At 68.5% G+C, this 115,343-nt stretch carries 102 protein-coding genes (2 of these 102 cut by a window edge); 59 read left to right on the top strand and 43 right to left on the bottom strand.

Annotation, left to right across the window (positions count from 1 at the left end):
• Together H7K45_RS03080 and H7K45_RS03085 are read left to right on the top strand one after the other, a co-directional pair.
• A protein-coding gene (locus tag H7K45_RS03080) for an aminotransferase class I/II-fold pyridoxal phosphate-dependent enzyme (RefSeq protein ID WP_263994301.1) crosses the window boundary here: on the top strand, positions 1–129 show its final stretch. The gene continues 1,329 nt to the left of window position 1, outside the view; only the last 129 of its 1,458 coding nucleotides appear in the window; its start codon lies off the left edge, out of view; it ends in the stop codon at positions 127–129.
• A gap of 118 nt (positions 130–247) precedes the next feature.
• The gene (locus H7K45_RS03085; protein ID WP_263994302.1) at positions 248–712 is read left to right on the top strand and encodes a YybH family protein; all 465 of its coding nucleotides are present in this window, start codon (positions 248–250) and stop codon (positions 710–712) included.
• On the opposite strand, the gene H7K45_RS03090 is transcribed toward H7K45_RS03085, so the two are convergent.
• The 3 genes from H7K45_RS03090 to H7K45_RS03100 all read right to left on the bottom strand — a co-directional run bounded on the left by H7K45_RS03090 (position 638) and on the right by H7K45_RS03100 (position 3,750).
• Complete coding sequence (locus tag H7K45_RS03090) at positions 638–1,564, bottom strand: dihydrodipicolinate synthase family protein (protein WP_263994303.1); 927 nt, start codon at positions 1,562–1,564, stop codon at positions 638–640. The two genes, H7K45_RS03085 and H7K45_RS03090, sit on opposite strands and share 75 nt — an antisense overlap.
• Entirely contained in the window at positions 1,561–2,982 is a 1,422-nt protein-coding gene (locus H7K45_RS03095) for a sialate:H+ symport family MFS transporter (protein ID WP_263994304.1), read from the bottom strand. The genes H7K45_RS03090 and H7K45_RS03095 overlap by 4 nt, the downstream gene beginning before the upstream one ends.
• A 96-nt stretch (positions 2,983–3,078) precedes the next feature.
• On the bottom strand, positions 3,079–3,750 hold the full coding sequence (locus H7K45_RS03100) for a FadR/GntR family transcriptional regulator (RefSeq protein ID WP_263994305.1): 672 nt from the start codon (positions 3,748–3,750) through the stop codon (positions 3,079–3,081).
• Between the two features lie 231 nt (positions 3,751–3,981).
• Between H7K45_RS03100 and H7K45_RS03105 the strand changes: the two genes are divergently transcribed.
• The 3 genes from H7K45_RS03105 (at position 3,982) to H7K45_RS03115 (ending at position 7,824) form a co-directional block, all read left to right on the top strand.
• Positions 3,982–5,688 carry a BCCT family transporter gene (locus H7K45_RS03105; protein ID WP_263994418.1) on the top strand — a complete coding sequence of 569 codons (1,707 nt, stop codon included), beginning with the start codon at positions 3,982–3,984 and terminating at the stop codon, positions 5,686–5,688.
• Between the two features lie 67 nt (positions 5,689–5,755).
• Positions 5,756–6,943, top strand: a complete 1,188-nt coding sequence (locus H7K45_RS03110) for a metallophosphoesterase (RefSeq protein WP_263994306.1) — start codon at positions 5,756–5,758, stop codon at positions 6,941–6,943.
• Positions 6,940–7,824, top strand: a complete 885-nt coding sequence (locus H7K45_RS03115) for an endonuclease/exonuclease/phosphatase family protein (RefSeq protein ID WP_263994307.1) — start codon at positions 6,940–6,942, stop codon at positions 7,822–7,824. Before H7K45_RS03110 ends, H7K45_RS03115 begins: the two co-directional genes overlap by 4 nt.
• A gap of 4 nt (positions 7,825–7,828) precedes the next feature.
• Here H7K45_RS03115 and H7K45_RS03120 read toward each other — a convergent pair whose 3' ends face one another.
• Positions 7,829–8,860 (bottom strand): CobW family GTP-binding protein, encoded by a 1,032-nt coding sequence (locus H7K45_RS03120; protein ID WP_263994308.1) that lies wholly within the window; start codon positions 8,858–8,860, stop codon positions 7,829–7,831.
• 35 nt (positions 8,861–8,895) lie between these two features.
• On the opposite strand from H7K45_RS03120, the gene H7K45_RS03125 reads away from it, so the two are divergent.
• Both H7K45_RS03125 and H7K45_RS03130 read left to right on the top strand, forming a co-directional pair.
• Complete coding sequence (locus tag H7K45_RS03125; protein WP_263994309.1) at positions 8,896–9,528, top strand: DUF3159 domain-containing protein; 633 nt, start codon at positions 8,896–8,898, stop codon at positions 9,526–9,528.
• A gap of 29 nt (positions 9,529–9,557) precedes the next feature.
• Positions 9,558–10,007, top strand: coding sequence for a nitroreductase/quinone reductase family protein (locus H7K45_RS03130; RefSeq protein ID WP_263994310.1), 450 nt, complete (start codon positions 9,558–9,560; stop codon positions 10,005–10,007).
• Here H7K45_RS03130 and pcaDC read toward each other — a convergent pair.
• The 4 genes from pcaDC to pcaH are packed head-to-tail and all read right to left on the bottom strand — an operon-like array spanning position 10,004 to position 13,711.
• Positions 10,004–11,179, bottom strand: coding sequence for a bifunctional 3-oxoadipate enol-lactonase/4-carboxymuconolactone decarboxylase PcaDC (gene pcaDC, locus H7K45_RS03135; RefSeq protein ID WP_263994311.1), 1,176 nt, complete (start codon positions 11,177–11,179; stop codon positions 10,004–10,006). The genes H7K45_RS03130 and pcaDC overlap by 4 nt on opposite strands.
• The gene (locus H7K45_RS03140; protein WP_263994312.1) at positions 11,176–12,381 is read right to left on the bottom strand and encodes a lyase family protein; all 1,206 of its coding nucleotides are present in this window, start codon (positions 12,379–12,381) and stop codon (positions 11,176–11,178) included. Before H7K45_RS03140 ends, pcaDC begins: the two co-directional genes overlap by 4 nt.
• Positions 12,378–12,938 carry a protocatechuate 3,4-dioxygenase subunit alpha gene (gene pcaG, locus H7K45_RS03145; RefSeq protein WP_263994313.1) on the bottom strand — a complete coding sequence of 187 codons (561 nt, stop codon included), beginning with the start codon at positions 12,936–12,938 and terminating at the stop codon, positions 12,378–12,380. The genes H7K45_RS03140 and pcaG overlap by 4 nt, the downstream gene beginning before the upstream one ends.
• The gene (gene pcaH, locus H7K45_RS03150) at positions 12,935–13,711 is read right to left on the bottom strand and encodes a protocatechuate 3,4-dioxygenase subunit beta (RefSeq protein ID WP_263994314.1); all 777 of its coding nucleotides are present in this window, start codon (positions 13,709–13,711) and stop codon (positions 12,935–12,937) included. Before pcaH ends, pcaG begins: the two co-directional genes overlap by 4 nt.
• 70 nt (positions 13,712–13,781) lie before the next feature.
• Between pcaH and H7K45_RS03155 the strand changes: the two genes are divergently transcribed.
• Complete coding sequence (locus H7K45_RS03155; RefSeq protein ID WP_263994315.1) at positions 13,782–14,546, top strand: IclR family transcriptional regulator; 765 nt, start codon at positions 13,782–13,784, stop codon at positions 14,544–14,546.
• A 4-nt stretch (positions 14,547–14,550) separates the two neighbouring features.
• Here the strand turns inward: H7K45_RS03155 and H7K45_RS03160 are convergent, their stop codons facing one another.
• From H7K45_RS03160 to H7K45_RS03175, 4 genes are all read right to left on the bottom strand, one after another.
• Complete coding sequence (locus H7K45_RS03160; protein WP_263994316.1) at positions 14,551–15,738, bottom strand: 4-hydroxybenzoate 3-monooxygenase; 1,188 nt, start codon at positions 15,736–15,738, stop codon at positions 14,551–14,553.
• A 105-nt stretch (positions 15,739–15,843) separates the two neighbouring features.
• Complete coding sequence (locus tag H7K45_RS03165; RefSeq protein WP_263994317.1) at positions 15,844–17,175, bottom strand: MFS transporter; 1,332 nt, start codon at positions 17,173–17,175, stop codon at positions 15,844–15,846.
• Between the two features lie 46 nt (positions 17,176–17,221).
• Positions 17,222–18,079, bottom strand: coding sequence for a shikimate dehydrogenase (locus H7K45_RS03170; protein ID WP_263994318.1), 858 nt, complete (start codon positions 18,077–18,079; stop codon positions 17,222–17,224).
• Positions 18,080–18,195: 116 nt separating this feature from the next.
• Positions 18,196–18,852: a TetR/AcrR family transcriptional regulator gene (locus H7K45_RS03175; RefSeq protein WP_263994319.1), complete on the bottom strand. Its 657-nt coding sequence runs from the start codon at positions 18,850–18,852 to the stop codon at positions 18,196–18,198.
• Between the two features lie 95 nt (positions 18,853–18,947).
• Between H7K45_RS03175 and H7K45_RS03180 the strand changes: the two genes are divergently transcribed.
• From H7K45_RS03180 to H7K45_RS03205, 6 genes are all read left to right on the top strand, one after another.
• Positions 18,948–20,765: a bifunctional sugar phosphate isomerase/epimerase/4-hydroxyphenylpyruvate dioxygenase family protein gene (locus H7K45_RS03180; RefSeq protein ID WP_263994320.1), complete on the top strand. Its 1,818-nt coding sequence runs from the start codon at positions 18,948–18,950 to the stop codon at positions 20,763–20,765.
• A gap of 63 nt (positions 20,766–20,828) precedes the next feature.
• Positions 20,829–21,515, top strand: coding sequence for a DUF1275 family protein (locus tag H7K45_RS03185; RefSeq protein ID WP_263994321.1), 687 nt, complete (start codon positions 20,829–20,831; stop codon positions 21,513–21,515).
• A 20-nt stretch (positions 21,516–21,535) separates the two neighbouring features.
• Positions 21,536–22,999 carry a class II fumarate hydratase gene (gene fumC / locus H7K45_RS03190; RefSeq protein WP_263994322.1) on the top strand — a complete coding sequence of 488 codons (1,464 nt, stop codon included), beginning with the start codon at positions 21,536–21,538 and terminating at the stop codon, positions 22,997–22,999.
• A complete protein-coding gene (locus H7K45_RS03195; protein WP_263994323.1) occupies positions 22,999–24,249 on the top strand; it encodes a threonine/serine exporter family protein in 1,251 nt (416 codons plus the stop codon). Before fumC ends, H7K45_RS03195 begins: the two co-directional genes overlap by 1 nt.
• 34 nt (positions 24,250–24,283) lie before the next feature.
• Positions 24,284–25,681 (top strand): HNH endonuclease signature motif containing protein, encoded by a 1,398-nt coding sequence (locus tag H7K45_RS03200; protein ID WP_263994324.1) that lies wholly within the window; start codon positions 24,284–24,286, stop codon positions 25,679–25,681.
• 111 nt (positions 25,682–25,792) lie between these two features.
• Positions 25,793–26,374: a GNAT family N-acetyltransferase gene (locus tag H7K45_RS03205; protein WP_263994325.1), complete on the top strand. Its 582-nt coding sequence runs from the start codon at positions 25,793–25,795 to the stop codon at positions 26,372–26,374.
• A gap of 39 nt (positions 26,375–26,413) precedes the next feature.
• Here H7K45_RS03205 and H7K45_RS03210 read toward each other — a convergent pair whose 3' ends face one another.
• From H7K45_RS03210 to H7K45_RS03220, 3 genes are all read right to left on the bottom strand, one after another.
• Entirely contained in the window at positions 26,414–26,638 is a 225-nt protein-coding gene (locus H7K45_RS03210; RefSeq protein ID WP_263994326.1) for a long chain fatty acid-CoA synthetase Faa4p, read from the bottom strand.
• Positions 26,639–26,829: 191 nt separating this feature from the next.
• Positions 26,830–27,408 (bottom strand): chorismate mutase, encoded by a 579-nt coding sequence (locus tag H7K45_RS03215; protein WP_263994327.1) that lies wholly within the window; start codon positions 27,406–27,408, stop codon positions 26,830–26,832.
• A 31-nt stretch (positions 27,409–27,439) separates the two neighbouring features.
• Positions 27,440–27,901 (bottom strand): winged helix-turn-helix transcriptional regulator, encoded by a 462-nt coding sequence (locus tag H7K45_RS03220; RefSeq protein WP_263994419.1) that lies wholly within the window; start codon positions 27,899–27,901, stop codon positions 27,440–27,442.
• 116 nt (positions 27,902–28,017) lie between these two features.
• Here H7K45_RS03220 and car point away from each other — a divergent pair, with 116 nt between their 5' ends.
• Together car and H7K45_RS03230 are read left to right on the top strand one after the other, a co-directional pair.
• The gene (car, locus tag H7K45_RS03225; protein WP_263994328.1) at positions 28,018–31,548 is read left to right on the top strand and encodes a carboxylic acid reductase; all 3,531 of its coding nucleotides are present in this window, start codon (positions 28,018–28,020) and stop codon (positions 31,546–31,548) included.
• 90 nt (positions 31,549–31,638) lie between these two features.
• Positions 31,639–32,883: a DUF7373 family lipoprotein gene (locus H7K45_RS03230; RefSeq protein WP_263994329.1), complete on the top strand. Its 1,245-nt coding sequence runs from the start codon at positions 31,639–31,641 to the stop codon at positions 32,881–32,883.
• Positions 32,884–32,886: 3 nt separating this feature from the next.
• Here H7K45_RS03230 and H7K45_RS03235 read toward each other — a convergent pair whose 3' ends face one another.
• The 4 genes from H7K45_RS03235 to H7K45_RS03250 form a co-directional block, all read right to left on the bottom strand.
• Positions 32,887–33,894, bottom strand: a complete 1,008-nt coding sequence (locus H7K45_RS03235; RefSeq protein WP_263994330.1) for a saccharopine dehydrogenase family protein — start codon at positions 33,892–33,894, stop codon at positions 32,887–32,889.
• A gap of 96 nt (positions 33,895–33,990) precedes the next feature.
• On the bottom strand, positions 33,991–34,890 hold the full coding sequence (locus H7K45_RS03240; RefSeq protein ID WP_263994331.1) for a LysR family transcriptional regulator: 900 nt from the start codon (positions 34,888–34,890) through the stop codon (positions 33,991–33,993).
• On the bottom strand, positions 34,887–35,330 hold the full coding sequence (locus H7K45_RS03245; protein WP_263994332.1) for a pyridoxamine 5'-phosphate oxidase family protein: 444 nt from the start codon (positions 35,328–35,330) through the stop codon (positions 34,887–34,889). Before H7K45_RS03245 ends, H7K45_RS03240 begins: the two co-directional genes overlap by 4 nt.
• A complete protein-coding gene (locus H7K45_RS03250; RefSeq protein ID WP_263994333.1) occupies positions 35,318–36,304 on the bottom strand; it encodes a DMT family transporter in 987 nt (328 codons plus the stop codon). Before H7K45_RS03250 ends, H7K45_RS03245 begins: the two co-directional genes overlap by 13 nt.
• Positions 36,305–36,352: 48 nt before the next feature.
• Between H7K45_RS03250 and H7K45_RS03255 the strand changes: the two genes are divergently transcribed.
• The 3 genes from H7K45_RS03255 to H7K45_RS03265 all read left to right on the top strand — a co-directional run bounded on the left by H7K45_RS03255 (position 36,353) and on the right by H7K45_RS03265 (position 39,157).
• Entirely contained in the window at positions 36,353–37,264 is a 912-nt protein-coding gene (locus H7K45_RS03255; RefSeq protein ID WP_263994334.1) for a LysR family transcriptional regulator, read from the top strand.
• Positions 37,265–37,394: 130 nt separating this feature from the next.
• Positions 37,395–38,660: a molybdopterin-dependent oxidoreductase gene (locus H7K45_RS03260; RefSeq protein ID WP_263994420.1), complete on the top strand. Its 1,266-nt coding sequence runs from the start codon at positions 37,395–37,397 to the stop codon at positions 38,658–38,660.
• Positions 38,660–39,157 (top strand): hypothetical protein, encoded by a 498-nt coding sequence (locus H7K45_RS03265; RefSeq protein WP_263994335.1) that lies wholly within the window; start codon positions 38,660–38,662, stop codon positions 39,155–39,157. Before H7K45_RS03260 ends, H7K45_RS03265 begins: the two co-directional genes overlap by 1 nt.
• On the opposite strand, the gene H7K45_RS03270 is transcribed toward H7K45_RS03265, so the two are convergent.
• Positions 39,117–40,781 (bottom strand): acetolactate synthase large subunit, encoded by a 1,665-nt coding sequence (locus H7K45_RS03270; RefSeq protein ID WP_263994336.1) that lies wholly within the window; start codon positions 40,779–40,781, stop codon positions 39,117–39,119. The two genes, H7K45_RS03265 and H7K45_RS03270, sit on opposite strands and share 41 nt — an antisense overlap.
• A 141-nt stretch (positions 40,782–40,922) precedes the next feature.
• Here H7K45_RS03270 and H7K45_RS03275 point away from each other — a divergent pair, with 141 nt between their 5' ends.
• Together H7K45_RS03275 and H7K45_RS03280 are read left to right on the top strand one after the other, a co-directional pair.
• Positions 40,923–41,126: an alpha/beta hydrolase gene (locus H7K45_RS03275; RefSeq protein WP_263994337.1), complete on the top strand. Its 204-nt coding sequence runs from the start codon at positions 40,923–40,925 to the stop codon at positions 41,124–41,126.
• A gap of 79 nt (positions 41,127–41,205) precedes the next feature.
• Entirely contained in the window at positions 41,206–42,549 is a 1,344-nt protein-coding gene (locus H7K45_RS03280) for an FAD-dependent oxidoreductase (protein WP_263994338.1), read from the top strand.
• A 3-nt stretch (positions 42,550–42,552) separates the two neighbouring features.
• Here the strand turns inward: H7K45_RS03280 and H7K45_RS03285 are convergent, their stop codons facing one another.
• Positions 42,553–43,293, bottom strand: coding sequence for a GntR family transcriptional regulator (locus H7K45_RS03285; RefSeq protein ID WP_263994339.1), 741 nt, complete (start codon positions 43,291–43,293; stop codon positions 42,553–42,555).
• Between the two features lie 150 nt (positions 43,294–43,443).
• Here H7K45_RS03285 and H7K45_RS03290 point away from each other — a divergent pair, with 150 nt between their 5' ends.
• The 9 genes from H7K45_RS03290 to H7K45_RS03330 all read left to right on the top strand — a co-directional run bounded on the left by H7K45_RS03290 (position 43,444) and on the right by H7K45_RS03330 (position 53,684).
• Positions 43,444–44,955 (top strand): APC family permease, encoded by a 1,512-nt coding sequence (locus H7K45_RS03290; RefSeq protein WP_263994340.1) that lies wholly within the window; start codon positions 43,444–43,446, stop codon positions 44,953–44,955.
• Positions 44,952–46,379 carry an FGGY family carbohydrate kinase gene (locus tag H7K45_RS03295; RefSeq protein ID WP_263994341.1) on the top strand — a complete coding sequence of 476 codons (1,428 nt, stop codon included), beginning with the start codon at positions 44,952–44,954 and terminating at the stop codon, positions 46,377–46,379. Before H7K45_RS03290 ends, H7K45_RS03295 begins: the two co-directional genes overlap by 4 nt.
• Position 46,380: 1 nt before the next feature.
• Positions 46,381–47,763 (top strand): NAD(P)/FAD-dependent oxidoreductase, encoded by a 1,383-nt coding sequence (locus tag H7K45_RS03300; RefSeq protein WP_263994342.1) that lies wholly within the window; start codon positions 46,381–46,383, stop codon positions 47,761–47,763.
• Positions 47,760–48,992: an NAD(P)/FAD-dependent oxidoreductase gene (locus tag H7K45_RS03305; RefSeq protein WP_263994343.1), complete on the top strand. Its 1,233-nt coding sequence runs from the start codon at positions 47,760–47,762 to the stop codon at positions 48,990–48,992. Before H7K45_RS03300 ends, H7K45_RS03305 begins: the two co-directional genes overlap by 4 nt.
• Before the next feature lie 40 nt (positions 48,993–49,032).
• Positions 49,033–49,326 (top strand): putative quinol monooxygenase, encoded by a 294-nt coding sequence (locus tag H7K45_RS03310; protein WP_263994344.1) that lies wholly within the window; start codon positions 49,033–49,035, stop codon positions 49,324–49,326.
• Positions 49,327–49,496: 170 nt separating this feature from the next.
• A complete protein-coding gene (locus H7K45_RS03315) occupies positions 49,497–50,198 on the top strand; it encodes a Crp/Fnr family transcriptional regulator (protein WP_263994345.1) in 702 nt (233 codons plus the stop codon).
• A 99-nt stretch (positions 50,199–50,297) separates the two neighbouring features.
• Positions 50,298–51,191, top strand: a complete 894-nt coding sequence (locus tag H7K45_RS03320; RefSeq protein WP_263994346.1) for an alpha/beta fold hydrolase — start codon at positions 50,298–50,300, stop codon at positions 51,189–51,191.
• A 109-nt stretch (positions 51,192–51,300) separates the two neighbouring features.
• A complete protein-coding gene (locus H7K45_RS03325; protein ID WP_263994347.1) occupies positions 51,301–52,437 on the top strand; it encodes a ferredoxin reductase in 1,137 nt (378 codons plus the stop codon).
• 11 nt (positions 52,438–52,448) lie between these two features.
• Positions 52,449–53,684 (top strand): fatty acid desaturase family protein, encoded by a 1,236-nt coding sequence (locus tag H7K45_RS03330; protein ID WP_263994348.1) that lies wholly within the window; start codon positions 52,449–52,451, stop codon positions 53,682–53,684.
• A gap of 121 nt (positions 53,685–53,805) precedes the next feature.
• On the opposite strand, the gene H7K45_RS03335 is transcribed toward H7K45_RS03330, so the two are convergent.
• Together H7K45_RS03335 and H7K45_RS03340 are read right to left on the bottom strand one after the other, a co-directional pair.
• Positions 53,806–54,087, bottom strand: coding sequence for a GlsB/YeaQ/YmgE family stress response membrane protein (locus H7K45_RS03335; RefSeq protein WP_263994349.1), 282 nt, complete (start codon positions 54,085–54,087; stop codon positions 53,806–53,808).
• A gap of 129 nt (positions 54,088–54,216) precedes the next feature.
• Positions 54,217–54,987 carry an SDR family NAD(P)-dependent oxidoreductase gene (locus tag H7K45_RS03340; protein ID WP_372512495.1) on the bottom strand — a complete coding sequence of 257 codons (771 nt, stop codon included), beginning with the start codon at positions 54,985–54,987 and terminating at the stop codon, positions 54,217–54,219.
• A 113-nt stretch (positions 54,988–55,100) separates the two neighbouring features.
• On the opposite strand from H7K45_RS03340, the gene H7K45_RS03345 reads away from it, so the two are divergent.
• Both H7K45_RS03345 and H7K45_RS03350 read left to right on the top strand, forming a co-directional pair.
• Positions 55,101–55,490, top strand: a complete 390-nt coding sequence (locus tag H7K45_RS03345) for a hypothetical protein (RefSeq protein WP_263994350.1) — start codon at positions 55,101–55,103, stop codon at positions 55,488–55,490.
• A gap of 12 nt (positions 55,491–55,502) precedes the next feature.
• Complete coding sequence (locus tag H7K45_RS03350) at positions 55,503–56,810, top strand: NtaA/DmoA family FMN-dependent monooxygenase (protein WP_263994351.1); 1,308 nt, start codon at positions 55,503–55,505, stop codon at positions 56,808–56,810.
• Between the two features lie 4 nt (positions 56,811–56,814).
• Here the strand turns inward: H7K45_RS03350 and H7K45_RS03355 are convergent, their stop codons facing one another.
• The 6 genes from H7K45_RS03355 to H7K45_RS03380 all read right to left on the bottom strand — a co-directional run bounded on the left by H7K45_RS03355 (position 56,815) and on the right by H7K45_RS03380 (position 62,800).
• Positions 56,815–57,174, bottom strand: a complete 360-nt coding sequence (locus H7K45_RS03355) for a hypothetical protein (protein WP_263994352.1) — start codon at positions 57,172–57,174, stop codon at positions 56,815–56,817.
• Between the two features lie 48 nt (positions 57,175–57,222).
• Complete coding sequence (locus tag H7K45_RS03360) at positions 57,223–58,050, bottom strand: alpha/beta fold hydrolase (protein WP_263994353.1); 828 nt, start codon at positions 58,048–58,050, stop codon at positions 57,223–57,225.
• Positions 58,047–58,646 carry a TetR family transcriptional regulator gene (locus tag H7K45_RS03365; protein WP_263994354.1) on the bottom strand — a complete coding sequence of 200 codons (600 nt, stop codon included), beginning with the start codon at positions 58,644–58,646 and terminating at the stop codon, positions 58,047–58,049. The genes H7K45_RS03360 and H7K45_RS03365 overlap by 4 nt, the downstream gene beginning before the upstream one ends.
• A gap of 1 nt (position 58,647) precedes the next feature.
• Positions 58,648–60,438 carry an N-acyl-D-amino-acid deacylase family protein gene (locus tag H7K45_RS03370; protein ID WP_263994355.1) on the bottom strand — a complete coding sequence of 597 codons (1,791 nt, stop codon included), beginning with the start codon at positions 60,436–60,438 and terminating at the stop codon, positions 58,648–58,650.
• A 105-nt stretch (positions 60,439–60,543) separates the two neighbouring features.
• On the bottom strand, positions 60,544–61,692 hold the full coding sequence (locus H7K45_RS03375; protein ID WP_263994356.1) for a fatty acid desaturase family protein: 1,149 nt from the start codon (positions 61,690–61,692) through the stop codon (positions 60,544–60,546).
• A 13-nt stretch (positions 61,693–61,705) separates the two neighbouring features.
• Positions 61,706–62,800: a ferredoxin reductase gene (locus tag H7K45_RS03380; protein ID WP_263994357.1), complete on the bottom strand. Its 1,095-nt coding sequence runs from the start codon at positions 62,798–62,800 to the stop codon at positions 61,706–61,708.
• Positions 62,801–62,885: 85 nt separating this feature from the next.
• Between H7K45_RS03380 and H7K45_RS03385 the strand changes: the two genes are divergently transcribed.
• Entirely contained in the window at positions 62,886–64,094 is a 1,209-nt protein-coding gene (locus tag H7K45_RS03385) for a PucR family transcriptional regulator (protein ID WP_263994358.1), read from the top strand.
• On the top strand, positions 64,091–64,687 hold the full coding sequence (locus tag H7K45_RS03390; protein ID WP_263994359.1) for a DUF998 domain-containing protein: 597 nt from the start codon (positions 64,091–64,093) through the stop codon (positions 64,685–64,687). Before H7K45_RS03385 ends, H7K45_RS03390 begins: the two co-directional genes overlap by 4 nt.
• Here H7K45_RS03390 and H7K45_RS03395 read toward each other — a convergent pair.
• The 3 genes from H7K45_RS03395 to H7K45_RS03405 form a co-directional block, all read right to left on the bottom strand.
• Entirely contained in the window at positions 64,684–65,490 is an 807-nt protein-coding gene (locus H7K45_RS03395) for a cutinase family protein (RefSeq protein ID WP_263994360.1), read from the bottom strand. The two genes, H7K45_RS03390 and H7K45_RS03395, sit on opposite strands and share 4 nt — an antisense overlap.
• A gap of 69 nt (positions 65,491–65,559) precedes the next feature.
• On the bottom strand, positions 65,560–67,008 hold the full coding sequence (locus H7K45_RS03400; RefSeq protein WP_372512496.1) for a protein adenylyltransferase SelO: 1,449 nt from the start codon (positions 67,006–67,008) through the stop codon (positions 65,560–65,562).
• 25 nt (positions 67,009–67,033) lie between these two features.
• Positions 67,034–68,011, bottom strand: a complete 978-nt coding sequence (locus H7K45_RS03405; RefSeq protein ID WP_263994361.1) for an aldo/keto reductase — start codon at positions 68,009–68,011, stop codon at positions 67,034–67,036.
• Positions 68,012–68,102: 91 nt separating this feature from the next.
• Here H7K45_RS03405 and H7K45_RS03410 point away from each other — a divergent pair, with 91 nt between their 5' ends.
• Positions 68,103–68,915, top strand: coding sequence for an ArsR/SmtB family transcription factor (locus tag H7K45_RS03410; protein ID WP_372512497.1), 813 nt, complete (start codon positions 68,103–68,105; stop codon positions 68,913–68,915).
• A gap of 96 nt (positions 68,916–69,011) precedes the next feature.
• Complete coding sequence (locus H7K45_RS03415) at positions 69,012–70,037, top strand: alcohol dehydrogenase catalytic domain-containing protein (protein ID WP_263994363.1); 1,026 nt, start codon at positions 69,012–69,014, stop codon at positions 70,035–70,037.
• Between the two features lie 3 nt (positions 70,038–70,040).
• Here H7K45_RS03415 and H7K45_RS03420 read toward each other — a convergent pair whose 3' ends face one another.
• Both H7K45_RS03420 and H7K45_RS03425 read right to left on the bottom strand, forming a co-directional pair.
• Positions 70,041–70,493: a hypothetical protein gene (locus H7K45_RS03420; RefSeq protein ID WP_263994364.1), complete on the bottom strand. Its 453-nt coding sequence runs from the start codon at positions 70,491–70,493 to the stop codon at positions 70,041–70,043.
• A gap of 15 nt (positions 70,494–70,508) precedes the next feature.
• On the bottom strand, positions 70,509–71,090 hold the full coding sequence (locus H7K45_RS03425) for a TetR/AcrR family transcriptional regulator (RefSeq protein WP_263994365.1): 582 nt from the start codon (positions 71,088–71,090) through the stop codon (positions 70,509–70,511).
• 84 nt (positions 71,091–71,174) lie between these two features.
• Here H7K45_RS03425 and H7K45_RS03430 point away from each other — a divergent pair, with 84 nt between their 5' ends.
• The gene (locus tag H7K45_RS03430; RefSeq protein ID WP_263994366.1) at positions 71,175–72,314 is read left to right on the top strand and encodes a 3-ketosteroid-9-alpha-monooxygenase, oxygenase component; all 1,140 of its coding nucleotides are present in this window, start codon (positions 71,175–71,177) and stop codon (positions 72,312–72,314) included.
• A 12-nt stretch (positions 72,315–72,326) separates the two neighbouring features.
• On the opposite strand, the gene H7K45_RS03435 is transcribed toward H7K45_RS03430, so the two are convergent.
• Positions 72,327–73,661: an aminotransferase-like domain-containing protein gene (locus H7K45_RS03435; protein ID WP_263994367.1), complete on the bottom strand. Its 1,335-nt coding sequence runs from the start codon at positions 73,659–73,661 to the stop codon at positions 72,327–72,329.
• Between the two features lie 63 nt (positions 73,662–73,724).
• Here H7K45_RS03435 and H7K45_RS03440 point away from each other — a divergent pair, with 63 nt between their 5' ends.
• Positions 73,725–74,342 (top strand): DJ-1/PfpI family protein, encoded by a 618-nt coding sequence (locus H7K45_RS03440; RefSeq protein ID WP_263994368.1) that lies wholly within the window; start codon positions 73,725–73,727, stop codon positions 74,340–74,342.
• 13 nt (positions 74,343–74,355) lie between these two features.
• A complete protein-coding gene (locus tag H7K45_RS03445; protein WP_263994369.1) occupies positions 74,356–75,132 on the top strand; it encodes a CDP-diacylglycerol diphosphatase in 777 nt (258 codons plus the stop codon).
• Positions 75,133–75,135: 3 nt separating this feature from the next.
• On the opposite strand, the gene H7K45_RS03450 is transcribed toward H7K45_RS03445, so the two are convergent.
• Positions 75,136–76,029 carry a LysR family transcriptional regulator gene (locus H7K45_RS03450; protein WP_263994370.1) on the bottom strand — a complete coding sequence of 298 codons (894 nt, stop codon included), beginning with the start codon at positions 76,027–76,029 and terminating at the stop codon, positions 75,136–75,138.
• A gap of 59 nt (positions 76,030–76,088) precedes the next feature.
• Entirely contained in the window at positions 76,089–77,015 is a 927-nt protein-coding gene (locus H7K45_RS03455) for an alpha/beta hydrolase (RefSeq protein ID WP_263994371.1), read from the bottom strand.
• A 131-nt stretch (positions 77,016–77,146) separates the two neighbouring features.
• Here H7K45_RS03455 and H7K45_RS03460 point away from each other — a divergent pair, with 131 nt between their 5' ends.
• Complete coding sequence (locus H7K45_RS03460) at positions 77,147–77,785, top strand: sigma-70 family RNA polymerase sigma factor (protein ID WP_263994372.1); 639 nt, start codon at positions 77,147–77,149, stop codon at positions 77,783–77,785.
• On the opposite strand, the gene H7K45_RS03465 is transcribed toward H7K45_RS03460, so the two are convergent.
• Complete coding sequence (locus H7K45_RS03465) at positions 77,730–79,226, bottom strand: potassium/proton antiporter (protein ID WP_263994373.1); 1,497 nt, start codon at positions 79,224–79,226, stop codon at positions 77,730–77,732. The two genes, H7K45_RS03460 and H7K45_RS03465, sit on opposite strands and share 56 nt — an antisense overlap.
• Positions 79,227–79,330: 104 nt before the next feature.
• On the opposite strand from H7K45_RS03465, the gene H7K45_RS03470 reads away from it, so the two are divergent.
• Together H7K45_RS03470 and H7K45_RS03475 are read left to right on the top strand one after the other, a co-directional pair.
• Complete coding sequence (locus tag H7K45_RS03470; protein ID WP_263994374.1) at positions 79,331–80,041, top strand: potassium channel family protein; 711 nt, start codon at positions 79,331–79,333, stop codon at positions 80,039–80,041.
• A gap of 68 nt (positions 80,042–80,109) precedes the next feature.
• Positions 80,110–80,244: a hypothetical protein gene (locus tag H7K45_RS03475; RefSeq protein WP_263994375.1), complete on the top strand. Its 135-nt coding sequence runs from the start codon at positions 80,110–80,112 to the stop codon at positions 80,242–80,244.
• A gap of 10 nt (positions 80,245–80,254) precedes the next feature.
• On the opposite strand, the gene H7K45_RS03480 is transcribed toward H7K45_RS03475, so the two are convergent.
• Entirely contained in the window at positions 80,255–80,839 is a 585-nt protein-coding gene (locus H7K45_RS03480; RefSeq protein ID WP_263994376.1) for a TetR/AcrR family transcriptional regulator, read from the bottom strand.
• Positions 80,840–81,045: 206 nt separating this feature from the next.
• Here H7K45_RS03480 and H7K45_RS03485 point away from each other — a divergent pair, with 206 nt between their 5' ends.
• Genes H7K45_RS03485 through H7K45_RS03515 form a run of 7 tightly spaced genes read left to right on the top strand, consistent with a single transcriptional unit; the run spans position 81,046 to position 88,222 of the window.
• On the top strand, positions 81,046–81,723 hold the full coding sequence (locus H7K45_RS03485; RefSeq protein WP_263994377.1) for an HAD family hydrolase: 678 nt from the start codon (positions 81,046–81,048) through the stop codon (positions 81,721–81,723).
• Between the two features lie 44 nt (positions 81,724–81,767).
• Positions 81,768–82,991, top strand: coding sequence for a sedoheptulose 7-phosphate cyclase (locus tag H7K45_RS03490; protein ID WP_263994378.1), 1,224 nt, complete (start codon positions 81,768–81,770; stop codon positions 82,989–82,991).
• Positions 82,988–83,830, top strand: coding sequence for an O-methyltransferase (locus H7K45_RS03495; protein WP_263994379.1), 843 nt, complete (start codon positions 82,988–82,990; stop codon positions 83,828–83,830). Before H7K45_RS03490 ends, H7K45_RS03495 begins: the two co-directional genes overlap by 4 nt.
• A complete protein-coding gene (locus H7K45_RS03500; RefSeq protein WP_263994380.1) occupies positions 83,827–85,179 on the top strand; it encodes an ATP-grasp domain-containing protein in 1,353 nt (450 codons plus the stop codon). Before H7K45_RS03495 ends, H7K45_RS03500 begins: the two co-directional genes overlap by 4 nt.
• Complete coding sequence (locus tag H7K45_RS03505; RefSeq protein WP_263994381.1) at positions 85,180–86,226, top strand: D-alanine--D-alanine ligase family protein; 1,047 nt, start codon at positions 85,180–85,182, stop codon at positions 86,224–86,226. It begins immediately after the preceding gene.
• The gene (locus H7K45_RS03510) at positions 86,205–86,978 is read left to right on the top strand and encodes a TauD/TfdA dioxygenase family protein (RefSeq protein ID WP_263994382.1); all 774 of its coding nucleotides are present in this window, start codon (positions 86,205–86,207) and stop codon (positions 86,976–86,978) included. The genes H7K45_RS03505 and H7K45_RS03510 overlap by 22 nt, the downstream gene beginning before the upstream one ends.
• A gap of 59 nt (positions 86,979–87,037) precedes the next feature.
• A complete protein-coding gene (locus tag H7K45_RS03515) occupies positions 87,038–88,222 on the top strand; it encodes an acyl-CoA dehydrogenase family protein (protein ID WP_263994383.1) in 1,185 nt (394 codons plus the stop codon).
• Between the two features lie 19 nt (positions 88,223–88,241).
• On the opposite strand, the gene H7K45_RS03520 is transcribed toward H7K45_RS03515, so the two are convergent.
• From H7K45_RS03520 to H7K45_RS03530, 3 genes are all read right to left on the bottom strand, one after another.
• Positions 88,242–89,618 (bottom strand): HNH endonuclease signature motif containing protein, encoded by a 1,377-nt coding sequence (locus tag H7K45_RS03520; protein ID WP_263994384.1) that lies wholly within the window; start codon positions 89,616–89,618, stop codon positions 88,242–88,244.
• A 162-nt stretch (positions 89,619–89,780) separates the two neighbouring features.
• On the bottom strand, positions 89,781–90,980 hold the full coding sequence (locus H7K45_RS03525) for an FAD-dependent monooxygenase (RefSeq protein ID WP_308206381.1): 1,200 nt from the start codon (positions 90,978–90,980) through the stop codon (positions 89,781–89,783).
• 36 nt (positions 90,981–91,016) lie between these two features.
• A complete protein-coding gene (locus H7K45_RS03530; RefSeq protein ID WP_263994385.1) occupies positions 91,017–91,958 on the bottom strand; it encodes an NADP-dependent oxidoreductase in 942 nt (313 codons plus the stop codon).
• Between the two features lie 62 nt (positions 91,959–92,020).
• Between H7K45_RS03530 and H7K45_RS03535 the strand changes: the two genes are divergently transcribed.
• The 6 genes from H7K45_RS03535 to H7K45_RS03560 all read left to right on the top strand — a co-directional run bounded on the left by H7K45_RS03535 (position 92,021) and on the right by H7K45_RS03560 (position 97,620).
• Positions 92,021–92,827 carry a siderophore-interacting protein gene (locus H7K45_RS03535; protein ID WP_263994386.1) on the top strand — a complete coding sequence of 269 codons (807 nt, stop codon included), beginning with the start codon at positions 92,021–92,023 and terminating at the stop codon, positions 92,825–92,827.
• Between the two features lie 3 nt (positions 92,828–92,830).
• Complete coding sequence (locus H7K45_RS03540; protein ID WP_263994387.1) at positions 92,831–93,865, top strand: iron chelate uptake ABC transporter family permease subunit; 1,035 nt, start codon at positions 92,831–92,833, stop codon at positions 93,863–93,865.
• Positions 93,862–94,920 (top strand): FecCD family ABC transporter permease, encoded by a 1,059-nt coding sequence (locus tag H7K45_RS03545; RefSeq protein ID WP_263994388.1) that lies wholly within the window; start codon positions 93,862–93,864, stop codon positions 94,918–94,920. Before H7K45_RS03540 ends, H7K45_RS03545 begins: the two co-directional genes overlap by 4 nt.
• A gap of 11 nt (positions 94,921–94,931) precedes the next feature.
• Complete coding sequence (locus H7K45_RS03550) at positions 94,932–95,789, top strand: ABC transporter ATP-binding protein (protein ID WP_263994389.1); 858 nt, start codon at positions 94,932–94,934, stop codon at positions 95,787–95,789.
• 86 nt (positions 95,790–95,875) lie between these two features.
• Complete coding sequence (gene panD, locus H7K45_RS03555; protein WP_263994390.1) at positions 95,876–96,283, top strand: aspartate 1-decarboxylase; 408 nt, start codon at positions 95,876–95,878, stop codon at positions 96,281–96,283.
• Positions 96,283–97,620, top strand: coding sequence for a lysine N(6)-hydroxylase/L-ornithine N(5)-oxygenase family protein (locus H7K45_RS03560; protein ID WP_263994391.1), 1,338 nt, complete (start codon positions 96,283–96,285; stop codon positions 97,618–97,620). Before panD ends, H7K45_RS03560 begins: the two co-directional genes overlap by 1 nt.
• On the opposite strand, the gene H7K45_RS03565 is transcribed toward H7K45_RS03560, so the two are convergent.
• The gene (locus tag H7K45_RS03565; RefSeq protein WP_263994392.1) at positions 97,617–98,561 is read right to left on the bottom strand and encodes a methionyl-tRNA formyltransferase; all 945 of its coding nucleotides are present in this window, start codon (positions 98,559–98,561) and stop codon (positions 97,617–97,619) included. The two genes, H7K45_RS03560 and H7K45_RS03565, sit on opposite strands and share 4 nt — an antisense overlap.
• A gap of 141 nt (positions 98,562–98,702) precedes the next feature.
• On the opposite strand from H7K45_RS03565, the gene H7K45_RS03570 reads away from it, so the two are divergent.
• The 4 genes in view from H7K45_RS03570 to H7K45_RS03585 are tightly spaced (at most 60 nt apart) and all read left to right on the top strand, a layout consistent with a single transcriptional unit that may run on beyond the window.
• Complete coding sequence (locus tag H7K45_RS03570) at positions 98,703–98,948, top strand: MbtH family protein (RefSeq protein WP_263994393.1); 246 nt, start codon at positions 98,703–98,705, stop codon at positions 98,946–98,948.
• An 8-nt stretch (positions 98,949–98,956) separates the two neighbouring features.
• Positions 98,957–100,678, top strand: a complete 1,722-nt coding sequence (locus H7K45_RS03575; protein WP_263994394.1) for an ABC transporter ATP-binding protein — start codon at positions 98,957–98,959, stop codon at positions 100,676–100,678.
• Positions 100,679–100,738: 60 nt separating this feature from the next.
• On the top strand, positions 100,739–102,520 hold the full coding sequence (locus H7K45_RS03580) for an ABC transporter ATP-binding protein (RefSeq protein ID WP_263994395.1): 1,782 nt from the start codon (positions 100,739–100,741) through the stop codon (positions 102,518–102,520).
• On the top strand, positions 102,517–115,343 hold the 5' portion of the coding sequence (locus H7K45_RS03585) for a non-ribosomal peptide synthase/polyketide synthase (RefSeq protein WP_263994396.1). Its footprint extends 9,838 nt past the window's final position; the window shows 12,827 of its 22,665 coding nt (coding positions 1–12,827); its start codon is at positions 102,517–102,519; its stop codon lies off the right edge, out of view. The genes H7K45_RS03580 and H7K45_RS03585 overlap by 4 nt, the downstream gene beginning before the upstream one ends.

Consider the following 115,343-nt stretch of genomic DNA (forward strand, 5'->3'; position numbering starts at 1 on the left):
ATCCCGCTGGTGATGCCTGGCGAGCGGCTCGACGCCGACGTCCTGGGTCTGCTGAGCGCGCTCCGCGAGGCGGGCAACCCGATCAGCGCGTCGGACCCGACGCTGGGGTTCGTCACCGTCGTGCGCTGACCCCCTTCCACCCACCTCCCGCGAGCAGTCGGAAACCTGCGTGAATTACCGGCGTGTCGTGCACCTTTGCGACACCTCGCCAGAGGGGTGGGGGGCCGCGGGAGACTAGGCTGCGGGGATGCCGAACTCCGATGAGCTCTCCGCGGCGGCGATGCAGGCGGCCGTCGACGTGATCGCGGCGTTTGGATCACACGACACCGCACGCTATTTCGCTGGCTTCGCGCCCGAGGCGACGTTCCTGTTCCACGCCGAGCCCGCGCTGCTGCCCTCGCGGGCGGCCTACGAGGAGCTGTGGGCGCAGTGGGAGCGCGAGGGGTTCCGCGTCCTGTCGTGCCGGTCGGTAAACCCGCGGCTGGATCTGGTGACCGACGACGTCGCGGTGTTCACCCATTGGGTGCGCACCCGGCTGGCCGGGGTCGACGAGGAGCAGCGCGAACGCGAGACCATCGTCCTGCGGCGTGGCGCCGACGGGCGTTGGCTTGGCGTCCACGAGCACCTGTCGCTGGATTCAGCGACGGACGTCGACGCCCTCGTCGACGAGGATGGTGCGGATCGCGTCGATCTCGGCGTCCACCAGCGGTAGCAGCGGATCCGCGCAGCGCGGGGTCGTGATCACACCCCGGAGATACTGCGCCGCCTTGAAGGCACCCAATGCTCCTGCGGTGAAGCCGATTCGGGTCCGGTCGGCCACGTCGACGATGGCGAACACCCGCAGCAGCCGCTCCTGCTCGGTTGCCGCCGCGGCCCAGTCGCCCTCCGCCGCCGCACGTCCCAGCCGCACGTAGCCGTCGGGGTCGACGTTGCCCAGCCCCGGCACCTGGCCGTCCGCCCCGAGGCGCAGGGCCAGGTCGGTCACGGTCTCCGAGCCGGTGAACACCCGGAACCCGGTTCCGCCGGTGGCGGCGAGGATGCGGCGGAACGACGTCAGATCACCGCTCGAATCCTTGAGTCCCGCAATCGTTCCCGCTGAGGCGAGGCGCGCGACGGCGTCGACGGGCAGGTGGGTGTGCGTCGCACTGGGAATGTCGTAGGCGACCACGGGCACGTCGACGGCCGCGGCAACCAGCTCGAAGTGACGGACCACCTCGTCGGGATGCGGTGCGACGTAGAAGGGGCCGGTCGACACGACCGCGGACGCACCACGCTTGGCCGCCTCCCGAGCGTGGTCGATCACGCGGGCCGTCCCGGTGTCCAACGCGCCCGCCAAGACTGGCACCTGTCCCGCCGCGGCGGCGACGGCGACCTCGACGGCCCGGTACCGCTGATCGTCGGACAACAGGGCGGCCTCACCGGACGAACCGCCGACGAACAGCCCGTCGACGCCCGCGGTGATCAGGAACCCGCACAGCCGCTCCAGTGAGTCGGCGTCGACGTCGCCGGCCGGGGTCAGCGGCGTGGTGAGCGGCGGCACCAGGCCGTGCAGTGGCGCGGTCATCGTGATGCCCTCTCGTCGACGGTGACGCCCGGGTCGACGCGGCCGCAGCGGCCCGCCACGTCGAAGCCGACCAGAATGGCGATCAGCACGGTGAAGCCGAGCGTCAGCACGGTGAGCGCGGTGCCCAGACCCAGCGACGCCGCGACGGACGCGCCCATGATCGGAGCGATGGCACCGCCCAGCGCGCCGACGTTGTAGCAGAAGCCAAGTCCGCTGGCCCGGACGTTGACGGGAAGGTGGTCGGACACGAACTTCGGCAGCAGCCCGGAGATGCCTTGACTGAAGAACTGCAGGCCGAACAGCAGGACCCACAGCCAGACCACGTGGTCGCTGCTCAACGTGAACACCGGGACGACGAAGAACAGCGAGATGACGAGGCCCAGCACGTAGGTGCGGCGGGTGCCGAGCCTGTCCGCGACGACGCCCGAGGCCACCGATCCGGCCGCGTAGCCGAGGCCCGCCCAGAGCAGGACGTGCGCGACTTGCGCTGGAGCGAAGTGCAATTCGGTCTTCAGGTAGGTCGGCAACAGTGACTGCAGGGGCCACGAGTACAGGAACGCGGTGAGCACGGTGAGGATCAGCATGACGAACATCGCGGTGGCACCCGCGGCGAGTTGCCTTGCCAGAACGACGAAACAGGCGGCGGCGATCACGGCCAGCGCGAAGACCAACGGACCGGTGACGGTCCGGCTGAAGATCACGACCAGGACGACGGCGGCCACGACGGAGACCGCGGCGTTCGCGACGCGGTTTCGCGGGTTGAACAGGAGTTGCATCGCGGTGTTCTTCTCGAGCGCACCACGCGTGCGACTGTCCTCCCATTCGGTCGCCTCCGGCAGTGCGCGTCGCATCCACAGCGCCCAGGCCGCAGGAACCAGGCCGATGAAGAACATCCAGCGCCAGCCGAGGTTCGGGACCACCAGCGGATAGAGCTGGCTGGCCAGCACCACGCCGATCGGATAGGCCGACAGGAGGGCTCCGCTGGCGCGGTTGCGGAACCGCTTGGGCCACGACTCCATGGCATAGGTGACGCTGGACGCGTACTCGCCCGCCATGCCGATGCCGACGATCGCGCGAAAGACGAACATCGACCAGTAACCCCAGGACAGGCCGCACAGGAAACTGCCGCCTGCGAAGCACAGGATGCTGATGATCATGGCGTGCTTGCGGCCGAACCGGTCGGCGATCGCTCCCAGAAGCAGGCCGCCGAACCACCGTGAGACGAAGGCGGCGCTGACGAGCGTGGTGGCCTGGACCAGGCTGAGGTCGAACTCGTCGGCCAGTTCGGTGAGCACCAGGGTGATCAATACGAAGTCGAAGCCGTCGAGCAGGTAGCCGAGCCACGCGGCCCAGAACTGCTTCCACTGGGTGGTGGTCAACGAGGGGGTTTCGTCGGTTCCGTGCGGCGTCGTCGCCATGCCTGCACCTCAGATCAGATATCGGATATGTGACAGCGGATATCTGGACGGTACGGCATGACGCAGGTCACATCAAGACCTCAATGCGCCACACGGTCAGGCGGACGGCGTGTCGAGGCTGCGCTGCAGATCCTCGAAGTGCCGGGCCACGGCATCCGTCATCGCGGCCCGGTCGCCCGAGCGAAGGGCGTCGACGATGGCGGCGTGGTCCTCGGCGGTGGGCCTGCGCAGGTCGTGCACGACGTGGTCCGACGCCTTGCCGAAGATGGTCCAGAACACGTCGATGAGTTGCAGGACGAACGGGTTGTGCAGCGGGGCGAACAGCGCCTGATGGAATGCCTGGTCGACCTCGGCGGGCACCCGGCCGTCGACGGCGTTGGCGCGCATCTTCTCGACCAGTCCGTCCAGGTGCGTCAGCTCGTCGTCGGTGATCACCTTGGCGACTTCGCCGATGAGGCCCTCTTCGATCGCGCGGCGGGTCTGCAGAAGTTGGGCCAACGGCACGCTGTCGGCCTGGAGGCCGTACGGCAGCTGCTCGATCAGCGGTCCAAAGCTGAAGGTGCCGACGAACAGGCCCTTGCCACGGCGTACCTCGACCACACCGTGCGCCTCGAGGCGACGCAGACCCTCACGGACGGAGGTCTTTCCGACGTCGAGCAACGCGGCCAATTCCGCCTCCGACGGCAGGGCGTCGCCCGGCTTCAACTTCTTGTCGACGATGAAGGCCCGGATCGCCGCGCCGGTCTCGTGGGACAGCAGCGCTCGCATTGACCCTCCCTTCTCGGATATCAGGTAGGTTACCGCCTTCGGCATCAAGATCGTTCGGGCCGTGGACGACTGCACTTCGTTCCTCAGGTTGACGGGCCACCTGTGAGGGAGTTGTGTGTTCGTCACCCGTTCGCCGACCGTTTACCGAAGGCAGCTCCCGTGACGACTGAAGCGAAATCCGATCTCGACCGTTCCTTCGAGCCCGAGGAACACCGCAAACGCCGCCGCCTCGTGAAGGCGCTCGAGACCGGCAAGGGCGGCGTGATCCCACATCCAGCGCTCGACGTGCCAGTCGACGAGGAAGGTCAGGCGCGCAGCCGCGGCGTCGACTGGGTGGTGTTCGGCGTGACCGCGGTCATCGCGCTGGGCTTCCTGGTCTGGGGCTTCGTCAGCACGCCCTCGCTGAAGAGCGTGTCCGGTTCGGCGTTGACCTGGACCATGGAGAACACCGGGTGGCTGTTCGTCGTGACGTCGTCGGCGTTCGTCCTGTTCGTGCTGTGGTTGGCCGTCAGCCGCTTCGGGGCGATCCCGCTGGGCCGCGACGACGAGGAGCCCGAGTTCAAGACGATCTCGTGGATCGCGATGATGTTCAGCGCGGGCATGGGCATCGGGTTGATGTTCTACGGCGTCGCCGAGCCGCTGTCGCACCTCGTCACGCCCCCGCCGGGCACCGGTGAGGCGGGCAATCCCGAGGCGATGCAGACCGCCATGGCCACCGCGCTGTTCCACTGGACCCTGCACCCGTGGGCCATCTACGCCGTCGTGGGTCTGGCGATCGCCTATGGGGTGTACCGCAAGGGCCGCTTGCAGTTGATCAGCGCCGCCTTCGCGCCGCTGATCGGCGACCGGGCCAACGGGCCGCTGGGCAAGATCATCGACATGCTCGCCATCTTCGCGACGCTGTTCGGCTCGGCGGCGTCACTCGGCTTGGGCGCCTTGCAGATTCGCAGCGGCCTCAACATCGTGGCGGGATTCAGTGCGACGGGCAACGCGGTGCTGGTCGTCATCATCGCCGTCCTGACCGTGGCGTTCATCTTCTCGGCGGTGTCGGGTGTCGCCAAGGGCATTCAGTGGCTGTCCAACATCAACATGGTGCTGGCCCTGGCGCTGGCGGTGTTCGTATTCGTCGTCGGCCCAACGGTCTTCATCCTCAACGTGATCCCGACGGCGCTGGGTAGCTACCTGCAGGACATGGCGATGATGTCGGCCCGCAGCGGTGCCGAGGGCCCGGCCGTGGACACCTGGCTGCAGAGCTGGACGGTCTTCTACTGGGCGTGGTGGCTGTCGTGGACGCCGTTCGTCGGCATGTTCATCGCGCGCATCTCCCGCGGCCGCACCATCCGTCAGTTCGTGACCGGGGTGCTGCTCGTGCCCAGCGTCGTGTCGCTGATCTGGTTCGCGATCTTCGGCGGCGCGGCGATCAGCATCCAGCAGGGCGGCGTCGACCTGGCCGGTGAGGGAACCACGGAAGGTCAGCTGTTCACGCTGCTCGACCAGTTCCCCTTCGCCACCGTCGCCAGCATCGTGGTGATCGTGCTGGTCGCCATCTTCTTCGTCTCCGGCGCCGACGCGGCGTCCATCGTGATGGGGTCGCTGTCCGAACGCGGCACCATCGAGCCGTCGCGCGCCACGGTCGTGTTCTGGGGCGCCGCAACGGGAGCCGTGGCGGCGGTCATGCTGCTCGTCGGCGGTGACGACGCGCTCACGGGTCTGCAGTCGCTGACGATCCTGGCGGCGCTGCCGTTCGTGTTGGTGATGGTGGGCCTGGCCGTCGCCCTCGTCAAGGATCTGCGTACCGACTCCATGATGATCCGGCGCCGGTACGCCGCCGAGGCGATCGACGACGCGGTGATCGCCGGCGTGGTCGAGCACGGCGACGACTTCGTGATCGCGGTCGAGAAGGATCCCGACGCTCCAGGCGGGGCCGCCGTTCGCTGAGCGGACCGCGAGCGGGGAAGTGGGTAGCCTCGGCGGTACCCCACGTACCGGATCGAGGCGCTCCCGCATGTCAGATCACCAATCCACCCAGACCGAGCCTGCGCCGCGCGCTCGCCGACGGCGTAGGTGGTGGCTGAGCCTCGTCCCCGTCGCCATCTCGTTCATCCTGCTCGGGGTGCCGTGGTGGACGCTGCTTGGTGCGCAGACGCACTGGCCGACGATCGTCGTGGTCGCCGGCACGGCGGTGTTGGTGGCGGCCTTCGTCGCGCTGCCCACCCTGATGATCACCGGGCACGGCGGCCACCGGCCGGACTGGGCGGCGGTCACCGCCGACACCCTCCTCGGGTCGGTGTGGGTGCTGTTCTCCAGCTCGGTGCTCGGACTGCTCCTGCGCCTCGTGCTCGTCGTCGTCGGGGTCGACGACCCGACCAGATCGCGTGTCGTCGCGGTCGCCGTCGTGGTCGTAGCATTCGCCACGCTGGCCTGGGGCCACTACGAGGCCATGCGCGTCCCGCGCGTCAGGCCCGTCGACGTGGTCGTGCCACGACTTGGCGCCGGGTTCAACGGTCTGCGCGTCGCGATGATCACCGACACCCACTACGGGCCGATCGACCGCAGCCGGTGGTCTGCCGGGGTGACCGAGCGCGTCAACGCCCTGGACGCGGACCTGGTCTGCCACGTCGGCGACATCGCCGACGGCACCGTCGCCATGCGGGAGCCGCAGGCGGCCCCGTTGACGGCCATGCGCGCCACGCTCGCCCGCGTCTACGTCACCGGCAACCACGAGTACTACGGGGAGGCACTCGGGTGGATCCGCTACATGGCCGACATCGGGTGGGAGGTCCTGCACAACCGGCACGTCGTGCTCGAGCGCGGGGGTGACCGGTTGGTGGTCGCGGGCGTCGACGACGCGACCGCCAGGGGCTCGGGCGTCGAGGGCCACGGCGCCGACCTGACGGCCGCCCTGGCGGGCGCCGACCCGGATCTCCCCGTACTGCTGCTGGCGCATCAGCCCAAGCAGATACCGGACGCCGTCGCGGCCGGGGTGGACCTGCAGATCTCCGGACACACCCACGGCGGCCAGATCTGGCCGTTCAACTTCTTCGTCCGCCTCGACCAGCCCGTCGTCCACGGGCTCAGCCGCCACGGCGAGCGCACCCAGCTCTACACCGGCCGAGGCACGGGATTCTGGGGGCCGCCGTTTCGCGTCTTCGCGCCGAGTGAGATCACGCTGCTGACCCTTCGCCGAGCGTGAGATCGCCCCACCGACGGACCCGCCGGGTCCCCGTCGGTTCCTTCGACGTGGCGTCCCAGCGGTGGGCCGACGGTGGCGGTGCCGCGGCGGTGACCCGCGACGAGCTGGTGGTGGCGACCTTCAACGTGTGGTTCAGCGACTTCCACGACGAGGAGCGCTTCCGTGCCATTGCCGACGTGCTGTCGCGAAAGATGCCCGACGTCATGGTCTTTCAGGAGGTCACGCCGACGGCGCTGGCGATCTTCCTGGCCCAGCCGTGGATTCGGGTGCGATACCGTCGGGCCGCGGTCACCGGCGGCGATCTCGGAAACTACGGCATGCTGTTGCTCTCGCGAGTTCCGATCGCCAACGTCACCTACACCCGGCTACCCACGAATCTGGCGCGCGGTTTCCTGACCGCCGACCTCGACACCGGCGGCACGCCTCTGACCGTCGTCGCGCTGCACCTGGAGAGCGGAAAGGCCGCCGCCCGGCTGCGCTCGCGTCAGCTCGGCCGCGTCTTCCGTTGGCTGCGCAGGACCGAGAACGCCGTGGTGCTCGGCGATTTCAACATGCGTGACTCCGAGAACGGCGTCATCGGAGAGCCGTATCGTGACCTGTGGCCGATGCTGCGGCCAGACGACGACGGCTTCACCGAGGACACGACGATCAACCTGATGCGTCTCGACAGCAAGAACAAGCAGCGCCACGTCCGGTTCGACCGGGTGTTGCTCAAGGGCGGCGGCTGGACGGCCACCGACATCGAGCTGCTGGGCACCGAACCCATCTCCCCGACGCTGCCGAGGGTGTTCCCGTCGGATCACTTCGGCGTGCTGTGTCGCCTGGCGTCCGGGCCCACGCCCACCGAAGGCGTCCGACGACAACGCTTTTGGCGTCGCTGACGCCTCAGATGCTCAGACGGCGATGGCGCTGCAACCGCCGCATGGCCACGGCCGAGGCGGTGCCGTCGTGCGGTCGCACCGCGGCGTCCGCCCTGGCGCGTACCTCGTCGACGTCGAAGTGGGTGCCGATGGCCACCAGGCAATTGGCCCTGGCCCGTGGCGGCGCCGTCGCGACGTGCACCGACGAGCCCACCACGTTCACGACGTAGGTGCGCACCCGTTCCCTGGCGCGCACGGCCACGGTGCCCTTGAGTCGGTAGACACCGGCGGGCGGATCCTCCAGCAGGTCGAGCAGCGCCCCGGGGTCGACGCACCCGTCGCTGGTCGCGGTGACCGAGGCCGCGTGCACGTGATCGGGTTCGTCGGCGTGCGCGTGCCGTGCCGCGTCCTCGATCAGCAGCTCGCGGATGGACAGCTGCCCCGAACCGTCGTCGGCGTCGCCCGTGTCGTACAGCAGCGCGGGGTCGATTCGCGCGCCGACGGCCGCGACGACGTGGGCGTCGGGATTACGCTCCCGGATTCGGGCCTCGATGCGAGCCACCTCGTCGTCGCGACGGTCCTCGGGGAGCTGGTCGAGCTTGTTGACCACGATCAGCGACGCCGCCCCGTACCGGGCGAGCGGCGCGCCCCCACGGTCGACGACGTCGAAGTGCGTCACCGCGTCGATGACGTCGACCACCCCGCCGGGCCGGATCCGCTCGACGCCGCTGAAGCGGATCAGGCGTGACACCGCGACCGGGTCGGCCAGCCCGCTGGCCTCGACCACGATGGCGTCCAGGGCCAGCCGGGGATCGGACAACTTCTCCAAGGCCTCGTCGAGCCCGTTGTCGTCGTCGAGGCAGCACACGCAGCCGCCGGCGATCGAGACGGGCTCGTCGACCTGACCGGTCACCAGGGCGGCGTCGACGTTGACGTCGCCGAAGTCGTTGATCACGACCCCGATTCGCGCACCCGGAGCGCGCAGCACGTGGTTGAGCAGGCTGGTCTTGCCGGCACCGAGGTACCCGGTCAGGGCGATGACGGGGATGGCAGGCACCCGAGGAGTCTAGGGGAGTCAGTACCCTCGTCGAAGTGGACGCCCCGACCCCTCTCAGCAGCCTGCTGAGGCGCGCGGGCGGCGTGCGCGGGCTGGTCTACTCGTCGCTTCCGGTCACCGCCTTCGGTCTGGTGAACGCCGTCATGACGCTGTGGTGGGCCCTGGCCGTCGCCCTTGGTGTGGGCGGCCTCGTCATGCTTTGGCAGCTCGTACGGCGGGAGTCGATCCGGCCGGCCCTGTTTGGCTTCGCCGCGGTGGCGGTGGGGACGGGGTCGGCGTTCGTGACCGGCCGGGCCAAGGACTTCTACCTGCCGGGCATCTGGACCTACGTGGTGCTCGGCACCGCCTTCACCGTCTCGGTGCTGATCCGCCGGCCGCTCATCGGGGTCGGCTGGGCGTGGGTGACCGGTCGCGACGGCACCTGGCGGCACGTGCGGCGGGTCCGTCGGGCCTTCGACCTGGTCACCGCCGCGATGGCGGTCGCGTCCTGGTCGCGCTTCGCCGTTCAGGGGTACCTCTACGCCACCGATCAGGCCAATCTGCTGGCCGCGGCGCGCATCGCAATGGGGTGGCCCATCTGGATCGTCACCTCGGCCCTGATCTACTGGGCCATCCGGGTCGCCGTCCGGGCGCTGCCGCGCTCGGCTGAGGCGACCCGACCGACCTGACCGATCAACCAGCCGAAGGGGACCCACCCGTGAGCTTCGTCGACGAGCATCTCAAGGCCTACCTGACCTCCGGGGGCGCCGAGGGCCACATCCTGGACGTCAGCTCCGCGGGCGGTCACGCCTTGACGACCAACTGCCTCCTCAAGGTGGTGGGGCGCAAGTCCGGCAAGACCTACGTCACGCCGCTGATCTACGGCAACGTCGGCGGCGAGATCGTCATCGTCGCGTCCAAGGGCGGCGCCGACACCGACCCCGAGTGGTATCTCAATCTCGTGGAGAGCGAGACGCTCGGCGTGCAGATCGCCACGCAGGCGTTCGAGGCCACCTGGCGGGAACCGGAGTACGAGGAACGTCACCAGGTCTGGGCGTACATGACCCACCTGTACCCGCCCTATCTCGGTTACCAGACGGCCACGACGCGCCACATTCCCGTGGTGATGTTGCGGATCGTGAAGCCGATCTCGGTGTTCACCGCCTAATCGCCTGCGGGGGAATCCAGCTCGGCCAGCACGGTCGACGCGATCCGGAACGCGCTGTTCGCGTCCGGCACACCGCAGTAGATCGCGGTCTGCATCAACACTTCCTTGATCTCGTCGTTGGTGAGTCCGTTGTTGCGGGCGGCGCGGAGGTGCATCGCCAACTCGTCGTGGTGCCCGCGCGCGACCAGCGCGGTCAGGGTGATCATCGAGCGGCTGCGGCGGTCCAGGCCGGGCCGGGTCCAAATGCCGCCCCACGCGTACTCGGTGATCATGCGCTGGAAGTCGGCCGTCAGTTCCGTAGTGGCCGCCGTCGCCCGGTCGACGTGTGCGTCGCCGAGGACGGCGCGGCGTACCGCCATGCCCGCCTCGTAGACCTCGTCGGTGGTGCGGGGGCGGGCTTCGCGCACTCCGCAGTGGCCGGCGATCAGATCGGCCACGACGGTCGGCGCCTCGGCAGGGGCCAGGTGTCCGACGCCGTCGAGCACCTCGAGCCGGCCGTCGCGCACGCCGGAGGCGATGAGCCGCAACGACTCCGGGGGAGTGGCGACGTCCTCGGCGCCGGCAATGGCGAGCACGGGGACGTCGACGGCGGAGAGCCGGTCGGTGACGTCGAACGCGGCCAGCGCGTCGCAGGTCTGAACGTATCCCCGGGGGTCGGTGTCCCGGAGCGCACCCAGCAGTGCCGAGGCCACCTCGGGGTGACGGTCGGCGAAGCCGGGGGCGAACCACCGCTGCGCCGAACCCTCCCTGACCGCGTCCGTCCCGCCGGCAGCGACCGCGGCGGCGCGATCGCGCCAGCCGTCCTCGGTGCCGATCTTGGCGCCGGTGCACAGCAGCGTGGCCGTGCTGACCCGCTCGGGTGCGTCGAGCAGCAGTTGCAATCCGACGCACCCGCCCACGGAATCGCCTGCGTAATGGAAGGTCTCGCATCCCAGGCGGTCGGCCAGTGCGAGGACGCCTGCGGCGAGCTCGGCCATCGTGAAGTCCTCGCCGGACGGGCTTCGACCGTGACCGGGCAGATCCCACGCGACGACCTGGACGTGGGCACGCAAGATTCGGGTGGCGGCCGCCCACAGCGTGTCGGCCGACGTACCCAACGACGGCCCGAGGATGAGGGTGGGAGCATCGGTGGGTCCGGCGGTGAGGGTGCCGACGAGGCGGGGCACGGTCATGGCGCGTCCTTGCGGTTGGGGGCGTTGACGTAGCTGGCGGCACGGTCCAGCGCCGCGTCGACGAGGTAATCGGCGACGCCGAGATACGTTGACTGCGGTTGCCGCCCAACGAGAGTGGCCATCGTCGCCTGTTCGGCGGCGAGGTCGCCGGCGGCGGCGAGGTTGGCGGCGGCCCGGTCGGCGTCCACGCGCAAGCCGCCGAGCAGGTCGGTGGTGTGCGCGCCGGCGACGACCGTGCGCCGGGCCAGGGTGGCGATCGTGGCCCATTCGGCGTGCCAGGCGCCGTCGGCACGTTCGTCGACGTTCGTGGCGGCGGCGGTGTGCAGAGTGCCCGCCAACGGCCCTGCGGTCAGTGCGGCGCGGCGGATCAGCACCGAGCGCACCGGATTGTTCTTGTGCGGCATGGTCGATGAGCCGCCGCCCTGCCCCTCGGCGAACTCGCCGATCTCGGCGCGGCCGCCGGTGGCGACGTCGGCCGCGAGGTGGCCCCACGCGTCGCACAGCCCTGCGAGCAGGTCCCCGATGCGGGTCAGAGGTGCCCGGGTGGTGTGCCAAGGGTGGGCCGGCGTCAGACCGAGGCGAGTGGCGACCCGGCTGGTGAGCTCCACCGCGGCGGGAACCGAACCGGTGAGCTCGACGACGGCGGCCAAGGTGCCCACGGCACCGCCGAGTTGCGCCGGTTGCTCGGTGCGATCGAGCGGATCGGCGGCGTCGAGCAGTCCGGTCAGCCAGGCGGCGGTCCGGGTGCCGACGGTGGTGGGCAGGGCCGGCTGGGTCAGCGTGCGCGCCAGCGCCGGGGTGTGACGATGCCCCTCGGTGAGGGCGACCAACGAGTCGACCTGTGCGCGAACGTCTTCGGCAAGGCGGGTCAGCACGTCGCGAAGGCAGAGCATCAGTGCGGTGTCGACGACGTCCTGACTGGTGAGCCCCCGATGGATCCACCGCGACGCCGGGTCGGGGGTGCGGTCGCGCAGCAGGGCGACCAGGCCGGACACGGGGTTGCCGTCCGAATCCGCCTGCCGTGCAACGGTGTCGAGGTCGACGTCGGTCGGCAGCGTGATGCCGGCCGTGGTCGGGGCCACCCCGGCGTCGACGAGACCGTCGAGCCAGGCTTGCTCGACGGCGAGCATCGCCGTCAGGAACGCCGCGTCGGACATCAGGTCCCCGGCGAGGTGGTCGCCGGGCCAGAACAGGTCGGTCACGCCCGATGGCCCGGATAGCGCAGGAACACCGTCTCGTGGGGTCCCTGCAGACGGACGTCGAAGCGGAACCCGGTCGGCTCGGCCACCGCGATCAGCGTGTCGCGTCGATCGGCGGGCAGGGCGGACAAGAGGGCGTCGTCGTCGAGGTGCTCGCCAGGCAGGTAGGCCCGGGTGAACAACCGGTTGAGCAGCCCACGGGCGAACACGGTGATCAGGAAGAACGGTGCGGCACCGACTTTCGTCGCTCCGGGGGCCACCGTGGTGAAGCCGTAGTGGCCGTCGCCGTCGGTCGCCGCCCGGCCCCAGCCCGTGAACGTCCACCCGTCGCGGCGCAGCGATCCGCTTGCGGTGGGCACCGTGCCGCCGGCGTCGGCCTGCCACAGCTCGAGCAGGGCGTCGGGAATCGGGGTGCCGTCGCCGTCGGTGACGACGCCGTGCAACCGGATCGCGCCCGGGGAGCCCGGCGGTACCAGCTGCTCGCCCCGTTCGAAGGGCAGCGCGTAGCCGAAGAAGGGGCCGACGGTCTGGCCCGGGGTGGCAGTGAGCAGCTCGGTCATTCGTCCGAATCCTCCTGGGTCTCGACGGGAGTGCGGTGCGTGCCGGTCAGCACCACGTCCCAGCGGTAGCCGGTCGCCCACTCGTGCGTGGTGACGTCGTGGTCGTAGGTGGCGACGAGTCGGTCGCGTGCCTTCTGGTCGGTGATGGCCTGGTAGATCGGGTCGAATGCGAACAGCGGGTCACCGGGGAAGTACATCTGGGTGACCATTCGCTGGGTGAATTCCGTTCCGAACAGCGAGAAGTGGATGTGGGCGGGGCGCCAGGCGTTGCGGTGATTCTTCCACGGATAGGGACCTGGCTTGATGGTGGTGAACCGGTAGAAGCCGTCGTCGTCGGTGAGGCAGCGGCCGGTGCCGGTGAAGTTCGGGTCGACCGGTGCCGGATGCTGGTCCCGCAGATGGATGTAGCGCCCGGCGGCGTTGGCCTGCCAGATCTCGACGAGTTGCCGGCGCACGGGACGGCCGTCGCCGTCGACCACGCGACCGGTGACCACCATCCGCTCGCCGATCGGGTCGCCTCCGTGGCCGATGGTGAGGTCGGATTCCAGTGCGTCGACGTCGCGTTCGCCGAAGCACGGCGTCCACAGTTCGACGCCCTCGGGATCGGCGTGGTGAAGGTCCTTCGTCGGATGGCGAAGCACGCTGCTGCGATAGGGCGAGTAGTCCAGCCGCGGCTGGATCTCCTCGACACCGGCTCGCTCATAAGCAATTCCGATGGCCGCGATCTCCGCGCTGACGTCGGCCTGCGTGGCCTGAATGCCCACTGCGTTCATGGGTGGAACGTATCCCGCCCCGGTGCGAACGCGGAAGCGTACGGTTCCACTGAGCGAAAGGAATGGTCGATTGGCGGGAAACACGTCCGTGCCCGGCGCGAGGGTCTCGGCGCGGCTGCTGGCCATCATCGGAGCCTTCGACGACACCCATCGCGTCCTGCGTCTGTCCGCCATCGCCGAGCGCGCGCACCTGACGCTCCCCACCGCTCACCGGCTGGTCGGCGAGCTGGTCGACGGCCGTGCCTTGGAGCGCCGCGCCGACGGCACCTACGTGGTGGGGCCGCTGCTGTGGGAGGTCGGTCTGCTGGCCCCGGTGCAGGCCGAGCTCCGTCAGATCGCCGAGCCGTTCCTGCACGACGTCTACGCCGCAACCCTGGCCACCGTGCACCTCGCGGTGCGCGACGGCGACGAAGTGCTCTACCTCGACCGAATGTCCGGACGGGCGTCGGTACCGATCGTCAGCCGCGTCGGCAGCCGGCTGCCCCTGTACTGCACCGGGGTCGGCAAGGTGCTGCTCGCGCACGCCCCGCCGGACGTCCAGCAGCGGGTGTTCGCCTCACTGCGGCGCATCACCCCCCACACCATCACCCAGCCCGCCGTGCTCGGCGCGCAGTTGGAGCGGGTCCGGCGCGAGGACGTCGCCAGCACCGTCGAGGAGATGTCGCTCGGGGGCTGCTCGCTGGCCGTACCGGTGCGCCGTCGCGAGGCAGGGGGCGAGCCGGAGGTGGTGGCCGCCATCGGTGTCGTCGTGCCGTCGCTCAAGCGCGACCGGCAGCGGCTGATGGGCGCTCTGCAGGTCGCCGCCCGCGGCGTCGGCCGAATCCTGGGCGCCTGAGCGATCAGGCGGTGGGCCAGCCCGTGTAGGCCTCGGCGAGGTACGTCGAGCCAGCCGTGGAGGAGACCACCGAGTTCAGCTCACCGACTTGGCGTCGGACGTCGAAGGGCGTGGCCTCCGGCAGGGTGTGCAGCATCGTGGTCATCCAGTAGGAGAAGTGCTGCGCCTTCCAGACCCGTGCCAGCGCCCGGTCGGTGTATTCGTCGAGGGCGTTCGCCTCGCGTCGTCGCAGGAAGCGCTCGATGCACTCGGCGAGCACCCGGGTGTCGGCCAGCGCGAGATTCAGCCCCTTGGCACCGGTCGGCGGCACCGTGTGCGCCGCATCCCCGGCCAGCACGAGGCGGCCATAGCGCATCGGTTCGCAGACGAAGCTCCGAAAGCGCAGCACGGTCTTCGACGTGACCGGGCCCTCGGCCAGCGTGTAACCGTTGGCCCCGACCCTCTTGCCGAGTTCGGTCCAGATCCGGTCGTCGGACCACGCGTCGACGTCCTCGCCAGGGTCGCACTGGAAGTACATGCGTTGTACCTCGGTGGTGCGCTGGCTGATCAGGGCGAACCCGTGCTCGGAGTGGTTGTAGATCAGCTCGGGTGCGCTCGGTGGCGCCTGGCACAGGATGCCGAACCAAGCGAAGGGATACTCGCGAAAGTAGTCGCGGCGCAACGTGTCCGGGATCGCCTGGCGGCAGACTCCGTGCGAACCGTCGGCCCCGACGAGGACCTCGCAGCGGATCTCCGTGGCGACCCCGTCGGAGTCGACGAAGCGGATGCCGGGACGCTCGCTCGTGGCGTCGACGACCGCGGTGTCGGTGACGCCGAAACGGACGTCACCACCGTCGCGTTCCCGGGCCGTGGCGAGGTCGACGAACACGTCGGTCTGCGGATAGAGCCACACCGAGGCCCCGGTCAGGCCGTGCAGGTCGACACGGTGGTCGGCGCCTCCGAAGCCAAGGCTGATGCCGCGGTGTTCGTCACCCTCGCGCAACACGCGGTCGGACACCCCGCCGTCGACGAGCAGTCGGACGCTGTCGCGTTCGAGGATGCCCGCCCGCACCGTCTGCTCGATCTCGGCACGGGTGCGCGTGTCGATCACGGTGGAGTCGATCCCGTTGCACGACAACAGGTGCGACAGCATCAGACCGGCGGGGCCACCGCCGACGATGGCCACGGTGGTGGTGGTCGATCGCGCGCTCATGTCCTCGATTTCACCGCAGCCGGTGGCCGCGGTCCAGAGCGGACTTCCGCTCAGCGAAAACGTCCCCGCTGCCAGGGGCAACGGGGACGCTCGACTCCGTTCGTGTCAGTGGTCGACCAGCTTGCGTGCCGGACCGGGGGTCGTGCCCAGCAAGGCGGTCGGCACGTCCTTGGTCTCGCGGGCCGTCAGCGCCGATCCGGCGGCGATGACGCACACGACGGCGGTGAAGGCGCCGATGACGAGCCAGCCGCCCTCGCGGATGCCGCCAAGGGCGGTCACGATCGTCGGCGCGAAGCCCGCCACCAGGAACCCGAGCTGGGTTCCGATCGCCACGCCGGAGAAGCGCACCTTGGTGCTGAACATCTCGTTGTAGAACGAGGGCCACACGGCGTTGGCTGCGCCGTAACCGAATGCGAAGGTCGCGACGGCGAGCACGAAGGTCAGCGTGTGGTCGGTGTTGCTCATCGACAGCATGTGGAAGGGCATCAAGGCGGCCGAAGCCAGTGCGCCGTAAACGAATACCGGCTTGCGGCCGATCTTGTCGGCGAGCATGCCGAACATCGGTTGCGTGCCAAGCGCGACGACGTTGGCCACGACGACCAGCCACAGCGTGATGTCGGCGGGCAGGCCCACCTTCTTGCCGTACGCGATGGCCAGCGTGCCGAAGACCGTCGAGACCGCGGCGATGAAGGCGCAGAAGAAGACCCTCAGCACGTCGCGCCAATGGTCGCGCAGCAGCGGCTTGAGCGGCATCTTGGCGATGTTGCCGGTGGCCTTGGCCTCTTCGAACTCCGGCGTCTCGTGCAGCTTGCGGCGAATGAAGTAGGCGACCAGTACGACCACCGCGCTCAGCCAGAACGGAATGCGCCAGCCCCACGACAATTCGTCGTCGTCGGACAGGGAGACGAAGGGAATCAGAACCAGCGACGCCAAGATCAGACCGCCCTGCGTGCCGGTCAGGGTCCAGGAGGTGTAGAACGCCCGCTGGTGATCGGGAGCATGCTCGAGGGTCAGCGAGCTGGCGCCGGCCTGCTCGCCTGCGGCCGAGAAGCCTTGCAGCAGGCGGCACAGCACCAACAGGCTGATGCCCAGGTAGCCGGCAGTGTCGTAGCTGGGCAGGCAGCCGATCGCGAAGGTGGACACGCCCATCAGGACGATCGTGAACATGAGCACCTTCTGGCGGCCGATCCGGTCGCCGAAGTGCCCGAGCACGAAGGCGCCGACCGGCCGAGCGAAGTACGCGACGCCGAAGGTCGCGAACGACATCAGCAGCGCGGCCTGTTCGCCGCCCTCGGGAAAGAACACCCGGGGGAAGATGAGGGCTGCCGCTTGCCCGAAGAGGAAGAAGTCGTAGTACTCCACGGCGCTGCCCATGAAGCTGGCCAGGGCCGCGCGCTTCGGCGTACGCGCCGGTCCGGTCTGGGATGTGACGGTCATCGGATTCCTCCTGGGTTCCTGCGGGGGCGTGGGCGACGGGTGCGAATCACGAGACGAGGCCTCGGAAGTGACGCGACATCCTGGCCGCGTCCGGTGCGATGCCGGTGATCAACTCGAAGGCGGTGGTGGCCTGATGTACGGCCATGTGGCCACCGTCGAGCGTGCGGCAGCCCACGCGGCGCGCGGCGGTCAGCAGCGCGGTGTCCAGTGGTCGGTAGACGATGTCGGCGACCCAGAGACCGGGGTGCAGCAGCGCCTCGTCGAACGGGAGACCGGGGTGGTCGGCCATGCCGGTGGGGGTGCAGTGCACGACGCCGTCGCCGTGGGCGAGCAGCACGTCGAGCTTGTCGAAGGCCGACGCGTCGACGCGCGCCTCGGGATGGCGGGCAGACAGCTCGCCGGCCAACGTCGCGGCGCGGTCGACGTCGACGTCGACGACGGTCAGGTGGTCGGTGCCCAGGTCGAGCAGCGCGTGGCCGACGGCCGTGCCCGCGCCGCCGGCTCCCAGGAGGACGACGTCGTCGGTGGCGGCCCCGGGCAGGCCCTCGGCGAATCCGGTGGCGAAACCGGGCGCGTCGGTGTTGTACCCGACGGTCCGGGAGGACTCGAAGACCACCGTGTTGACCGCGCCGAGTGCGGCGGCCGCGTCGTCGACCACGTCGAGATGGGGGATCACCAGTTGCTTGCAGGGGTGTGTGACGTTGAGCGCGTCGAAGCCCAGCGCCCGAGCCCACCGAAGCACCTCGCCGACCTGGTCGGGGGTGACGCCGATTTCGCGGAGGTCGACGGTGCGGTACAGGTAGTCCAGGCCGTGCGCCTTGCCCTCGGCCATGTGCAGGGCGGGGGTCAGGGACGGGCCGACACCGATGCCGACCAGTCCGACCAAGAAGGGTTTCGCCGTCATGCCGACCTGCTCTCGCTTATGTACTAACTGGTACGTACAGAGTTGAGCAGTGTGGTGTGCGTCTCGTCAACCCCGGATGGTGGCGCGGATCTCTCACCGTGTTCGAAATGGCGGCGCTAGCGGGTGGTAAGCCAGCCGACCACGACGTCGCCGATCATTCGCCGCATGCGGGCGCGTTGGGACAGGTCGGTGAAGTCGACGCCGAACAGGAAGCCGAACGTGTGTCGGTTGGCCACCTGAAAGACGCAGTAGGAGCTGATGACTATGTGCACGTCGAGCGCGTCGACGTCGTCGCGGAAGGCGCCCTCGGCGCGGCCGCGTCCCAGGATCTCGTCGAGGAGCGAGGTGGCGGGCTGGGAGAGGGAGCGTAGCGAGTCGAGTCGGGCGATGAAGGCGCCACGGTGGATGTTCTCGATCGACACCAGCCGGATGAAGGCCTGATGGTCGAGGTGGTGGTCGAAGGTGAGTTCGGCCAGCCGGCGCATGGCGACCACCGGGTCGACGTGGTCGACCTGGAGAAGCTGCTCGGCGTCGCGGATGCCGCGGTAGGCGTTCTCGAGCACCGCGAGGTACAGCTGTTCCTTGCCGCCGAAGTAGTAGTAGATCATCCGCTTGGTGGTCCGGGTGCGCTGCGCAATCTCGTCCACTCGCGCCCCTGAGTAGCCCGATTCGGCGAAGACCTCGGTGGCCACGGCCAGTACCTCGGCGCGGGTGCGCTCGGCGTCGCGCAGCAGCTCCCGCTTTGGCTGGGGCCTCGACTCGGGATGCGCCACGCCCGGCAGCTTACCGAGCGACGAGGGCCGATCTCGGCGTCGCCTTCCGAATGTATGAACCGTTTAGTACATTGAATTGTGATTGGAGGCACACCATGAGGACGTCCATCGCCACCGTGTCCATCAGCGGCTCCCTGGTCGAGAAGCTGCACGCCTGCGCGGCCGCGGGTTTCGACGGCGTCGAGATCTTCGAGCCGGATCTGATCGCCAGCGACCATAGCCCCGAGGAGATCCGCGGGCTCGCGCGACGGTTGGGCCTCACGCTGGACCTCTACCAACCGCTGCGCGACATCGAGGGCGTCGACGACGAGACCTTCGCCGAGAACCTGCGCCGCACCGCGGCCACCTTCGCCACCGCCCACCGACTGGGCATCGGCACCGTGCTCGTCTGCAGCAACGTGGCCACCGCCACCGTCGACTCCGACGAGCACTCCGCCGACCAACTGCGCCGACTGGGCGACGTGGCCGCGCGCTACGACGTTCGGGTTGCCTTCGAGGCGTTGGCCTGGGGCCGCTTCGTCGACGACTACCGCCGGGCCTGGCGCATCGTCGAACTGGCCGACCACCCCGCCGTCGGCGTCTGCCTCGACAGCTTCCACGTGTTGTCGCGTGGCCACGATCCGGCCGCCATCGAGGACATCCCCGGCGAGAAGATCTTCTACCTCCAACTCGCCGACGCCCCAGCGCTTTCCATGGATGTGCTGTCGTGGAGCCGGCACCACCGGCTGTTCCCTGGCGAGGGGGACTTCGACCTGGCGACCTTCGTCGCCCACGTGCTGGCGACCGGTTTCGACGGCCCGCTGTCGCTCGAGGTCTTCAACGACACCTTCCGGCAGACCGACCCCGACCGGACCGCCGTGCATGCGCTGCGGTCGCTGATCTGGTTGCAGGACAAGGTCGCCGCGCTGCCCGGGGTTCGACGCGCCGCCGGTCTCACCCCGGTGGCCGACGCGAAACCGCCGGTCGGGTTCGACTTCGTCGAACTCAAGGCCGAGGACACCAGTGACGTGGAGATCCTCTTGGAGCAACTGGGTTTCGTCGCGGGTGGACGCCACCGCACCAAGCCCGTCTCACTGTGGACCGCCGGCGACGTTCGCGTCGTGCTCAACGAACACCAGGCCCGCGATCGCACGCCCCACGTCGCGGCGGTGGGTCTGCAGGTCCCCGACGGCGACGCCACCTCGCGGCGGGCGGCGGACCTGATGGCACCGGTGGCCTACCGCCGGACGCACGCCTCCGAACAGGCGTTGGGCGGGGCGATCGCGCCCGACGGAACGGAGTTCTTCTGGGTGACGGCGCCACCGGCGGGATCACCACCTCCGTGGGTCGCCGAGTTCGAGAACGGGCTCCCACCGGATTCGGCCTCACCGCTGACCCACGTCGACCACGTCAACCTCGCCGTCCCGTGGCAGACGTCCGACGAGGCGGTGCTCTTTCTGACCAGTGTCTTCGGGCTGGCCGCGGACGCCCCGACGGAGGTGGCGGGCCCACGCGGCCTGGTGCGCAGCCAGGTGATGCGGACCGACGACGGCTCGATCCGCTTGCCGCTCAACGTCGCCCCGCAGGTTCTCGAGGCGTCGGAGATGCCGCAGCACGTCGCGTTCGCGTGTGCCGACGTGGTCGCATTCGCTCGGCAGGCGCGGTCGAGGGGTCTGCGCTTCCTGGCCGTTCCCGACAACTACTACGACTACGTGGCGGGTCGCTTCGGTGTGGAGGAATCCGTGGTCGCCGAGCTTCGCGAGCTGGATCTGCTGTACGACCGCAACCGCGACGGAGCCTTCATCCACTTCTACACCCGGACCGTCGGATCGGTGTTCTTCGAATTCGTCCAGCGCATCGGTGATTACGACGGTTACGGCACCGACAACGCGCCCGTCCGGCTGGCTGCTCAGCGCGTGCGCACTACCGGATAGCCCCCACCGCGCGGTTGCGCCACCGGGGAGGACAGCGCCGCCCCGGCCGCCCAGACTGGAGGCATGCATCGGGATCAGCGCTGGACCGTCGTCGTCGCTGCCGTGCTGACCTTCGGAACGGGCGCGCTCGACGTGCTGGTGCTGGCGCGACTCGGCGGCGTGTTCGCCAGCGTGATGACGGGAAACCTGGCGCTGATGGGGCTGGGTCTCGCCCGCGCCGACGTCGCCACGATCGTCCACACGGTGCTCGCGTTCGTTGGCTACGTGGTCGGCGTCGCCGCCGGCAGCGCGATCACCGGCGCCCGGGCACCCGACCACCCGGTGTGGCCGCGCCGCGTCACCGCCGTTCTCGTCGTCCAGCTGGCGTTGCTGTGCGCGCTGGCCGTGGGCTGGGTCATGTCTGGCGGCGCTGCCGTCGGTGGCGTCCAAATGGCGCTGTTGGCGACCGCGGCAGCGAGCATGGGTCTGCAGGGAGCGGCGGTGCGCGGCCTCGGCGTCACTCTGGCCACCACGTACCTCACCGGCACGCTGACCGGCTTGATCGCCAACCGCACGCTGTCGAAGGCGTCGCGCGCCGACACCGCGGGGTTGGCGGCGCTGATCGCCGCGGTCGTGGGTGCCGCCTGCGGGGGGCTCACACTCGCGACCGTGCCCGTCGTAGCACCCGTTTGGTGCCTGGTCTCGGTCCTCGCGGTCATCGTCCTCGCGGAGTGGCGTCACCGCCATGCCGTCGACCACGCCTCACAATGAACCGTCGAAAGGAGCACGTCATGCCAAACCCCACCCCCGAGGTCGAGCCGACCTACACCGACGTGCCGGTCGGCGTCGACGCGACGGGCACGCGCAGCGAGTTCGACAGCCTCGGGGCGGTCGACGTGCCCGCAGATCACTACTGGGGCGCACAGACGCAACGCTCGCTACTCCACTTCTCCATCGGCAACGACCACATGCCGATCGAGGTCTACCGCGCCTACGGTCTGGTGAAGAAGGCATGCGCCCTGGTCAACGAGCGAGCCGGCCGACTCGAGGGTTGGCGCTCCAAGGTGATCGTGCAGGCCGCCGACGAAACCATCGCAGGCAAGCTCGACGACGAGTTTCCGTTGTTCGTCTGGCAGACCGGCTCGGGCACGCAGAGCAACATGAACGTCAACGAAGTGCTGTCCAACAGGGCGATTCAGCTCCTGGGTGGCGAGCTCGGCAGCCAGCAGCCCGTCGGGCCCAACGACCACGTCAACATGGGACAGAGCAGCAACGACACCTTCCCCACCGCGATGCACGTCGCGGCGGTCACCGAACTCGACGACCGGTTGATTCCCAGCGTCGAGGCGTTGCAGCGCGAGATCTCCGGCAAGGCGGCGCAGTGGGCCGGCGTCGTCAAGATCGGTCGGACCCACCTCGAGGACGCGGTGCCGTTGACCGTCGGTCAGGAGTGGTCGGGATACGCCGCCCAACTCGACGCGTGCATCGCCGAACTGCGGCACGCGCGTGAGGGATTGCTGGAGCTGGCGGTCGGCGGCACGGCGGTCGGAACGGGCCTCAACGCCCCGGCCGGCTTCAGCCGCGACGTCGCCGCCGAGCTCGCCAGCCTGACGGGAGCCGAATACGTCACGGCGCCCAACAAATTCGCCGCCCTGGGATCGCTGGACGCCATGGTTCGGGCGCACGCCGCGCTGCGCGGTCTCGCCGTGGCGCTGATGAAGATCGCCAACGACATGCGCTGGCTGGCGTCTGGTCCACGATGCGGACTTGGCGAATTGCAGCTGCCCGCCAACGAACCCGGGTCGTCGATCATGCCGGGCAAGGTCAACCCCACCCAGTGCGAAGCCCTGGTGATGATCTCCATTCAGGTCATCGGCAACGACACCGCGGTGGCGCTGGCGGGCTCGCAGGGCAACTTCGAGCTCAACGCGATGCGTCCGGTCATCATCGAGAACTTCCTGCACTCCGCTCGGATCCTGGGTGACGGTTGTGCCAAGTTCCTCGAATACTCGGTCAAGGGAACGACTCTCAACGACGAGCGGATCACCAAGTACGTCGACGAGAGCCTGATGTTGGTGACCGCACTGAGCCCCGTCATCGGCTACCAGAACGCCGCACACATCGCCGAGGACGCCCTGGCCAAGGGCACCACGCTTCGTGAGGCCGCAGTGGCGTCCGGGCACGTCACCGACGAGCAGTTCGACTCGATCGTCGACCCGGCGAGCATGGTCGGTGACGGGGTGGGTGGCGCTTGATGCAGACCGACGGGTCCGACCCGACGGAGCCCGCGTCCGACCTCGTGCTCGACACCGCTGCCGTGCTCTACGCCGGCGGCCAGTCCACCGGCATGACACTGGCCGCCGTCGACCGGCTGAATTCGGGGCTGGGCACCTCGGGGACGCTGGTACCGACGTGGGCGTCACTTCAGTTCGTCGGCCGGGGCGGTGAGGTCCGCGTCGCCCCTGGTTCACCGACCGGCGTGAACATGCGGCGGGTCGCCGCGACGATGGCCGTCGTCGACCGCGCTCAGGACGGGCCGCTCGACGCCGACACGGTACGCGACGAATTGGCCTCGGCCAGAGAACAACCCGTCTCGAATACCCTGCTCTTCAGCGTCGCCTGCGCGACAGGGGCCGGTGCGCTCGCCATCATCTTCGGGGCGCAGCAGCCAGCCGTCGTACTGGTCGCCGCCCTCAGCGCGGCCCTGGGTGGGTTGGCTCGCCGCGCGGTGGCGAGGTTGCATGGCGAGGTGCTCACCCAGGCCTTCACGGCGGCGCTGATCGCGGGTCTGGTGGGGGTCGCGGCCGACCGTCTGCACGTCGACGACGCCACCGGTCTGGTGGTGTTGTGCCCGGCCATGGTCTTGGTGCCCGGACCCCACATCCTCAACGGTGCCCTGGATCTGCTGTCCCTTCGGGTGGCGCTGGGTGCGGCGCGACTGGGATATTCGGCACTGACATTGACCGCGATCGCGACCGGTCTCATCCTCGGCTTGAGCGCCGGTGGCCTCGGCATCGCGGTGGGGCAGACGGGTGCCTCGGTGCCGATGGGCGTCGACGTCCTGGCCGCTGGAATTGCCGCGGGTTCCTACCCCGTCTTCTTCTCGATGCCGTACCGGATGATCGTCTGGCCGGTGGCGGTCGGAATGCTGGTGCATGCGGTCCACTGGTGGGCGTTGACGGCGTGGCACGTGGACCTGGCGACCGCGGCGTTCTGCTCGGCTCTCATCGCGGGCGTCCTGGTGGTGCCGATCGCGCACACCTTGCGAATCCCGTTCGCCGCGGTGGGTTTTGCGTCGGTCGTGGCCCTGGTTCCCGGCGTCTACGTGTTCCGGATGCTCAGCGGGTTGGTGAACTTCGCGTCTGCGCCAACGCCGGAACTGCTGACGGCGTTGGCCTTCGACGGTGCGATTGCGGCGCTCGTGGTGGCCGGCTTGGCATCTGGGTTGGCGTTGCCGATGCATGCCTACGCCGTGGCCTCGGCGAACCGGGTGACTCGCGTCTAAGTCCGTTGTCGGACCCCCCTTCTACAATAGGTACATGTCCACGACCGCAACACCTTTGGTGTCTGAGCCGCTGAGCGGCAAGGAGCGTCTGGAGGTGTTGTTCGACGAGTTGGCTGAGCTGACCGGTCAACGCAACGCGATCGACGGTCGCATCGTGGACATCGTCGCCGAAATCGACGGCGACGGGCTGTGGGGCAACACCGGATGCCGGTCGATTTCCGCACTGGTGGCCTGGCGCACCGGGATATCGCCCCACAATGCGCAAACCATCACCACCATTGCCGAGCGACGCGCCGCCTTCCCGTCGTGCACCACCGCGTTGCGGGAGGGTCGGTTGTCCCTCGATCAGGTCGGGGTGATCGCCGAACGCGCTGGCGATGGTTCCGATGAGCACTATGCCGCGCTGGCGTCGGTTGCCACGGTGACCCAGTTGCGGACCGCCATCAAGCTCGAACCCCGCCCCAACGCCAAGCCGTCGTGGGAGCCGGATCGGTCCATCACCACGACCGAGACCGCCACCCACACGACGTGGCGGATCCGGTTGCCGAAGGTGGAGGCGGCGAAGGTCGAGGCCGGGTTGGCCTCGCACCGCGACGCGCTGATCAACGATTGGAAGGCCGCTCGGGAGGATAACGGGGTCGGCCGCAATGACCACGACGGCGACGCGGCTGACGGCGATGGCGGCATCCCTTCGGATCAGGCCCCGCCGTTTCCCACCACCGTGGACGCGTTCATCAGCTTGGTGGAAGCCGGGTGGGACGCCGACGTGGCGCGCCGCCCCCATGGGCAGCACACCACCGTGGTGGTGCACCTCGACCCCGAGAACCGTTCAGCCGAGCTGCATCTGGGGCCGATTCTCTCCGACGCCGACCGCCAGTACCTGCTCTGCGACGCGACGTGCGAAGTGTGGGTGGAACGCCAGGGGACACCGATGGGAGCGGGGCGGGCCACCCGCACCATCAGCCGACGACTCCGTCGCGTGTTGGAGCACCGCGACCGCTGCTGTGCGGTGCCCGGCTGCGGGGCCACCGGAGGATTGCACGCCCACCACATCCGGCACTGGGAAGACGGCGGACCCACCGACCCCGACAACCTCGTCCTGCTGTGCCCGTTCCACCACCGGTTGCACCACACCGGCGGCATCACCATCAGCGGCACCGCTACCCAGTTGGTGGTCACCGACGCCGACGGCGTCCTGCTGTGCCCGTTCCACCACCGGTTGCACCACACCGGCGGCATCACCATCAGCGGCACCGCTACCCAGTTGGTGGTCACCGACGCCGACGGCGGAGTGCTGACCGGGGCGTCCCTGGCCAGGCCGCCGACCACACCGCCACCCGCGGTGCCACCGTGCACCGGCCCACTCGGGGAACGCGCCGACTGGTGGTGGTACGACCCCTACGACCCCACCAGGCAACCGTCGACCAACTAGCTGCTGACCGCGCCGACGGGTCGGAGGCGTCGGGAAGACCGGCGTCGCATCCGGCGTCTTCATCAGAGTGCTCGACAATTCAGTAGGGCCCGTCACGGAGGAGTGCGCACGATGAAGGATTCACCGACGCCGTCGCTGCGCATCGAGGTCCTGTCCGTCGAGGCGGCGTCAGACGTGGCTACCGTTCGAGACGTCGTCGAGCTGGTGAACAAGGTGTACGCCGTTGCAGAGGATGGCCTGTGGCAGCAGGGCGCGACCCGTACCACCCGTGACGAGATCATCGGTTTCATACGGGCTGGACAGATCGTCGTGGCCCGCCTCGACGATCGCATCGTGGGCTCGATTCACGTGCAACGCCTCGATTCCGACACGGCGGAGACGGGAATGCTGGCCAGCGACCCGGATTACCGGGGCATGGGCATCGGGCGTGAACTACGCCGCTTCGTCGTCGACCAGCTTCGGCGTGACGGTGTCACCGTCCTGCAGATCGAACTGCTCGTCCCACGAAATTGGACGCAAGAGTCGAAGGTGTTCATGGCGGACTGGAACGCGCGATCGGGCTATCAGGTGGTACGCAAGGGCAGGTTCGAAGACCACTATCCGCATTTGGCCCCACGACTCGCGACGCCATGCGACTTCATCGTCTACAACAAGCCCCTCGACCCGACCACGGACGTCGGGCCTGACGCGTAACCCGTTCCCGAGCACGGCCCGGCGGAGGTCGTCGAAGGGCTACTCGGCGCCGACGGTTTCCTTGGCGACGAACACGGACACGTATCCGATCGGTATGCCGGTCATGGCCGCGATGCACTCCCGTGCCGCCAGCTCGACGGTCGCCCGTCGCCGTGCGTGCGTCGTGCCACCGATCTCGGGGATCCGGATCGACCAGCCGTCGACGTCGTGGCTGATCTGAATGTCGAAGCTCTGGCCGACGGTGGGGCAGCTCAGTCGGGGCATCACGCGGTGCCTACGAGTGCCAACCGGGTTGTGTGCGCGCCGCAAGGTGGGCTGAAGAGGCATGAGGACTTTTCCTGTGTCGGACGACGGACCGCGGTAGACCATAAACCGTTGCGACCGCGAACGCCTAATCGGCGACGGACCCGTTCGCCGAGGTCAACGCCGTGTTCACCCCGATGTCATCCGTTCGTTCACCCGCAGTATGACCTCGTCGCGAACGTCAACCCGCGCTGGTAGAGGTCGTCGAGGGCGCGGTCGGCGACCACGGCCGCCCTAGCGGCCTCGAGATCGTTGGTGCACGCGGGGGAGTGCAACGAGTTCCTTTGCGCCGCAATCTCGTTGACCATGGTGCGGTTGTAGCCGTCGATCGCGGACCGGGAGTTCGACAGATCGGGTGCGGTCGTGGGTGCGCTGGCGGGGTCGAGCTTCCAGCCGCTGAAGTACGCGTATTCGACTCCGACGGTCGCGTCGATCTGATCGCGGAAGACCCGTCGGACGTAGTCGGCGTCGACGTCGCGCTCGCGGGCCGCCGCGGTGACCGAGTCGATCACCTGGGTTTCGCGGGCCGGGTCACTGATCGAGCCGCCGGTGGTCCATTTGGACGCGGCGACCGGTTGGGCGGTCTCGAGGCGTTGAGCGGCGGCGTCGACGAGGGCGTACAGCGGGCTCGGTGCGTCGGCTGAAGCCGGCACCGGAATCGTCACGAGCGCCATGGCGACACCGACGCCGATCGGCGCGACACGGGAGGCAAGGAGGGCGATGTAGGACATGACGGTCACGGTAGCCAAGCGGATCGGTCGTTCACCGCACCGATGCGTCGATGTCCTCGACGGTGACGGCGTGGCCGGCCCCGCAGCGCACGTCGACCTCGACGGGGCTGCCGCATTCGGCGTGGGTGAGGGCGATGCGGCCGCCGTCGGTCCGCGTCCATCGATTGCCCCATTGCATCAAGGCCAGGAGCGCGGGCAGCAACTCCTCACCCTTGCGGGTCAGGTGGTAGTCCTCTCGGCTCCGTTGTCCGGCAACGTGATACGGACGTCGCTCTAGCAGGCCCTCGTCGACGAGCTCCTTGAGGCGGGCCGCGGTGATCCGCTCGCTGACCTGCGCCCGGCGCACGAACTCGTCGAAGCGGTGAGCGCCGTAGAACGCCTCACGCAGCAGGAGCATGCTCGCTCGCCGGCCGACGACGTCCAGCGCCGCGGCCATCGAGCAATTGGCCGCGGACCAGCTGTCGCGGTCGGCCAGGGCGCCCTTCAACGTCATCGAGGTCACAGAGGCATGATGCCACGCTGGCTTGCCAGAGGTAAAGCCAGAGTCGTAGGGTCTGACTTAACCCGAGCGCAGCCAGCGAGCGGGTGACCTTCGAAGATGAGGCAGCGATGACCGTCGACTCGACCCCCCGCACCGTGACAGACGACCGGACCGCAGCGCTCGTCGACGGGGACCCTCAGATCGCTGCCGCCGTACCGCTGCCCGACGTGGTCGCGGCCGCCCGCGAGCCAGGTCTGCGGCTTCCCGAGGTGCTCGTGACCCTCGTCGAGGGATATGGCGACCGCCCCGCCATCGGAAGCCGCGCCCGCTCCGTCGTGACCGACCCGGACACCGGTCACCGGTCGACGGTGTTGCGACCGGAGTTCGAGACCATCACCTACCGGGAGCTGTGGTCCGACGTCACCGCCGTGGCGAGCGCGTGGACTCAGGCCGACCAGGCGCCGGTTCGCCCCGGTGACTTCGTCGCCACCATCGGCTTCGCGAGCGGCGACTACCTGACGGTCGACCTCGTCTGCGGCTACCTGGGCTTGGTCGCCATACCTCTGCAGCACAACGCACCGGCGTCGCGCCTGCAGCCGATCCTCGCCGAGGCCGATCCGGTGGTCCTGGCCGTCAGCGCCGCCTACCTCGACCTTGCCGTGGAATCGGCGCTGGGCAGCGCCTCGCTACGCCGCTTGGTCGTATTCGACTACTCGGCCGACGCCGACGGCGACCGTGACCGCCTCGAGGCCGCTGCGGCTCGCCTCAACGCCGCGGGGATGGACGTCGTGGTCGAGACACTCGGCGACACCGTCGAGCGGGGACGGGCACTGCAGCCGACGCCGCCCTTCACCGGCGCCGACCCGGACCGGCTCGCGATGATCCTCTACACCTCGGGAAGCACGGGAACGCCGAAGGGCGCGATGTGGACCGAGAAGATGGTCGCCACGCTGTGGACGCTGCCGCTCAAGGCGCCGGGTGCCCCGGTCGTCAACGTCAACTTCATGCCCCTGAACCATCTGGGCGGCCGGATCCCGCTCTCGTCGGCCTTTCAAGCGGGGGGTACCAGTTTCTTCGTGCCCGAGAGCGACCTGTCGACGCTGTTCGAGGATTGGTCGCTGGTGCGGCCCACCGACGTCGGACTGGTGCCCCGGGTGGTCGACATGCTCTTTCAGCGCTACCAGCAGAGCGTCGAGCGGCTGGTGTCCAACGGCGTCGACGACGCGACGGCCGACACCCTCGCCAAGTCCGAATTGCGCGAACACGTCTTCGGCGGCCGGGTGCTGGGCGGTTTCGTCAGTACCGCGCCGCTGTCCACGGAGATGCGGACCTTCATCGAGTCCTGCCTCGAGGCCAACCTGACCGACGCCTACGGCCTGACCGAGATCGGCGCGGTCACCACCGACGGAATCATCGTGCGGCCCTTGGTGATCGACTACAAGCTGGTCGACGTACCGGAACTCGGCTACTTCCACACCGACCGGCCCTACCCGCGCGGCGAACTGTTGGTCAAGAGCAACGGCGCGACGCCCGGGTACTACAAGCGACCCGAGGTGACGGCGGAGGTCTTCGACGCCGACGGCTACTACCGCACCGGTGACGTGATGGCGGAGATCGCTCCTGACCACCTCGTCTACGTCGACCGGCGCAACAACGTCATCAAGCTCTCCCAAGGCGAATTCGTCGCCGTGGCCAATCTCGAGGCCGTCTACGCCGGCGCCGCCCACGTCCGTCAGATCTTCGTCTACGGCAACAGTGAACGCGCGGCACTCCTTGCGGTCGTCGTGCCCACCGACGACGCACTCGCCCGCTTCGTTGGCGACCCTGCCGGACTGAAGGCCGCGCTGCTGCAGTCGCTTTCCCGGACCGCACACGAGGCCGAACTTCAGTCCTACGAAGTACCCGTCGACGTCCTGGTCGAGGAGCGTCCGTTCAGCGCCGACGACGGTCTGCTCTCGGGTGTCGGAAAGTTGTTGCGGCCCAGACTCAAGGAGCGCTACGGGGACGCGCTGGAGCAGCTGTACGCCGATCTCGACGACGCGCGGTCCGACGAACTGAGGGCCCTGCTCGAGGCAGCGGCCCACCAGTCCGTCGTCGACTCCGTGATGCAAGCCGCCCAAGCGCTGCTGGGCATCTCGGGGGCGGCACCGGAACCCGCCGACAGGTTCCTCGATCTTGGCGGTGACTCGCTGTCGGCGCTGACGTTCTCCAACCTGCTTCACGACGTGTTCGGCGTCGAGACTCCGGTGGGCGTCATCATCGGTCCCACCACGACGCTCGCCGACGTCGCGGCGCACGTGGAGCGCGAGCGGTCCGGTGGGTCTGCCGGCGCGACGTTCGCCAGCGTCCACGGCGCCGGTGCCACGGTGGTTCGCGCCTCGGACCTGACCCTGCAGGCGTTCCTGCCTGCCGAGCTCTTGTCGAATGCCGCCGAGCTCCCAGCGGTGTCGACCGACGAACCGAGGACCGTGCTGCTCACCGGCGCCAACGGCTACCTCGGCAAGTTCCTCGCCCTCGAGTGGTTGGAGCGGCTGTCGGCCGTCGGTGGGACGCTCGTCTGCCTGGTCCGTGGGAACGACGTCACCTCGGCGCGGGCCCGGTTGGAGTCGGTCTTCGACGGCGGAGATTCGACGCTGCTCGACCGGTTCCGCCGGCTGGCGAAGGACCATCTCGTGGTGATCGTCGGCGACGTCGCGCAGCCGCGGTTCGGGCTCGACCAGGATGCCTGGCAGCGACTCGCCGACCAGGTCGACCTCGTCGTGCACCCGGCCGCACTGGTCAACCACGTCCTGCCCTACGCGCAGCTGTTCGGCCCCAACGTCGTCGGCACCGCCGAGGTGATCCGCTTGGCCATCACCGCGCGGCGCAAGCCCGTCGCATACGTCTCCACCGTGTCGGTGGCGATGACCGTCGACCCGGCTCGCTTCGAGGAGGACGGCGACATCAGGACCGTCAGTCCCGAGCGCCCGGTCGACGATTCCTACGCCAACGGGTACGGCAACAGCAAGTGGGCGGGCGAGGTGCTGCTGCGGGAGGCCCACGATCTCTGCGGGCTGCCCGTGTCGGTGTTCCGGTCGGGCATGATCCTCGGGCACCGCAGCCTCGCGGGGCAGCTCAACGTCCCAGACATGTTCACCCGCTTGATCTTCAGCGTGCTGGCCACCGGACTGGCACCGGCGTCGTTCTACACCCGCGACGCCGGCGGCCACCGACAGCGCGCGCACTACGACGGGTTGCCGGTGGACTTCGTCGCCGAGGCCGTCACGACGCTCGGCGCCGAGACGACGACGGGATTCCGATCCGTCGACGTGATGAATCCGCACGACGACGGCGTCTCGCTGGACGTGTTCGTCGACTGGCTGGTCGACTCCGGACAAGCCGTCAACCGCATCGACGACTACGACGAGTGGTTCCGGCGCTTCGAGACCGCCCTGCGCGCGCTGCCCGAACGGCAGCGCCAGCAGTCGGTGCTGCCGTTGCTGCACGCCTACCGCAGACCGGAGGCGCCGGTTCTCGGCTCGCTGGCCCCGGCCGAGGTGTTCCTGGCGGCGGTACGCGACGCGAAGATCGGTGCGGACCAGGACGTTCCGCACCTCACCCGGGACTTCGCCGACAAGTACGTGTCGGACCTCAAACTGCTCGGCGTCCTGGCGACGTAGCCGACGCGCGGCGTTTCGCGGCCAAAGTCCGCATCGCCGGTCGACCGGGAACTAGGTTGGTGTCTTCGCGGGTGACGACGGGGGGACATCATGGAACGCGGCCTGAAGGTGGGCGCCGCCGGCGCCTGCGCACTGGTGCTGGTCGCCTGCGGGGGCTCGGGTGGAGGCTCGGGTGATGGCAACGCACCGGCGGCGTCACCGGGCACCAGCACTGCGAGCACCACCTCGGCGCCGCGACCAGTCGTCAGCCCCTCGCTGTTGGACGTCGGCGGGTATCCGACGGTGCCCCGCCCGCCGCTTGGGCTCTCGGGCAATCCGGCGCTCGGGGCCACGGTGGACGCCCAGCACATGGCCGACTTCGTGCTCGGCCCATGGGACGTCGACGACGCGCTGATCGGCACGTACCTCAACACCTACTACGTGCTGAACTCGGCCAGCGTCCTCAAGCAACTCGGGCCGGAGGGCATTGCCGCTGCGGCGGCGCAGAACGGAATGATCAACGGATTCGCCTCTGCCCGCGAGAGCTCCAAGACCGGGGACGGCAAGGAGGCCGGCCAGGAAGCGATGGTGAACGCCGTGCTTCGGTTCCCCGATCCCGCGGCGGCGACGGCGGCCAGTGCGGCGATGGGCGAGGCCGCGATACGACAGGCAATCAAGGGCGTCACCCCGACGGCGGTGGCCATCCCCGGCCATCCCGACGCCGTCGCGTCGACCTATCCCTTCACCCCGAACGGGGCCACGAAGCCCAGAGCCACCGTGCGGTCGTTCACTCCTCGTGGTCCGTACGTGTTCATGCACTTCGTCCAAGCGGTCGACGGCCCGGACCGCGCAACGGCGTTGACGGGCAAGATGATCGAAGCCCAGGGGAAGGCCATCGACGGCTTCACCCCCGCCGCCGACCTAGCTGCCGTCCCGCTCGATCCCACCGGGCTGCTGGCCAAGACGTTGCCCGCGGCAGCGCCCGAACCCGCCAAGAACGCGGTGTACGCCACCCGGGGTGCCGAGCACTTCCAGACCAACCCGGTGGGCAGCGCACAGTTGTTCTCCGACACCGGAACCACCGAGGTCGCGATGGGCAGTACCAACGTCTACCAAACCAAGGACGACGGCGCTGCGGTCATGATCACCAACGCGTTCAGCCAGGAGATGACCTCCAGCGGAATGGCGACCGCCGATACGGTCACGGCTCTGCCCGACAGTCACTGCTATGCGCTGCCGCAGGCGTTCTACTGCGTAGCCCCGGCAGGTCGCTACGCCATCGAGGCCCGCAGCAGCCAGCTGGCCGACGTCCACCAGCAGCTGTCCGCCCAGTACGTGATGCTCACGGCGAAGTAGCCGTCAATTCCCCAACTGCCACTTGATCCCGAACGGCGTCAGGGCGTCGAGGAATTCGACGGGCTCGAAGGCGAGCGACGGTGGCACCGCTCCCACCGGCGCACCGCGCGCTCCGAGACGCGTCGCGGCCTCGACGGCGATCAGTGCGGTGGAGCCGTAGGGGTCGCTTCCCGATACGTGGCCCCGCGCCGTGGTTCCGTCCGACGCGCGCGCCTCGGCGAGGATGGTGAAGCGAGACGCGCTCCGTTCCTCATCCGACGGTCCGGCCGGTGCCGCGGCGATCACGTCGTCGTCAAGGGACGACACCGCCGCGACGAGGTCCACGTTCATCGTGGCCTCGATCGTGCGGGCGGCGGCGTGGCGCTGGAGCATGATGAGTTCCGGCCCGGGGAGAGCCCAGGACGGCTGCTCACCGTCGTGCGGAAAGTCGACCGCTTCACGGGCGCCCGAGTCGGTCTCGCGCCACTCACCGTCGTGCCACGCCAGCGGCGGCGACGCTGCCATGTGGCCAAACGAGAGCATCGTTCCCCGCGAAATGCCTGCGTCGAACATGCCGTGATGCACGCGCAGCGTGTCCACGTCGACGAGGCGCTTCGCGACGAGCCCGGCAACGAGGTCGCCCGGGACGCCGTCATCGGTTGCGGCTGACATCAGGGTGACGCCGGCCGCCGCGGCTCGCGGACCGAATTCGTCGTAGACCCGCCGCACCCAGCGCTGCTCGCCGGTGACGTCGACGTAGTTGCACGAAGCGGCGATTGCCGCCTCCACGATCGGCCCGCCGAGCAGAGTGAACGGCGCGACGCAGCTGATCACCACGTCGCAGCCGCGAAGAGCGCCGACGAGCGACGACGGGTCGACCAGGCTAACGACCCTGACGTCTCGAGCCCCGTCCATTGCGGACAGCGCCTTCTCGTCGCGGCCGAGCAGGACCGCGTCGACGTCACGGCGAAACAACTCTGCCGCTACCAGCCGACCGGTGAAGCCGGTCGCTCCAAGTACTGCTGCCTTCATCGATGATGCCTCACTGTCGTTGGTACGCAATGAGTTTTGCGTGGATGTCACCTCGCCACAATTGGCTCTTTCGGATGACACATATCCACTAGCGGATCAAAGCGAATGCGCCTCGGTTCCGCGGCGCCGCACACTCTCCAGCGCAGACCGGACCTTTGGCGTATTGCGCACACGTTCGGGGAAGACGGCGTGGACGGAAGAAGGAACGGGCGTCCAACCGGCGATGTCGATCACGGCAAAGCTGTCGTCGATCAATGCTTCTGGTAGGAAACCGACGCCTCGCCCTCGGCTGACGGCGTTCACCGCAACCCAGGGATCATTCGATGACGCTGCAAGCTTGGTCGGGGTTATCCGGCGTTGTTCACCGTCCCGGGATACGAAGGGCCAGCTGTCGATTGGCAGGATCGTCGCGCACACATGCTCGCGCAACTGCTCGGGGTTCACGAGGTCTGCGAGCTCGGGCCTTTGGCGAAGCATTTCCTTGGAGACGACGAGACGGAATGGGACGTCATATAGTTTGACCGACACGAGGCCTTGCCGTCGTGGTGGTCCGAGTTGAATGGCCAAATCGATGCCATCGGTGAAGAAGTCGGCCTCATTTCCGTTCACCGTGAGGTTGAGCTGAATGTCCGGTCGCTCACAACCGAAGTCCGACACCCACGCGCGAAACTCGTCGGGGCAGATATAGGGCGAGACGGCAATCGAAAGCGAATCGCTCGCGCCCGACGACGCCGTACCGATTTCCTCGAGGGAAGCCCGGATCTGCGCGACCGGCGAGGCGCACGATTCGACCATGCGCTGTCCTTCGGACGTCAAACTGAGCGACCGCGTCGTCCGCCGCAGTAGCACCGCGCCGACCTGCTTCTCCAATGCCGCGACCCGCCGGCTTACCGAGCTTTGCGGCATCCCGAGCTGTCGTGCGGCTCCGACGAAACTTCCGCATTCTGCTACCGCGACGAAGACCGCCACGTCGTCCAGCCCGACAGCCTCCGTCATGCCTGTTGAGATTCCTTGGAGTAGTCGACGCTGAGCCAGTGTTCGGGTCGCATCCGAAACAGGAGCGACTCGGCGTCGGGATGGTCCCTCGCGAACGACTCGGTGAACGCGTTGCCGCCCTCCTCACCGAGATATCGCACGGCGATCGCTCTCGCGGTGGCGTCGTCGGCTGTCTCGATCGAGACCACCGGACCGTCTGCGGTCACGTAGCGATACGGGAACGTCTCATCCTGAACGGTGATCGAGAAGCGCCTGGCAGCGGTGACGAGGCGAGCCTTGAGCGAACCCGCCAGGCTGGAGACGACGACCTCGCCGCCGGGCTCGTAGGCGTACCAGATCGGAACGGACAACGGTGCGCGATCGGGGCGTTCGACGGCGATGACCCCCACGTGCAGATCGGCCAGGTAGTTCTCGCGTTCGGTGCTGGTCATCTTCGACATGATCTGACCAACCCCGTGCCCGCCCGCGCGATTCCCTGGCGCTGCCGCCCGACGACGGCCACTGCCCCGCGAGACTCGACGACCTTGGCCAGCTGAGTGCCCGCCAGGATCAGCCCGGCGCCGATCACGCCCACCACCGTCACCGGATCACCGGCCACCAGGACCCCGACGGCGGCAGCCCACAGCGGCTCGGTGCCCAGGAGTACGCCGACGCGGGCCGCAGAGGTGCGGCGCGCCGCCCACATCTGGACGACGAAGGCGAAGACGGTGCACGCCAGCGCCAGGTAGCTCACCAGTACCCAGGAGCGCACGGTCATCTGGCCGACCACCTCGCCGATGCCGCGGCCGGTGCACGACGAGAGGCCCACGAAAACGGCCAGGGCAGTGACCATTTGAACCAGTGTCACCCGACCTAGGTCGAGTGGTCGCACGCTGGACACCCTCGAGATCACGGTCACGTGGATCGAACGTGCCACGGCGGCCAGCAACATCAACAGGTCGCCGAGGCTTGGTGAGGCGAACCCTCCGTTCTGCGTCAGCAGCCCGACGCCCAGCACTGCGATCGACGCAGCCCCGTAGAAGGCGGCCGGCAGGGGAGCGGCCCCGGCGCGTCGGTCGAGCAGCGGCGTGATCACCATCGTCAGCGAGATGATCAAGCCGGCGTTGGCCGCGGTGGTCCGGGTGACGCCGAACGTCTCGAGGGTGAGGACGACGGCGAGGATGGCCCCGAACGTCGAACCCGATGCGAGCTCGGTGCGTGTCAGCCCTCGCAACCGTGGCGCCAGGAAGGCGGCGAGGCCGGCGGTGGCGATGCCGAATCTGATTGCCAGGAAGGCGAATACGCCTTCGGGGTCGACGGAATCCTTGGCGGCCAGGTAGCTGGACCCCCACACGGCGGCGACCGCCAGCAGGGACAGGTCGACGGCGCGGCGGTTCGAGTCGGGCATCACGGCGTCCAGAGTGCGAGGAATCATCAATGTAGACAAGCGAAACAAATTGACTGTAATGCGTAGGATCACTACATGGACGTCCAGCGGCTGCGCCTGCTGCGGGAGCTCGCCGAACGCGGCACGGTCCACGCGGCGGCCCGGGCGATGTCACTCACCCCGTCCGCGGTCTCCCAGCAGCTGAAGATCCTGCAGCGCGAGGCAGGCGTGCCGCTGCTGGAGCCCGACGGTCGACGGATCCGGCTGACCGACGCCGGAAGGACCCTGGTCAGCCGCACCGACGAGGTGCTCGCGGCCCTGGACCGCGCGCACGCCGACATGGACGGCTACCGCACGACGCCCCGCGGAACCGTCAGGGTGGTCATGTTCCCCTCGGGCGCGGCGATGTTCCTTGCCGGGCTCATCACTCGCGCCGCCGCCCTCGGCGTGGAGGTGCAGGGCCGCGACGTGGACCAGCCCGCGGCGAACGCGCCCACCCTCCTGGCCGACGCCGACGTCGTCGTCGTGCATCGCGACGCGCGCGACACGGGCGAACTGAGCCCCCGCCTGGACACCGCGGTGCTCTTGCGTGAACCCTTCGACGTACTCCTGCCCCCGGGACACCGGCTGGCCGACCACGACGAGGTGGCGCTGTCCGAGTTGGCCGACGAGTCGTGGGTCGGGGTCGAGGGCGGGCTGGTGCTCGACGACGTCATGCGCTCGCTGGCCGCAGTCTCGGGGATGACCCCACGAATAGTACAACGCGTCAACGACTTCCGCGTCGTCGAGGAACTCGTGCTGGCCGAAGTGGGAATAGCCCTCATGCCGCGGTACGCCTTGGGGGTGCGGGATCTGGTGCGCAAGCCGCTGAGCGGGGTGCGGGCCGCACGACGCATCGAGGCCGTGACCCGCGCCGGTGCAACCACCCGCCCGGCGGTTGCCGCCGTCGTCGACCTCCTGATGACACTGGCCGCCGAGATCGCGGGGTCATCGGTCAATGCCGTGTAACGCATCGGGAACGAGGTAACACTAGGCCCGCGGAGTCACCGACGACATCCACTCCGACCACTGCAACGAATGGGTAGACGTGGACGATCCCGACCGACCCCGTCACGGGTTTCCCGCCGCGCTTTGGCGGATGCTCGAGGACCATCCCCCGCCGGGGTTGTCCCGCATCCGATGGCGCAGCCCCCTGCGCGGCCCGTGGCTGACGTCGGTCTTCGCCTCGGCGCTGCTGGTCGTCCTGCCGATCGTCATCGTCACGGGCCTGCTGTCCTACATCGCCTACGGCCCGAAGTTCGGGCAGGCCATTCCGTTCGACGTGGGCTGGCTGAAGCTGCCGTCCTTCGACTGGCCGAGCCACCCGTCGTGGTTGTACCGGTTGACCCAGGGGCTACACGTCGGGCTCGGGTTGATCATGATCCCATTGGTGCTCGCCAAGCTGTGGTCGGTGATCCCGCGGTTGTTCACATGGCCCCCGGCAAGGTCCCTGGCCAGCGTGCTCGAACGCATCTCGCTGTTGATGATCGTCGGCGGCGTGCTGTTCGAAATCGTCACCGGCGTGCTGAACATTCAATACGACTACATCTTCGGGTTCAGCTTCTACACCGCACACTACTTCGGGGCGTGGGTGTTCATCGCGGGCTTCGTCTCGCACGTTGCGATCAAGCTGCCGAAGATGATTCGGAGTTTGCGCTCCCGCTCGCTCGTCGCCGAGCTGCGCACCACCCGGGCCGACACCGTTCCCGAATCGCTCGACGAGGACGGGTTGGTGGCGCCCGACCCGGACCCACCGACGCTGAGCCGCCGCGGCGTCCTCGCCGTCGTCGGCGGTGGCGCGGTGTTGGTGGCGGTGCTGACCGCCGGACAGACCATTGGCGGCTGGACCCGGCAGTTCGCCATCCTCCTACCGCGCGGCCGCAGCTACGGCGACGGCCCCAACGACTTTCAGATCAACCGCACGGCCGCGAGTGCCCGCATCGACCCGGCCCTGACCGGTGACCGGTGGCGTCTTCAATTGCTTGGCGGCCCACAGCCGGTGGTGCTGGACCGCGCCGCCCTGGCCGCCATGCCCCAACACACCGTCAAGCTTCCGATCGCGTGCGTGGAGGGCTGGTCGACGGTCGAGACCTGGACCGGCGTGCGGCTCGCCGATCTGGCCGCCGCCGCGGGTCGGCCGACGCCAGGGTCGGCGGTGGTCTCGTCTCTGGAGCGGTTCGGCGCATTCAACCACGCCCGGCTGCAGCGCAACCAGGTGCTCAATCCTGATGCGCTGCTGGCATTTCGGGTCAACGGCGCGGACCTGTCATTGGATCACGGCTACCCGGCCCGGATCATCGTGCCGGCGTTGCCCGGGGTGCACTGCACCAAGTGGGTTGCCTCGATCGAATTCCGGGAGGTGTGATGACCGTCTTCAGGCGACTCTACGGCGACCACGTGCTGCACCTGATCGTGCTGCTGGCCGCCCTGGCGCTGGGCGCCTACACGATCTCCGTGTTGGGGGTCGATCAGTTGTTCAACCCCCGCGTGTGGTGGCAGTCGATCGCGGTGTGGTTTGCGGTGGCCGTCATCGGCCACGATCTCATCCTGTTTCCGCTCTACGCACTCGCCGACCGGTTGTTGCCCAAGCGCCGTCGGGACGCGCCCGAAGAGCGTCGGGTGCCGATCGTCAACTACGTTCGAATACCCACCCTCGCAGCGGGATTGACGTTCGTCCTGTTCCTCCCCGGCATCGTCGAGCAGGGCGCGTTCACCTACACCGCCGCCACCGGCCTGACCCAGGAACCGTTCCTGTCGCGGTGGCTGCTGCTGGTGGCGGGCTTCTACCTGGTCAGCGCCGTCTGCTACCTGGTGCGCACCGTCATGACCAAGACTCGTCCAGTTCTCCCAACGACTCGATGAGCGCGCTGTTGACGCTGTAGTCCACGGGGCAGGCGATGACGCTCACCGTGTCGGCCGCCAGCGCCTCCCGCAGGGTCGGCAGCAGCTCGTCTGCCGAGCCGATGCGATATCCCTTGGCGCCGAACGATTCCGCATAGGCGACGAAGTCGGGGTTGGTGAAACCGGTGTCGACGTTGTGGCCGATCTCGAGGTCCATCTTCCAGCTGATCAACCCGTAGGCGTCGTCGACCCAGATCAGGATCACGATCGGAGTGCCGACGCGCAGCGCGGTCTCGATCTCCTGGGAGTTCATCAGGAACGAGCCATCACCGGTGGCCACCAGCACCTTGGCCTCGGGCCGGGCGATCTTCGCGGCGATCGCGCCGGGCAACGTCCACGCCATGGTGGACAGACCGTTGGAGATGAGGCATGTGTTGGGCTCGTAGGTCGGGTACAACCGCGCCATCCACATCTTCAGCGCGCCGGTGTCGACGAGGACGACGTCCTCGCGACCCAGCGCAGCCCGGGTGTCGGCGACGATGCGGGCCGGGGCCAGGGGGAACCTGTCGTCGCTCCGGCCATTGTCGAGTTCGCGGGTGAGCAACTCCCTGATGCGCTCCTGACCCGAGGTGGGCGGATGGTCGCGGGTCACGGCGGCGGCGGCCAACTCGTCGAGGCAGCGCCCGATGTCGGCGTGCAGCCCCACGGCCACGTCGTAGTGCGCGTCGACCTCGGCCGGAAACCGGTGTACGTGAATGATCTTCGTGTCACCCCGAGGGTTGATGCGTACTGGGTCGAACTCTTGGAGTTCGTAGCCGGCGGCGACGATCACGTCGGCCTGGTCGAAGCCGAAGTTCACGTAGTCGTGGCGCATGAAGCCGACGGCGCCCAGCGCCAGCGGATGGTCGTCGGGCATGACGCCCTTGCCGTGGAACGTGGTGGCCACCGGGATGGCGAGGGTCTCGGCGAAGCGGCGCACCGCCGCGGAGGCATCGGTGCGGGCGGCCCCGTGCCCGGCCAGGACGACGGGGTTTCGGGCGGTCCGCAGGATCTTCGCGGCCCGGGCGATCTGGGTGGCCGAGGGGTCGTCGGGGCGCGGCACGTTGACCCGCAGCGGAACCGCCCCCGCCGGTGCGTCGGCGGATTCCACGTCCTCCGGCACGGCGAGATACACCGCCCCGGGCCGTTCGGTCTGGGCGAGCTTGAAGGCCTTGCGCACCATCTCCGGCACGGCACCCGGGGTGGCCACCAGTGCCGACCACTTGGTCACCGGCGCGAACATCGACACCAGGTCGACACCCTGATGGGACTCCTTGTAGCTTCGCCGCATGCCGACCTGCGCCGAGAGTGCAAGCACCGGAGTCGAATTGGTGGTGGCGTCGGCGACCCCGAGTAGCAGGTTGATCGCCCCGGGTCCCAACGTCGCCGAGCAAACCCCGGCCTTACCGGTCAGCCGGCCGTAGACCTCGGCCATGAACGACGCACCCTGCTCGTGCCGGGTGAGCACGTACTCGATCGACGATCTCGAGAGCGCGTCGACCAGCCTGATGTTCTCCTCGCCGGGAATGCCGAAGACGTGGGTGACGCCCTCGTTCTCCAGGCACTCGACGATCAGTTCGGCCGTGACGCGACTGGGTTCTGACATTCCTCGAGACTAGACACCGGGTCGATACCTGCTAGCCGGTAGTTCGGGTGGGGCAGGCGTCGTCGACGCCGGCCGGCCGGCACGACACGATCGAGGTATGACCCAGCGAGCACCGTCCGCGGCGACGCGCTGCTCGGTGCGGTGAGCATCCCGTATCAGGGCGGGTCGATGCCCGGTTACCTGTCCCTCGTCGACCCGGATGGCCCGCCGCGGCCAACCATCGTGTACACCAACGGTTTCGACGAGAGCTGCGAAGACGGTTACGCCGTCATCGGCGCGTCCGCCGTTCGGCGTGGGTTCGACTACCTGACGACGGCGCTACACGGCTGCTTCGACCTCGTGTGACGGGGATCTCGACAGGTAGGTCTGACAAGCCACGCGGGCCATGTTTAGGGTTGCCTAACCTAAACGTGGAAGGTGGGGCATGAGACGGATACGGGTCGCAGTCTTCGGTGCTGGACCGGCGGGCATCTATGCCGCCGACACCCTGGTGAACGACTATCCGGGTGCGCAGGTCGACGTCTTCGATCGGCTCCCCGCACCGTATGGGTTGGTGCGCTATGGCGTGGCCCCCGACCATCCGCGCATCAAGGAGATCGTCAAGGCCCTGCGTCGGGTGCTCTCCCGTGACGGCATCCGTTTCCTCGGCAACGTGCACTACGGCACCGACGTCAAGCTGTCGGATCTGCGGCACTTCTATGACGCGGTCATCTTCTCCACCGGCGCGCGTGCCGATCGATGGCTGGACATCCCCGGCGTCGACCTCCCCGGCAGTTACGGTGCTGCGGATTTCGTGTCCTGGTACGACGGCCATCCCGACGTCCCGCGGGATTGGCCGCTGACGGCGAAGAACGTCGCCGTCCTCGGAGCGGGCAACGTCGCACTCGACATCGCCAGGGTGCTCGCGAAACCGGCTGACGAACAACTCGCGACGGAGATACCCGGCAACGTGTATCGCGGGCTAGCCCTCAACCAGGCCACCGACGTGCACGTCTTCGCACGCCGCGGTCCGGCCCAAATCAAGTTCACCCCAATGGAATTCCGTGAGCTATCCCATTCGCCGAGCATCGACGTCATCGTGCATCCCGAGGGTTTCGAGATCGACGAGGCCAGCCAGGCCGCGATCGGCAAGAGCAAGTCGACCAAACTGGTCGTCGACACGTTGATGCGCTACCTGGAGAAGGAGCCGACCGGCGCACCGCACCGCATTCACATCCACCTCTGCCAGGCGCCGGTCGCGATTCTGGGCACGGACCGCGTCGAGGGGTTGCGGACCGAGCGCACGGAGCTGGTTGGCGACGGAACCGTCCGGGGAACAGGCGAATTCGTCGACACGCCGGTGGAGGCGGTCTACCGCGCGGTCGGGTATCGCTCGTCGCACCTGGCGGACCTGCCATTCGACCATGCCGCCGGCGTGGTGCCCCACGACAAGGGACGGGTGCTCGACATGGACGGCGTCATGATGGATGGCGCGTACGTGACCGGCTGGATCAAGCGAGGACCCATTGGTCTCATCGGGCACACCAAGTCCGACGCCGCCGAGACCGTGACGAGCCTGTTGACCGACCTGCCGGGAATCGCGCCCGCCGAAATCACCGATCCCGACGCGATCCTCGCTCACCTCGCCGGCCGTGGCGTCGACTACACGACGTGGGCCGAGTGGGAGCGGCTCGACGCCCACGAGATCGCCCTCGGGGCGGAGCAGGGTCGCGAGCGCATCAAGGTCGTGCCGCGCGATGACATGCTGCGCGCCGGCCGATCGGCCTGACCCCTATCGCCTATCAGAAAGGTCGACCGACACCTCGAAGGACGCGCGGTCGGCGCGGTAGACGTCGCGGGCGAATTCCACCCGTCGACCGCCGGCGCCAAACGTCGTCCTGGTGAGCAGGGTGCCCGCCGAGCCCGGTCGGACGTTGAGCTGGGCGCTGGAGGAATCGTCGAGGACGATCGATTCCAGCACTGCCGTCGAACGGCTCAGGTCGACGCCGTACCGGTCCCGTAGCGTCGCCCAGAGCGATCCCCCGTCGGCGAGGTCGAGGATGCCAGGGGTCAGATCGGCGGGCAGGAACGTCGTCTCGAGTGCGAAGGGCACGTCGTCGACGGTCCGCAGACGATGGAACACGTGCACCGTCGCCCCGTCGTCGAGATCGAGCGCCAGCTTGACCGAGGGCGTGGGCTCTTGGTGTTCGGCCCACAGCAGCTTCGCTGCCGGGTGGCGGCCCAGTCGGGACACCTCCTCGGAGAAACTGCCGATGTGGAAACGCACTCGGGGTTCGGCGACGAACGTGCCGCGCGGTGGCCGTCGGTAGACCACGCCTTCGTTCTCCAGCAGTGACAGCGCCTGCCGTGCGGTCATTCGGCTGACCCGGTGGAGTTCTGCGAGCTCGCGTTCCGACGGCAGCAGGGTGTGTGGTCCTAGCTGGTCGACGAGGATGCGATCCCTCACATGGGCGGCGATCGAGATGTAGCGCGGGGTGGTCGACGGCGTCCGCTCGTCCCTCGGGGCCGTCACCACTGCAGGGTATCTCCCCTGCCCTCGGTGAAGGAACCACGTGGTCTAGTCCAGCGGCGTGTTACGAGTCGATGTCCGGGGTTGACGGCAGGTGGACCCACTCCCATACTTTGGTTCAACCACATGGTCTATACCACCCGAGGGAGCCCGATGACCGATAAGCAGCCAAGCCTCCGAGGGGGTGACGAAGCCGAACTGGCCCAGTTCGGATACACGCAGTCGATGGAGCGCCACACCGGCAAGTTCGCGTCCTTCGCGGTGGCGTTCGCCTTCGTATCCATAGCGACCGGCATCTTCACCACCTACGGTGCGGTGCTGAACTCCTCGGGTCCGGTCGGGATCTGGACGTGGCCCATCGCGGTGGTCGGCCAGCTTGCCGTGGCATTCGTCCTGGGCACCATCGCCTCGCGGATGCCCGTCACCGGCTATGCCTACCAATGGATGTCGCGGCTGGCCAACCCGATCCTGGGCTGGATCATCGGGTGGATCTCCTTCACCTTCCTGGCCATCGTCGTCGTCGCGGTCGACTACACGATCGCCTCGACCGTGCTGCCCGTGCTGCTCGACTACGAGGGCACCCCGGCCGTCACCTGGGGGGTCACCGCGCTCGTCCTCCTGCTGCAGGCGGTGCTGTTGGCGTCGTCCACCAAGTGGACCGAACGCGTGAACAACGGGGCGGTGTCGCTCGAACTCGTCGGCATGGTGGCCCTGACGGTGCTGCTGCTTGTGGTCGCCGCCGTCCGCGGTGACATGGACGGAGCCAACCTCTTCAGCAAGGGAGCCGTTGCGCCGGATGGTTTCTGGAGTTTCGGCGATTGGACCTCGGCCGGTCCGTGGATGTTGGGCTTCCTCCTCGGCGCCTTCACCATCGTCGGCTTCGAGTCCGCGGCCAACCTTGCGGAGGAGACCAATGATCCGGAGCGCGTCGTGCCGCGGGCGATGTGCCAGGCCGTACTCGCCTCCGGGATATTGGGTTTCGTATTCCTCGTCGCCGTGACGCTGGCCGCAGGTGATCCCGTTGCTCTCGCCGAGTCCGGCACCCCGATCGCCGACGTCATCCAGCGCACCCTCGGTTCGGCGGTGAGCACCCTGCTGCTCCTCATGGTCGTCATCGCCATCTTCGCCTGCGGGCTGGTCATCATGATGACGGGAGTTCGCTTGACGTGGGCCATGTCCCGCGACGAGCGCTTCCCGGGGTGGCAGCAGTGGAGTCAGGTCTCGCCGCGTCTTCACACACCGCTGCGGGCGACCGTGCTGTTCGTCGTGCTGGCCGAACTCATCCTCGCCATCTTCTCGCAGTCCGAGGACGCGCTGTTCACCTTGTTCGGCGCCGCCACGCTGCTACCCGCCATCATCTACGCCGCCACCGTCGTGCTGTATCTGGTCAAGCGCAAGGACCTTCCCGTGAACGGCAAGTTCGACCTGGGCGCCTGGGAGAAGCCGATCTTGGTGGTCGCGGTGGTGTGGCTGGTCTTCGAACTCGCTCTCTTCCGCGACGCCAGCTTCGCCGACGCCTGGCTCTATGTCATCGTGATGGTCGTGATCGGTGCGGCATACCTCGGCTCCCTGCTTGCCCGCCGCGGGCGGCACGGCCTGGCCATGCCCGATCAGCACTCGATCGACGCGGAGCTCGACCACGAGGCGGGCGCACACCGGCCATGACCCACGTGCTGGCCGTCGATCAGGGCACCTCGGGTACCAAGGCGATCGTCGTCGACGGCGCCGGGCACGTGGTGTCCATCGCGGAGGTCGCGCTGCGTCCCGCCTACCTTCCCGGCGGCGGCGTCGAGCAGGATCCTGAGGCGCTGTGGGAGTCGGTGGTCGAGGCGGGACGTCGCGCGCTGACGCTTGCGGGGGTTCGCGTCGACGCCGTGGCGCTGGCCAACCAGGGCGAGACCGTGCTCGCCTGGAACCGCGCGACGGGTCGGCCACTCACCCCGGCGATCGTTTGGCAGGACCGCCGTGCGGAGACGGTCTGCGGGGGACTGCTCGCGTCGGCCGAGGACGTCGCCCGTAGGACCGGCCTGGTGCTCGACCCCTACTTCTCCGCCCCGAAGATGGCGTGGATCCGGGCCAACCTGACCCGCGAGGGGGTCGTCACGACCACCGACACCTGGCTGGTGCACCGGCTGTGCGGTGCGTTCGTCACCGACACCTCGACCGCCAGCAGGTCGTTGCTGCTCGACCTGGACTCGGCGACGTGGAGCGAGGAGCTGCTCGAGCTGTTCGGCTTGGCTGACGAGCAGCTACCGGGGATCGTCCACTGCGACGAGATCATCGGTGAGACAACCGCATTCGGCGGTGCGCCGATACCCGTCACCGGTCTCGTCGTGGATCAGCAGGCTGCCCTGCTCGCCGAGAGTTGTCTGGACCCTGGCGCGGCGAAGTGCACCTTCGGCACCGGCGCGTTCCTCCTCGCCCAACTCGGCGACGACGCCGTTCGCTCGACGGCGGGACTCACCACCTCGGTCGCCTGGACGCTGCGCGGTCGCACGTCGTATTGCGCGGACGGTCAGGTCTACACGGCGGCCTCGGCCGTGCGGTGGGCCGTCGACCTCGGTCTGCTGCCTGCGGCCGACCAGCTCGACGCGGTCGCTGCCACCGACTCCGCCGGTGTGCTGTGCGTGCCGGCGCTTGCCGGACTGGCGGCCCCGTGGTGGGACGCCAGCGCCACCGCCACCATCACGGGCATGACGCTCGGGAGTAGCCGCGGTCACGTGGTGCGCGCTTTGGTGGAGGGCATCGCCGCCCAGGTCGCCTGCCTCGCCGAGTTGGTCGGACGAGACCTCGGGCAACCCCTGACGCGGCTGCGGGTCGACGGGGGACTGACCCGCTCGGCGGCGCTCATGCAGGCTCAAGCCGACCTCGCCCGGATGCCGGTCGAGGTGTACCCGTCGGCCCACGCCACCCCGCTGGGGGCCGCAGCCTGTGCCCGGCTCGCACTCGATCCGGCGCTGAGCCCCACCGACGTCGTCGGCACCTGGACACCGGAGCGCACCTTCGAGCCGGTGTGGTCCGACGAACGTGCCGCCGACTTCTTGGATCGGTGGCGACGCGCCGCCGACCACAGCCGCAGTGAGGAATGACATGAACGCGCCCAAGGACATCCGTGACGTCGTGGTGATCGGAGCCGGCATCGTCGGCAGTGCGATCGCCCGCGCCCTCGGCGGCACCGGGCTCAGCGTGACCCTGCTCGAGGGCCGCGACGACGTCGGCGACGGCACCAGCAAGGCCAATACGGCGTTGCTACACACCGGTTTCGACGCCACGCCGGGAACGCTGGAGTCCCGGCTCGTCGCCCGGGGCTACGACATGCTCGGCCAGTACGCCCGGGAGGTCGGCATCCCGGTGGAACGCACCGGCGCGCTCCTGGTCGCGTGGACCGACGAAGAGCGCGACACCCTGCCGCGGCTGAAGGACAAGGCCGAACGCAACGGCTACCACGCCTGCGAGATCGTCACCGCCGACGAGGTCTACCGGCGGGTGCCCGAACTCGGCCCAGGCGCACTGGCCGGCCTGACCGTCCCCGGCGAGTCGATCATCTGCAGCTGGACCACCAACCTGGCTCTGGCGACCGACGCCGTGCGTCGCGGTGTCGCATTGCGCCGCCATGCAATGGTCACCGACGTCATGGCCCACGAGGGCCACACCACCGTCGTCACCACCGACGGTGACGTCGACGCGCGCTGGGTGGTGAACGCCGCCGGCCTCGGCGCCGACCACGTCGACGAGAAGTTTGGGCACCGTCGCTTCACGGTCACCCCGCGCCGCGGCGAACTGCTGGTCTTCGACAAGCTCACCCGGCCCATGGTGCCGTGCATCGTGTTGGCCGTGCCGTCCTCGCGCGGGAAGGGTGTCCTGGTGAGCCCCACCATCTACGGCAACGTGATGGTGGGGCCGACGTCGGAGAACCTGACCGACCGTACCGCGACCGCCACCTCCGAGGAAGGCTTCGAGTTCCTTCTGGCGAAGGGTCGAGCGCTGATGCCGACTCTGTTCGACGAGGAGGTCACCGCGGCCTATGCGGGCCTGCGGGCGGCAATCGACCATGACGACTATCTGATCGACGTCGACCACGACCAGCGCTACGTCCTCGTCGGCGGCATCCGGTCGACGGGTCTGACCTCGGGAATGGCGGTGGCAGAACACATTCTGGAACTCTTGGCCGACACCGACCTGGACCTGACGCCGCGCGAGGGGCTGCCACCTGCGCCCCGGATGCCCAACATTGGCGAGGCGACCACCCGGCCGTATCAGGATGCCGAGCGGATTGCCGCGGACCCGGAATACGGCCGCATCGTGTGCTTCTGTGAGCGGGTCACCGCCGGCGAGATCCGCGACGCCTTCGCCTCGACCATTCCGCCGCGTGATCTCGACGGACTGCGCCGCCGCACCCGGGTACTCAACGGCCGCTGCCAGGGCTTCTACTGCGGTGCCCACACCCAGGCGTTGCTCGAGGCGGCACAGTGAGGGTGTCGGTGGCCGTGATCGGCGGCGGGCCGTCGGGCCTGACCGCCGCCGCGGCCCTCGCGCCGGTCGTCGACGGCGAGGTTCTGGTGCTCGAGCGCGAGGCGCGCACCGGTGGAATCCCAAGGCACAGCGATCATCTCGGTTACGGTCTACGGGATCTCAAGCGGTTCGTGTCGGGGCCGACCTACGCCCGCACGCTGACCGACCTCGCCCGCGACGCCGGTGCGCGGCTGCAGACCGAGACCATGGTCACCGGCTGGGGCGGGCAACGCACGCTCGAGGTCACCTCGCCGCGCGGGCGCCACGTCGTCGAGGCCGACGCCATCGTCCTGGCGACCGGAGCCAGGGAGCGTCCCCGCCCGGCCCGCCTGATCCCCGGCGACCGGCCCAGCGGCGTCTACACCACCGGGCAGCTGCAAAACCTCGTCCACGTCCAGCACTCCAGGGTTGGCCACCGGGCGGTCGTCGTCGGCGCGGAACTCGTCAGCTGGTCGGCGGTCCTCACCTTGCGCGAATCAGGTTGTCCGACAGTCGCGATGGTCACCGGCCATCAGCGCTCGGAGTCCTACGCCGCCTTCCGCATCCCCGGCCGCGCGTTGCTGCGCGGCCCGGTGCTGACGCGCAGCCGTGTGGTGAGCGTCGACGGCAAGGAGCGGGTGCGCTCGGTGACGGTGGAACACGTCGACACCGGTCGGCGCTCGGTGATCGAGTGCGACACGGTCGTCATGACGGGGGACTGGATCCCCGACCACGAACTGGCCCGCACCGCCGGCCTGTCGATGGACGCGGCCACCCGCGGCCCCGTCGTCGACGCCGGTCTGCGGACCAGCGCGCCAGGAGTGTTCGCGGTGGGGAACCTGGTGCACCCCGTCGACACCGCCGACGCGGCCGCCCTCGACGGTCGGCACGTGGCGCCCAGGGTTCGCGACTGGCTCGCAGGCGTGCGGCCGTCGCCGGGTGTCCGAATCCGCAGCCTCGCGCCGTTGCGCTGGGTCACACCACAACTCGTCGTCCCCGGCGGTGGCTCGGCTCCACGCGACGACCTGCTGTTCTGGGTCGACGAGTATCACCGCGCACCGAGACTGCGGGCCGTGCAGGACGGCCGCACCATCGGGACCACGCGCACGGCGTGGCCTGCCGCTCCAGGTCGGATCTTCCGGGCACCGTGGTCGTTGGTGTCCGACGCCGATCCTGCGGGTGGCGACGTCACCGTAGGTCTGCTCGTCTGACAAGGTTGACGTGCAACCGTCACCCGTCAGGAGGCCGCTCATGTCCGTCACCGTTCTGCTCGAGCTGAGGTTCAAGCCCGAATCGGTCGCCGAGGCCCGCGAGGTGTTCACCCGCGAACTCGTCAAGACCCGCGCCCATAAGGGTGCGCTGACGTGCGACGTGCTCGTCGACGAGGACGACGAGGCGCACTGGATCATCTACGAGGTGTGGGAGACCGTCGCCGACGACGAGGCCTATCGCGCCTTCCGCGCCGGTGACGGCAAGATCGTCGACCTGCCGCCGCTGCTGGCCGCGCCGCCGGTCAAGACTCGCTTCGTCACGACCGACGTCTAAGCCCCGCGAGTGGCCACCTGTCGCGCGCCTTTCCGTCGCGCGCGCATCGCAGGTGGCCACTCGGCGCGTCGAATTGGGGCTTGGTGCTTTACAAACACCGTCGTCCCGACCACGCTCACAGGCATGTGCGCGCAAATCGAGACACTCGACACTCGTCGCCCGAGGTCGGCATGAGGTCGACGGTCGACCCCGGCAACGTCGAGGACGTCCTCGCCCGCTCCGGCATCGTCCAGGGAGTGGAGCCCGCCGCCGTAGCCGCCCTTGCCAATCAGTTGCAGCCCGTTGACTTCCCGCGGGGGCACACGATCTTCGTCGAAGGCGAGCCGGGTGACCGGCTCTACATCATCATCTCGGGCAAGGTGAAGATCGTTCGCAGCGCACCGGACGGCCGTGAGAACCTGCTCACGATCATGGGTCCCTCGGACATGTTCGGCGAGCTGGCCATCTTCGATCCCGGCCCGCGGACGTCCAGCGTCACCACCATCACGCAGGTGCGTGCGGTGTCGATGGATCGGGAGGCGTTGCGCGCGTGGATTGCCGGACGCCCCGAGATCGCCGAGCAGTTGCTGAGGGTTCTGGCCCGCCGGCTACGCCGCACCAACAACAACCTCGGTGACCTGATCTTCACCGACGTTCCCGGCCGCGTGGCCAAACAACTCCTGCAGCTCGTGCAACGCTTCGGGGCTCAGGAGGGCAACGCGCTGCGCGTCACCCACGATCTGACCCAGGAGGAGATCGCGCAGCTGGTCGGGGCGTCGCGTGAAACCGTGAACAAGGCACTTGCGGACTTCAGTCAACGCGGCTGGATTCGTGTCGAGGGCAAGGGTGTCCTGATCTTGGATCCGGAGAGGCTGGCCAAGCGAGCCCGCTGACCCGCGCGTTGACGGTTCCGGTCCGATCGTCCATGCTCGAAGTTACCGGCGAGTATCAAGACGCGCCGCGTGATCGAACCGGATCTGGAGAGATCGACCATGAACGACGTGAACTTCCTCGACCTGCACGGTGAACGGGTTGCCTACCGCGACGAGGGCAGCGGCGAGGTCTTGCTCCTGATCCACGGCATGGCGGGCAGCTCGGATGCCTGGCGCGACCTCATCCCGCTGCTGGCCAAGAAGTACCGCGTGGTCGCGCCCGACCTGCTGGGCCACGGCCAGTCGGTCAAGCCCCGCGGCGACTACTCGCTCGGCGCGTTCGCGGTGTCGCTGCGCGATTTGCTCGACGAGCTTGGCATCGCGCAGGCGACGATCGTGGGGCACTCCCTCGGCGGCGGGGTGGCGATGCAGTTCCTCTATCAGCATCCGGACTACTGCGACCGACTGATCCTGATCAGCAGTGGCGGCCTGGGTTCCGACGTCGGCCTGATCCTTCGGCTGCTGTCTGCGCCGGGGGCCGAATTGGTGTTGCCGGTCATCGCGCCACCGCCAGTTCTCAAGGTGGGCAACAAGATCGGAGCGTGGTTCACCGCCTCGGGCATGCGCAATCCGCGCGCCAGCGAGATTTGGCGGGCCTACTCGTCGTTCTCCGACCGCCCGACACGGGACGCCTTCCTGCGCACGTTGCGCTCGGTGGTCGACTACCGCGGCCAGGCTGTGAGCGCGCTGAACCGATTGCACATCCGTGCAGAGATGCCGACCCTGGCCATCTGGGGCGAGGACGACCGAATCATCCCCGTCGACCACGGACACGCCGCCATGACTGCCCGGCCCGGTGCACGCCTGGAGGTGCTGCCCGGCGTCGGCCACTTCGCTCATGTCGAGGCGCCATACGAGGTTGCCGAGCTCATCGACGACTTCATGCAGTCGACGAAGCGTGACACCGGCATCGACGCGCCAAATGTGTCGTCGCCTGCCGATTCCGGCAAATAGCCTCCCAGTTCGCCAAAGTCGGGTTGACTTTGGTTACTGGTGGGTATTGGGTGTACAGGTGTTCACTAAAAGAGCGCCGTAAGCCCATCGACGGATCCTGAGGTGCACGATGGCCCTGAACTTGCGCGACCTGGTCAGCTGGACGGAGAAACCTGCTCGCAAGGTCGAGGCTGACACCGGATCGCCGAAGAACCTGCTGCGCGGTCTTGCGGCGCGGGCGACGACTCCGCTGCTGCCCGACGATTACCTGACGTTGCTCAACCCGTTGTGGTCGGCGCGTGAACTCCGCGGCGAAGTCGTTGACGTGCACAAGGAAACCGAAGACACCGCGACGGTGACCATTCGGCCGGGTTGGGGGTTCACCGGGGAGTACCAGCCCGGACAGTACGTCGGCATCGGGCTGAGCATCGACGGAAAGTGGCATTGGCGGTCGTACTCGCTGACCTCCATCCCGATCCGCGACAAGAAGCACATCTCCATCACCGTGAAGGCAACCCCGGAGGGGTTCCTGTCAACCCACTTGGTGAACGGTGTGCAACCCGGAACGATTGTTCGCTTGGCATCACCCAAGGGCGACTTCTCATTGCCCGATCCGCCGCCGGCCAAGATGCTCCTCGTGACCGCCGGCAGCGGTATCACCCCGGTCATGGCGATGCTGCGCTCGATGACGCTGCGCGGGCAGACCTCCGACGTGGTTCACATTCATTCGGCGCCGACGGCGGATGCGGTGATCTTCCACGACGAACTGCGGGAACTCGACCGCAGTGAGGCGACCTACGAGCTGCTTCTCCAACTGACCGAGGACATGGGCCATCTCGACTTCGAGTCCGAACTCGACCGGTTGGTGCCGGACTGGAAGGACAGACCGACCTGGGCCTGCGGACCACCGGCCATGCTCGACACCCTGGAGACGGTGTGGGCCGACGCAGGCGTGCCGGAGGATCGACTCCACATGGAGCGCTTCGTCATCGCGCGGACCGACAAGGGCGGTGAGGGCGGCACGGTGACCTTCGCCCTGTCGGACAAGACGGCAGAAGTCGACGGTGCCACCACGCTGTTGGAGGCGGGCGAGAAGCTCGGCATCCAAATGCCGTTCGGCTGCCGAATGGGTATCTGCCAAACATGCGTGCTGCCATTGGAATCCGGCAATGTACGCGACATCCGGTCGGGCAACGAGCACGGCGAGGGTGACCGAATTCAGACCTGTGTTTCCGCCGCTTCCGGCGACTGCACGCTCAACATCTAAGGAGTCGGAACATGGCCATCAGTGACATCAAGGAATACGCCCACCTCACCCCCGAGGACGTCGAGGAACTGGGTCGCGAGCTCGACGCCATCCGTGCCGACATCGAGGAATCGCGCGGCGCCCGCGACGCCCAGTACATCCGCAAGACCATCCAGCTGCAACGCGGTCTGGCCGCCTTCGGTCGGATTGCGCTCTTCGCCAGCCGGGACAAGCTCGCCTGGACGGCCGGCACGGCCGCACTAGCCACGGCGAAGATCATCGAGAACATGGAGTTGGGGCACAACATCACCCACGGGCAGTGGGACTGGATGAACGACCCGGAGATCCACTCCACCGAGTGGGAGTGGGACACCACCTCACCTACTCAGCATTGGAAGAAGTCGCACAACTTCATCCACCACAAGTACACCAACATCGTCGACCTCGACGACGACATCGGTTACGGGATCATGCGTCTCACGCGCGACCAGCGCTGGGAGAAGTGGATGATCGGCAACCCGATCTACAACATCCTGCTCGGTACCCTCTTCGAGTGGGGTGTGGCTCTGCACGGTGTCGAGACCACCAAGTGGCGCAAGGGTGAAAAGTCGCTGGCCGAGGTGCGCAAGGATCTGCGGATCATCGGGAAGAAGGTGGCCAAGCAGGTCGGCAAGGACTACATCGTGTTCCCGGCGTTGACCGGACCGGCGTGGAAGCACACCCTCGGGGCCAACGCGGTAGCCAACTTGATCCGCAACTACTGGGCTTACATGGTGATCTTCTGCGGGCACTTCCCCGACGGTGCGGAGAAGTTCACCAAGGAGGAGTACGAGAACGAGACGCAGGCCGAGTGGTACCTACGTCAGATGCTCGGCTCGGCCAACTTCCACGCCGGCCCGGTGATGGCCTTCATGAGCGGAAACCTCTGCTACCAGATCGAGCACCACATGTTCCCCGATCTGCCAAGCAACCGCTACGCCGAGATCTCCGAACGTGTTCAGGCACTGTGCGACAAGTACGACCTGCCCTACACCACGGGTCCGCTGCTGCGGCAGTACGGTCAGTCGTTCTGGACGATCCTGAAGTTGGCTCTGCCCAACAGGTTCCTGAAGGGTACGCCGGACGACGCACCGGAGACCAACTCGGAGTTGAAGTTCCGGATCCGCGGCGGTATGCGGGACACCTTCGGGGTCGATCCGGAGACGGGCCGCCGGCGGGGACTGCGGACGGCGCTGAAGGAGATGCAGAAGGACAAGGTGGCGGCGTAGCCCCACATCGGGCGGTGGTGGCGGCGTAGCCCCACATCGGGCGGTGGTGGCGGCCTAGCCGCAGACTCGCGACGATCGGCCCCGGCGGACATCCGCCGGGGCCGATCATCGTAGGGGGGGCTTAGCGGGTGCGGGTCGAGTTGCGAGCGCCCACCCGGCTCCAAATCAGGATGACGATGACCGCTCCGATGATGGATCCGATGATGCCCGACGGTTGCAGGAAACCGTGCTCGGCGTCCTTGCCGAAGAGCAGGTAACCCAGGAAGCCGCCGACGAACGAACCGACGATGCCGAGCACGATGGTCATGACGACCGACATGCTCTGCTTACCGGGAATGAGCAGTCGGGCTATCGCTCCGGCGATGAGTCCTACGACGATGATGCTGACGATGAGTCCGAGCATGGTGTGGGCCTTTCCGAGTGCACCCCGCAGGGGGCGTGGTACCGGCAGGTCGAGCGAATGCTCGACGCTGACACCAGTCCACCCTCCCTAGGGCTGCTCGGGTACACCCCTAGGGAGGTAATCCGCCTTCTAGGTGATCGTGACTCCGCCGTCGACGGCGATCGTCTGTCCGGTCACGTAGCCGGCGGCCGGCGAGGCCAGCCACACCAGGGTCGCGGCCAGCTCGGCAGGATCGCCCATCCTCGGGACCACGAACCTGTGGGCGAGGGAGTCGAGATAGTCGGGCTTGTACTGGTCGGTCATCTCGGACTTGAAGAAGCCCGGAGCGATGGCGTTGACCCGAATGCCCTTGCGCGATCCCCACTGCTGGGCCAGGTCTCGGGTCAGGCCGACGATGGCGGCCTTGCTCGCGCTGTAGGCGGCCTGCGGCAGCCCGGCGGTCGTCAGGCCGAGGATGCTGGAGATGTTGACGATCGAACTGCCCGGCTGCATCACCTTGGCGCAGGCTTGGGCCGCCCAGTAGGACCCATGCAGGTTGACGTCGACCACGGCGCGGAACTCCTCGGGAGTCTCACGGGTGGCCGGGACCGCCGTGCCGATTCCGGCGTTGTTGACCAGTACGTCGACCCGGCCGAACTCCTCCATGGCGCGGTCGACCATGGTCTGACATTGGTCGGGGTCGACGACGTCGGTTTGCACGGTGAGCACCCGGCGACCCGTCGCGGACACCAGATCTGCTGTCGCGCCCAGCTTGTCGGTGCGCCTGGCCGCCAGCACGACATCGGCTCCGGCCTGCGCGCACGCCTGGGCGAACGCGACGCCGAGACCGGACGAGGCGCCGGTGACGATCGCGACCCGGTCCTGCAGGGTGAACAGGTTCATCACGTTCAGGTCAGCCATGGTTGATTTCTACCCTGTCGGGCGAGCCGCGCCGTAGCCGGCCACCGCGCTCACCGCCGTCCCCATGCCGAAAACGGCGGTGCCACGTCGCGGTCTGGCGGTAAACTGCGACCATGCAACCGCCGGTGCCGATGAGTGAGGTCGGGGTCGGTGGCTGGGTGTTCACCGTGGCGTCCGTCGTGGCCCTGCTGGCCGCCGGGGTCGCCGTCCGGACGGGTCGGCGCCTGCTTCGCCGGTCCACCCCCGAGCTCGTGGTGTTGCTGAACGCCTCGGCGGCGTTCTACAGCCGCTGGCCCGAGGACCGGTTGTCGGCCGTCCCCGGTGACGAGCTGGCCGCCGAGGTGGCCAGATGTACCCGCATCGTCGAGCTCCTCGAGTCCCGGCAGGGCGCGTCGGGAGGTGCCTCACGGGGTGCCGTCGATGGTCTCAAGGCGTGGATTGCGCTGCTGGACAAGCGGATCGACAAACCCGTGCACTTGCCCTCGGGTGCCGCGTACGCCTAGCGTTTGGGCCTGATGAGCCCACGACTACTGCACTTCAACGCATTCATCTGGCCCAACGGGTACCACGAGTCGGCCTGGCGACTGGCCGACGACGACGTCCGGAACGTGCTCGGGCTCCCGTACTTCGCCGACATCGCCCGCACCGCCGAACGCGGGATGCTGGACTCCATCTTCCTGGCCGACAACGTCGCGATCGCCGAGTACCGCGCCACGCACCTGCCTCAGGTTCAATTCGACCCCATCGCGGTGTTGTCGGCCTTGGCCGCGAGCACCGAGCACATCGGCCTCATCGGTACGGGTTCTACGACGTACAACGAGCCCTGGGAACTGGCCCGCCGGTTCGCCACGCTGGACCACCTCAGCGGTGGCCGCGCGGGCTGGAACATCGTCACGACCGTCACGCCCTTGGCCGCGGCCAGCTTCGGCCAGCGCGGCCATCCGGACCACGCCGACCGCTACGAGCGGGCGGAGGAGTTCGTGGCGGTGGCCTCGCAGATCTGGGACAGCTGGGCCGACGACGCGATCGTCGGTGATCGGGACGGCGGCGTGTGGGCCGATCGCGCGAAGTTGCGCGCCGCCGACCACCACGGACGCTACTTCGACGTCGAGGGCGTGCAGCCGTTCCCGCGCTCGCCGCAGGGCAGGCCCGTCCTCGTCCTAGCCGGGCAGTCGGGGGCCGGCGTCCGACTGGCCGCGCGCCACGCCGAGATGGCGTTCTCCGGACCGCCGTCCCTGGAGGCCGCCGTCGCCTTCCGCACCGATCTGCACGCGCAGGCCGCTGCCTGGGGCCGCAATCCCGAACAGGTGTTGGTGTTGCCCGCGTTGATGGTGACCATCGGCGGCACCGAGGCCGAGGCCCGCGCCCGCGCCGAACGTCTGGAAGAGCTGTCCAGCAGCGAGTTTCGTTGGCAGAACGCGCTTTACACGGCGGGACTGGATCCCGACGCATTCGATCCCGACGCTCCGCTCCCTGCGACCCTCTGGCAGGATCCCTCGCCCTCCACCAGGACTGACCAGCTCTTCGCCGCGGCGCGTGCCCGGCCCGACGCCTCGCTGCGCGAGATCGCCCGGCGAGTCACCGGGGGCGCGGGGCAAACGCACTTCGTCGGCACTCCGGAACAACTCGCCGACCACGTGATGACCTGGCAGGACGCCGGGGCGGTCGACGGGTTCACCATCATGGGCTCGACGCTTCCGTACGAGCTGACCGCATTCGTCGACCATGTCGTCCCGATCTTGCAGCGTCGTCACCGTTTTCGCACCGAGTACACCGGCCCGACGCTGCGCGACCATCTCGGGTTGGCCAGACCCGACGTGTGACGAGCTACAGCGGGATGACCGACTCGCTGTTGAGGAAGCTCCACAACCGCCGGCATGTCCTGCCGATCCGCCGCCGCGCGGGGTGCCGAGACATCGCGTCGATCAACTCCTGGTCGACGACGACGTAACCACCGTCGATCCGACGCCACCACCCGGCCAGGGAGAGCTCGATTGCGGCCATGGTGCTGACCCGCCCGTGGACCAGGGTGTCGAGGACCTCGTCGGTGACGAACTTCGAGCGCGTGGTGTGGGCGAGGTGGTCGACGACGCGCACGTGCACTTCCAGGGCCGAGGTGGAGAGCACTGCCCGGGGACCGTCCGCGCGCAGCGACGTGACCTCGGAGAACACCGACTCGTCTTTCATGTTGCCACTGTATCCGCAACATGGACGTAACACGATGGTTACACGGGCTCAGCTCGAGATGCGGTCGACGATCGCGCGCGTCAGCAGGTCGGGTTGTTCCTCGGGCACCCAGTGCGAGCCGCCCGCGACGTCGAGTCGGTAGGGGCCCGTGACGTAGCGCGAGCACATCGTCGCGCCGCGCCTGCCGAGGGCGGTGTCGCCGGTGGTCCACACGTACGTCGTCGGCGCCTCGACGGGTCTGAGGTATCGCGGGTGGCTGAACGGCATGGCGCGGTACCAGTTCAGGCTCGGTGTCAGCGCAGCGCGGTCGACGATCTCGGTGCGCACCGCTGCGATCTGCTCGGGGGTCATCCCGGTGCCGCTGAGCATCCGTGCCAGCAGACGTGGACGGCGACAGGCGAACTCGGGCAGCCAGGGCAGTTGGAACAAGCCGATGTAGTACGAACGCAGAATCTGACTGCTGATGAGCATCGAGCCGAGGAACGCCCGCGGGTGTGGCACCGAGACCGCGACGAGCGACCGGACCAAATCGGGTCGACCGGCCGCCGTCGACCACGCGACTGCGGCGCCCCAGTCGTGGCCGACCAGGTGCACCGGGCCGCCCGTCGCGCCGACGAGGGCCGCCACGTCGGAGACCAACCGGCTCATCCGGTAGGCGCGACGTCCCCGCGGCCGCGCGGTCGGCGCGTAGCCGCGCTGGTCGAACGTCAGGGTTCGATAACCCTCGGCGTGCAGTCGGTCGCAGACCGCGTTCCACGAGGTGGAGGTCTGCGGAAATCCGTGCAGCAGGACGACGACGTCGCCGTCGAGCGGACCCTCGTCGGTGACGGGGAAGGTGAGGCCGTCGTTGGAGAATTCGTGAATGCGGTCGGTCATCGTTCCTCGCTCGAGTCGGGGGCCAGGAGCGACAGCAGCAGCGGGATGCGGCCCGCCTCGATCTCCGGCTGGGGCAGGACGTGGCGCACGATCGCGGCGCCGTCGAAGGAGTTGGTCACCAGGGCCACCACCGCGGCGAGCGTGTCCTCCGGGTAGTGGTCGGCGGTGGGCAACGCGCGCGCGGTGTCGAAGATTCGGGAGCTGTACTCCTGCAGTACCCGTCGCAGTGTGGCGCTGAGCCTTTCGTCGGTCCGCGCGGCGATCAACAGCTCGTACATCACCACGTTGGTGTCGTTGCCGGTGACCTCCCGCATCGCGTGCAGGACGCCGTCGAGAGCAGCCTGGGTGGCCGGAATCTCGGCGATCAGCTTGGCGAAGGCGTCGAGCTGTCGGCGCATCACCTCCTCGGCGGTGGCGGCCATGAAGTCGCCCATGGTGTCGAAGTGGCGGAACAGCGCGCCGCCGGACAATCCGGCGCGAGAGGTGATGACGGCCGCCGACGCTCGCGCATACCCGACGTCGACGATCGTCGCGATGCTCGCGTCGAGCAGTCGCGCGACGGTCTCCTCGCGGCGCTCCCGTTGTGTTCTCGCCACCTCAGGCGGGCACGGTGGTGACGGTGGGCCGGCTCGCGTCGGCGGCGCGGAGGAAGCGGCCAGACCGGACGGTCTTTCCGTAGCCGTCTCGGAATTGTCCACTGCGATAGACGATCTGACCGTTGACGGCGGTGGCCACGACGGCGGCGTCATTGCGGTTGACCATGCGGCTCAGGCCGCCGTAGAACTCGACGGGGGATTCGTGGTAGCCGTCGACGGAGTCGTCGAGGCCGGCCGGGTCGACGATCACGAAGTTGGCGGCGTCGCCCTCGCGCAGCCGGCCGGCGTCCAGACCGAACCAGTCGGCGACCTCGGCGGTCAGGCGGTGGACGGCGTGCTCGATCGTCATGAAGGGCCGACCCGCCCGTTCGGCGACGAGTGCGCGCTTGAGCAATCGCAACCCGTAGTTGTAGAACGCCATGTTGCGTAGGTGGGCGCCGGCGTCGGAGAAACCCATGTGCACCGTGGGCTCGGTGGCGAGCTTGTCGAGTTGGCGTTGGCGATGGTTGGCGACGGTGGTGGTCCACCGGACGTTGCGCTCCCCGTTGTCGACGAGCACGTCCAGGAAGGCGTCCAACGGGTGAAGTCCGCGCTCGTCGGCGATGCGTCCGAAGCTCTTGCCGATCAGCGTCTCGTCGGGGCATTCGACGATGACGGCATCGTGAAAGTCGCGGTGCCACAACGTCGGGCCGAGCTTCTTGCGGTCGAACTCGCGTCGGAATTCGCGGCGGTACTCGACGTCGGCGAGCAGGTCGTTGCGCTCCAACTGGTCACGCAGGTGCAGCGCCGCGGTGCCGGCTCCAAATTCCTCGAACACGGGCAGGTCGATGCCGTCGGAGTACAGCTCGAATGGGACGGGGAGGTGTTGGAATCGCACGTTGGCGTCGAGCACCCGGTTGAGCAGCCGGGTGCCCCGGCCGAAGACGCCGACCGCGCCCGGTGCGGCCTTGGAGTCCGCCGAGACCAGCAGGCTCATCCGCACGCCCTCGCGGCGGCCGAACATCGCGCTGCTGGACAGGAAGAACAGCAACGCCGTCCACGGTCGCGCCACGTCGGGCGCGCTTTGCAACATCCTGCGCCGCTTGCGAAGTACGGCGATCAGAGCGCGCCGCTCGCGCCAGGTCGCAAACGTCGACGGCAGACCGCGGGACCGGTAGCGGTCGCCGTCGAGCTTGTCGATCGCCGAATCCATGCCGGACATTCCGAGCAGCCCGGCGTCGAGCGCCTCGGCGAGCTTGGTGGTCATGGCCCGTAACTCTGCGGGCGTGGGGCGCACGGTGTCGTCGGTGGCGCGGCCGAGGCCGAGCACCGACGTCCGAAGGTCGGAGTGACCAAGCAGCGAGCTGACATTCGGGCCCAGCGGGAGCGCGTCTAGTGCCTCGACGTATTCGGCGGCGGTGGTCCAGGTCTTGTTGTCGGCCAGGGCGCCCAGTACGTACTGGCGGGGCACGGCCTCGACCCGGCTGAAGAGGTCGGCGGCGTCCTCGTTGGTGGCGTAGACGGCCGACAGCGAGCAATTGCCCAGCAGGACGGTGGTGACGCCGTGCCGGACCGATTCGCGTAGGCCCGGGTCGAGCAGGACCTCGGCGTCGTAGTGGGTGTGTACGTCAATGAAACCCGGCAACACCCACTTGCCGCTCGCGTCCACGACGTCGGGACAGCCGATGTCGTCGAGCGGTTCGTCGGACACCACCTCGACGACACCGCCGCGGACACCGAGGTTGGTCACGCGTGGTGGCGCGCCCGTGCCGTCGAACCACCGACCGTTGCGCACGATGACGTCATAGGGCATGCCCAAACGCTACCCCAAGATTGCGAGTGCTCACAATCTTTTATTTTCCCGCGATTCGTGCACCCTTACCCGCGGTGGGCGCGGGCGCGGGTGCACGAATCGCTACTAGGCGGCGCGGAGGTCGGGCTCGGGTCGTTCGACGGCGACGGCGGGGCGACGGCGACGCAGCACGTCGGAGACCGTGAAGTCGTTGGGTAGCGAGAGTTTGAAGACCTTCTTCCACGCCGAGGCAACCTGCCGGGGCAGCGAACCGGTGGTGTAGGTCAGGCCGTAGCGCTCGAAGAGCTCCTGGACCTTGGGTGCGATCTCGGCGTAGCGGTTGCTCGGCAGGTCGGGGAAGAGGTGGTGCTCGATCTGGAACGACAGGTTGCCGGACATGAAGTGCAGCAGGGGACTACCCGAGATGTTGGCCGAGCCGAGCATCTGCCGCAGGTACCACTCACCGCGGGTCTCGCCGTCGATGGAGTTCTTCTCGAAGGTCTCCACTCCCTCGGGGAAGTGACCGCACATGATGACCGAGTGCGTCCACAGATTGCGGACGAGGTTGGCCGTCAGGTTGGCGGTGAGGGTGCTGATTGCCGACGGGCCCGACAGCAGCGGGTGCAGCACGTAGTCGCGGGTGGCCTGCTTGCGGATCTTCGCGAGCACGCGCTTGCCCCTGGCCTTGAACTCCGCCTTGTCGGATCGACCCTTGAGGTACTTGCCAATTTGCAAGTCGTAGGCGGCGATTCCGTATTCGAACACGCAGGCGTTGAGGAAGTTCCACAGCGGCTGCGCCAGGTAGAAGGGCACCCACTTCTGATTCTCGTCGACGCGCATGATGCCGTAGCCGAGGTCGTGGTCCTTGCCGCGCACGTTGGTGTAGGTGTGGTGCACCTCGTTGTGGCTGTGCTTCCACATCTCGGCGGGGGAGGCGTTGTCCCACTCCCACGTCGTGGAGTGAATCTTGCTGTCGCGCATCCAGTCCCACTGGCCGTGCATGACGTTGTGCCCGATTTCCATGTTCTCGACGATCTTCGAGATCGACAGCCCGACCGTGCCGACGAACCATGCGGGCGGGAACATCGAGAGCAGCAGCACGGCGCGGCTGCCCAGCTCCAGCTTGCGCTGGCCGTCGATGACCTTGCGAATGTAGGCGGCGTCGCGCTCGCCGCGGCTGGCCACGACTTGCTCGCGGATGGCGTCGAGCTCGCGGCCGAGGTTCTCGACGTCGGTCGAGCTGAGGTGGGCGGCGGGGTCATGGGTGATGGTCATTCGGATCTCCTCGTCAGAGTTCGATGTCGCAGGGACCGGCGGCGGCGGAGACGCAGGTCTGGATTTGGACGTTGTCGCCAGGGGAGGCGGTGGTGAGGTCACCGGTGCGGAGGTCGCGCACGGCGCCTTGGCGCAGCGGGACCACGCAGCCGAAGCAGACGCCCATCCGGCAGCCCGACGGCATGAGGACTCCGGCGGCCTCGCCGGCGTCGAGGAGCGTCTCGGCCCCGGTCGCTTCGACGACGGTGCCCGTCGTGGAGAAGGTGACCTCGCCGCCCTCGCCCGCGGTGATGACGGTGGGACGGAAGCGCTCGGTGTGCAACCGGTCGGCGATGCCGTCGGCCGTCCAACGGGCTTCTAAGGCGTCCAGCATTCCGGCCGGACCGCACGCCCACGTCTGCCGCTCGGCGAGATCGTCGACCAACTGGTCGAGTTCGGCGACGTCGAGCATGCCGTCGGTGTCGGTGTGCTTCTCCACCAGCCGAATTCGTCCATCGCGAGCCATCATGCGTAGCTCGCCGCCGAAGATGACGTCGGCGGCGGTGGGGGCGGAATGCACGACGACGACGTCCGGGCCGGGGCCTTCCGTGGCGGGCATGTTGCGCAGCATCCCCATCACCGGGGTGACGCCGCTGCCGGCGGTGAGGAACAGGATCTTCGCCGGGGGCTGATGACCCAGGGTGAATTCGCCTGCGGCCTGGTCGAGTTGGACGATCGTGCCGACGGTGGCCCGTCGGACGAGGTGATTGCTCACCGTGCCGTCGGGGATGGCCTTGACGGTGACCGCGATGGTGTCTTGGCCGGCATGCGAGGTCAAGGAGTACGCCCGCCATTGCCGGACGCCGTCGACGTCGACGCCGATGCGCACGTACTGACCCGGGGTGTGTCCGCGCCACCCGCGGCCAGGCTTGATGACCACGGAGACGGCGTCGCGGGTCTCGGGCTTGATCGCGACGATGCGACCGCGGAGGTCGGCACTCGAGCGTAGGGGGTCGATGACGTCGAGGTAGTCCGCAGGCACCAGCGGTGTGGTCACCCGCTCGGCGAATTTCATGACCCGGGCGCGCAGCGCGCCGACGGTGGTCGGTCGAGGTGCTGTCGTCGTCATAACCCCACCTTGGCCTACCGCTGGGTATAAAGTCTTGACGGTCAGAGGTGAACGTCCACCATCTATTTGTTCGTGAGGAACAGTCTTGCCGGAAGATGCCGTCCGATTCACCGGTCTCGACCTGTCCGACGAGGTGGCCGAGGCGTTGCGGGCCGTGCTGCCGCGGATGGCCGAGCGGACGGTGCTCGCGGTGACGCTCGAGGTGCCCAGCTATACCCGTGCCTTCAGCGGGCGCATGGGCCAGACCATCGAGAACGCCGTGCAAATGGCCCTCGGCGCCTTCCTTCGGCTGGCCGTGCGCTCGCACGACTCCGATCCAAACGCCACGATGACACCGGCCCTCGACGGGGCCTACGAGCTTGGCCGCGGCGAGGCCCGCCAGGGTCGCACCATGGATGCCCTGCTGTCGGCTTACCGCGTCGGCGCCCGCGTGGCGTGGCGAGAGCTGTCGTCGGCGGCCGTGACGGCCGGGCTGGACGCCGAGACCGTAGCCCGATTCGCCGAGTTGGTGTTCGCGTTCATCGACGAGCTGTCGGCGTCCAGCGTCGCCGGACACACCGACGAGTTGGCGACCACGGGCCGGGTCCGCCAGCGGTACCTCGACAGGCTGACCAGGCAGCTGCTTAGCGGGGCTGCCGTCGAAACGCTGAATGCCAGTGCGGCAGAGGCGGATTGGCAACCTCCGGTGACGTTGACCGCCATCCTGGTCGCCGAGGCGCAGACCCGCGGGCTGGCGGCCCGGTTCGGGCAGTCGACGCTGCAGGTGAGCGGAGACCTGCCGGGCGTCGACGCGGGCGAATCGCTGGCGGTGCTCCTGGTGCCCGACTTGGACGGTCGGCATCGCGGGCAACTGCGATCTGCCTTGCAGGGCCGACGGGCGCTGGTGGGCCCGGCGCGTCCGTGGGCGCAGGTGGAGTCGTCCTACCGTCGGGCGCTGCGGGCCAAGCAGTTGATGGTCGACGACGACGTCGTCGACACCGAGGAGCACCTGGTCGAGCTGGTGCTGACCGCCGATCCCGAGGCCGCCGCCGACCTTCGCCGTCTCGCGTTGGCGCCACTGGCGGACCTGCGGCCCAACACCGCCGAGCGGCTGGCCGAGACGTTGCGGTCGTGGTTGCTCCATCGGGGTCAGCGTGATGCGGTCGCCGCCGAGTTGTTCGTGCACGCACAGACGGTGCGGTACCGGATGACCCAGTTGCGCGAGCTGTATGGCGACCGGTTCGACGATCCCCGGGCCATCCTCGAATTGACTGTCGCCCTGGGTATCCCGACCGGCTCGGGCACCTCGTCATGACGGACGGGATGGCGGCGGGCTGCTGGCTGGTCGCCGGCGCCGCGTATCTGGGGCTGGAGGCGATCGCCGCGGCGGCCCAGCCGGGCTACCGGTATGCGGTGAACTTCATCAGCGACCTCGGCCAGCCCAGTTCACCGTTGCACACGGTGATGAACGCGGCCTTCGTCGTCCAGGGCACGCTGTTCCTCGCCGCGGCCATCCTGCTGGCGCGACGCACGGGCCGCGGCAACGGGGTCTTCGTGGGGTGTGCCGCCGCGAACGCCGTCGGCAACGTCGTGGTCGCGTCGGTGCCCAGTGGCGGCTCCGGAATCGCCTGGGTGCACGTCTCGGCGGCAGCGGTGGCCATCGTGGGTGGCAACGCCGCGATTCTGGCCGGTCACCGATTGGTGAGCCAATCACGTTGGTATCGAAGGGCGTCGGTGGGCGTCGCGGCGCTGGGGTTCCTGGCCTTCGGCATTTTGGCGGTCCCGGCGGTATCCGCCACCGGGGTACTGCTGCCCGGTGCGGTGTGGGAGCGAACGTCCGTCTACACCATCATCGGCTGGCAGTTGCTCTCGGCGCTCTGGCTGGTGCGCCGCCGACGGGTGGGTTAGGCAGGCGCGGGGACGGGAGCGGCCACCGGCGCGGGGGCCGGTGCGGGTGGCAGCGCGGCGTCGGGTGCCGGCGGCAAGGGTGCGTCCGGTGCGGGCGCCGGTGCGGCCGGGTAGCCGAGCTTGCCGACGACGAAGTCGGCCGCCTGGTCCACGCGGCCGTCGGCGACGTACTGGTTGTGCAGCCCGAAGTCGCCGCCGTCGGAGCAGATGGGGTCGCCGGGCACGCACGAGTCGAGGGTCTTGCCGGCGTACGCCGGGCCGATGACGATGTCGGGTTGGTTGACGAAGTTCATGAAGCGCGGCGACGGCTTTCCGAACAACGCCACCGCGGCCACGTGATCGGCGACCGCGGGCGGCAGCGGTCCCGTCACACCGGAGTCCGCGGCGCCCGGCGGCACGGTGTCGGCGGTGACGAAGCCGGCCACGGCGGCACCTTGCGAGAAGCCGCCGAGCACGATCTTGGTCTTCGGGCACGTGGCGGTGGTGGCCTGGATGTGCGCCGCCGCGTCGTTGATGCCGTCGACGGCGCGGGGGAAGTCGATCGTGGCCGGATACTGCACGGCGTAGACGTTCATCGACTTTGGCGCGACCTTTGACCGCAGCGAGTCGGCGAAGGCGTCGCCGACGAAGCCGAGCCCGGGCGCCTCGCCGGTGCCGCGTGCGAACACGAGGTCGACGTCGGCGCATCCGGGGGTAGTCGAGTTCGGCAGGGGTTCGGCCGACGCTCCGGGTGCCCCGCCGATCACGGCCCACGTGAGAGCAGCCACGGCACCGACGACGGGGGTGAGTCCGCGCAAGGTCATTAGCCTAGTGTGCCTAATTTCCCGTTGGCTAAACACTCCAGCAGCGTGATCTTCAATACGTTCGTATTGCTACGTACCGCAGAAGGTTTGGTAGGGCCCGAAGTCGTCGGGGGCCTTTTCGGCGTAGAGCCTCAGTTCGAGACGTTCCTCGAAGGGCGACCCAACGGCCTCGAGGAGCCGCTCGACGGGGCCGAGGTCGCCGGTGGTCGCCGCGGCGAGGGCTTCCTCGACGAGGTGGTTTCGCGGAATGTAGATCGGATTGGCGCGGTCCATGGCGTCGGCGTCGGGGGCGAGATCTCGCCAGCGCGCCAGCCAGGCGTCGAAGCGCGCGAGGTCGAGGAACAGTCCGCGGGCGGGTTCGGCGTCGCCGCGCGCCGCGGTGCCGAGGTGCCGGAAGAACGACGTGTAGTCGACCCGACTCTGAGCCAGCTGCGCCAGGAGATCCTGGGCCAGTGACGTCACCGTCGCGTCGTCGACGTCCGCGGCCAGCCCGAGCTTGGCCTTCGTGCCCGCCACCCACGCGGCGTCGTAGGCGGTGGTGAACGTGCCAAGCGATGCCACCGCGATCTCCACGGCGCGGTCTTGGTCCTCGGCGATCAGCGGCAGCAGGGTCTCGGCGAAGCGGGCCAGGTTCCATTGCGCGACTATCGGCTGGTTGGCGTAGGCGTAGCGCCCCGCGTGGTCGATCGAGCTGTACACCGTCGCCGGGTCGTAGGCGTCGAGGAACGCGCATGGCCCGTAGTCGATCGTCTCGCCGGAGATGGTCATGTTGTCGGTGTTCATCACCCCGTGAATGAAGCCGACGAGCATCCACCGGGCCACCAGGGACGCCTGCGCGGTGACCACCGCGTCGAACAGGGCCAGATAGGGCTGCTCGGCCTCGGCCGCGGCAGGGTAGTGCCTGGCGATGGCGTGATCGGCGAGCCGACGCACCAGGTCGAGGTCCCCGGTGGCGGCCGCGTACTGAAAGCTGCCGACCCTCAGGTGGCTGCTGGCGACGCGTGCCAGGACGGCTCCCGGCAGTGCGGTATCGCGCTGCACCTGAGCCCCCGTCGCCACCACGGCCAGCGCCCGCGTGGTCGGAATGCCAAGTGCGGCCATCGATTCACTGACGACGTACTCCCGGAGCATCGGCCCGACGGCCGCCAGTCCGTCGCCGCCGCGGGCGAACGGGGTACGCCCAGATCCCTTCAGGTGCAGATCGCGCGAGCCCACTTCGCCGAGCAGGAGCGCCCGGCCGTCGCCCAGCCGGGGGGTGTACCCGCCGAACTGGTGTCCGGAGTAGGCCTGCGCGACGGGAGTCACCCCCTCGGGAACGTCGGCGCCCACCAACAGCCGTAGCCCGGCGGGACTTCGGAGCCACGCCGGGTCCAGACCGAGGTCGGCGGCCAACGCCTCGTTGAGCGCCAGCAGGCGGGGTTCCGGTGCGACGGCGGCCTGCCACGGGAGGGCCATCTCCGGCAGGTCCCGTGCGAACTGACTGTCTCGAAGGACGGTGGTCGACTGTGCGGCACTCACCTCGTCCAGCGTACGGAGCGCGGACTCAACGGTCGATCCACTTCATCTGCTGCTCGTTGTGGTGCTCGCCCGCCGCGGGCGATACCTCGGTCAGCTTCCGGAGCTGCTCATCGGTCAGCTCGATGCCGTCGGCAGCGACGTTCTCCTCGAGCCGCGACACGCGCTTGGTGCCGGGGATCGGCGCGATGTGGTCGCCCTGGGCAAGTAGCCAGGCCAAGGCGACCTGCGCCGGGGTGGCGCCCACGTCGGCGGCGATTGCCGTGACCTCGGCGACCGCGCGCAGATTCCGATCGAAGTTCTCGCCGGTGAAGCGGGGGTTGGTCTTGCGGCTGTCGGAGTCGTCGAAGTCGGCCGTCGACGTGATCTGCCCGGTGAGGAAGCCGCGTCCCAGGGGGGAGTAGGCGACGAACCCGATGCCGAGTTCGCGCAGCAGCGGAAGCACGTCGGGCTCTGGGTCGCGGGTCCACAGCGAGTACTCCGACTGCAGCGCGGTGATCGGGTGCACGGCGTGTGCGCGGCGGATGTTGTCGACGCCAGCCTCGGACAGGCCAATGTGCCGAATCTTGCCCTCGGACACCAGATCTGCCAATGCACCCACGGTGTCCTCGATCGGCGTCGCCGGGTCGACGCGGTGTTGGTAATAGAGGTCGATCCGGTCGGTGTCGAGACGCCGCAGCGACCCCTCCACGGCGGTGCGGATGTTCGCCGGGCTGCTGTCCAGGTGGCCGGGACCCCCACCCAGGTGGGAGACCATGCCGAACTTCGTGGCGAGCACGACGTCGTCTCGCCGTCCCTTGATGGCACGGCCCACGAGTTCCTCGTTGACGTACGGTCCGTAGATCTCGGCGGTGTCGACGAGGGTGACGCCGAGGTCGAGGGCGCGCGAAATGGTGCGAATGGATTCTGCGTCATCGGTGCCGGCCCCGGTGTAGGCGGCCGACATGCCCATGGCGCCAAGGCCGATGCGGGCGACGTCCAAATTTCCGAGCTTGATGTGCTTCACCAGATCGACGTTACGACTGGACGACGGCGAGCGCGAGGATCCCGTCCGCACGTGCCCGTTGACATATGCAGGTAAATGCCTGCATAATTCGGTGGTGACTGAGGAGACCCACGAGATCGACTCAGTTTTCAAGGCGCTCGCGGACCCCACCCGGCGGATGCTGCTCGACCGACTGCGCGACCACAATGGCCAGACCCTGAGTGAACTGTGCGATCCCCTGGACATGAAACGCCAGTCGGCTACCCAGCATCTCGACGTCTTGGTGAAGGCCAACCTCGTGGCCGTCGTACGCCGGGGTCGTGAACGCCTGCACTACCTCAATCCCGTGCCCATCCACGAGGTCGAGGAGCGCTGGATCTCGGGCTTCGAGAAACCGCGCTTGCAGATGCTGAGCGACATCAAGAACCGAGCAGAGGAGTACGCCATGACCGAAACCGTCACCGCCATAACGAATTACGTCTACGTCACATACATTCGCGCGACCGCAGAACAGGTATGGAACGCGCTGACCGACGCCGATCTCACGGCCAAGTACTGGGGACACGCCAACATCTCGGACTGGGAGCCCGGCTCGCCATGGGAACACCGACGGACCGACGGATCAGAACGTGCCGACGTCGTCGGCAAGGTGCTCGAAGCCGAGCCCCCGTCGCGCCTGGTCATCACCTTCGAAGACGCGCCCGACGAGGACAAGCCCGGCGGACCGTCGGTCGTCACGTTCCTGATCCAGCCGCATCACGACATCGTCCGACTGACGGTCAGCCACGAGAACCTGGCGAACACGGCTATGTATGAGGGTATTTCGAACGGATGGCCAGCCGTCCTCGCCAACCTCAAGTCGCTGCTCGAGACCGGTGAGGTACTTCCGCAGGCGCCCTGGGACGTGGCCAACGTCAACCCATGATTGCGGTAGTGAGCGCGTCATGCCGCACTGAACGGACCGTGTCGAAGTCTGCCGTTACCCGCCTCGTGACGTCTGCTCGGCGGTAGCGTCGTCCCGGTGCGCAACGTCGTCATCACCGGTCCCGGCTCCGTCGAGGTGCGCGACGCCCCCGACCCCGTCCTGCCGGGTGCAGACGGAGCGGTGGTCGGTGTCGAGTCGGCGGCGATCTGCGGATCCGATCTGCACTTCTACGACGGCGATCTACCGGTCGGCGACGGAGTGGCCGTCGGTCACGAATTCATCGGCACCGTACTGGAAGTGGGGCCGGAGGTGTCGAACGTGCGCGTCGGCGACCGGGTGCTCGCGTCGTCCGTCACCGGGTGCGGCACGTGCGCCGGGTGCGCCACGGGCAACCCGGTGACGTGCGCGCGGGGCATGCAGATCTTCGGTTCCGGCGTGCTCGGTGGCGGACAGGCCACCGCAGTCGCGGTGCCGGCTGCCGACTTCCAACTCCTCGGGATTCCCGACGGAGTCGACGACGAGGCCGCACTGCTGCTGACCGACAACCTGTCGACGGGGTGGATCGGGGCGAAGAAGGCCGACATCCCGCCGGGCGGCACGGTCCTCGTCATCGGCCTCGGCGCCGTCGGACTCTGCGCGGTGCGCGCCGCCGTCGCCCAGGGGGCGGGCACCGTCCTGGCCGCCGATCCCGTGGCGGGCCGTCGCGCGCTGGCGGTGGATTCCGGAGCCACCGCCCTGGAGGGTCCCACCGTCGCCGCGGTGCTCGAGCACACGGACGGCCGCGGTGTGGACAGTGTCGTCGACACCGTCGCGCTGAACGCCACCCTGGACGACGCCCTGGCGTCGGTGCGCGCCGACGGCACCGTGTCGGTCCTCGGGGTGCACGACCTGCAGCCCTACCCGCTGCCCATCCTGATGGCGCTCATTCGCAACCTCACCCTGCGCATGACCACCGCTCCCATTCAGCAGACGTGGGTCGACCTTCTTCCGCTGGTGACCAGTGGCTCGCTGCGCACCGACGGCATCTTCACCCATCGCTTCCCGCTGGCCGACGCGCCCGATGCCTATGCCGCGGTGGCCGCCCGGAGTCCAGAGTGCGTCAAGGTGATCCTCAGACCCTGAGCGTCAGCCGGCGTAGACGACCTCGTCGAACGGCCACGCGGTCGACAACCATTTACGCACTTCGTTCCTCAGGATCGTGTCCAGCTCCGCCACGTCGGCGCGGACCCAGGACCGTACGGCGACGCTGCCCGGGCGCGGGCCGGGGTCGAGATACAGACAACCGATCACGTCGTCGTCCTGCGGCCGCAATACCGTGTAGGCGAACGCCACCCGGCGGTCGAATTCGTCGGCGTGGCGGACCAGGTCGACGAGGTTGTCCTCGGCCGAGAGGCCGTCGTCGGGCGGCCACCCCCACCCGTCGAACCCGGGGGTGCCCTTGATGTGGTCGATGCTGGCCGTCCACGCGTTTAGGTCGGCGGTGTTGTGCTGCGGCCCAAGGGGTTCGAGTCGAAACCGAGCCGAACGCAGCTCGCGGGGCACGTCGAAGTCCTCGGGTACCAACGGCTCCTGGGTCATCGACGCACTCTAGCCCTACACCAGTCGGGGAGCAGCGGCCGTCAGCATGGCCACCAGCATGTGCACGATCTCCTCGGGATCGTGCGAGTCGAGGCCATCCTGCGTCGCACGCTCGTACTCGGCGGCGAGAGCGAACATCGCGGTGGCGACGGCGGCGACCCGGCGATGGCGAGTCCTGCGATCGTCGCCGGGCACCGCATGCGAGAGCGCCTCGAGCACCCGCGGCCAGGCGGTCTCCGCGGAGTTCATTGGTTCCCTGCGCAATCGGGGACCGACGACCTGTAGGAAGCGCGCGTAGTGCGTGCTCTCCGACCGCAGTAGCGGCAGAACCAGCACGCGCATCAGGGCATGCGGCCCGGCCTCGGCGTCGAGCTCGCCGAGCATTCGTTCGCGTTCGAGCTCCATGGGCAGCAGACGACGTGTCACCACCGCGTCGACGAGGTCCTGGCGGCTGCGAAAGTGGTAGTTCACCGCCGAGTTGTTGCGCTGGCCGGCCGCCTTGGCGATGTCGCGCAGCGGCACCTCGAAACCGTGCTCGGCGACGAGCCGCTCGGCGGCGTCGAGCAGTGCGTCCTTCGACCGGGCGCCACGATCCATGACGGGCATCGTAGGCGTTCGCCGACGTCGATTAAGCGTTCGTGCTTAAATCGGAACCAGGACCGGTCCTCGGAGGGATGCACCATGACCGCAGCTGAACGGATTCGCGAGATCGACGCGGGCACCCCGGTGACGCGGTACGCCAGGGGATGGCATTGCCTCGGCCTGGCCGAGACGTTTCGCGACGGCAAGCCGCACGGCGTCGACGCCTTCGGCACGCGCCTGGTGCTCTTCGCCGACACCGACGGCGCGATCAGGGTTCTGGACGGCTACTGCCGCCACATGGGAGGTGATCTGTCGACGGGCACGGTCAAGGGCGACACCGTGGCGTGCCCGTTCCACGACTGGCGCTGGCAGGGCTCGACCGGCCGCTGCGTGGAAGTGCCCTACGCCCGCCGCACCCCACGCTTGGCGCGCACGCGCACGTGGCCGTGCCAGGAGGTCAACGGGCAGCTCCTGGTGTGGCACGACCCGGAGGGCTCCGCACCGCCGGCCGAGCTGACCCCGCCGACCATCGACGGCTACGACGACGGCACGTGGTCGCCGTGGACGTGGAACACGATCTTCATCGAGGGCTCGCACTGTCGGGAAATCGTCGACAACAACGTCGACATGGCCCACTTCTTCTACATTCACCGCGCGTATCCGACGTACTTCAAGAACGTGATCGAGGGGCAGACCGCGAGCCAGTTCATGGAGTCCAAGGCGCGTCCGGACACCACCGAGAATTACGACAAACTCTGGGAAGGCACGAATCTGAGGTCGGAGGCGACCTACTTCGGACCCGCCTACATGATCAACTGGTTGCACAACGACGTCGCCCCCGGCTTCACCCTGGAGGTGGCGCTGATCAACTGCCACTATCCGGTCACGCAGAACTCGTTCGTCCTGCAGTACGGCGTCGCGGTGCAGAAGATCGACGGTCTGCCCGAGGACAAGGCCGCCCGGCTCGCCGCCACCTTGAGCAAGAACTTCGGTGAGGGATTCCTCGACGACGTCGAGGTGTGGAAGCACAAGACCCGCATCGACAATCCGTTGCTGACCGAGGAGGACGGCGCGGTCTACCAGCACCGGCGGTGGTATGAGCAGTTCTACGTCGACGTCGCCGACGTCACCGAGGACATGGTCGCGCGCTTCGAGCTCGAGGTCGACACCGAGCACGCCAACGACGTGTGGCAGCGGGAGGTAAAGGAGAACCTCGAGCGCCGAAACGCGCTCGCGTAGGCGCCGTCTCGCTCACAGACCGGTGTGGTCGTCCACGACCCGCCGGACGGTGTGCAACGCCGAACGCAGCACCTCGAGATCGGTGGAGCCCAGGGCCAATCGCAGCGCCTGAGGCACGTGGCCGACGGCGAAGGGCTCGGCGGTCGCCACCGACACCCGTCGGGTGGCCAACGCGCCGGCGACCTGGTCGGCGCGCACCTCGTCAGGCAGCGGCAGCCACAGGAAGTACGAGCCCGGGTGCCCGACGAACGGCAGACCGGCGAGCGCGTCCCTGGCGAGCGACTGACGAACCAGGGCGTCGGCGCGCTTGGCCTCCTCGAGCATGGCGACGGTGCCGTCGTCGAGCCAGCGACACGCGATCGCCGTCATCACGGCGGGGGTGTTCCACGTGGTGACGCGAATCGCTCGTTCCAGCGCTGGCACCAATTCCCTTGGCGCCGAGACGAAGCCGACGCGCAGACCCGTCGCGACGCTCTTGGAGAGGCTCGTAAGGTGCACGGTGAGCTCGGGCGCGCGGGACGCCAGCGGCGCCGGTGCGCCGTCGGCGAGATAGGCGTAGGCGGCGTCCTCCACGATGACCAGGCCGCGGCGGCGGGCGATCTCGACGAGGCGGTCGCGGTGCGCGTCCGTCGTCACCCAGCCGAGCGGGTTGTGCACGGTGGGCATTGCGTACACCGCGCGGATGCGCCGCGTGGCGCACAGACGGTCGAGGGCGTCGAGGTCGGTGCCGTCGGCGCCGACCGGCAGCGGCGCCAACTCCACGCGCAGACTCTCGGCGAGGACCGTGAACCCCGGATAGGTGACGGCGTCGACCGCGACGACGTCGCCGGGTCGGAGGAGTGCCATCGCGGTGACGGCGAGGCCGTGCTGAGCCCCGTTGACCAGCAGCACCCGGTCGCCGCCGACCCGTAGTCCGTGGCGGCCGAGATGGGTTGCCGCCGAATCCCTCTCACGTGGTCGGCCGCCGTGGGGCTGGTAGCGCAGCAGGGCACCAAGGTCCCCGCCTGCGGCCACGTCGCGCAACGCCCGGCGCAGCAGTTCGTCCTGGCCGGGCACGGACGGATAGTTGAAGTTGAGGTCGGCCACGTCAGCGCCAAGGGCGCCTTGCTCGACGCCGTGGCCGGGGGACAGGGTGGTGTCGCGGACGTAGGTGCCGCGGCCCCGCTCGCCGTTGACGAGGCCCATGGCCTCGAGTTCGGCGTAGACCCGGGACGCCGTGACCACGGCGAGTCCCTCGGTGGCGGCGAGGCGTCGATGCGTCGGCAGTCGCGTACCCGGGGGCAGCCGTCCCGAACGGATGTCGGACGCCATGGTCTCGACCACGGCACGATATCGGGACGGCGTCATGGCGGGATTGTACGCAGGACAATTCTTTGATTGTCATGATTCATCGACCCTACGATCGCGGCCATGCACATCGCCATCCTGACCTTCGACGGGTTCAACGAACTCGACTCCCTCATCGCCTTCGGCGTGCTCAACCGCGTGGCGTCCGCCGGATGGCGCGTGTCGATCGCCAGCCCCACCCCGCGGGTCCGGTCGATGAACGGCCTCACCGTCGACGCCACGGCGACACTCGAGGAAGCGCACACCGCCGACGCCGTCGTCGTCGGCAGCGGTGTCAAGACACGTGAGGTCGTGGCCGATCGCGCGCTGATGGCCCGGTTGCACCTGGACCCCACCCGCCAACTGCTGGCCGGTCAGTGTTCCGGAACCCTGGTACTGGCCAAGCTCGGCCTGCTCGACGGCATCCCCGCGTGCACGGATCTGACGACGAAGCCCTGGGTGCGGGAAGCAGGCGTCGACGTCCTGAACCAGCCCTTCTACGCCAGGGGTGCCGTCGCGACCGCCGGTGGCTGCCTCGCGTCGCCCTACCTCGCGGCCTGGCTCATCGCCCGCCTGGTCGGCGTCGACGAGGCGCGCAGCGCACTGCACTACGTGGCGCCGGTGGGGGAGAAGGACGACTACGTGGCGCGCGCCATGGGCAACGTCGGGCCCTACCTCGTCGAGCCCGCGGCGGTCATCTGACAGGATCGCTGCCGTGCGAACCGCAACGGTCTTGGTGGTCTCGTTCGTCGTCGCCTTGGCGACATCCGGGGTCGCCCGCGCCGCGGGCGACCCGAGTGCGCTGTGGAACATCGTGGACGGCCAGTGCGTACCGAATGAGCTCGTGCACGACGATCCCTCGCCGTGTGCCCAGGTCGACCTCGACGCGGGTTCCGCGGTGCTCAAGGATCTCGTCGGCGCGACGCAGTTCCTGCTGATTCCGACTCGACGATCCTCGGGCATCGACGATCCCGCGATCCTCGCCCCCACCGCGCCGAACTACTTCGCGGCGGCATGGCAGGCCAGGTCCTTCGTCGACGAGCGTGCCGGTGCCGAAATTCCGCGGCAATGGATGAGTCTGGCGATCAACTCCGCCTACGGGCGCACCCAGGACCAGCTGCACGTACACGTCGACTGCGTGGCCCCCGAGGTGCACGACGCGCTGACCGAATACGGCGGCGCCGTTGGCCCGGCATGGGCACCGTTCCCCGTGGCGCTGGCGGGGCATCGGTACGACGCCATGTCGGTCGCCGGCGCCGAGCTGGGGTCGACGAATCCGTTCCGGTCGCTGGCCGACGGGCTGGCCGGTGCGCGCGCGGACATGGCAGCTCGCACGCTGGTGGTCGTCGGATCGGTGGACGCAGGCGGCCGGCCGGGATTCGTCATCCTCACCGATCGCGCCGACCCGGCGACCGGTGACGTCGCAGCCGGAGAAGAGTTGCAGGATCACGACTTCTGTCCCCGGTTGGCGGCGAGCCTGCCCGGCAAGTGAGTCCTATCCGGGCGGTGTGGCGGCGTCGAGCAGCATGGTGGCCAGCATCGCCGCCGCTGGGCTCGTGAGCTGCTGGGGCGGGGTGGCCAGGTGGATCTGCCAGGTGACGGGCACGGCCAGTTCGACGGCGGTCAGGTCGGGAAATCGCACCGCCTCGCTGGCCGGCATGAATGCCGTGCCCAGATCGTTGCGGATGAGCGCGGCGGCAACGGTGAAGTCGGCGGGCACCTCGTACGGCGTCCTCGCCACGGCGCCCGCGGCGGAGAACGCGTGGTCGATCATCCGACGGATGCCGAACCCCACCGGAAAGCCGACCAGGTCCTCGCCGGCGAGATCGGCGATCGGGACCCGCTTCTGCGCGGCGAGGCGGTGGTCGGCGCGGCAGACGAAGACCATCGGCTCATCGGCGAGGACGTGCATGTCCACCCCGGGCTGGCGCCGGTCGGGGGCCGACACCAGCGCCAGATCGAGGGTGCCGTCGGCGATCGAGGACAGATACGCCGACGACCCGGATTGGCTCAGCCGCAAGGCAATTCGGACGAAGGGGTGAGCGGCGTGGAATTGACCAAGTACGTGGGCGACGTCGAGCTTGCCGAAGGTCACCAGGGAGCCGAAGTCCACTGTTCCGGTCAGCTGCCCACGAAGGTCGCTCAGCGAGTCCTTGGCCAGCCGCGCGGAACGGATCAGGTGGCGGGCGTGCTCGCGAAGCCGCTCACCGGCCGGGGTGAGGCGGATCTGCTGGCGTGACCGGTCGAAGAGCTGAACCGACAACTCGTCTTCGAGTTTCTTGATCGACGTCGACAATGCCGATTGGACGACGTGCACCCGGGCGGCGGCACGGGTGAAGCTCATCTCGTCGGCCACGGCGACGAAGTACTCGAGCTGCCGCAATTCCATCCGGACGAAGGTATCACCGGAGTAGCCGGGACCTGGGCCGCTGCGCTCTCGCCCGCTGCTCACGCGTCCCGGTCGGACTCGGCGATCTGCGTGCGGCGCCGGACGTGCTCGGCGATGAGGGCGTACATCCGATCGGTGACGTCGGCGGCGTCACTCATGATGTTGTAGCCGTGATCCACCCCCGTCACGTCGTGGTACTCCGCGAGCGCACCGACCGCGTCGAGATCGGCTGCGTAAGAAGCCCCCTCGTCGCGGAGCCGATCGTATTCGGCGGTGATCACCAGCGCAGGAGCGATGCCGGCGAGCCCCGTGCCGTTGGTGCCCCAGGCAGGGGAGGCCAAGGGGTCCCGCCGACGGGTGACATCGGGCACGTAGGCGGTGTCGAACACCTCGCTCATCCACGGCCGCAACACGGCTCGCGCGCCGATCGGGGTGCGCTTGGCGCCGGCCGGGGTGACGAGGTCCAGCGGTGCGTAGTGCAGCACCTGAAGCGCGACGTCGGGTCCACGCTCTCGCAGTGCCAGCCGTGATGCCGCCGCGGCGAGATTGCCGCCCGCGCTCTGACCGCCGACGCACAACCGCGTTCCGTCCCAGTCCCGTTCCCCGGCCGACGCCCACCGCAGGACGTCGTAGACCTGTTCGACCGGAGTTGGGAACCGCCGCGTGGGCGCAAGCGCGTAATCGGTGTTGACGACCACCACGTCGGCGTGTGCGGCCAGATAGCGGCACCACGGGTCGTCCTGCTCTCGGTGTCCGACGACGAATCCACCGCCGTGCACGTTGACGTACACCGCGGGCGGCGTCGGCGACGGCGACGGGCGGTAGACCGTGGCGGCGACCTCCCCGTGCCGCGTCGGGACCGAGACGACCTCCGTGCGCCCGGGAATGTCGGGGAGGCGAACCGCAGGTCTCGGGGCGGGGCGGACGCCGGCGGCGAACGCGCGGGCCAGCACGTCGGCAACCGGGCGGCGGGACAAGATCGACATCGGACTCCTTCACGTGGTTCGTCGGGTGCAACGCACGGCGGCGCTGCCGAATTCATCCCATCGCCGACGGCGATGACGGTCATCGAAGATGATCGTTGGACTAGATGGACCGGTCTTGGTCGGATGGTGCCATGCCGACCATCCCCGAATCCGACTCCGCGCGGGCCCGCCGCTTCGAACGTGACGCACTGGCGCTGCGCGAGGAGTTGACCCGGGGCGCCCGCCGGTACACCGCCAACGCGCACGACGCGGAGGATCTGGTGCAGGAGACCTACGCCAAGGCGTGGGCGGGATTCGACTCCTTCACCCCCGGAACCAATCTGCGAGCCTGGATGTTTCGCATCATGGTGAACTGTTGGATCAGCGGCCACCGCCGCGTTCAGCGGCGACCCGCGGAGACGCTGACCGACGTGATCACGGATGCGCAGCTCATGTCGGAGAGTCGGCGTCACCCCAGCGTCGCCTCCGCCGAAACCCATGCGCTGCAGTCGATTCCAGAAGGACAGCTGGTGGCGGCTCTGCAGGCTCTGCCCGAGGCGCTGCAGTCGGTCGTCGTCGACGCCTACGTGTACCAGCTCGCCTATCAGGATATCGCCGATCGGCACCGAATCCCGTTGGGCACGGTCATGTCCCGGCTGCACCGAGCGCGTCGTCGGCTGCAGGCGGCGTTGTGTCCCGAGGTGGACCCGCAGCCGGCGCGTCCCGCCGTCGGCCCTAGTCCGGCTCGCCGTACTCGTCGAACCAGTACGCGAGCTTGCCACGCCGACTGACCGCACGGAGCCTGCGCTCGGCCGCGGCTCGCGTCTTCGTGGTGGTGACGATGAGCAGTTCGTCGCCGGCTTCGATGCGGGTGTCCGGCAGCGGAACGAAGGTGTGGCCGTCCCTGATGATGAGGGTGATCACGCTGGGGTCGGGCAGCCGCAGTTCGAGGACGGTGACGTCGTGCAGTCGTGAGGTGGGCCGGACCGTGAGCGTCAGCAGCTCCGCCTCGAGCACGTCCAACGGCGCGGATTCGACGTAGATCTCCCGCGGCGAGTCGCGGGGGATCAGCCGAAGCGCGTGGGCGAGCGGGCGCAGGCTCGGCCCCTGCACCAGGGTGAAGATGAAGACCAAGACGAACACGACGTTGAGCAACCGGTCGCTGTCGGGCACGCCCGCCACGATGGGAAAGGTCGCCAGCACGATCGGGACCGCGCCGCGCAGCCCCGCCCAGGACAGGAAGAGCTGTTCGCGCAGCGGAACGTCGAACCCCGCCAGCGAACCAATCACCGACAGTGGCCGCGCGACCAGGAGTAGCACCAGGCCGACGACGATTGCCGGCACGACGTCTGCGGCGAGCTCGCTGGGGTCGACCAGCAGGCCGAGGAGGACGAACAGGCCGATCTGCGCCAACCAACCGAGGCCCTCGGCGAACGACCGGGTGGCCGAACGGTGCGGCAGCCCGGAATTCGCCAGCACCACCGCGGCGAGGTAGGCGGCGATGAAGCCCGACGCGTGGACCGCACCCGCCGCGGCGAATGCCACGATGCCGATCCCGAACGTGCCGATGGGATACAGCCCGGATGCGGGCAGGGCGACCCGCCGCAACACCAGCGCTCCGAGGAAGCCGAAGCCGAGTCCGATCGCCGAGCCTGCCAGCAGTTCGTAGACCAGATCGGCAACGGCGCTCTCCGGTTCGAACACGAAGGGCACCGCGCTGAACATCAACACGAAGATGACCGCGGGTGCGTCGTTGAAGCCGGACTCGGCCTCCAGCAGACCGGCCACCCGGCGCGGCAGCGGAAGTACACGCAGCACCGAGAACACCGCCGCGGCGTCGGTCGAGGACACGATGGCGCCGAGCAGAAGCGACAGCTGCCAGTCGATCCCGAGTAGGAGGTGCGCTCCCGCCGCGGTGACCACCATGCTGATCACCACGCCGAGGGTGGCCAATGCACCCGCGGGCGCGATGACCTTGCGAATGTCGGCGAAGCGCGTCGTCAGACCGCCCTCGACCAGGATGACGGCCAGGGCGGCGGTGCCGACGTTGCGGGCCACCTCGACGTCGTCGAACTGCACACCGAAGCCGTCCTCGCCGATCGCGACGCCGACCAACAGGAACAGCAGCAGGCTGGGGAAGCCGACCCGGGTGGCGACTCGGGTGCCGACGATGCTGGCGAGCAGCACGAAGCCTCCGATCAACAAGGCCAGGTACAGCTCGTGCAGGCTCAAGACGTTCCGTTCGGATGCGGGGCGGACGGTCAGTATTTCAGGACGACGGCCGGTCGGCGTGCGCGCCGACGACGCCGGGGCGCTCGATGGACCAAGATGGACGAGTGGCGGACCGAAAGACACGCATAGGCATCGCCGGCGCGGGCAACGTCGGTCGTTCGGTCGCGCAGGAACTCCTCGACAACGGTCACAAGGTGCTCCTCATCGAACGCGAACGCCGCAAGTTCGAGCCGCACGTCGTGCCCGATGCCGACTGGCTCTTCGCCGACGCCTGCGAGGTGACGACGTTGGAGGAGGCCGGCGCCGAAACGTGTGACGTCCTCATCGCGGCGACCGGGGACGACAAGGCCAACCTGGTCGTCGGGTTGTTGGCCAAGTCCGAGTTCGGGGTGCCACGCGTCGTCGCCCGCATCAACGAGATCCGCAACGAGTGGCTGTTCACCCAAGCCTGGGGCATCGACGTGGCCGTTTCGACGCCGGGGGCGATGGTGGCCGGCGTGGAGGGCGCCATCGACGTCGGGCACCTGGTGCGTCTGATGGGATTGCGCGAAGGCAAGGCCGACCTGGCGAAACTGACTCTGCCCGAAGACAATCCACTCGTCGGGCAGCGCGTCGGGGAGCTGAACCTGCCCACGAACACCGCCATGGTCACCCTGGTCCGCGCGGGAACGGTGATCGTGCCGACGCCCGAGGAGGTGCTCGAGGCGGGCGACGAGATGCTCTTCGTCTCCGACAGTTCGATCGAGAGCTCCATTCGCGAAGCCATCCATGGCGCCGAGCCACTGCGGGTCACCAAGGACCTGCGCGGTTTCTAGTTCGGGGTCGATTCCGACCTCGGCGAGGCCCGGGGTGCCTACGCTGAGGCGAAGTCTAGGAGGGCCCGTTGACCGTCGTCGTCGTCATCGTCATCGCACTGCTGCTGGGCGCGGGTCTGATTCTGAGCCAGCTCGTCCGCCTCAAGGAGTGGCTCGGCAAGGCGCCGCCGCCCGATCCGGACACCCCCGAGCCGCCGCCGTAGCCGAGAGCGGTCACCGCTTCGAGTGCGCGTGACCGTTCAGCACGACGTCGACTGCCGCCTCGATGACGGCGTCGTCGGGCATGTTTCCGTACATCATCGCCGGGCACGCGACGACCCCGGTGAGCATGGAGACCGCGGCGTCCAGCGCTGGGCCGTCGAAGATCTCACCGAGCATCTCGTACATCTGACGCTGACCGTCGGTGTTGACCCGATTCCGGATGCGAGCCATCTGCTCCTCGGAGGCCCACTCCGCCATCGCCGAGAGCACGCGGTCCAGTCGCATCTCCACGATCCCGGCACGGAACACCTGCAACTCGGCGATCAGGTCGTCGCGGAGGACACCGGTGCGATCGTGGTGCGGCATCTCCCCGATGCTCTCGATGGCCATGGCGATGAGGTCGACCCGTGCGGGCCAATGGGTGTAGAGCGTGGTCTTCGAATAGCCGGCGACCTCGGCCACGCGGGCGTGCGTCACCGCATCCGACCCCTCGGTGGTGAGTACCTCGAGCGCGGCGCGCGCGACGTCGGCACGCGTGCGCGACACCCGGGCGTCCTCACCCGTGTCGCTTGGCCTGCTGCCGTCGCCGGTTGCCATCGGAGTCCGTCACTTCCTTTGTCTCTCTGGCCGCCAAAATTGACGAACCTGAACAAGAAGTTAACTGATGCACTCCTAATCCAGTATTGGTCCGCTCTTCCACTATTGAACGTTTAGATCATTAGTGTACTGGGAATTTGCCATCTCGACGGCCGGAGCCACCTGACGGCACCGTGTCGACCTACTTCGACAGGTAAGGAATCCTCGTGTCCACGATCTTCTTTGGCTCCATCAGCACCCTCGCCGACACCTCCGAACTGCAGCGTCGCGCCTTCAACGACGCCTTCGAGGCGTTCAACCTCGACTGGGAGTGGTCGCGGGAGGACTACCGGTCGATGCTCGGGTCGAACGGCGGCGCGGACCGCATCGAGCAGTTTGCGGCCTCTCGCGGCGACGACGTCGACGCCAACGCCGTGCACGCCAAGAAGTCGGAGATCTTCCAGGAGCTGCTCTCCTCGTCGTCCATCTCACCCCGGCCCGGTGTGGTCGACGTGGTCGAGGAAGCCAAGCGTGGCGGCCACGGGCTCGGATTCGTCACCACGACTTCGCAGGGCAACATCGACGCGCTGCTGGCAGCCTTGAAGCCGCACATCAGCGCGGAGATGTTCGACTTGATCGTCAACCGCGACTCGGTCTCACAGCCGAAGCCGAACGCCGAGGTCTACGAGTACGCCCTCAAGACCCTCGGTGCAGACGCCGGCGACGCCATCGCCATCGAGGACAACGTCGGCGGGGTCAACGCGGCCACCTCGGCGGGCATCAACACCATCGCCTTCCCGAACGAGAACACCGCGGGTGGTGACTTCAGTGCGGCAGACGAGACCGTCGACTCGCTGGACGCCACCAAGATCCTCGGCCTGACCGCGCCCGAGTCGCGGTCCTGAGCCGAGCCACCGAATACGTCCACCCCCCGACACGGAGCAACGACATGAGCAACATGCAAGCCACAGTGACCGTGAGTGACAGGACATTTCACGTCAAGGGCTACGAGAAGATCGAGTACGACCTGGTCTACGTCGACGGCGTATTCGCCGTCGACAACCCGGAGTTGGCAGACAGCTATCGTCAGTACGGCCGCGCATTGATGGTCGTCGACGAGTCGGTCCACGAGATCTACGGTGACGCGATCCAGACGTACTTCGACCACTACGACATCGCGCTCACGGTCGTCCCGGTACAGATTCGCGAGACGGCCAAGTCGCTGGAGACCTTCGAGACGATCGTCGGCCGCTTCGACGAATTCGGCCTCGTCCGAACCGAACCCGTACTGGTCGTCGGTGGCGGATTGACCACCGACGTCGCTGGATTCGCGTGCGCAAGCTACCGACGGAACACCCCGTACATCCGCATTCCGACGACACTGATCGGTCTGATCGACGCCAGTGTGTCGATCAAGGTCGCGGTCAACTACGGCAAGCACAAGAACCGTCTCGGCGCCTACCACGCGTCGCAGAAGGTCCTGCTGGACTTCTCGTTCCTCAAGACCCTGCCCGAGGACCAGGTGCGCAACGGCATGGCCGAGCTCATCAAGATTGCCGTCGTCGGCAATGCCGAGATCTTCGGTCTGTTGGAGAAGTACGGCCCCGACCTGCTCGCCACCCGTTTCGGATATCTCGACGGCACCGCCGAATTGCGCGAGGCCGCCGACCGCCTGACGCATCAGGCGATCGCCACGATGCTCGAACTGGAGGCGCCCAACCTTCACGAGATCGACCTCGACCGGGTCATCGCGTTTGGCCACACCTGGAGTCCCACATTGGAACTCACGCCGCCGGTGCCGTTCTTCCACGGTCATGCCATCAACGTCGACATGGCGCTGTCGACCACGCTGGCCGAGCAGCGCGGCCACCTGTCGGTCGAGGATCGTGATCGGGTGCTCGGCGTGATGAGCGCCCTGGGGTTGTCCTTGGACAGCAAGTACCTCACGCCCGAGCTCCTCGAGCAGGCGACGGCGTCGATCCTGAAGACGCGTGACGGTCTGCTTCGGGCGGCCATCCCCACGCCGATCGGCAAGTGCAGCTTCCTCAACGACCTGACGGTCGCCGAACTCGCCGACACGTTGACGTTGCACAAGAAGATTTGTCTGGACTACCCGCGGGGCGGCGAGGGCGTCGACGTGTTCACCCTGGCCGACCCGCGCGACCAGTCGTGAACGACGCCGCCGTGCTCGGTGACGCGGTGTCGTCGGCGCGGCCCGTGACGCCGTCGACCATCCTGGCCCAGGAGCTCGGCGAGGTGTGCCGCCACCTCGCCGGGGCCAGCGGCGTCGACGCGTCCCTTCTCGAGCGCTTGCAGCGCGCCAGGGACCTGGCTGCCGGTCTTGATCCGTACCTCGACCAGTGCACCACCCCCGAGTCGGCTGCGTTGACCGAGTTGGCCCGCCGGACTCGCGAGACCGACTGGGCCGCACCGGAAGCCGGGAACGGCCGCCTGGAGCAGGAGATGCTCTCGGGCCACGTCGAGGGTCAGGTGCTGAAGTTCTTGGTGCACCTCGCCGATGCTCGACGTGTTCTGGAGATCGGCATGTTCACTGGATACTCGGCGCTGGCGATGGCCGAAGCGCTTCCCGACGACGGCGTCGTGGTCGCCTGTGAGATCGACCCGGACGTCGCGCGTTTCGCCGAGGAATGCTTCGCCCAGTCGCCCGCCGGGCGGAAGATCACCGTGGAGGTGGGTCCGGCGATCGAGTCGCTGCGCCGGCTGGCGGCATCGGCCGACGCGGCGCCATTCGACTTCGTCTTCGTCGACGCCGACAAGGCGGGTTACCTCGACTACGTCGAATTCCTGCTCGCCGGGGACCTGTTGGCGCCGCGGGCAGTCATCGCGGTCGACAACACCCTGATGCAGGGTCAGCCCTACGGTGACACCGAACTGACCGTCAACGGCGCCGCCATCGCCAGCTTCAACGCCGCGCTCACCTACGATCCGCGGGTCGAGCAGGTGTTGATACCGCTGCGGGACGGACTGACCCTCATCCGGCGGACGCCGTGACGGTGCTCCTCGACGCGGGCACGCCCAGGGATTCGGCGCCAAGTTTGAAGGCGGCCAACGCCGGCAAGACGGTGGCCACGCTTGGGGCACTCCTGTTGACCCTGCCCGTCGACGCCGCTCTGACCGCCCTCGCTCTCGCGGTCGGGCGGCAGAACCCGTTGGTGCGCAGCGCCGACGGCCCGACCAGGACGGTCCTGATCAGCGGCGGGAAGATGACCAAGGCACTCCAACTGGCCAGGTCGTTTCACTCGGCCGGGCACCGCGTGGTGCTCGTCGAGTCGGCCAAGTACCGCTTCACCGGGCACCGGTTCTCCCGCGCCGTGGACGCCTTTCACTGCGTGCCCGAGCCCACCGCTCCGGGCTATGCGGAGGCGCTGCGCGACATCGCCGTGCTCGAGCGAGTCGACGTGTTCGTCCCCGTCTCCAGTCCCGCGGGCAGTCTTCCCGACGCCCAGGCCGGCGACCTGATCCGCGACTTCTGCGACGTCGTCCACGTCGACGCGGCGACTGTCCGGATGCTCGACGACAAGACCGAATTCTCCCTCACGGCAGGATCATTGGGGCTACGGGTGCCCGACTTCCACCGCATCACCGATGCTCAACAGGTCGTCGACTTCGACTTTCCACCGGGGCGCACGTACATCCTCAAACGGATTGCGTACAACCCCGTGGGTCGGATGGATCTCACGCCGCTCTCGTCGCGCACCCCCGAACGCAACGCCGCGTTCGCGCGCTCGCTTCCGATCTCCGTCGACGACCCGTGGATCATGCAGGAGTTCGTCGACGGGCAGGAGTATTGCACCCACGGGACCGTTCGGAACGGCCGCCTACAGGTGTACGGGTGCTGTGAGTCCTCGGCGTTTCAGATCAACTACGCCCAGGCCGACCATGCCGAGATCCGTTCGTGGGTGGAGAGTTTCACCGCGGCCCTCGGTATGACGGGGCAGGCGTCGTTCGACTTCATCGTGGCCGCCGACGGGCACGCCTACGCCATTGAATGCAATCCGCGCACCCATTCGGCCATCACGATGTTCTACGACCATCCCGAGGTCGCCGCAGCGTACCTCGATGAAGGACACCCCGTAATCACACCGCGGCCAGGTGCACGACCCACCTACTGGATCTATCACGAGATCTGGCGGCTGTTCACCCAATCCCGCCGAGCCGCGCGGCTCGCGACCATTCTGCGCGGCAAGGATGCCATCTTCGCGTGGTGGGATCCGTTGCCGTACCTGCTGGTTCACCACCTTCAGATCCCGTCGCTACTGCTGGCCAATCTGCGGGCCCGCCGCGGGTGGAGCCGCATCGACTTCAACATCGGCAAGCTCGTCGAAGCCGGAGGCGACTGAATGAGCCGGGTGATCTTGCATCTCGTCGGCTCCCCGGTCGACGAGTTTCACGCCGACCTGTCGCGCCTGTACGCCGGGGCGTGCATCGACGCGCTGGCCGGCGACGACCGCTACGACACACGAGTGGCCTACGTGTCGCCCGACGGGTCCTGGCGCTTCACCACCGACCTCGCCCCGGAGTCCCTGGCCTCGGCCATACCGCTGACGCTTGCCGACGCCGTCGCGCACCTACAGGCGACGGCCGTCGACGCCGTCGTGCCCCAGATGTTCTGTCTCCCCGGCATGACGGCCTACCGGGCGTTGTTCGACGTTCTGAAGATCCCCTACCTCGGCAATCCGCCGGAGGTGATGGCGATCGCCGCGGACAAGGCCAAGGCCAGGGCGATCGTCGCCGCCGCCGGCGTCGCCGTACCCCATGGCGAGGTCATCACGGCCGGCGAGTCTTCGTCTCTTCCCTTGCCCGTCGTCGTGAAGCCGGTCGACGCCGACAACTCGTCAGGGGTGACGCTGGTCCGCGAGGCCTCGGAGTTGGAAGCCGCCGTCGACCTCGCGCAGGCGCACGGACGCGCTGCGTTGGTCGAGTCCTATGTGGAACTTGGCCGGGAAGTGCGGTGCGGCATCGTCGTTCGCCACGGCGAGCTGGTCTGCCTGCCGCTGGAGGAGTATGCGGTGAACGCGGCCAAGCCGGTGCGTCTCGGCGACGACAAGCTCGATCGCTCCACCGACGGAGACCTGTACCTCGTCGCCAAGGATCCGACACGGGCATGGATCGTCCCGCAGGACGATCCGATCACCGAACGGGTCTGGGCAGCCGCGCGCCGGTGCCACGTCGCGCTCGGATGTCGGCACTACAGCCTGTTCGACTTCCGCATCGACCCGGACGGGAACCCGTGGTTCCTCGAAGCCGGCCCGTACTGCTCCTACGCGCCGACGAGCGTGATCGCCGTCATGGCGGCCACGAAGGGGGTCGACGTCACGGAGTTGTTCGCAACCACAATGACCGAACTCGACGAGGAGGTCGCTTCGTGCCTGTCTTCACCCCGCTGACGCCGGTCGGCGTCGAGGTCACCGACGCGAGGATCGACGATCTCGACGACCACGAGATCGAGAGCCTCCGTGTCGCATTGGCCGCGCACGGCGTGGTCATCATGCCCGACCAAGAGGCCGACGACGAGGCGTTCCTGCGGTTCGTGCGCAGGTTTGGGGAGACCGTCTTCACGGTGGGCGAGACGCCGGTGCCGGGCCGACCGGAGCTCAACGTCGTCACCAACGTCGGCCGCACCCGCCCGCCCAGGTCGAGCTTCCACACCGACACCAGCTACATCAGCAACCCGCCGGCGTACACCGCACTGCGAGCGGTGTCGGTCCCCGAACGCGGCGGCCAGACGCTGTTCACCAACCAGTACGCGGCGTATTCGACGTTGCCGACGCGCATGCGCACCATGCTCGAGGGTCGCACCATCACGCACGTCGTCACGGGCGTGACACCGGACGGGCGACAGGAGTCCGCTGCGACGCATCCGATCTTCCTGCAGCACCCCGTGTCCGGCAGGACCGCGCTGTACATGTCGACGCCGGAACGCTGCAGCGAGGTGAGCGGGATGGCCCCGGGGCTTGCTGCGGAGACCGTGGCATATCTCTTCGAGCACTCCACGCGCGAGGAGAACGTCTACCGGCACTCATGGGCACCCGGTGACGTCGTCATGTGGGACAACCGGTGCGTGCTGCACAAGGCCGATCACGACGGCGTCGTCGGCGACCGGGTTCTGCACCGAGGCATGGTGGCCGCCCCCGCCTAAGTGGTGAACAGTTGATCGAAACTGTCTACTCGCACCGTCGGCGGAGGTAGCGTGCCGCCATGACCATGCAGGTGCAGGTGGACGACGATCTGGTGGTGGCGGCCCGGGGGCTGCGGGACCTGGTGCGCGCCGAGGCCGCCGAATCGGAACGGTTGCGGACGATGTCCGGACCGATCGTCGACGCGATGTGGACCAGCGGTCTAATGACGGCCTTCAACCCGGTGGTCGCGGGCGGGGTCGAGCCGTCGTTCGCGGAGATGATCGAGACGTGGATCGAAATGGCTTGGCAAGACGGGTCATTCGGGTGGACGGGGATAGCCAACCTGCCGTCGTCGTTCGCCGCGGCGTCCTATCTGCCCGAGGACGGATTCGCGGAGGTGTTCACCACCAACGACAACCGGGTGACCATGGGCGGCCAATTCGCACCCAACGGCCAGGGCGTCGTGGTGGACGGCGGCTATCGGTTGAGCGGGTCGTGGAGCTTCGGCTCGGGCACCGGGCACTCGCAGTACGTCGCGGCCGGGTTCCTCCCGATGGACGGCGGCGAGATGCGCTGGATCGGCGAGGGTGTCCCCGAGCTGATGATCGCGGTGCTACCCCGTGCGGAGGTGACGTTCACCGACGGGTGGAACGTGCAGGGACTCAGGGGGACTGGATCTTACGACTACACGGTGACCGACGTCTTCGTCCCCGAGCGCCGGACGTTCCGGCTGTTCAGCACCGCGCCGCTGCGGGGGACGTCACCGGCCGGGCGTATGGGCATGATGCCGGTGACCGCCGCGGGGCACGCGGCGTGGGCGCTCGGGGTTGCCAAGAGCATGCTCGACGACGTTCAGGAGCTCGCGGCCGCGAAGTACCGGATGAGTGACATGGCGTCGCTGGCCAGTCGGCCGACCTTCCAGAAGGATCTGGCCCATCACGTCGCCGCGTGGCGTGCTGCGCGGCTACTGGTGCACGACGCGTTCTCCAGTGCCGAGGCGGTCGTGGCCGAGGGGACCGACCTGACGCCGAGGTTACGGGTCGACATGCGGGTCGCGGCGGTGTACGCGACCGACGTCGCGCGTGAGTGTGCCCAGTGGGCGCACCTGGCGGCGGGCACCAGCTCCATACGCGAGGGCAGCCGGCTGGAGCGCGCGTTCCGCGACGTCTACACCGGGACTCAGCACGCCTTCATCAGCGAGAAGGTGGCGATCGACTCGGCGCAGGTGTGGTTGGGGATCATCGAGGACCACTTCTCGTTGTAAAGCGGTCGCGCGCAGGGGACTACGCCGCCGCCTCGCCGTCGGGTGCGGGGTCGGTCTCCACCAGGAGTCGTTCGGGGTGGTGGAGGTAGTTGACGCGGGCTTGGCCCACGTCGAGTTCCGGTGGTGGGATCCATTGCACGACCCCGTCTTGAAGGTGCACGGTCCAGCCGTTTTCGGCCAGGCGATTGTCCCCGCCGCAGGCCAGGGTGACGTCGTCGACGTCGGTGAGCCCGTTCTTGGCCCACCCGGTCATGTGGTGCACCTGGGTGCCGTACCCGGGGACGGTGCAGCCGGGTTTGGTGCACCCGCGGTCGCGGGCGTGCAGGACGATCCGCTGCCCCGCGGAGGCCAGTCGCTTCGTCCGGCCCAAGTACAGGGCTTCGTTGGTGTGCTTGTCGAACACCGCCAAGTAATGATGGGCGTGGGAGGCCATCCGGATCAGGTCGGCCATCGGCAACAAGGACCCGCCCCCGGTGACCCCGGACCCGCTAGCGGATTCCAGATCCTGCAACGTCGTCGAGACGATGACGGTGACGGGTAACCCGTTGTGCTGAACCAACTCCCCTGAGGACAGCACGCTTCGGCCGATCGCGATCAACGCGTCGTGATTGCGTTGGGTCGCGGTGCGGTCGTCGGTGTCGATTTGCTCTTGGGTCGGTGTGCCGGTGGTGCGGGGCTCGTGGTCGGCCGGGTTGCACATCCCGGGCGCGGCGAATTTGGACAGGATTGGCTCGATGGTCGCCCTGGCTTCGGGGTCCAGCAGCCCGGTGAACGGGGTCATACCGTCGGCCTGCTGCTTGCCCAACCGGAAGAACCGCTTCCTGGCGCGTTCGACGTCGTCGGGTTTGGGGCCGTCCTGGTCGATGGCGGTGGCCAACCTGTCCGCGGTGCGGCGCAGTTCCTCGGGTCCGGTCGTGGACCCGATCGTCGCCAGCGTGCCTTCGGACAGCTCCCGTATCTCCGGGTCCACCCACGTGGGCAGCTTGTCGAGGAACGACCGGATCACCGACACGTGTTCGGGTCCCAGCACCCCGCGGGCTTGCGCCGCAGCGGTCGGAGCGAGTTTCGGGTCCAGCGGTTGTCCGGTCACCGTGGTCCGCGGCCCCAGATCCTCGGCCTCGCATAGCCTTCGGCGGACCTCCCTGTCGGAGATGCGCAACCGTTGCGTCAGGACACTGCCAAGCGATTTCGCGCCCAACTCCATTGGGGAGGCTTCGCGGTGCAGCCGGGCGATCACCCGGTGCCCGACCGTCGGCAGCTGCCAGGTCACCGTCTCCAATTCCCCCAACAACTCGACCAGTTCGAGGTGGGTGAACCGATCACAGTCCAGGGTGACGAGTTCGGCGACGGCAGCGCGAATTACCGCGACTGCTGCGGTGACCCGATCCGAACCCATACTCGAACATTAGTACGACCCACCGACAGAACATCCGACGATGTGACTACTGAAACCACTGTGGCACAGGAGTTTTGGAGTCAAGGTCAATTCGGTCAGAGGCGGGCAAGCACATCCACAGTCGGAGAGCGCTGCCGGGCGCAGGGACATGTGGACCGCCGATCAGAGAGAGCCGTAGTCCGGCAGTAGGGGCTTGCGGTCGGTCGATGACGACGTACGGCGTGAGGTCACGGCGCGGACGGGTGCACTCGCGGCCACTCTCACGGCAGTGCGAAACACCTGCACACCAAGCTGGCTGGTCGGATTGGCGATCCTCGGCACCCCCGGGGGCAGCTTCTGTGCCGCGTCCACGAATGGCCGCATCTGCCGTTCGTAGGTCGCGAAGGCCTCGTGGTGATCGACGGCGGACCCGAGCGCTCCGGCGAGCACATAACCACCGGCGAGCGCCAGACTGGTGCCCATCCCGCTGATCGGGGTGGCACAGTAGGCGGCATCACCCACGACGGCGACGCGGCCCTTGGACCACGACGGCAGTCGAACCTGGGCGATCCTGTCGAGATACAGACTCGATGGGTCGTCGGCGAGCGCGTCGAGGATGCGCGGCGCCGCGTCGCCAACGTCGGAGAACACCTCGCGTAGCCGTCGCACCTGGCTGTCCCGGTCCTGGTAATCCAAACCCGTTGGGGCAGTGCGAAAATTGAGGTTGGCGCGGGTGCTACCGACATTGTCGGGGCGAAGATGGACCGAGCGTCCACCGGTGGTCAGGTACCACCGCCACCACCTGTCGTCGCCAGACGTCTGCGGGATCGTGCAGTAGGCGGTGTACATCCCGAGATCGCGATAGTCGGGTTCGGCGCCGAACAGCATGTTCCGCGTCGTCGAGCGAATGCCCTCGGCCACGATCAACAGGTCGAAGCGGCGGGTGCCCGCATCGGCGAAGGTGACGTCCACCCCGTTCTCGTCTTGGGCGACCGACACGATGCGTTCGCCGAACAGGCTCTCGACGTCGCCAGCCTCATCGACCAGCAGCCGTGACAGCTGGCTGCGGAGGATCTCGAGTTCGGCCGTCAGACCGTCGCCGGCACCCGAGCGGTCGACCGGAAACTCGCCGACGGCCCGGCCGCGATCGTCCACGAAACGTAGACCGACCTCACCAGTGCCCGACGCCCGGACTCGGCCCTCGAGGTTCATCCGCTGCACGACCTCTCGGCCAATGCCTCGCACGTCCACGTTCTGACCGCTGTCGCGGAGTCCTGGCGCACGTTCTACGAGCGTCGGCTCGAAGCCGTGGCGTGTGAGCCAGTAGGCAAGTACCGGCCCGGCGATGCCACACCCGCTGATGAGAACTGCCCGCTCGGTGATGTCGGCTCCTGGCGTGGATGGGTACGACGAGTCCGGTCAGCTAACCGCAATGACCACCTTGCCCCGGGCATGGCCGATCTCGACGGCGGCCACCGCGTCGGCAGCCTCGTCGAGCGAGCGAACATCCTCCACATGGGGGTCGAGCTTGCCGTCGGCGACGAGCTGGGCGACGATTTCCAGCACGCGGCTGGTGCGGTCTCGCTCCATCATGTGACCGCCGAGATCGCCGACGGAGGGATCCCCGGCGCTGATGAGCTTGGTCTTGTCGGAGACCAAGTCGGCCACGGCGCGAAGCGCCTCGCCACCGGCGAGGTCGAAGATGGCGTCGACTCCATCGGGCATGATCTGCCGGATGCGTTCGCCCACACCGTCTCCGGACGGGACCAGGGTGGCTCCGAGGGTCTCGACCAGCGCGCGCTTGTCCTCGCTGCCGGTACCGATGACGTTGACACCCAGATCCCTGGCGATCTGTGCCGCCGCCACGCCGACACCGCCGCCGACGCCGTTGATCAGCAGAGTCTGGCCCTCCCGCAGTCCAAGCTGTGTCACCCCGTCGTAGGCGGTCGCTCCGGCAACGGGCAGGGTCGCCGCGTCGTTGAACGACACCTGGGGCGGCTTGCGCGCCGCCGCATTCGCGGTCACCAGGGTGTACTCGGTGAAGGCGCCGGAACCCGGTGCGACCGATCCGAACACCTCGTCATTCTCGGCGAAACCGTCGACGTCCTTGCCGACGCCGCGCACCACTCCGGAGACTTCACTGCCAAGGACGGCTGGTAGATCGCCCTCGCTCGCCCCGCCGAACAAGCCCTGTCGGATCTTCCAGTCCACCGGGTTGACGCCAGCCGAGCGGACCTCGACGAGCAGTTCGCCGGGCATCGGCGTCGGCATGTCGAGCTCGAGGAACTCCTGGACTTCGGGGCCACCGTTGGTGCGGTAACCAAATGCTTTGACCATGGGGCGGGCGTACCCGGCCGTCATGGGCCGGTAAACCGACGACGGGTCGTCGCGATCGCCGTGCGGATTAGGTTAGCCTGCACTACATGGATGTCGTGGTGGAGGGCTTCGTCGTGCGGGTGGACGACGTCGGACCGCGGATGAGGAGAGTCGTCCTCGACGTACCCAAGCTCGCCGACCTGAACCTGCCCGGAGTGGGCGACGAAGCCGTCGGCCTGTACTTCCCCAGCGAGCCCGACGGCCGCAATTACACGATTCGGCACCGCACCGAACGTCAGCTGACATGCGACTTCGTCCTGCACGAACGCGGCGTCGCCACCGGCTGGGCGCAGCGGGCGCGGACCGGTGACCGGGTGGTTCTGGATCACGCCCGCAGCTGGTACCGGCCCGAGAGCACCACCGTCTGGCAGCTGTTGATCGCGGACCTGGCGGGGCTGCCAGCGCTGGCTCGCATCCTCGAGGATGGGACCAAGGGCGTCGACACATCGGTGATCGTCGAGGTCGCCGACGAGTCCGATCTCGACTACCTAGCGGTGCCGCCGGGTGTCTCGTCGACGTCGACGATCGGCAGCGGGAACGGCACCGCCGCCAGCAGGCTGCCCGAGCTCGCGCGCGCCCACTCGCATCCCGACGGCCGCGGTTACTGCTGGTTCGCCGGCGAGGCCAGCGCCACCCGCGAGGTACGCAAGCACCTCCGGGCCGATCATGGCTGGACCGCCAACCAGTACGACGTCGTCGGCTACTGGCGGTTCGACTCGGAGACCTGGGACCGGCGGTTCGAGGCGGTCAGCGACGAGATGGTAGCGGTCTACGAGAAGGCCCTCGCGGAGGGCAAGGGCGACAAGATCGCCTCCGAGGAATTCGACCTGGCCCTCGAAAGAGTTGGGCTGTAACCGTTGACCGTCGCCGCGCTCGACCCGGTGGCCGACGCCGCACGCGGCAGGCGCCATGCCCTCGGTCTGGTCATGGCCGCCGTGGTCCTGATGGCGACGTGCGTGCTGAGCTTGGCCGTCGGCACCCAGAACGTGGGCCTCGCCACGGTGTGGCACGCCGTGGTCGACTACGCCGACACCGGAAACCAGTGGATCGTGCGCGAATTGCGCATCCCGCGAACACTTCTAGGCATCGTCGTCGGCATAGCCCTTGGCCTGAGTGGCGCGTTGATTCAGGGTGTCACCCGAAACCCGTTGGCCGACGCGCAGATTCTGGGGATCAACTCCGGAGCGGGTCTCTTCGTAGTGGCTGCGATCGCGTTCCTTGGACTGCGGTCGATCTGGTCCTACGTGTGGTTCGCGTTCGTTGGGGCCTTCGTCGCGATGGCCCTGGTGTACCTGATCGGCATGACCGGACGTGCCGTGGCCACCCCGGTCAGGATGCTGCTCGCCGGCGTGGCCGCCGGTGCGGTGATGGAGGGCATCTCCTACGGCATCCGACTGCGCAACCCCCGGGCCTTCGACGCGATGCGCTACTGGGACGCAGGTGCGCTCGACGGCCACACGCTCGCCGTGGTCGGCGTGGTCACACCCTTCGTCGTGCTGGGAACGGCGATGTGTCTCTACGTCAGTCGGGGTTTGAATGCGGTCGCGCTCGGTGACGATCTCGCCGTGGCCATGGGCGGCAACGTGGTTCGCACCCGCGTGATCGGTCTGCTCGCCGTCACCGTACTCGCAGGGGCCGCCACGGCGGGCGCGGGACCGATCGGCTTCGTCGGCTTGATGGTGCCGCATGCCGTGCGGTGGTTCACCGGCCCGGACTGGCGATGGATCTGTGCGTACTCGGTGTTCCTCGCCCCCGCACTGCTGCTGACCGCGGACGTCGTCGGCCGTGTCGTGGTCAGCCCCGGCGAACTGCCCGCAGGCATCGTGACGGCCTTCGTCGGCGCACCGGTGCTGATCTGGCTGGTGCGCCGTCGAGACGCGGCGGCCCTGTGAGCGCGCCCGACACCGTCGACTTCGGGAGGCGGCAGCTGATCGTCCGCCGTGAGCCGGCCATCGCGTTGCGCGCCTCGTGGCGCAGCGTCGCCGTGCTGGCGATCCTGGGTTCGGCGTCACTGGTGATGGCGGTGTTGGCACTCGGAGTCGGGCAGTACCCCGTACCGCCCTGGCAGGTGGTCGACGTTCTGCTCGGCCGGGACACCTCATTCGCCAGCGTGCTGGTGCTCGAATGGCGGATGCCGCGAATTCTGTTGGCACTGTTGATAGGTGCTGCTCTCGGCGTATCGGGCGCGATCTTCCAGGCCTTGACGCGCAACCCGCTGGGCAGCCCCGACGTGATCGGTTTCGACTTTGGTGCCTACGCCGGAGCGCTGATCGCCATTGCGGTGCTCGGAGGTGGCTACTACACGATCTCCATCAGTGCGGTGGTCGGCGGCCTGCTGACGGCCGTCGTGGTGTACCTGCTGTCGTACGAGAACGGACTGGCCGGCTTCCGACTGATCATCGTCGGGATCGCGGTGGCCGCGGTGCTGAGCTCGTTCTGTCAGTGGATCATCCTGAAGATCAAATTGCACCAGGCGATCACCGCGTCGGTCTGGCAGCAGGGTTCGCTCAACGGGATGGAATGGGCCCAGGTGCTGCCCGTCCTGGGGGGTCTCGTCGTCGCGGTCGCCATCCTGGCGGTCGTCGGGCCGCAGCTGCCGATCCTGCAGATGGGCGACGACGCCGCGGGGGCACTCGGTGTCCGTCCCGGTCGAGTGCGGCTGGTGTACTTCGGCATTGGCGTGCTGCTCATTGCGGTGGCCGCTGCCGCGGCGGGCCCGATCTCCTTCGTGGCGCTCGCGGCTCCACAGCTCGCGCGCCGTCTGACCGGTGCCCCAGGGGTGGGCCTCGTCTCGGCGGCGGCAATGGGCGCCTTCCTGCTGTTGGGCAGTGACCTGATTGCCTTGCGCATCTTCGCGCCGGCCGAACTGCCGGTCGGCTCGGTGACCGTGACCCTCGGTGGGCTGTATCTCGTCTACCTCCTCGTCGTCCAGGCTCGTCGTCGGTAGGAGGGACGGACATGACAGATCACGTGCGACTCGGTGCTCGCGAGTTGACGCTCGGCTACGGGGCGACGACGATCGTCGACGGTCTCACCGTCGACGTCGCCGCCGGGGCCGTCACGGCGATCGTCGGACCGAACGCCTGCGGGAAGTCGACGCTGCTGCGTGGCCTGGCCCGGTTGATGAATCCCGCTGCCGGACAGGTCATCCTCGACGGGTCGGACATCACCCGGCTGCGGACGAAGGACGTCGCCAGGAAACTCGGGCTGTTGCCTCAGTCGTCGATCGCCCCGGAGGGCATCACGGTGGCCGATCTGGTCACCCGGGGCCGCTTCCCCCACCAGACGATGCTGCGGCAGTTCACCCGCGCCGACCAACGGGCGGTCGCCGACGCGATGGCGGCCACCGGGGTGACGGCCATCGCCGGGCGTCCCGTCGACCAGCTCTCCGGTGGCCAACGCCAGCGGGTGTGGATCGCCATGGTGCTCGCCCAGCAGACGCCGTTGATCCTGCTCGACGAGCCGACGACGTTCCTGGACATCGCCCACCAGATCGAGCTGCTCGACCTCTTCGCCGACCTCAACGCCGATCAGGGCCGGACCATCGTCGCGGTGCTGCACGATCTCAACCACGCCTGCCGATTCGCCGATGAGATCATCGCGATGAAGGCGGGGTCGATTGTGGCGCAGGGAAATCCCGCCGAGATCATCACCGCGGCCCTGGTCGAGGAGGTCTACGGGTTGAGGTGTCAGGTGATCGACGACCCCGAGACCGGCACGCCGCTCGTCGTCCCGCGGGCTTCGGCACGCATGCGCGCCAAGAGGCAGGACCCACCCGTCGTCGAGCGGCGCGACGGGGTAGACCTGCGCCTGTGAACTTTCTAAGGTTAGGGTAACCTCTCTAAAGACCGGCTGTCGACGCGTCGGTCGTCACGGACGCCGACAACGCTGGAGGGCTAGCAATGCTGCGAACCATGCTGGGGGGCAAGGTGCATCGCGCCACCGTCACCCACGCGGACCTGCACTACGTGGGGTCGATAACCCTCGACCAGGATCTCATGCGAGCTGCGGACATCCTGGAGGGTGAACAGGTCGACGTCGTCGACGTCACCAACGGGGCGCGGATCACGACGTACGCAATCACCGGTCCGGCCGGCTCGGGGGTCGTCGGAATCAACGGCGCCGCAGCTCATTTGATCAACCCGGGCGACCTCGTCATCATCATGTCCTTCCGCCAGCTCGACGGGCGGGAACTGACGACGTATGCGCCGCGGGTCGTCCACGTCGACGACCGCAACCGGATCGTCGCCCTCGGGGTCGATCCGGCGCAGCCGGTGCCCGGTTCGGTCGACCAGTTGGCGAGTCGCTGATGACGCTGACCGTGAACGGCAACCATGCGCGACGAACCGACGACGACGTCCTCGGAGTGGTCGGCGTCGGTTTCGGCCCGTCCAACCTCGGCCTGGCGATCGCCATCGAGGAATACAACGAATCTTGCGCGGACGGAAGTGAGATCACCGCCGAATTCGTGGAGTCGAAGCCGGAATTCGGCTGGCACACGGGGATGTTAATCCCTGGGACGACGATGCAGATCTCCTTCCTCAAGGACCTGGCGAGCCAGCGCAACGTGCGGAGCCGTTACACGTTCCTGAGCTACTTGACCGAGCGCGGCCGGCTCAACGAGTTCATCAACCACCAGACGTTCTTCCCCACGCGGCTGGAGTTCCACGACTACCTGGAATGGGCCGCCGCGAGGGTCTCGGCGACGGTGCACTACGGCACGCGCGCCGTGGCGGTCCGCGACGAAGGTGACTGCCTGGCGGTCGACGTGGACGGTGCGGCGGACGGGACGCTGCGTGCCCGCGCGGTGGTCCTGGCCGGTGGTCTGCGGCCACAACTTCCCGGCGGTGTCACCGAGACGCCGCGTCAGTTCCACAACCACGAGGTGCTCGACAAGCTGCGAAGGCTGCCGTCGGTCGACCACCGCCGCTTCGTCGTGGTGGGGGCGGGGCAGAGTGCCGCCGAGGTGACCGACTACCTGCACACGACGTACCCCGACGCCGAGGTACACGGTGTGTTCGCGAAGTACGGGTACAGCCCGGCCGATGACAGTCCCTATGCGAACCGGGTATTCGACCCCGCCGCCGTGGACGACTTCTACACCGCCGAGCCGACGGTGCGTCAGCGCCTGCTCGACTACCATCGCGCGACCAACTACTCGTGCGTCGACCTGCCTCTCATCGAGGCGCTCTACGCCCGTGAGTACGCCGAGCGGGTGGCGGGCAATCGTCGGCTCTACTTCCACGGCGCCTCGGGGATCCAGTCGGCGACCGAGGACGACGGGGGGGTACGCGTGGTCGTCGAGCATCATCCGACGAAGACGGTAGAGACCTTCGACTGCGACGCGGTGGTCTACGCCACCGGGTTTGCCCCAATGTCGTTGCCGGACATTCTCGGTGACTTGTGCGACCCGAAGGTGTTCTCGGCCGACGGACCTGAAGTGGCGCGCGACTATCGGTTGCGGACGGCGCGTGACGTGCCGGGCGCGATCTACCTGCAGGGTGGCACCGAACACACCCACGGTCTGAGCTCGTCGCTCATCTCCAACATCGCCGTGCGGTGCGGCGAGATCGTCGAATCCATCGCCAACGACCCGGTATTCGGCCCGTCTCGCCGCCGCACGGTCGGTACCACCGCGGGAGGCTAGGGCTGATCGGTCAGGTAGCCACCGCCGCGGCCGAAGAACTCCAGCGCGGGAAGCTCGGTGCCGTCGTCGAGGCGGACGACCTCGACGACGAGCCCCGGCGCATCGCCGCGGTGCGCGTGCGGGCCCGCCACGATGACCATGCCGGCACCTTCGGCGATGAACACCCGTCCCGGCGTGCCGCCGTACCGGCAGCGCGACACCGACGCCTTCAGGATGCGGATCCGCTGGCCCCGCCAGTACGTGACGGCATTGGGATAGGGATCGGACAGCGCGCGGACGAATCGGTCCAGTTCCTCGGCGGACCAACGCCAGTCGACGACGCTGTCCCTGGCGGAGCGCTTGTGGAAGAAGGTTCGCTCGTCGAGGTTCTGCGGTGTCCAGGTGGCGGTGCCCTGTTCGATGAGGTCGAGGGACTCGATCAAGACGTCCGGGATGAGGTCGATGGTGGCACGCACCAGGGACGTGCCGGTGTCCGTGGGGCCGATGGGGATGGACCGCTGCAGGACGACGTCGCCAGTGTCGAGTTCGTCGTCCATGCGGTGCGCGGTGAGCCCGACTTCCGTTGCGCCGCTGATCATCGCCCAGATGACGGGGGAGAAGCCGGTGAACTTCGGCAGCAGGGAGTCGTGCAGGTTGAGGGTCCCGTGCGGCGGGAGGTCGAACAGCTCCCTCGGCAGCCAGGTGCGCCAGTTGTTGGCGACGATGATGTCGGGGTCGGCGGCCTTGACGCGCTCGATGAGCTCCTGGTCGGGACGTTGCGCCAGGTGAACCGGGATGCCGTGGTCGCGTGCCAGCTGTTCGACGGAGTCGGCCCAAATGGCTTCGTAGGGTTGATCGCTCGGCGGATGCGTCACCGCCAGTACGACGTCGTGATGCGACTTCACGAGCGCCTCGAGGGTCCTGTGACCCCAAGTCTGGTATCCGAACGTTGCCACCCGCATGATCCACCTCCGATGTGTACCCGGCCATGTGTGCCTAGATTTGGATAGCCTAACCTTTGATAGGGTCAGTTGGTTCCGGTGGGCGGGCCGATGGCGCGCCCGGAACCATCTCGGTTCCCAGATCACCATTGAGGAGAGCGTATGTCGGGCAATCCATTCGACGACGAGACGGCCAGCTTCTACGTATTGGTCAACGCCGAGGAGCAGCACTCGCTGTGGCCGACGTTCAAGCAGGTACCCGGTGGCTGGTCGATCGTCTTCGGGGCCGACGGCGGGGCGAGCAGGCAGGCATGCCTCGACTACGTCGACCAGAACTGGACCGACATGCGTCCCAAGAGCCTTCGCGACCGAATGGCGGCGGCGTCAGGGGCTGACTCGACATCGTAGCCACGATCGTGGATTCGCCGACGCCCACGGGTGACGCGCGTGCGGGCAGCGCGATCCTGCGGCGGACCATCACCCGAAATGCCCGGCTCCTCACGGTGGGATCGTTGCTGATCTGCGGCCATCAGCTGTGTGAAGCCATGGTCCCCGTGATGATCGGCGCGGTCGTCGGTCGCGCGGTGGAAACCGGTGACGTCGGCCAGCTGATCCTCTGGATCGCGGCCCTCGCGGTGTTGTTCCTCGCCTTGACGTCCTGCTATCAGGCGGGGGCCAGGCATCTGATGCGCGCCATCGCGACGGAGGGGCACCAGCTCAGGGTCGATCTCTCGCTGCGAATCCTGCATCCCTTCCGGCTGAGGACGTCGCTGCGCAGTGGCGAATTGTTGTCCATCGCAAGCACCGACGCCGACGAGACCTCCTACCTGCTGGACTACGTGCCGCGCATCGCGGGTTCGGTGACGGCAATCGCGGTCTGCGCGGGTGTGCTGTTGTCCGTCGACGTGCCGCTGGGTCTGGCGGTGTTGATCGGCACGCCGGTCATCCTGTACCTACTGCACTTCGGCGGACCGGTCATCACCCGCCGGGTCGCCGACCAACAGGAACTTGCAGGCCGGGCCACGGCGACTTCGGCCGACTTGATCGCCGGGCTACGTCCCCTGCGTGGCATCGGGGCGGAGGAGACCGCCGCGCGCCGGTATCGCGCCGTCAGCCAGGAGGCGTTGGCCGCGACGCTGCGGGCCACTCGATCGCAAAGTGTCTACGTCGGCGTGTCCAATGCGATGAGTGCGCTGCTCGCCGTCGGGATTGCCGTGTTGGCAGGGTGGTTCGCGCTTCGCGGGCAGATTTCCATTGGAGAGCTGGTCACCGTGATCGGGCTGGCGCAGTTTCTGCTCGAGCCGTTCAAGACCATGGCCGAGGTACCGAGTTGGGTCGCCGAGGCCAGGGCGTCGGCCGTACGCGTCGGCTGGGTCGAGGACGCCCCGGTGGCGCTCACGCCTGGGTCGGCCCGCCTCGGGGCGGGTCCACACGGGCTGGAACTCGTCGACGTCGGGCACGGCTCATTGGACGGTGTCACGCTGACGGTCGAGCCCGGCGCCATGGTCGGCGTGGTCACCGCGAGCGCCGCCGATGCCGACGCCCTGATCACGGTGCTGTCCGGGCAACTCGCTCCGGGGGACTACCGTGGCGAGATCCGCATTGGCGGTGTCCCGTTCGAGCACCTCGACCCCGCCGAATCCCGCCGCACACTCCTGGTCGAACCGCACCGTGCCGACCTCTTCACCGGATCGCTGCGATCGAATCTTCTCGTCGACGGCGCCGACGACGCGCACGTGGAACTCGCGCTGCGCTCGTCGTGCGCGACCGACGTCGTCGAGGTGCACGGTGAGGGTCTCGACCACGGCGTCACGGAACGGGGCTCGAGCCTCTCCGGGGGACAGCGCCAACGCCTGACCCTCGCTCGTGCCCTGATCCGTCGCCCGCCCGTTCTGGTCCTTCACGAGCCGACGACCGCGGTCGACGCCGTCACCGAAGGTGCTGTGGCACAGGGCATCGCCGAGATGCGCCACGGTGTGGAGGCAGAGTGCTTCACCACGCTGATCGTCACCTGCAGCCCGGCGCTGCTTGCGGCGACCGACCGGGTGGTCTTCGTCGACTCGGGTCGCGTGGTGGCCACCGGGTCGCATGTCGAGTTGATGGGGCGGTCGGACTATCGCACGGCGGTATTGCGATGAGCGCTTGCGCGAAGAGCCGAGGGGTGCGATGAGCGCTTGCGCGAAGAGCCGAGGGGTGCGATGAGCAACGCAATCCTCCCCGTCGCGACCGGGAGGGAGACCGTCGGGTGGCTGCGCCGGGAGATGCGCCATCGTGCGGGGGCGGTACTGCTGACCCTCGTCGTCGGTGTCATCGCCGCCGCGGCGGCGGTACTGCCCGTGTACGTCCTCGGGGTGCTGGTGGACCGCATCGTCGACGGATCGCCTCCGTCGGTCATCGGCGTGATCGCGATCGTCCTCACCGTCGCGGCGATCGTCGGCGGCCTGGCCAACGGGCTGTCCACCTATCTCATCGGGCGCCTTGGCGCGATCGCGCTGGCCGACGCGCGCGAAGCCGGTGTCGAGCGGGCCCTGACGTTGCCGACGGCGGTCGTGGAACGCGTGGGTCGCGGTGACGTGCTCTCCCGCGTCAGCACCGACGTCGCCACGATCGGCAAGGCGGTCTCCGACGTCATCCCCACGATGTTCTCGTCGATCCTGCTGGCCGGCATCTCCCTGGCGGCCATGGCGGGCCTGGATTGGCGCCTCGGCATCGCGGGTGCGGTCGCGATCCCGCTCTACGTCCTCGCCCTGCGGTGGTACCTGCCCCGGTCGGCGCCGCGGTACGCCGAGGAGCGGCGGGCCATCGCCGAACGCTCACAGGTGTTGATGGAGAGCATGATCGGCGCGCCGACCGTCCACGCCTACGATCTGCACACGACGCATCAGGACGCCATCGCCGCGGCGTCCGCCCGGGTACGCGACATCTCGCTCGCCGTGTTCACCCTCTTCACCCGGTTCGTCCGACGCATCAACCGGGCCGAGTTCATCGGCCTGGCCGTCATCCTGGTGACCGGTTTCTGGCTGGTGAAGACCGGTGACGGCACGGTCGGCCAGACGACGGCGGCGGCGCTGCTGTTCCACCGCCTGTTCAGTCCCATCAGCGAGCTGCTGTTCACCTTCGACGAGGCTCAGGACGCTGGTGCGAGCCTGGCGCGGCTCGTCGGCCTGGTCGGCATGCCCGACGATCCGGGCCGTAGCGCAGCGGTACCCGGACGCGAACCCGAGGACACGTCGCTCGAATTGGCCGACCTGCACTTCAGCTACGACGGCGACCACGACGTGGTCCGCGGCGTCGACGTCCGGGTCGAACCCGGGAACCGGGTGGCGCTCGTCGGCGCGACCGGAGCCGGTAAGTCGACCGTGGCCGGAATCGCCTCTGGCGCAATCACACCGCGAACGGGCACGGTGCGCATCGGCGGCGTCGAGGTGTCCGATCTGACGCCCGAGCAACGCCGCCGACACGTCGCCACCGTCAGCCAGGAGGTCCACGTCTTCGCCGGGCGGCTCGTCGACGACCTGCGGCTGGCCAAGGCGGACGCCACCGATGACGAGGTGCGTGACGCCCTTCGGGCGGTTGGCGCCGAGGAGTGGGTCGCGGCGCTCGACGACGGGCTCGACACCGTGGTCGGCGAGGGCGGCCACGAGCTGACATCGGCTCAGGCGCAACAACTAGCGCTGGCCCGCTTGTCGCTCGCCGACCCCACCGTCGCGGTACTGGACGAGGCCACCGCCGAGGCGGGAAGCCAAGGCGCCCGTGACCTGGAGCGGGCCGCCGCCGCAGCCACGGCGGGACGCACGACGCTCGTCATCGCGCACCGTCTGACCCAGGCCGCCTCGGCGGACCGGGTGATCGTGATGGCCCACGGCCGGGTCGTCGAAGAAGGAAGCCACCATGACCTGGTCGCGGCCGGTGGGCGCTATGCCCACCTGTGGCGCGCCTGGGCAGCCGACCATTCTCATCGGGAGCGACCAGAGACATGACGACGACCGACATCGACGGACTGACCCCGAGCGCACGCCTGGACCTGTTGCGCGAGTGGAACGACCAGAGCTGGCCCGACACCACGACGACGGTGACGGAGGCCTTTGCCCGCCAGGTCGAGTCGACCCCCGACGCGCAGGCCGTCGTCGCAGGCGACGTACGGTTGACCTACCGTGAGTTGGCCGACCGGGCCTACCAATTGGCACATCACCTGCGCGCCATGGGCGTCGAACACGAGCAGACGGTGGCCATCGCGCTGCCGCGCTCGGCGGAGATGGTGGTGGCGGTGCTGGCCATCCTCACCGCCGGTGGGGCATTCGTGCCCGTCGACCCGCAGTGGCCTGCCGAGCGCAGGCGCCGGGTGCTCACCGACACCAGGGCCATCTGCGCCGTAGTGGCGCCGGGGGCGGCGGCGCCGGAGGATCCGACGCCGGTCGAGATCGACCTCGGGACATGGGGTTTCGGCGATCGGCCGACGACGCCACCATGGACCGTGGTCGACGGCAGCCAGCTGGCCTACGTCATCTTCACCTCGGGGTCCACCGGCAAGCCCAAGGGCGCCATGATCCGTCACGAGGCCATCGCCGAACGGCTCACCTGGCAGGTCGAGGACGTTCTCGGATTCGGACCGGGTGACGCCTCGTTGTTCAAGGCTCCGCTGTCGTTCGACATCTCGGTCAACGAGATCCTGCTCCCGCTGGTCTCCGGCGGGTACGTCGTGGTGGCCGACCCCGGCGGCGAACGCGACCCGCAATACCTGCTGGACCTCATCTCGCGGGAGAAGGTCACCTTCGTCTACCTGGTGTCGTCGATGCTCGACGTCTTGCTCGACCTCGCCGCTCACAGCGGCACGGTGTCGAATCCGCTGAGCGGTCTCAAGCACGTCTGGTGCGGGGGCGAGGTGTTGACGCCGGCACTGTTCGACCGGTTCCGGTCCCAACTGGCGACGACGCTGTATCACGGGTACGGACCGGCGGAGGCGACCATCGGGGTCTCCCACGTCGTCTACCGCGACAGTGCCGAGCGCATCGAGACCTCGATCGGCAAGCCGAATCCGCACACCCAGCTCTACGTCCTCGACGACGACCTCCGGCCCGTCCCCGTGGGTGTCGGCGGCGAACTCTATGCCGCCGGATTCCTGTTGGGCCGTGGCTACATTCACGCACCGGCCTTGACCGGATCGCGCTTCGTCGCCAATCCCTTCGACGGTGACGGAACCCGGATGTACCGCACCGGTGACCTTGCCCGCTGGACGTCCGAGGGCGTTCTGGAATTCCTGGGCAGGGCCGACAACCAGGTCAAGATCCGCGGAATGCGGGTAGAGCTCGAGGAGATCGAGGTCGTCCTGGCCTCGCACCCGCTGGTTCGCCATGCCGCGGTGATCCTGCGCCACACCCCGTCCGGTGGTGCGCAGCTGACCGGTTACGTGGTGACCGCCGCCGCGGTCGACGCCGACGAATTGTCCCGTTGGTGCGCGACGACGTTGCCCGAGCACATGGTGCCCTCGACGGTGATGGTGCTCGACGAGTTCCCCGTCACCGCCAACGGCAAGCTGGACCGGCGCGCGTTGCCTGCACCACGCCCGAGTGCGGTCGCCGGCAGCGACGTCGCGTCCGGCGACCCGCGCACCCAGGCCCTCTGTGAGGTGTTCGCCGATCTGCTCGGCGTGGCCGGCGTGAGCGCCGACGCCGACTTCTTCGCCCTCGGTGGCGACAGCATCGTGGCGATGGGGCTGATCAGCCGCGCCAGGAGGATCGGGCTGCGGCTCCGCCCACGCGACGTCTTCACCGCCCGTACGCCCGCCGAATTGGCGCGCCTGACAACCGAAGTCGACGACGAAGCGACGCGGGCGACAGTCGATCCGGTCGGGGAGGTCGGTGCGACACCCATCCTGTCGTGGCTCGACGAGGTCGGAGACGGCGTCAGTGGCCTCGACGGCTTCTATCAGTCCGTCACCCTCCACACCCCCGCCGGGCTGACGCTCCAGCACCTCACCGCCATGGTCGACGCATTGCTCGACTGCCACGACGTCCTCCGCGCCCAGACGAGCACCGCCGAGCCCGCCGGACTGACGATCCCCGGCAGGGGAGCCGTGACGGCGGCCGACGTGCTGTCCAGGGTGGCACTCCACGGCGACGCCGACGCACTCGGCGCCGCACAGCGCGCGCTGGCCGTGGGTCGCCTGGACCCACGCGGCGGACGCATGCTCCAGGTGGTGTGGCTCGACGCCGGCGTCGACGTACCCGGACGCCTCGTCATCGTCGTGCACCACGTGGTCGTCGACGGCGTATCACTGCGACTGCTGGCCGAGGATCTCAGCGCATCGTGGGCGAACCTGTCTGCGGGACAGCCGATCGCGATCGACCGACCCGACACGCCACTTCGCCAATGGTCCGATGCGCTGAGGGCCGCGACGAGTAGCGGTGTCTTCGCCGCCGACGAGGACCACTGGTCGGGCGTCGCCGCTGCCGCAGCCGAATCGCCGATCGGCACCAGGCCGCTCGACCCGGCGGTCGACGCCGTCGCCACCGAGGAGAGGTTGACGGTGCGTCTCGACGTCGACGTCACGGCCCGCCTGCTCGGGCCGGTGCCGAACGCCATCCGCGGTGGCGTGGACGACGTGCTGGTGGCGGCGCTGGCCATGGCACTGGCGCAGTGGCGCGACGGTGAGTCGTCGTCGGTGCTTCTGGAACTCGAGGGCCACGGCCGTGAGGCCGAACACCTCGGTGCGGCAGGCGAACACCTCGACCTCACCCGTACCCTTGGCTGGTTCACCACGCTGTTCCCCGTCGAGGTCGACCCCGGTGGGGCTCCGTGGGATCGGCTGATGTCGGGCGGTCCGGAGTTGGGTGCCGCGGTGAAGGCGGTCAAGGAGTGCCTGCGGGTGGTGCCTCGCAACGGTCTGAGCTACGGCGCGCTGCGCTACCTGTCCGGTCGGCCGCGCCCCGACCTGGCGGTCCAGCCCCAGGTGCTGTTCAACTACCTCGGCAGGTTCGCCGGCGCGGGCTCCGCGCCGTGGACCCTGGCCGAGGACGCCGTTGCCGAGGACCGCGATCCCCGCATGCCGCTGCCAAGGGCCGTCGAGGTCAACGCCGTCACCGTGGAGACCGACGACGGCCCACGGCTCGAGGCCGTCTTCAGTTGGCCTTCCGGTGTGCTGAACGAGACGCGGGTGCAGTCGCTGTCGCGGCTGTGGTCGGACGCGCTCGGGGTGCTCGCGGGCAGCGACGCCGTGAGCGGCCCAACCCCGTCGGACTTCCCGCTCGTCGCGCTGACCCAGTCCGACGTCGACGCGCTGGGTGACGTGCTCGACGTGCTGCCGCCATCGCCGCTGCAGGCCGGCATCTACTTTCACTCCACCTACGCCGACGTCGACCCGTACGTGGTGCAGCAGATCGTCGAGCTGAGCGGACCGGTGGACGACGAGCGCCTCCGGGCCGGGGCCGACGCCATCCTCGCGCGGCACCCCCACTTCGGCGCCGCCTTCCGGCCGATCGGCGACGGTAGCGTCGTCTCGGTCATCGGAGCGACGACCAAGATGCCCTGGGAGTTCGTCGACCTCGCGGACCTCGACACCGCCGCCGCCGAGCGTCGAGTTCGGGACCTGGCCGCCGAGCAACGTGGCCGACCGTTCGACCTGGCCCGGCCACCCCTGATGCGGTACGCATTGGCGCGTCTGTCCGCCGATCGGCACGTGCTGATCCAGACCGTCCATCACGTCGTCGCCGACGGTTGGTCGGTGCCCATCGTGTTGCGGGAACTGCTTGCTCTGCACGATGATCCGACCACGCCGCTGCCACCCGCACCCCGCTACGGCGACTATCTGACGTGGCTCTCGACGGCCGCCACGACGGAGGCGCTCGACGCATGGCGCAGCGAGCTGCACGGCGTCGAGGAGTCGACGCGCCTCTCGGATGCGTTGCCGCACCCCACCTCACCGACCGAGGGGTTCGGCAAGGTCAGCACGATGCTCGACGCGGACGTCGCCGACGACCTCGCCCGATGGGCCGCCGGTCATGGCGTCACCGTCGGCGCCGTCGTCGGTGCGGCCTGGGGCGTGGCGGTGGGTCGGCTCACCGGACGCACCGACGTGGTCTTCGGGTCGACGGTGTCGGGCCGGGGCGTCGACGTCGCGGGCGTCGACGACATGGTCGGGCTGCTCATCAACACCATCGCGGCCCGGACGCGTTGGGAGGGAGACGATTCCCTGCTGACCGTGGTCCGGCGCTACGCCGACGCCCAGACCGCGCTGCTCGAGTGCCACCACGTCCCCCTCGCGGACGTCCAGCAGGCCGTCGGGGTCGACGACCTGTTCGACACGCTGGTCGTCGTCGAGAACGATCCCGCCCCTGAGCGCCAAGACGCCAGTGTCCGAGTGCGGTCGGTCGGCGTCGTCGAGGCACCGCACTATCCCCTGACCCTGATGGTCAGGCCGGCCCACCCGTTCGTCGTCGGCGTGACGCACGATCTCGGCCGGGTCGACGAGGTCACCGCACGTCGAGTGTTGGACCTCTACCGGCGAGTCCTCACCGCGATCGTCCGACGCGGCGACATGCCCTGCCGCGAGCTCGCCGTCCTCACACCCGACGAACAGGGCTCGGTCCTGCTCGCCGGCACCGGCGCACCGGCATGGCGGGGCACGGTCACCCAGGCCCTCGCCGAGCGGGTCGACCGCAACCCGAACGCCGTGGCCGTCACCGACGCCGGCGGATCCCTGACCTACGGCCAACTCGACGACGAGGCGAGCCGGTTGGCGAGCGTGCTCGTCGAGGCTGGCGTCGGACGTGGCGACGTCGTCGCCGTGGCCACCGCTCGCGGCAACGCGATGGTGGTCGCCCTGCTGGCCGTCCTGCGTGCCGGCGCCGCCTACCTGCCCGTCGACCCGAACTATCCCGACGCACGAATCACGTTCATGCTGAACGACTCCCGCCCCCGAGTGATCGTGACGGACGGCACGCCTCTGCCGCCCCACGACGCAACCGTCGTGACCGTCGACGCCCGTCCCGTCACCCGACACGGCGCCGTCGCCGTCGAACCGGACGACGCCGCATCGGTCGTCTACACCTCCGGCAGCACCGGGCTGCCCAAAGGCACCGTCGGAACCCACGGCGCGCTGGCCAATCGCCTGCGGTGGGCCGCGGAGACCTGGGCCGGGGACCGAGGCGACGTGCGTGTCGTCAAGAGCTCGGTGAGCTTCGTCGACGGCACCACCGAACTGCTCGGCGCGCTGGTGGCCGGGGCGATGGCCGTGATCGCCGACGAGGACACCGCGCGGGATGCCGCCGCCCTCGCCGACATGGTCGGCGCCGTCGGCGCCACCCAGCTGCTGGCCGTGCCGAGCTTGGCCGCCGCAATGGCCGAGGCCGCACCCGACCGTCTGGCCGGCGTTCGGCGATGGATCTGCAGTGGTGAGGCTCTGGACCTGGGCACCGTCGCCGCGCTGCGCCGGGTGTCTCCGGAAGCCGAGATCGTCAACTCCTACGGGTCCTCCGAGGTGGCGGGCGACGTGCTCGCCGCACCGGTGGCCGCCGACGGGCCGATCACCTTGGGCCGCCCGGTGCCGGGAGTGCGCATCCTCCTGCTTGGACCCGATCTGGCGCCGGTGGCGCCCGGTGCCGTCGGCGAGGTCTACGTCGGCGGCGTTCAGCTCGCCCGCGGTTATCACGGTCAGAGCGGTGCCACGGCTGCCCGCTTCGTCGCCGACCCCTTCGTCGAAGACGGCCAAAGGCTCTATCGCACCGGTGATCTCGCGCGGTGGACTCCCGGCGGCGAGGTCGAATTCCTCGGCCGCGCCGACGACCAGGTGACGCTCAACGGCTTCCGCGTCGAGTTGGGCGAGGTGGAGGCGGCACTCGTCGGGCTGCCCGCCGTCGCCGACGCCGTGGTCAGGGTGCGCCACGGGGCGCACGGCAAGGCTCGCCTCGACTCCTACGTCGTCCCGCGCGGCGCGGCCCCGGTCGACCAGGCGACGTTCCGCGCGGCGCTTGCCGATCGGCTGCCTGCGCATCTGGTACCCGCGACCGTGACCGAGCTGGTCGAGGTGCCGCTGCTGCCGAACGGCAAGCGGGACCGCTCGGCGCTTCCCGAGCCGGTGCTCTCGACCTCCACGATCACCGCCAGGAACGCGCGGGAGTCATTGCTGTGCAACACCTTCGAAGGCGTGCTCGGCGTGGCCACGATCGGCATCGACGACGACTTCTTCGCACTCGGCGGAGACAGCTTGCTCGCGCTGCGGGTGGTCAACCGCCTCGCCGGCGCTGGCGTCACCATCTCGACCCGGGAGCTCTTCGCGCTGCGCACCCCACGGGCGCTCGAGGACGCACTCGCCGCACGGCCCGTCGTCGCCGACCCTGCTCCACCGAGCGAACCCGAGCAGCCGGCCTGGCACGGGCTCTCCGACGACGACCTCGCCCGGCTCGTCGGCGGGTGCCCCGTCGAGGTGCAGGACGTCTGGCCCCTGTCGCCGCTGCAGCTGGGCGTCTACTACCAGTCCACCTACACCGACGACGTCAACACCTACCTGGCGCAGAACGTCTTCGACTTCGACCACCACCTCGACGTCGACGTGATGCGCACGGCCTTCGGCGCTCTGCTCTCACGCCACGACAATCTGCGCGCGGGGTTCACCAGTGAGGATCTGGTACGCCCCGTCCAGTACGTCGGCCGGTTCGTCCCGGCTGAGGTCGCCCTCGTCGACCTGTCGGACCGAAGCGGCGAGGACGCCGACCGTCAACTCGCCGAGGTGATGCACGCCGACGCCGAGAAGCCCTTCGACCTTCGGATGCCTCCGCTGGTGCGACTGACGGTGATCCGTCTGCCGGGGCGTGGGGACCGGCTGCTGCTCACCTGCCACTTCCTGTTGTGGGACGGCTGGTCCCGTGAGCTGGTGCTTCGAGAGTTGTTCGCGTTGTACGACTCTCGCGGCATCCGCGGCGCGCTGCCCCCTGCGGGTGCCACCTACGTCGACTACCTGCGGTGGGTCGACGCCCAGGATCAGGCCGAGTCGCTGCGGGCCTGGTCCGACGCCCTGGCCGGACTGGCCGAGGCGACGCTAGTGGCACCCGATGCCGTCGGCGGCGAACCCGCGCTGCCCCGACGTGTTTACGGCGAGCTGTCCCGGGAGGTGACCGCCCGACTCGAGGGCCACACCAAGACCCAGGCGACGACGGCCAACACGGTGCTCACCACGGCGCTCGGTCTGGTGCTCGGCCATCGGACCGGCAGCACCGACGTCGTGTTCGGCACCACGGTGGCCGGTCGCCCGCCCGAGCTGCCAGGGGTGGAGCACGTCATCGGGCAATTCCTCAACACCATCCCGACCCGCGTACAGGCCGCACCGGACGACACCGTGGCCGACCTCCTTCGGCGCGTCGAGGACTTCCGGCTCGACCTCATGGCCCACGACTACGTCGGACTCGGAGACGTCACGCGCAGCACCGGCCACCAACCGCTGTTCGACACGCTCTACGTCCTGCAGAACTTCCTCGACGACGACACGTTCGCCGACTTCGAACGCCAGCACGGCATCGTCGGCGTCGACTTCGTCGACACCACGCACTATCCGCTCACCTGGGTGCTGACCCCCGGTGAACGACTCACGATCAAACTCGAGTATCGGCCCGACGTGGTCGCCGTGGACGCCGCGACCGCGATGGTCGAGCGGCTCGTCCGCACAGTGGAGGTGCTGCTGACCCACCCGGATGCCACGGTCGGCGACCTGGACCTGGCCCTGCCCGGCGAACGCGCCGCGCTGACGGCGCAGTGGCGGTCGACCGAACACGGCGTCGGCGACGAGACCATCGCCGACCTACTGGCCGACCGGGCCCGCAGCTGCCCGCAGGACACCGCGCTGGTGTTCGGCGACACCCGGCTGACCTACGCCGAATTCGACGGCCGCGTCAACCAACTCGCGCGTCAGCTCATCGCGAGCGGGGCAGGCCCGGAGCGCGTCGTCGCGCTCGCTCTGCCACGGTCGGCCGACATGGTGGTCGCCTTGTTCGCCGTGCTCCGCACCGGCGCCGCCTACCTACCGCTGGAACGCGACCACCCACTCTCACGGCTGACCGGGATGCTCGACGACGCCCAACCGGTGCTGCTCGTCTGTCACCGTGACCACACCGAGCTGGCCGAGCACCAGGAGCGCCGCGGCGCGGCCGTTCTTCGCCTCGACCACCCGGCGATCCGGGAGGCGTTGACCCGTACGACGGCCGACGCCCTCACCGACGCCGAACTCGGCGAATTCGCGAGAAGCGTTGGCCCGCAACGCCTCGATCACCCGGCGTACGTCATCTTCACGTCCGGTTCCACCGGGCGCCCCAAGGGTGTGGTGACGCCCTACCGGGGTCTGACCAACATGCAGCTCAACCACCGGGCGGCGATCTTCGAACCGGCGATCGCGAAGGCAGGCGGTCGACGGCTGCGGGTCGCGCACACGGTGTCGTTCTCCTTCGACATGTCGTGGGAGGAACTGCTGTGGCTCGTCGAGGGCCACGAAGTGCACGTCTGCGACGAGGACCTGCGCCGCGACGCCACCGCACTGGTGGCCTACTGCCACGAGCACCGCGTCGACGTGGTCAACGTGACACCCAGTTACGCCCACCACCTGTTCGAGGAGGGTCTGCTGGCGGTGGGACACCCGCCCACCCTGGTCCTGCTCGGCGGCGAAGCCGTCTCCGACGAGGTGTGGCGCCGGCTGCGCGACCTGCCCGCGGGCTCGGGCTACAACCTCTACGGGCCCACCGAATACACCATCAACACCCTCGGTGCGGGCACCGACGACAGCGCCACACCGACCGTGGGTCAACCGATTTGGAACACCAGGGCCTACGTCCTGGATTCCTGGTTGCGCCCGGTGGGCGACGGCGTGGTGGGTGAGCTCTACATCGCCGGCGCCGGTCTGGCCAGGGGCTACCTCGACCGGCCTGCCCTGACCGCCGACCGGTTCGTCGCAGATCCCTTCCACGACGGCGGCCGGATGTACCGCACGGGTGACCTGGTGGTCCGTCGACCGGACTCCGGCGGCATGCTGGACTTCCTGGGCCGCAGCGACGACCAGGTGAAGATTCGCGGATACCGGGTGGAACTCGGCGAGGTCGCCGCGGCGCTGTCCGCGTTGCCGGGGGTCAGACAGGCCGTCGCCGTGGCACGCCCCGGTCCGTCGGAGTCGGTCAAGCAGCTCGTCTGCTACGTCGTCCGCGACGAATCCAATTCCACGGCCACGGATCCCGAGACCGCAGCGGAGTTGCGGTCGGCGGTGTCGCAGGTCCTGCCCGATTACATGGTGCCTGCGCTCTACGGCTTCGTCGACGAGATACCGCTGACGGTGAACGGCAAGCTCGACGTCCGCGCCCTACCGGAACCCGTCGTACCCGCGGCCGGTGAATCCCGCGATCCGCGTGACGACCGGGAAGCGTTGCTGGCGAACGTCTTCGCCGACGTCCTCGGTCTGCCGCACGTCGGCATCGACGACGACTTCTTCACCCTGGGAGGCGACAGCATCTCCTCGATCGCGGTGTCGGGCCGGGCGCGCAAGGCCGGTCTGCACCTGACCCCGCGCGACGTCTTCCGCCGCCGGACCGTGGCGGCGTTGGCCGCCATCACGCAGGCCGCCGCACCCGCGGCCGCAGCCGACAGCGGCGTCGGCCGAATCGCACTCACGCCCATGCTCGCCGAGACCGCCGCCGCCAACACGCCCCTGTCCAACTTCTACCAGTCGACGGTGCTGGCCACCCCAGACGGGATGACCGGCGACCAACTCGAGCGAGTGCTGCAGGCGATCCTGGACACCCACGACATGCTGCGCGCGCGACTCGACGTCGGCACCGACGGGTGGACCCTGACCGTCCCGGCCGAGCTAGTGCCTGCCTGCTCGGTGCTGTCCGTCCGCGACGGCAAGGTGACCGCGTCTCAGGCGGCCGACGCAATCGCCGTCGCCGCAGCTGAACTCGTGCCCGAGGACGGCACGATGGTGCGGGCCGTCTGGTACCGCGGCGACTCCGGCGGGGGACAGTTGCTGCTGGTCGTGCACCACCTCGTCGTCGACGGCGTGTCCTGGCGCATCATCGTCGACGACCTTGCCGCCGCGTGGGCCGACGTCAGCGCCGGCCGCACTCCCGCGCTCGACGACGTACCCACCTCGTTCCGCACCTGGGCCGAGGCCGTCACCGCCCGCCGGTTCGACACCGAGGCGGCGTACTGGAACGACCTGTCGACCACACCCGATCCCGACCTCGGCCACCGACGGCTGGATCCCGTCGTCGACACGGCGAGAACCGTCGTCAGCCAGAGCTTCTCCCTGCCGCCCGACGTCGGTGGGGCGCTACTGTCATCGGTGCCCGCCGCCTTCCACGGTGGGGTCAACGACGTACTGCTCGGCACCCTCGCCCTGGCATTGGCCCGCTGGCGCGCCGATCGCGGGTATGGGGCGAGCACCGCGGCGCTGGTGAACCTCGAGGGGCACGGTCGCGAGCCGGATGTGGTCGGCACCGACCGGGCCGGGCACCTCGACCCCTCCCGCACCGTCGGATGGTTCACCGCCATCTACCCGGTGCGCGTCGACCCCGGTCTCGTCGAGTGGGCCGACGTACTGGACGCCGGCCCGAAATTGGCGGCGGCGATGAGGTCGGTCAAGGAACAGCTGCGCTCGACCCCGAGCCGCGGGCTCGGCTACGGGGCGCTGAGGCACCTCGATCCGGCCAGGCCCGTCGCCGGCGACGCACCCCAGATCCTGTTCAACTACCTCGGACGGTTCTCCGGCGGTAGCGGCCGGCCCTGGGAACCTGTCGCCGGTTTCGGCGCGCTGCGCGAGGGCGTCGACCCCACCAATCCGGCGGTGGCCCTGGAGATCAACGCCCTCGCCGAAGACGGGCACGACGGCACCCGCCTCACGGTCACCCTGTCGTGGCCAGGTGGGCTGATCGACGCCGACGACGTCGACGAGTTGGCCGAGCGATGGTCGGCCGCGATGACCGCACTGACCCGATGCGAGGCCCTTGCCGGTCACACCCCGTCTGACTTCCCGCTCGTCGATCTCGATCAGGACGACCTCGACGGCTGGCAGTCGACGGGAGAGGTGGACGACGTGCTGCCACTGCTGCCACTGCAGGAGGGCATGTACGTCCACGGCACCCTCGGCGCAGGAACCGACGATCACGTCGACGCCTACCGCGTCCAGCAGATCGCCGAGCTGTCGGGTCCGCTCGACCCGGAAGCGTTGCGCAGCAGCCTCTCCGCCGTCGTCGCGCGGCACCAGGCGCTGCGGGCGGGTTTCCACGAACTAGGCGACGGCAGGATCGCGCAGGTGATCTGGGCAGAAGTGCCCGTCGTCCTCGAGGTCGTCGACGCATCCGATCTCGACGCGCCGACGGCGCTGCGACGCCTCGACGACGTCGCCCGCGAGCAGTTGTCGCGCCCATTCGACCTCGCGTCGCCGCCGTTGGTTCGCCATGCGGTGGTCTCGCTGAGCGCCGAGGAGCACCGATTGATTCAGACGATGCACCACATCGTCGCCGACGGGTGGTCCTATCCCGTGCTGTTCGGCGACGTCGTCACCCAGTACAACGCGACGCTGGGTCTCGGCCCGGGGCCCGCCCCGTTGACCGCGACGCTGCGCGATCACGTCGAGGCGGTCCGCGGTGGCGACCAGGAATCCGCGCGACAGGCGTGGGCGGCGGTGCTGGACGGTGTCGAACCGACACGACTGTTCGACGAGACGACCAACGTTGGCGAGCACCGAAGTTCGACGCGGCGACTCTCCGCCGACCTGACCTCGGCCCTCACCCGCACGGCCCGCGAATGTGGCGTGACCCTCGGCACCGTGGTGCACGGGGCGTGGGGGCTGCTGCTCGGTCGGCTCCTCGACCGGAGTCGCGTGGTGTTCGGGTCCACGGTCTCCGGCCGTGGTGGCGCGCTCGCGGGCACCGACTCGATCGTCGGCCTCCTGATCAACACCCTTCCTGTGCCGATGTCGTGGAGCCTCGACACCTCGGTGCTGTCGGTCATGACTGCCCTGCAGGAGCAGCAGAGCGCCGTCCTCGACGCTCAGCACGTGGGGCTGGCCGAACTGGCCAAGCTCGCCGGGGTACGCGAGTTCTTCGACACCATGGTGGTCGTCGAGAACTTCCCGACGACATCCGACGAGTCGTCGAACGACCCACGTGCGCTGCACTTTCGAGGGTTCACCGGCACTGACTCGCCGCACTACCCGGTGGCGCTGGTGGCCTACCTCGGCGACCGGCTGACCGTCGAGATCAAGTACGACGCCGACGCGGTGACCGCTGCCGAAGCCGACCGGTTCGCCGAACGCGTCGAGCGCATCCTCGACGTGTTCGCCGAACGTCCGGACACCCCCGTCGGGGACCTGGACGTACGCACCGCCGCCGAACGTGGCCTGACCGCGGCGACCTCCGTGCGGCGCGGACCGGACCGCACGCTCGGTGAGTCCTTCGCGACCGTCGTCGCCGAGCATCCCCGTCGCATCGCGGTCAGCTGCGGCCAAGACCGTCTGACCTACGCCGAGCTCGACGAGCGCGCGTCGTCCGTCGCGGCGACGCTGAGGGAACTGGGAGTCCGCGCCGAATCGAGAGTGGCTGTGGCACTGCCACGTTCGCTGGATCTGATCGTCGCCCTGCTCGCCGTCGTGAAGGCCGGGGGTACCTACGTGCCACTGGACGTCGACTCACCCGAGTCGCGCCAAAGACACATCGTCACCGACGCGGCACCGGTCTGTCTTCTGGTCGACCGCCGAGACCGATTGCCCGAGTCGGTCACCGCGGCCGTGCCGAGCGTGGTGGTCGACGAGGTCGCCCGTGCACGTGCCGCGAC

The sequence above is a fragment of the Mycobacterium yunnanensis genome (assembly GCF_025823185.1).
GTDB lineage: Bacteria > Actinomycetota > Actinomycetes > Mycobacteriales > Mycobacteriaceae > Mycobacterium > Mycobacterium yunnanensis.

Excerpts from the sequence above, each read along its gene's own strand:
- H7K45_RS03195 (WP_263994323.1), top strand. The coding sequence starts at position 22,999 with ATGCAGACCGACGGGTCCGACCCGACGGAGCCCGCGTCCGACCTCGTG.
- H7K45_RS03335 (WP_263994349.1), bottom strand. The coding sequence starts at position 54,087 with ATGCTCGGACTCATCGTCAGCATCATCGTCGTAGGACTCATCGCCGGA.
- H7K45_RS03095 (WP_263994304.1), bottom strand. The coding sequence starts at position 2,982 with ATGGCGACGACGCCGCACGGAACCGACGAAACCCCCTCGTTGACCACC.
- car (WP_263994328.1), top strand. The coding sequence starts at position 28,018 with ATGACCGTCGACTCGACCCCCCGCACCGTGACAGACGACCGGACCGCA.
- H7K45_RS03280 (WP_263994338.1), top strand. The coding sequence starts at position 41,206 with ATGAGACGGATACGGGTCGCAGTCTTCGGTGCTGGACCGGCGGGCATC.
- H7K45_RS03505 (WP_263994381.1), top strand. The coding sequence starts at position 85,180 with ATGAGCCGGGTGATCTTGCATCTCGTCGGCTCCCCGGTCGACGAGTTT.
- pcaH (WP_263994314.1), bottom strand. The coding sequence starts at position 13,711 with ATGAACGCAGTGGGCATTCAGGCCACGCAGGCCGACGTCAGCGCGGAG.
- H7K45_RS03570 (WP_263994393.1), top strand. The coding sequence starts at position 98,703 with ATGTCGGGCAATCCATTCGACGACGAGACGGCCAGCTTCTACGTATTG.
- H7K45_RS03550 (WP_263994389.1), top strand. The coding sequence starts at position 94,932 with ATGACAGATCACGTGCGACTCGGTGCTCGCGAGTTGACGCTCGGCTAC.
- H7K45_RS03350 (WP_263994351.1), top strand. The coding sequence starts at position 55,503 with ATGAGCCCACGACTACTGCACTTCAACGCATTCATCTGGCCCAACGGG.
- H7K45_RS03240 (WP_263994331.1), bottom strand. The coding sequence starts at position 34,890 with ATGACGGAGGCTGTCGGGCTGGACGACGTGGCGGTCTTCGTCGCGGTA.
- H7K45_RS03200 (WP_263994324.1), top strand. The coding sequence starts at position 24,284 with ATGTCCACGACCGCAACACCTTTGGTGTCTGAGCCGCTGAGCGGCAAG.
- H7K45_RS03295 (WP_263994341.1), top strand. The coding sequence starts at position 44,952 with ATGACCCACGTGCTGGCCGTCGATCAGGGCACCTCGGGTACCAAGGCG.
- pcaDC (WP_263994311.1), bottom strand. The coding sequence starts at position 11,179 with ATGACCGTGCCCCGCCTCGTCGGCACCCTCACCGCCGGACCCACCGAT.
- H7K45_RS03180 (WP_263994320.1), top strand. The coding sequence starts at position 18,948 with ATGAGGACGTCCATCGCCACCGTGTCCATCAGCGGCTCCCTGGTCGAG.
- H7K45_RS03320 (WP_263994346.1), top strand. The coding sequence starts at position 50,298 with ATGAACGACGTGAACTTCCTCGACCTGCACGGTGAACGGGTTGCCTAC.
- H7K45_RS03390 (WP_263994359.1), top strand. The coding sequence starts at position 64,091 with ATGACGGACGGGATGGCGGCGGGCTGCTGGCTGGTCGCCGGCGCCGCG.
- H7K45_RS03315 (WP_263994345.1), top strand. The coding sequence starts at position 49,497 with ATGAGGTCGACGGTCGACCCCGGCAACGTCGAGGACGTCCTCGCCCGC.
- H7K45_RS03230 (WP_263994329.1), top strand. The coding sequence starts at position 31,639 with ATGGAACGCGGCCTGAAGGTGGGCGCCGCCGGCGCCTGCGCACTGGTG.
- H7K45_RS03300 (WP_263994342.1), top strand. The coding sequence starts at position 46,381 with ATGAACGCGCCCAAGGACATCCGTGACGTCGTGGTGATCGGAGCCGGC.
- H7K45_RS03460 (WP_263994372.1), top strand. The coding sequence starts at position 77,147 with ATGCCGACCATCCCCGAATCCGACTCCGCGCGGGCCCGCCGCTTCGAA.
- fumC (WP_263994322.1), top strand. The coding sequence starts at position 21,536 with ATGCCAAACCCCACCCCCGAGGTCGAGCCGACCTACACCGACGTGCCG.
- H7K45_RS03440 (WP_263994368.1), top strand. The coding sequence starts at position 73,725 with ATGCACATCGCCATCCTGACCTTCGACGGGTTCAACGAACTCGACTCC.
- H7K45_RS03220 (WP_263994419.1), bottom strand. The coding sequence starts at position 27,901 with ATGACGTTGAAGGGCGCCCTGGCCGACCGCGACAGCTGGTCCGCGGCC.
- H7K45_RS03455 (WP_263994371.1), bottom strand. The coding sequence starts at position 77,015 with ATGTCGATCTTGTCCCGCCGCCCGGTTGCCGACGTGCTGGCCCGCGCG.
- H7K45_RS03205 (WP_263994325.1), top strand. The coding sequence starts at position 25,793 with ATGAAGGATTCACCGACGCCGTCGCTGCGCATCGAGGTCCTGTCCGTC.
- H7K45_RS03245 (WP_263994332.1), bottom strand. The coding sequence starts at position 35,330 with ATGTCGAAGATGACCAGCACCGAACGCGAGAACTACCTGGCCGATCTG.
- H7K45_RS03160 (WP_263994316.1), bottom strand. The coding sequence starts at position 15,738 with ATGAGCGCGCGATCGACCACCACCACCGTGGCCATCGTCGGCGGTGGC.
- H7K45_RS03270 (WP_263994336.1), bottom strand. The coding sequence starts at position 40,781 with ATGTCAGAACCCAGTCGCGTCACGGCCGAACTGATCGTCGAGTGCCTG.
- H7K45_RS03100 (WP_263994305.1), bottom strand. The coding sequence starts at position 3,750 with ATGCGAGCGCTGCTGTCCCACGAGACCGGCGCGGCGATCCGGGCCTTC.
- H7K45_RS03170 (WP_263994318.1), bottom strand. The coding sequence starts at position 18,079 with ATGACGGCGAAACCCTTCTTGGTCGGACTGGTCGGCATCGGTGTCGGC.
- H7K45_RS03580 (WP_263994395.1), top strand. The coding sequence starts at position 100,739 with ATGAGCAACGCAATCCTCCCCGTCGCGACCGGGAGGGAGACCGTCGGG.
- H7K45_RS03375 (WP_263994356.1), bottom strand. The coding sequence starts at position 61,692 with ATGACCATCACCCATGACCCCGCCGCCCACCTCAGCTCGACCGACGTC.
- H7K45_RS03340 (WP_372512495.1), bottom strand. The coding sequence starts at position 54,987 with ATGGCTGACCTGAACGTGATGAACCTGTTCACCCTGCAGGACCGGGTC.
- H7K45_RS03480 (WP_263994376.1), bottom strand. The coding sequence starts at position 80,839 with ATGGCAACCGGCGACGGCAGCAGGCCAAGCGACACGGGTGAGGACGCC.
- panD (WP_263994390.1), top strand. The coding sequence starts at position 95,876 with ATGCTGCGAACCATGCTGGGGGGCAAGGTGCATCGCGCCACCGTCACC.
- H7K45_RS03490 (WP_263994378.1), top strand. The coding sequence starts at position 81,768 with ATGAGCAACATGCAAGCCACAGTGACCGTGAGTGACAGGACATTTCAC.
- H7K45_RS03565 (WP_263994392.1), bottom strand. The coding sequence starts at position 98,561 with ATGCGGGTGGCAACGTTCGGATACCAGACTTGGGGTCACAGGACCCTC.
- H7K45_RS03325 (WP_263994347.1), top strand. The coding sequence starts at position 51,301 with ATGGCCCTGAACTTGCGCGACCTGGTCAGCTGGACGGAGAAACCTGCT.
- H7K45_RS03310 (WP_263994344.1), top strand. The coding sequence starts at position 49,033 with ATGTCCGTCACCGTTCTGCTCGAGCTGAGGTTCAAGCCCGAATCGGTC.
- H7K45_RS03255 (WP_263994334.1), top strand. The coding sequence starts at position 36,353 with ATGGACGTCCAGCGGCTGCGCCTGCTGCGGGAGCTCGCCGAACGCGGC.
- H7K45_RS03165 (WP_263994317.1), bottom strand. The coding sequence starts at position 17,175 with ATGACCGTCACATCCCAGACCGGACCGGCGCGTACGCCGAAGCGCGCG.
- H7K45_RS03085 (WP_263994302.1), top strand. The coding sequence starts at position 248 with ATGCCGAACTCCGATGAGCTCTCCGCGGCGGCGATGCAGGCGGCCGTC.
- H7K45_RS03345 (WP_263994350.1), top strand. The coding sequence starts at position 55,101 with ATGCAACCGCCGGTGCCGATGAGTGAGGTCGGGGTCGGTGGCTGGGTG.
- H7K45_RS03560 (WP_263994391.1), top strand. The coding sequence starts at position 96,283 with ATGACGCTGACCGTGAACGGCAACCATGCGCGACGAACCGACGACGAC.
- H7K45_RS03360 (WP_263994353.1), bottom strand. The coding sequence starts at position 58,050 with ATGACCGACCGCATTCACGAATTCTCCAACGACGGCCTCACCTTCCCC.
- H7K45_RS03530 (WP_263994385.1), bottom strand. The coding sequence starts at position 91,958 with ATGACGGCCGGGTACGCCCGCCCCATGGTCAAAGCATTTGGTTACCGC.
- H7K45_RS03535 (WP_263994386.1), top strand. The coding sequence starts at position 92,021 with ATGGATGTCGTGGTGGAGGGCTTCGTCGTGCGGGTGGACGACGTCGGA.
- H7K45_RS03370 (WP_263994355.1), bottom strand. The coding sequence starts at position 60,438 with ATGCCCTATGACGTCATCGTGCGCAACGGTCGGTGGTTCGACGGCACG.
- H7K45_RS03090 (WP_263994303.1), bottom strand. The coding sequence starts at position 1,564 with ATGACCGCGCCACTGCACGGCCTGGTGCCGCCGCTCACCACGCCGCTG.
- H7K45_RS03395 (WP_263994360.1), bottom strand. The coding sequence starts at position 65,490 with ATGACCTTGCGCGGACTCACCCCCGTCGTCGGTGCCGTGGCTGCTCTC.
- H7K45_RS03185 (WP_263994321.1), top strand. The coding sequence starts at position 20,829 with ATGCATCGGGATCAGCGCTGGACCGTCGTCGTCGCTGCCGTGCTGACC.
- H7K45_RS03215 (WP_263994327.1), bottom strand. The coding sequence starts at position 27,408 with ATGTCCTACATCGCCCTCCTTGCCTCCCGTGTCGCGCCGATCGGCGTC.
- H7K45_RS03380 (WP_263994357.1), bottom strand. The coding sequence starts at position 62,800 with ATGACGACGACAGCACCTCGACCGACCACCGTCGGCGCGCTGCGCGCC.
- H7K45_RS03420 (WP_263994364.1), bottom strand. The coding sequence starts at position 70,493 with ATGACCCAGGAGCCGTTGGTACCCGAGGACTTCGACGTGCCCCGCGAG.
- pcaG (WP_263994313.1), bottom strand. The coding sequence starts at position 12,938 with ATGACCGAGCTGCTCACTGCCACCCCGGGCCAGACCGTCGGCCCCTTC.
- H7K45_RS03355 (WP_263994352.1), bottom strand. The coding sequence starts at position 57,174 with ATGAAAGACGAGTCGGTGTTCTCCGAGGTCACGTCGCTGCGCGCGGAC.
- H7K45_RS03450 (WP_263994370.1), bottom strand. The coding sequence starts at position 76,029 with ATGGAATTGCGGCAGCTCGAGTACTTCGTCGCCGTGGCCGACGAGATG.
- H7K45_RS03265 (WP_263994335.1), top strand. The coding sequence starts at position 38,660 with ATGACCGTCTTCAGGCGACTCTACGGCGACCACGTGCTGCACCTGATC.
- H7K45_RS03210 (WP_263994326.1), bottom strand. The coding sequence starts at position 26,638 with ATGCCCCGACTGAGCTGCCCCACCGTCGGCCAGAGCTTCGACATTCAG.
- H7K45_RS03515 (WP_263994383.1), top strand. The coding sequence starts at position 87,038 with ATGACCATGCAGGTGCAGGTGGACGACGATCTGGTGGTGGCGGCCCGG.
- H7K45_RS03430 (WP_263994366.1), top strand. The coding sequence starts at position 71,175 with ATGACCGCAGCTGAACGGATTCGCGAGATCGACGCGGGCACCCCGGTG.
- H7K45_RS03330 (WP_263994348.1), top strand. The coding sequence starts at position 52,449 with ATGGCCATCAGTGACATCAAGGAATACGCCCACCTCACCCCCGAGGAC.
- H7K45_RS03520 (WP_263994384.1), bottom strand. The coding sequence starts at position 89,618 with ATGGGTTCGGATCGGGTCACCGCAGCAGTCGCGGTAATTCGCGCTGCC.
- H7K45_RS03235 (WP_263994330.1), bottom strand. The coding sequence starts at position 33,894 with ATGAAGGCAGCAGTACTTGGAGCGACCGGCTTCACCGGTCGGCTGGTA.
- H7K45_RS03435 (WP_263994367.1), bottom strand. The coding sequence starts at position 73,661 with ATGACGCCGTCCCGATATCGTGCCGTGGTCGAGACCATGGCGTCCGAC.
- H7K45_RS03260 (WP_263994420.1), top strand. The coding sequence starts at position 37,395 with ATGCTCGAGGACCATCCCCCGCCGGGGTTGTCCCGCATCCGATGGCGC.
- H7K45_RS03110 (WP_263994306.1), top strand. The coding sequence starts at position 5,756 with ATGTCAGATCACCAATCCACCCAGACCGAGCCTGCGCCGCGCGCTCGC.
- H7K45_RS03425 (WP_263994365.1), bottom strand. The coding sequence starts at position 71,090 with ATGGATCGTGGCGCCCGGTCGAAGGACGCACTGCTCGACGCCGCCGAG.
- H7K45_RS03250 (WP_263994333.1), bottom strand. The coding sequence starts at position 36,304 with ATGATTCCTCGCACTCTGGACGCCGTGATGCCCGACTCGAACCGCCGC.
- H7K45_RS03290 (WP_263994340.1), top strand. The coding sequence starts at position 43,444 with ATGACCGATAAGCAGCCAAGCCTCCGAGGGGGTGACGAAGCCGAACTG.